Source organism: Pseudomonas sp. LAMO17WK12:I5 (assembly GCF_900215165.1).
Classification (GTDB): Bacteria; Pseudomonadota; Gammaproteobacteria; order Pseudomonadales; family Pseudomonadaceae; genus Aquipseudomonas; species Aquipseudomonas putida_A.
On record NZ_OBDS01000014.1, the window covers coordinates 57,672 to 173,014 of the forward strand.

Annotated in this window: 99 protein-coding genes (1 of these 99 only partly in view); 57 read left to right on the top strand and 42 right to left on the bottom strand. The window is 61.1% G+C overall.

All coding sequences use genetic code 11. The features are described 5' to 3' along the window. Positions 1 to 154: 154 nt before the first annotated feature. From CRO59_RS23510 to CRO59_RS23525, 4 genes are read right to left on the bottom strand one after another with little or no spacing between them, the layout of a single operon-like run. Positions 155 to 712, bottom strand: a complete 558-nt coding sequence (locus CRO59_RS23510; protein WP_097089918.1) for a DUF4136 domain-containing protein — start codon at positions 710 to 712, stop codon at positions 155 to 157. Between the two features lie 51 nt (positions 713 to 763). Further along, a complete protein-coding gene (locus CRO59_RS23515) occupies positions 764 to 1,375 on the bottom strand; it encodes a DUF4136 domain-containing protein (RefSeq protein ID WP_097089917.1) in 612 nt (203 codons plus the stop codon). A 12-nt stretch (positions 1,376 to 1,387) separates the two neighbouring features. Next, complete coding sequence (locus tag CRO59_RS23520; protein WP_097089916.1) at positions 1,388 to 2,137, bottom strand: methyltransferase; 750 nt, start codon at positions 2,135 to 2,137, stop codon at positions 1,388 to 1,390. Next, the gene (locus CRO59_RS23525) at positions 2,137 to 2,439 is read right to left on the bottom strand and encodes a MazG-like family protein (RefSeq protein ID WP_007951009.1); all 303 of its coding nucleotides are present in this window, start codon (positions 2,437 to 2,439) and stop codon (positions 2,137 to 2,139) included. Before CRO59_RS23525 ends, CRO59_RS23520 begins: the two co-directional genes overlap by 1 nt. A gap of 160 nt (positions 2,440 to 2,599) precedes the next feature. Between CRO59_RS23525 and CRO59_RS23530 the strand changes: the two genes are divergently transcribed. Continuing rightward, positions 2,600 to 2,893: a hypothetical protein gene (locus tag CRO59_RS23530; protein ID WP_007963021.1), complete on the top strand. Its 294-nt coding sequence runs from the start codon at positions 2,600 to 2,602 to the stop codon at positions 2,891 to 2,893. Between the two features lie 151 nt (positions 2,894 to 3,044). Continuing rightward, positions 3,045 to 4,394, top strand: coding sequence for an MATE family efflux transporter (locus CRO59_RS23535; RefSeq protein WP_097089915.1), 1,350 nt, complete (start codon positions 3,045 to 3,047; stop codon positions 4,392 to 4,394). Here CRO59_RS23535 and CRO59_RS23540 read toward each other — a convergent pair. From CRO59_RS23540 to CRO59_RS23570, 7 genes are all read right to left on the bottom strand, one after another. Next, on the bottom strand, positions 4,388 to 5,263 hold the full coding sequence (locus tag CRO59_RS23540) for an alpha/beta hydrolase (protein ID WP_097089914.1): 876 nt from the start codon (positions 5,261 to 5,263) through the stop codon (positions 4,388 to 4,390). The two genes, CRO59_RS23535 and CRO59_RS23540, sit on opposite strands and share 7 nt — an antisense overlap. Before the next feature lie 12 nt (positions 5,264 to 5,275). Next, a complete protein-coding gene (locus CRO59_RS23545) occupies positions 5,276 to 6,070 on the bottom strand; it encodes a DUF4123 domain-containing protein (protein ID WP_097089913.1) in 795 nt (264 codons plus the stop codon). Further along, positions 6,067 to 7,404, bottom strand: coding sequence for a contractile injection system protein, VgrG/Pvc8 family (locus CRO59_RS23550; RefSeq protein WP_097089912.1), 1,338 nt, complete (start codon positions 7,402 to 7,404; stop codon positions 6,067 to 6,069). The genes CRO59_RS23545 and CRO59_RS23550 overlap by 4 nt, the downstream gene beginning before the upstream one ends. 230 nt (positions 7,405 to 7,634) lie before the next feature. After that, positions 7,635 to 9,548 (bottom strand): arginine decarboxylase, encoded by a 1,914-nt coding sequence (gene speA / locus CRO59_RS23555; protein ID WP_003221289.1) that lies wholly within the window; start codon positions 9,546 to 9,548, stop codon positions 7,635 to 7,637. 219 nt (positions 9,549 to 9,767) lie between these two features. After that, positions 9,768 to 10,139: a translation initiation factor Sui1 gene (locus CRO59_RS23560; RefSeq protein WP_007914613.1), complete on the bottom strand. Its 372-nt coding sequence runs from the start codon at positions 10,137 to 10,139 to the stop codon at positions 9,768 to 9,770. A 188-nt stretch (positions 10,140 to 10,327) separates the two neighbouring features. Then, the gene (locus CRO59_RS23565; protein WP_027613597.1) at positions 10,328 to 10,885 is read right to left on the bottom strand and encodes an NUDIX hydrolase; all 558 of its coding nucleotides are present in this window, start codon (positions 10,883 to 10,885) and stop codon (positions 10,328 to 10,330) included. Between the two features lie 3 nt (positions 10,886 to 10,888). Beyond that, positions 10,889 to 11,956 carry a DUF2333 family protein gene (locus CRO59_RS23570; RefSeq protein ID WP_007963034.1) on the bottom strand — a complete coding sequence of 356 codons (1,068 nt, stop codon included), beginning with the start codon at positions 11,954 to 11,956 and terminating at the stop codon, positions 10,889 to 10,891. A gap of 426 nt (positions 11,957 to 12,382) precedes the next feature. On the opposite strand from CRO59_RS23570, the gene gcbA reads away from it, so the two are divergent. The 12 genes from gcbA to CRO59_RS23630 all read left to right on the top strand — a co-directional run bounded on the left by gcbA (position 12,383) and on the right by CRO59_RS23630 (position 28,507). Further along, positions 12,383 to 14,053, top strand: coding sequence for a diguanylate cyclase GcbA (gcbA, locus tag CRO59_RS23575; RefSeq protein WP_027613596.1), 1,671 nt, complete (start codon positions 12,383 to 12,385; stop codon positions 14,051 to 14,053). A gap of 954 nt (positions 14,054 to 15,007) precedes the next feature. Next, positions 15,008 to 16,051: a methyl-accepting chemotaxis protein gene (locus CRO59_RS29325; RefSeq protein WP_371917840.1), complete on the top strand. Its 1,044-nt coding sequence runs from the start codon at positions 15,008 to 15,010 to the stop codon at positions 16,049 to 16,051. Between the two features lie 241 nt (positions 16,052 to 16,292). Next, positions 16,293 to 16,745 (top strand): type II 3-dehydroquinate dehydratase, encoded by a 453-nt coding sequence (gene aroQ / locus CRO59_RS23585; protein ID WP_025111759.1) that lies wholly within the window; start codon positions 16,293 to 16,295, stop codon positions 16,743 to 16,745. 48 nt (positions 16,746 to 16,793) lie between these two features. Further along, positions 16,794 to 17,255: an acetyl-CoA carboxylase biotin carboxyl carrier protein gene (accB, locus tag CRO59_RS23590; RefSeq protein WP_027613594.1), complete on the top strand. Its 462-nt coding sequence runs from the start codon at positions 16,794 to 16,796 to the stop codon at positions 17,253 to 17,255. Positions 17,256 to 17,272: 17 nt separating this feature from the next. Continuing rightward, positions 17,273 to 18,631: an acetyl-CoA carboxylase biotin carboxylase subunit gene (gene accC, locus CRO59_RS23595; RefSeq protein WP_027613593.1), complete on the top strand. Its 1,359-nt coding sequence runs from the start codon at positions 17,273 to 17,275 to the stop codon at positions 18,629 to 18,631. 170 nt (positions 18,632 to 18,801) lie between these two features. Next, a complete protein-coding gene (gene prmA / locus CRO59_RS23600) occupies positions 18,802 to 19,680 on the top strand; it encodes a 50S ribosomal protein L11 methyltransferase (RefSeq protein WP_027613592.1) in 879 nt (292 codons plus the stop codon). Between the two features lie 30 nt (positions 19,681 to 19,710). After that, positions 19,711 to 20,985 (top strand): DUF3426 domain-containing protein, encoded by a 1,275-nt coding sequence (locus CRO59_RS23605; RefSeq protein ID WP_097089910.1) that lies wholly within the window; start codon positions 19,711 to 19,713, stop codon positions 20,983 to 20,985. 185 nt (positions 20,986 to 21,170) lie between these two features. After that, a complete protein-coding gene (gene dusB / locus CRO59_RS23610; protein ID WP_007961945.1) occupies positions 21,171 to 22,181 on the top strand; it encodes a tRNA dihydrouridine synthase DusB in 1,011 nt (336 codons plus the stop codon). After that, complete coding sequence (fis, locus tag CRO59_RS23615; protein WP_003221275.1) at positions 22,178 to 22,498, top strand: DNA-binding transcriptional regulator Fis; 321 nt, start codon at positions 22,178 to 22,180, stop codon at positions 22,496 to 22,498. The genes dusB and fis overlap by 4 nt, the downstream gene beginning before the upstream one ends. Positions 22,499 to 22,580: 82 nt before the next feature. Further along, positions 22,581 to 24,188 (top strand): bifunctional phosphoribosylaminoimidazolecarboxamide formyltransferase/IMP cyclohydrolase, encoded by a 1,608-nt coding sequence (gene purH / locus CRO59_RS23620; RefSeq protein WP_097089909.1) that lies wholly within the window; start codon positions 22,581 to 22,583, stop codon positions 24,186 to 24,188. Between the two features lie 149 nt (positions 24,189 to 24,337). After that, positions 24,338 to 25,633 (top strand): phosphoribosylamine--glycine ligase, encoded by a 1,296-nt coding sequence (purD, locus tag CRO59_RS23625; RefSeq protein ID WP_003221269.1) that lies wholly within the window; start codon positions 24,338 to 24,340, stop codon positions 25,631 to 25,633. 99 nt (positions 25,634 to 25,732) lie between these two features. Further along, a complete protein-coding gene (locus CRO59_RS23630; RefSeq protein WP_097089908.1) occupies positions 25,733 to 28,507 on the top strand; it encodes a hybrid sensor histidine kinase/response regulator in 2,775 nt (924 codons plus the stop codon). Positions 28,508 to 28,537: 30 nt separating this feature from the next. Here the strand turns inward: CRO59_RS23630 and CRO59_RS23635 are convergent, their stop codons facing one another. Both CRO59_RS23635 and CRO59_RS23640 read right to left on the bottom strand, forming a co-directional pair. Next, the gene (locus tag CRO59_RS23635) at positions 28,538 to 29,332 is read right to left on the bottom strand and encodes a hypothetical protein (RefSeq protein ID WP_256578476.1); all 795 of its coding nucleotides are present in this window, start codon (positions 29,330 to 29,332) and stop codon (positions 28,538 to 28,540) included. Beyond that, complete coding sequence (locus CRO59_RS23640; protein ID WP_027613586.1) at positions 29,313 to 30,098, bottom strand: hypothetical protein; 786 nt, start codon at positions 30,096 to 30,098, stop codon at positions 29,313 to 29,315. Before CRO59_RS23640 ends, CRO59_RS23635 begins: the two co-directional genes overlap by 20 nt. 256 nt (positions 30,099 to 30,354) lie before the next feature. Here CRO59_RS23640 and CRO59_RS23645 point away from each other — a divergent pair, with 256 nt between their 5' ends. Then, positions 30,355 to 30,951: a MarC family protein gene (locus CRO59_RS23645; protein WP_027613585.1), complete on the top strand. Its 597-nt coding sequence runs from the start codon at positions 30,355 to 30,357 to the stop codon at positions 30,949 to 30,951. Between the two features lie 62 nt (positions 30,952 to 31,013). On the opposite strand, the gene CRO59_RS23650 is transcribed toward CRO59_RS23645, so the two are convergent. The 7 genes from CRO59_RS23650 to CRO59_RS23680 all read right to left on the bottom strand — a co-directional run bounded on the left by CRO59_RS23650 (position 31,014) and on the right by CRO59_RS23680 (position 50,670). Next, a complete protein-coding gene (locus tag CRO59_RS23650; protein WP_256578477.1) occupies positions 31,014 to 37,970 on the bottom strand; it encodes a TcdA/TcdB pore-forming domain-containing protein in 6,957 nt (2,318 codons plus the stop codon). A 110-nt stretch (positions 37,971 to 38,080) separates the two neighbouring features. Continuing rightward, on the bottom strand, positions 38,081 to 45,136 hold the full coding sequence (locus tag CRO59_RS23655) for a TcdA/TcdB pore-forming domain-containing protein (protein WP_097089906.1): 7,056 nt from the start codon (positions 45,134 to 45,136) through the stop codon (positions 38,081 to 38,083). A 409-nt stretch (positions 45,137 to 45,545) separates the two neighbouring features. Next, on the bottom strand, positions 45,546 to 47,246 hold the full coding sequence (cobJ, locus tag CRO59_RS23660; protein ID WP_096794810.1) for a precorrin-3B C(17)-methyltransferase: 1,701 nt from the start codon (positions 47,244 to 47,246) through the stop codon (positions 45,546 to 45,548). After that, a complete protein-coding gene (locus tag CRO59_RS23665) occupies positions 47,246 to 47,980 on the bottom strand; it encodes a precorrin-2 C(20)-methyltransferase (RefSeq protein ID WP_371917839.1) in 735 nt (244 codons plus the stop codon). The genes cobJ and CRO59_RS23665 overlap by 1 nt, the downstream gene beginning before the upstream one ends. After that, positions 47,977 to 48,603: a precorrin-8X methylmutase gene (locus CRO59_RS23670; RefSeq protein ID WP_096794809.1), complete on the bottom strand. Its 627-nt coding sequence runs from the start codon at positions 48,601 to 48,603 to the stop codon at positions 47,977 to 47,979. Before CRO59_RS23670 ends, CRO59_RS23665 begins: the two co-directional genes overlap by 4 nt. Then, entirely contained in the window at positions 48,596 to 49,894 is a 1,299-nt protein-coding gene (cobG, locus tag CRO59_RS23675; RefSeq protein WP_305883208.1) for a precorrin-3B synthase, read from the bottom strand. Before cobG ends, CRO59_RS23670 begins: the two co-directional genes overlap by 8 nt. Before the next feature lie 119 nt (positions 49,895 to 50,013). After that, positions 50,014 to 50,670: a hypothetical protein gene (locus CRO59_RS23680; RefSeq protein WP_096794807.1), complete on the bottom strand. Its 657-nt coding sequence runs from the start codon at positions 50,668 to 50,670 to the stop codon at positions 50,014 to 50,016. Between the two features lie 233 nt (positions 50,671 to 50,903). Here CRO59_RS23680 and cbiE point away from each other — a divergent pair, with 233 nt between their 5' ends. The 26 genes from cbiE (at position 50,904) to CRO59_RS23810 (ending at position 77,033) form a co-directional block, all read left to right on the top strand. Continuing rightward, on the top strand, positions 50,904 to 52,115 hold the full coding sequence (gene cbiE / locus CRO59_RS23685) for a precorrin-6y C5,15-methyltransferase (decarboxylating) subunit CbiE (RefSeq protein ID WP_097089904.1): 1,212 nt from the start codon (positions 50,904 to 50,906) through the stop codon (positions 52,113 to 52,115). Further along, complete coding sequence (locus CRO59_RS23690) at positions 52,108 to 53,205, top strand: cobalt-precorrin-5B (C(1))-methyltransferase (RefSeq protein ID WP_097089903.1); 1,098 nt, start codon at positions 52,108 to 52,110, stop codon at positions 53,203 to 53,205. The genes cbiE and CRO59_RS23690 overlap by 8 nt, the downstream gene beginning before the upstream one ends. Next, complete coding sequence (locus CRO59_RS23695; protein WP_097089902.1) at positions 53,202 to 53,930, top strand: cobalt-precorrin-6A reductase; 729 nt, start codon at positions 53,202 to 53,204, stop codon at positions 53,928 to 53,930. The genes CRO59_RS23690 and CRO59_RS23695 overlap by 4 nt, the downstream gene beginning before the upstream one ends. 159 nt (positions 53,931 to 54,089) lie before the next feature. Then, positions 54,090 to 54,392 carry a type II toxin-antitoxin system RelE/ParE family toxin gene (locus tag CRO59_RS23700; RefSeq protein ID WP_003221246.1) on the top strand — a complete coding sequence of 101 codons (303 nt, stop codon included), beginning with the start codon at positions 54,090 to 54,092 and terminating at the stop codon, positions 54,390 to 54,392. A 3-nt stretch (positions 54,393 to 54,395) separates the two neighbouring features. Further along, the gene (locus CRO59_RS23705) at positions 54,396 to 54,686 is read left to right on the top strand and encodes an addiction module antidote protein (RefSeq protein WP_003221244.1); all 291 of its coding nucleotides are present in this window, start codon (positions 54,396 to 54,398) and stop codon (positions 54,684 to 54,686) included. 98 nt (positions 54,687 to 54,784) lie between these two features. Beyond that, positions 54,785 to 55,183 (top strand): DUF2946 domain-containing protein, encoded by a 399-nt coding sequence (locus CRO59_RS23710; RefSeq protein WP_097089901.1) that lies wholly within the window; start codon positions 54,785 to 54,787, stop codon positions 55,181 to 55,183. A gap of 48 nt (positions 55,184 to 55,231) precedes the next feature. Then, positions 55,232 to 55,711 (top strand): copper chaperone PCu(A)C, encoded by a 480-nt coding sequence (locus CRO59_RS23715; RefSeq protein ID WP_097089900.1) that lies wholly within the window; start codon positions 55,232 to 55,234, stop codon positions 55,709 to 55,711. Between the two features lie 21 nt (positions 55,712 to 55,732). Next, entirely contained in the window at positions 55,733 to 56,179 is a 447-nt protein-coding gene (locus tag CRO59_RS23720) for a DUF2946 domain-containing protein (protein WP_097089899.1), read from the top strand. An 85-nt stretch (positions 56,180 to 56,264) separates the two neighbouring features. Further along, positions 56,265 to 58,385: a TonB-dependent copper receptor gene (locus tag CRO59_RS23725; protein ID WP_097089898.1), complete on the top strand. Its 2,121-nt coding sequence runs from the start codon at positions 56,265 to 56,267 to the stop codon at positions 58,383 to 58,385. 177 nt (positions 58,386 to 58,562) lie between these two features. Further along, positions 58,563 to 59,942: a PepSY domain-containing protein gene (locus CRO59_RS23730; RefSeq protein ID WP_097089897.1), complete on the top strand. Its 1,380-nt coding sequence runs from the start codon at positions 58,563 to 58,565 to the stop codon at positions 59,940 to 59,942. A 150-nt stretch (positions 59,943 to 60,092) separates the two neighbouring features. Then, positions 60,093 to 62,216, top strand: coding sequence for a TonB-dependent siderophore receptor (locus CRO59_RS23735; RefSeq protein ID WP_097089896.1), 2,124 nt, complete (start codon positions 60,093 to 60,095; stop codon positions 62,214 to 62,216). 113 nt (positions 62,217 to 62,329) lie between these two features. Then, positions 62,330 to 63,118: an ABC transporter ATP-binding protein gene (locus CRO59_RS23740; RefSeq protein WP_027613567.1), complete on the top strand. Its 789-nt coding sequence runs from the start codon at positions 62,330 to 62,332 to the stop codon at positions 63,116 to 63,118. After that, the gene (locus CRO59_RS23745) at positions 63,115 to 64,062 is read left to right on the top strand and encodes an ABC transporter substrate-binding protein (protein WP_097089895.1); all 948 of its coding nucleotides are present in this window, start codon (positions 63,115 to 63,117) and stop codon (positions 64,060 to 64,062) included. The genes CRO59_RS23740 and CRO59_RS23745 overlap by 4 nt, the downstream gene beginning before the upstream one ends. Further along, positions 64,059 to 65,069, top strand: coding sequence for an iron ABC transporter permease (locus CRO59_RS23750; protein WP_097089894.1), 1,011 nt, complete (start codon positions 64,059 to 64,061; stop codon positions 65,067 to 65,069). Before CRO59_RS23745 ends, CRO59_RS23750 begins: the two co-directional genes overlap by 4 nt. Positions 65,070 to 65,398: 329 nt before the next feature. After that, positions 65,399 to 66,664: an urea ABC transporter substrate-binding protein gene (gene urtA / locus CRO59_RS23755; protein ID WP_027613564.1), complete on the top strand. Its 1,266-nt coding sequence runs from the start codon at positions 65,399 to 65,401 to the stop codon at positions 66,662 to 66,664. A 237-nt stretch (positions 66,665 to 66,901) separates the two neighbouring features. Further along, positions 66,902 to 68,404 carry an urea ABC transporter permease subunit UrtB gene (urtB, locus tag CRO59_RS23760; RefSeq protein ID WP_027613563.1) on the top strand — a complete coding sequence of 501 codons (1,503 nt, stop codon included), beginning with the start codon at positions 66,902 to 66,904 and terminating at the stop codon, positions 68,402 to 68,404. Next, positions 68,404 to 69,483, top strand: coding sequence for an urea ABC transporter permease subunit UrtC (gene urtC, locus CRO59_RS23765; RefSeq protein ID WP_097089893.1), 1,080 nt, complete (start codon positions 68,404 to 68,406; stop codon positions 69,481 to 69,483). The genes urtB and urtC overlap by 1 nt, the downstream gene beginning before the upstream one ends. Continuing rightward, positions 69,480 to 70,349: an urea ABC transporter ATP-binding protein UrtD gene (urtD, locus tag CRO59_RS23770; RefSeq protein ID WP_085746541.1), complete on the top strand. Its 870-nt coding sequence runs from the start codon at positions 69,480 to 69,482 to the stop codon at positions 70,347 to 70,349. Before urtC ends, urtD begins: the two co-directional genes overlap by 4 nt. 133 nt (positions 70,350 to 70,482) lie before the next feature. Beyond that, the gene (urtE, locus tag CRO59_RS23775; protein ID WP_027613561.1) at positions 70,483 to 71,181 is read left to right on the top strand and encodes an urea ABC transporter ATP-binding subunit UrtE; all 699 of its coding nucleotides are present in this window, start codon (positions 70,483 to 70,485) and stop codon (positions 71,179 to 71,181) included. Positions 71,182 to 71,211: 30 nt separating this feature from the next. Then, positions 71,212 to 72,051 (top strand): urease accessory protein UreD, encoded by an 840-nt coding sequence (locus CRO59_RS23780; protein ID WP_097089892.1) that lies wholly within the window; start codon positions 71,212 to 71,214, stop codon positions 72,049 to 72,051. 157 nt (positions 72,052 to 72,208) lie between these two features. Then, positions 72,209 to 72,511 (top strand): urease subunit gamma, encoded by a 303-nt coding sequence (ureA, locus tag CRO59_RS23785; protein WP_007915951.1) that lies wholly within the window; start codon positions 72,209 to 72,211, stop codon positions 72,509 to 72,511. A gap of 9 nt (positions 72,512 to 72,520) precedes the next feature. Next, entirely contained in the window at positions 72,521 to 73,054 is a 534-nt protein-coding gene (locus CRO59_RS23790; RefSeq protein WP_027613559.1) for a GNAT family N-acetyltransferase, read from the top strand. A 6-nt stretch (positions 73,055 to 73,060) separates the two neighbouring features. Continuing rightward, on the top strand, positions 73,061 to 73,597 hold the full coding sequence (locus CRO59_RS23795) for a GNAT family N-acetyltransferase (RefSeq protein WP_027613558.1): 537 nt from the start codon (positions 73,061 to 73,063) through the stop codon (positions 73,595 to 73,597). Continuing rightward, positions 73,594 to 73,899 carry an urease subunit beta gene (locus CRO59_RS23800; RefSeq protein ID WP_027613557.1) on the top strand — a complete coding sequence of 102 codons (306 nt, stop codon included), beginning with the start codon at positions 73,594 to 73,596 and terminating at the stop codon, positions 73,897 to 73,899. The genes CRO59_RS23795 and CRO59_RS23800 overlap by 4 nt, the downstream gene beginning before the upstream one ends. Before the next feature lie 158 nt (positions 73,900 to 74,057). Then, positions 74,058 to 75,758 (top strand): urease subunit alpha, encoded by a 1,701-nt coding sequence (ureC, locus tag CRO59_RS23805; protein WP_027613556.1) that lies wholly within the window; start codon positions 74,058 to 74,060, stop codon positions 75,756 to 75,758. Positions 75,759 to 75,905: 147 nt separating this feature from the next. Next, entirely contained in the window at positions 75,906 to 77,033 is a 1,128-nt protein-coding gene (locus CRO59_RS23810; protein WP_097089891.1) for a sensor histidine kinase, read from the top strand. Between the two features lie 124 nt (positions 77,034 to 77,157). Here CRO59_RS23810 and CRO59_RS23815 read toward each other — a convergent pair whose 3' ends face one another. Next, entirely contained in the window at positions 77,158 to 77,463 is a 306-nt protein-coding gene (locus tag CRO59_RS23815; protein WP_027613554.1) for a chaperone modulator CbpM, read from the bottom strand. Between the two features lie 23 nt (positions 77,464 to 77,486). Continuing rightward, positions 77,487 to 78,434, bottom strand: a complete 948-nt coding sequence (locus CRO59_RS23820; RefSeq protein ID WP_027613553.1) for a DnaJ C-terminal domain-containing protein — start codon at positions 78,432 to 78,434, stop codon at positions 77,487 to 77,489. Between the two features lie 291 nt (positions 78,435 to 78,725). Here CRO59_RS23820 and CRO59_RS23825 point away from each other — a divergent pair, with 291 nt between their 5' ends. Beyond that, positions 78,726 to 80,000: an Hsp70 family protein gene (locus CRO59_RS23825; RefSeq protein WP_007966976.1), complete on the top strand. Its 1,275-nt coding sequence runs from the start codon at positions 78,726 to 78,728 to the stop codon at positions 79,998 to 80,000. 132 nt (positions 80,001 to 80,132) lie between these two features. On the opposite strand, the gene CRO59_RS23830 is transcribed toward CRO59_RS23825, so the two are convergent. The 3 genes from CRO59_RS23830 to CRO59_RS23840 all read right to left on the bottom strand — a co-directional run bounded on the left by CRO59_RS23830 (position 80,133) and on the right by CRO59_RS23840 (position 82,508). Continuing rightward, the gene (locus CRO59_RS23830; RefSeq protein WP_027613551.1) at positions 80,133 to 81,146 is read right to left on the bottom strand and encodes an AI-2E family transporter; all 1,014 of its coding nucleotides are present in this window, start codon (positions 81,144 to 81,146) and stop codon (positions 80,133 to 80,135) included. 198 nt (positions 81,147 to 81,344) lie between these two features. Further along, entirely contained in the window at positions 81,345 to 81,650 is a 306-nt protein-coding gene (locus tag CRO59_RS23835) for a PsiF family protein (RefSeq protein ID WP_007966973.1), read from the bottom strand. A 63-nt stretch (positions 81,651 to 81,713) separates the two neighbouring features. Continuing rightward, the gene (locus CRO59_RS23840; protein ID WP_097089890.1) at positions 81,714 to 82,508 is read right to left on the bottom strand and encodes a helix-turn-helix transcriptional regulator; all 795 of its coding nucleotides are present in this window, start codon (positions 82,506 to 82,508) and stop codon (positions 81,714 to 81,716) included. 97 nt (positions 82,509 to 82,605) lie between these two features. Here CRO59_RS23840 and CRO59_RS23845 point away from each other — a divergent pair, with 97 nt between their 5' ends. Continuing rightward, positions 82,606 to 83,493, top strand: a complete 888-nt coding sequence (locus CRO59_RS23845; RefSeq protein WP_097089889.1) for a DMT family transporter — start codon at positions 82,606 to 82,608, stop codon at positions 83,491 to 83,493. Positions 83,494 to 83,613: 120 nt separating this feature from the next. Here the strand turns inward: CRO59_RS23845 and CRO59_RS23850 are convergent, their stop codons facing one another. From CRO59_RS23850 to CRO59_RS23860, 3 genes are all read right to left on the bottom strand, one after another. Continuing rightward, positions 83,614 to 84,504 (bottom strand): triacylglycerol lipase, encoded by an 891-nt coding sequence (locus tag CRO59_RS23850; protein WP_097089888.1) that lies wholly within the window; start codon positions 84,502 to 84,504, stop codon positions 83,614 to 83,616. Between the two features lie 91 nt (positions 84,505 to 84,595). Then, a complete protein-coding gene (locus tag CRO59_RS23855; RefSeq protein WP_097089887.1) occupies positions 84,596 to 84,901 on the bottom strand; it encodes a multidrug efflux SMR transporter in 306 nt (101 codons plus the stop codon). After that, entirely contained in the window at positions 84,902 to 85,540 is a 639-nt protein-coding gene (locus CRO59_RS23860; protein WP_027613546.1) for an FMN-dependent NADH-azoreductase, read from the bottom strand. A 120-nt stretch (positions 85,541 to 85,660) separates the two neighbouring features. Here CRO59_RS23860 and CRO59_RS23865 point away from each other — a divergent pair, with 120 nt between their 5' ends. Both CRO59_RS23865 and CRO59_RS23870 read left to right on the top strand, forming a co-directional pair. Then, positions 85,661 to 86,578: a LysR substrate-binding domain-containing protein gene (locus CRO59_RS23865; RefSeq protein WP_027613545.1), complete on the top strand. Its 918-nt coding sequence runs from the start codon at positions 85,661 to 85,663 to the stop codon at positions 86,576 to 86,578. A 90-nt stretch (positions 86,579 to 86,668) separates the two neighbouring features. Continuing rightward, positions 86,669 to 87,202, top strand: coding sequence for a bacterioferritin (locus CRO59_RS23870; protein ID WP_027613544.1), 534 nt, complete (start codon positions 86,669 to 86,671; stop codon positions 87,200 to 87,202). A gap of 102 nt (positions 87,203 to 87,304) precedes the next feature. Here the strand turns inward: CRO59_RS23870 and CRO59_RS23875 are convergent, their stop codons facing one another. Next, positions 87,305 to 89,380, bottom strand: a complete 2,076-nt coding sequence (locus CRO59_RS23875; RefSeq protein WP_097089886.1) for an AsmA family protein — start codon at positions 89,378 to 89,380, stop codon at positions 87,305 to 87,307. A 386-nt stretch (positions 89,381 to 89,766) separates the two neighbouring features. Here CRO59_RS23875 and CRO59_RS23880 point away from each other — a divergent pair, with 386 nt between their 5' ends. The 7 genes from CRO59_RS23880 to CRO59_RS23910 all read left to right on the top strand — a co-directional run bounded on the left by CRO59_RS23880 (position 89,767) and on the right by CRO59_RS23910 (position 95,061). Continuing rightward, positions 89,767 to 90,231 (top strand): hypothetical protein, encoded by a 465-nt coding sequence (locus tag CRO59_RS23880; RefSeq protein ID WP_027613542.1) that lies wholly within the window; start codon positions 89,767 to 89,769, stop codon positions 90,229 to 90,231. 173 nt (positions 90,232 to 90,404) lie between these two features. Further along, positions 90,405 to 91,037, top strand: coding sequence for a TetR family transcriptional regulator (locus CRO59_RS23885; RefSeq protein WP_027613541.1), 633 nt, complete (start codon positions 90,405 to 90,407; stop codon positions 91,035 to 91,037). A 297-nt stretch (positions 91,038 to 91,334) separates the two neighbouring features. Continuing rightward, positions 91,335 to 91,835 carry an urease accessory protein UreE gene (ureE, locus tag CRO59_RS23890; RefSeq protein WP_003221180.1) on the top strand — a complete coding sequence of 167 codons (501 nt, stop codon included), beginning with the start codon at positions 91,335 to 91,337 and terminating at the stop codon, positions 91,833 to 91,835. Beyond that, positions 91,832 to 92,506 (top strand): urease accessory protein UreF, encoded by a 675-nt coding sequence (locus CRO59_RS23895; protein ID WP_027613540.1) that lies wholly within the window; start codon positions 91,832 to 91,834, stop codon positions 92,504 to 92,506. The genes ureE and CRO59_RS23895 overlap by 4 nt, the downstream gene beginning before the upstream one ends. Positions 92,507 to 92,529: 23 nt before the next feature. Further along, complete coding sequence (gene ureG, locus CRO59_RS23900) at positions 92,530 to 93,144, top strand: urease accessory protein UreG (RefSeq protein WP_007966946.1); 615 nt, start codon at positions 92,530 to 92,532, stop codon at positions 93,142 to 93,144. Between the two features lie 27 nt (positions 93,145 to 93,171). Next, complete coding sequence (locus tag CRO59_RS23905) at positions 93,172 to 93,744, top strand: HupE/UreJ family protein (RefSeq protein ID WP_097089885.1); 573 nt, start codon at positions 93,172 to 93,174, stop codon at positions 93,742 to 93,744. A gap of 183 nt (positions 93,745 to 93,927) precedes the next feature. Next, positions 93,928 to 95,061, top strand: a complete 1,134-nt coding sequence (locus CRO59_RS23910) for an AGE family epimerase/isomerase (RefSeq protein WP_097089884.1) — start codon at positions 93,928 to 93,930, stop codon at positions 95,059 to 95,061. Between the two features lie 130 nt (positions 95,062 to 95,191). On the opposite strand, the gene CRO59_RS23915 is transcribed toward CRO59_RS23910, so the two are convergent. The 9 genes from CRO59_RS23915 to CRO59_RS23965 form a co-directional block, all read right to left on the bottom strand. Next, a complete protein-coding gene (locus tag CRO59_RS23915; RefSeq protein ID WP_027613537.1) occupies positions 95,192 to 96,097 on the bottom strand; it encodes a cation diffusion facilitator family transporter in 906 nt (301 codons plus the stop codon). Between the two features lie 174 nt (positions 96,098 to 96,271). Further along, positions 96,272 to 97,036 (bottom strand): SDR family oxidoreductase, encoded by a 765-nt coding sequence (locus tag CRO59_RS23920; protein WP_027613536.1) that lies wholly within the window; start codon positions 97,034 to 97,036, stop codon positions 96,272 to 96,274. Positions 97,037 to 97,886: 850 nt separating this feature from the next. After that, positions 97,887 to 98,603: an ABC transporter ATP-binding protein gene (locus CRO59_RS23930; RefSeq protein ID WP_047600666.1), complete on the bottom strand. Its 717-nt coding sequence runs from the start codon at positions 98,601 to 98,603 to the stop codon at positions 97,887 to 97,889. Further along, entirely contained in the window at positions 98,600 to 99,472 is an 873-nt protein-coding gene (locus CRO59_RS23935; RefSeq protein ID WP_027613534.1) for an ABC transporter ATP-binding protein, read from the bottom strand. Before CRO59_RS23935 ends, CRO59_RS23930 begins: the two co-directional genes overlap by 4 nt. Next, complete coding sequence (livM, locus tag CRO59_RS23940) at positions 99,469 to 100,770, bottom strand: high-affinity branched-chain amino acid ABC transporter permease LivM (RefSeq protein ID WP_097089883.1); 1,302 nt, start codon at positions 100,768 to 100,770, stop codon at positions 99,469 to 99,471. Before livM ends, CRO59_RS23935 begins: the two co-directional genes overlap by 4 nt. Before the next feature lie 3 nt (positions 100,771 to 100,773). Next, entirely contained in the window at positions 100,774 to 101,688 is a 915-nt protein-coding gene (locus tag CRO59_RS23945) for a branched-chain amino acid ABC transporter permease (RefSeq protein WP_027613532.1), read from the bottom strand. Between the two features lie 242 nt (positions 101,689 to 101,930). After that, positions 101,931 to 103,064 carry an ABC transporter substrate-binding protein gene (locus CRO59_RS23950; RefSeq protein ID WP_027613531.1) on the bottom strand — a complete coding sequence of 378 codons (1,134 nt, stop codon included), beginning with the start codon at positions 103,062 to 103,064 and terminating at the stop codon, positions 101,931 to 101,933. Between the two features lie 368 nt (positions 103,065 to 103,432). Then, the gene (locus tag CRO59_RS23955; RefSeq protein WP_097089882.1) at positions 103,433 to 104,716 is read right to left on the bottom strand and encodes an FAD-binding oxidoreductase; all 1,284 of its coding nucleotides are present in this window, start codon (positions 104,714 to 104,716) and stop codon (positions 103,433 to 103,435) included. A gap of 149 nt (positions 104,717 to 104,865) precedes the next feature. Next, a complete protein-coding gene (locus CRO59_RS23965) occupies positions 104,866 to 106,356 on the bottom strand; it encodes an aldehyde dehydrogenase family protein (RefSeq protein ID WP_027613529.1) in 1,491 nt (496 codons plus the stop codon). Positions 106,357 to 106,521: 165 nt separating this feature from the next. On the opposite strand from CRO59_RS23965, the gene CRO59_RS23970 reads away from it, so the two are divergent. The 3 genes from CRO59_RS23970 (at position 106,522) to nadE (ending at position 109,694) form a co-directional block, all read left to right on the top strand. Further along, complete coding sequence (locus tag CRO59_RS23970) at positions 106,522 to 107,424, top strand: LysR family transcriptional regulator (protein WP_097089881.1); 903 nt, start codon at positions 106,522 to 106,524, stop codon at positions 107,422 to 107,424. A 214-nt stretch (positions 107,425 to 107,638) separates the two neighbouring features. Beyond that, positions 107,639 to 108,862 carry a nicotinate phosphoribosyltransferase gene (pncB, locus tag CRO59_RS23975; protein ID WP_003221154.1) on the top strand — a complete coding sequence of 408 codons (1,224 nt, stop codon included), beginning with the start codon at positions 107,639 to 107,641 and terminating at the stop codon, positions 108,860 to 108,862. Between the two features lie 4 nt (positions 108,863 to 108,866). Then, positions 108,867 to 109,694, top strand: a complete 828-nt coding sequence (gene nadE, locus CRO59_RS23980) for an ammonia-dependent NAD(+) synthetase (RefSeq protein ID WP_027613527.1) — start codon at positions 108,867 to 108,869, stop codon at positions 109,692 to 109,694. 70 nt (positions 109,695 to 109,764) lie between these two features. Here the strand turns inward: nadE and CRO59_RS23985 are convergent, their stop codons facing one another. Both CRO59_RS23985 and azu read right to left on the bottom strand, forming a co-directional pair. After that, positions 109,765 to 110,685: a hypothetical protein gene (locus CRO59_RS23985; protein ID WP_097089880.1), complete on the bottom strand. Its 921-nt coding sequence runs from the start codon at positions 110,683 to 110,685 to the stop codon at positions 109,765 to 109,767. A gap of 222 nt (positions 110,686 to 110,907) precedes the next feature. After that, positions 110,908 to 111,354, bottom strand: a complete 447-nt coding sequence (gene azu / locus CRO59_RS23990; RefSeq protein ID WP_097089879.1) for an azurin — start codon at positions 111,352 to 111,354, stop codon at positions 110,908 to 110,910. 340 nt (positions 111,355 to 111,694) lie between these two features. On the opposite strand from azu, the gene CRO59_RS23995 reads away from it, so the two are divergent. Continuing rightward, positions 111,695 to 112,282 carry a TIGR00730 family Rossman fold protein gene (locus CRO59_RS23995; RefSeq protein WP_097089878.1) on the top strand — a complete coding sequence of 196 codons (588 nt, stop codon included), beginning with the start codon at positions 111,695 to 111,697 and terminating at the stop codon, positions 112,280 to 112,282. Between the two features lie 68 nt (positions 112,283 to 112,350). Beyond that, positions 112,351 to 112,539 (top strand): hypothetical protein, encoded by a 189-nt coding sequence (locus CRO59_RS24000; protein ID WP_097089877.1) that lies wholly within the window; start codon positions 112,351 to 112,353, stop codon positions 112,537 to 112,539. 211 nt (positions 112,540 to 112,750) lie between these two features. On the opposite strand, the gene CRO59_RS24005 is transcribed toward CRO59_RS24000, so the two are convergent. After that, the gene (locus tag CRO59_RS24005) at positions 112,751 to 113,641 is read right to left on the bottom strand and encodes a transglutaminase family protein (RefSeq protein WP_097089876.1); all 891 of its coding nucleotides are present in this window, start codon (positions 113,639 to 113,641) and stop codon (positions 112,751 to 112,753) included. Beyond that, positions 113,641 to 115,343 carry the 3' portion of a circularly permuted type 2 ATP-grasp protein gene (locus CRO59_RS24010; protein WP_097089875.1) on the bottom strand. It continues 784 nt past the right edge of the window, so 1,703 of the gene's 2,487 nt are visible here — the last part of the coding sequence; the start codon falls outside the window, past its right edge — the gene reads right to left on this strand; it ends in the stop codon at positions 113,641 to 113,643. Before CRO59_RS24010 ends, CRO59_RS24005 begins: the two co-directional genes overlap by 1 nt.

The window sequence follows — 115,343 nt, forward strand, 5'->3', positions numbered from 1 at the left end:
AACCCTGCAGACCTCGTCTTCTCGCGAATGCGCTGTGTCATTCAACATGGATGTGGCTGACACGCCGTCTTCGCGAGCAAGCCCGCTCCCACAGGGAGATTTGTGGTGGGGCAAAAAATGGGAGCCTCTTGGGCTCCCTTTTTTTTACAGCGAACTAGCGCGGTGGATAGTTGGCCAATATCCGGGCCACCGTTTCGCGCACTGCGTTGCTGCGATCCTGCGGATTGGGCGTGCTGCTGAGCATCTGTTCATCGCTGCCGCGCCACACCAGTTTGCCGTCCTTGCCGTCGAGCAGGTCGATCTGGATCGTTGCCACCTTGTAGGTGATGTTGCGGGTTTCGTTGTACATCGGCGCGCCCCAATACCCGTTCCACGGGCCACCCCAACCGCCGCCGTAGTTGGTGGTCACTTGCTGCTGGCGATCCTCGACAATCAGGTAGGTCTGCACGCTCAGGTCACCCTTGGCTCCCGCCGCGGCGGGACGCAAACCGCGTTGATCAAGTTGATCGCTGACGGCTTGGCGGATGCGTTGCTCGGTCAGGTCACTCTTGATCCGTGGATCATCCGGGCGATATTGCAGCGCCGGTTCTTTCCAGCTCCAGCTGCGATAGGCGGCGAAATCGCGGCTGGCGTCAAAGTCGTGATTGACCTGGTTTGCGGCGCAAGCACTGAGCAGCGCGGCCATGGCCAGTAAAACGAGACGACGGAACATGGTTGTTCTCCGGTTGAAGGCCTGAACCTGCGAAGCGTTCTCACCTGAAGTCTAGCTCGGCGGATAGGCCGACAGGGCTTTTTCCAGAGCCTCGCGAATGGCGTCGGTGCGCACCAGTTGGCTGCCCTGATTGGCGGTTTCGGCGCTGGCGCTCCACACCGGTTGCCCGGTGCCGGCGTCGAACAGATTGACCTGCACCACCACGACCTGCTCCTGATAAGTACGAACAATCGGCACAGTGTTGTACATGCCGTAACCGCGACCATAACGATCATAGCCGCCGTACCCACCGTAGTAACCGTAATCGTCCTGCACCTGACGCAAGCGGGTTTCCAGACGCAGATTGGCGCTGACTAGCAAATCGGCCGGACGATTGTCGTGCAACGGCCGCAGACCACGCTGATCCAGCGCATTGCTCACCGCTTCGGCCACTTGCGCTGAGTCGGCCCAGGCCGTGCCCGGCGGTAACTGCCCGTTGAGCCAGGCCCAACTGCGATAGCGCCCGTAATCACGCGGTGGCGCCGGATAGGCGCTGCGATCAAAGGTGTTGGCCGCTTGCGGCGGCGCTGGCGGCAACGGCCGCGACTGCGCGACGTACGGGTTGCTGCCCTGGCAGGCGGCCAATCCCAGACAGATCAGCAATAAACCGGATTGAGCTTTCATGTAGTGCTCCGATCAGATCGGCCGGCAGATCCAGTGCAAGTAACGCCCAAGCCCGGCGAAGCTCGGGTGACGACGGTGCGCAAGTTCCATCTCCAGCAAGTCCGCCAGTTCGGCGCGGGCCTGAAATTCCACCGGCATGTAGTCGTGGAAAACCCGGATCCCGCTCTGGGTTTCGACCTGCCACAAGCCTTCGAGTTGCGTTGCCAGTTCCCGCGGATCGAGCGGTTGCTGCGGGGTCAGGCTCTGCTTTTCACCGGCCATGGTGTTTTTGCGCATTTTCTTGAAATGGCCCTTGAGCAGATTGCGATAAATCAGCGCATCACGGTTATAGAACGCCAGCGACAGCCAGCCACCGGGTTTGGTCAGTTGATGCAGCACCGGCAGGATTGCGTGTGGCTCGGCCAGCCATTCGAGCACCGCGTGGCAGATCACCAGATCGTAGGGTTCGGTGAGCTGACCGAGCAGTTCCTGCCACGGTGCCTGAATGAACGTCGCGCTCTGCCCGGCTTCGGCGAAGCGCTGGCGGGCACCTTCGAGCATCGGTTCGGCCGGCTCGGTGAAGGTCACTTCATGGCCGCGTTCGGCCAGCCACAGCGACATGTGGCCCAGACCGCCACCGATGTCCAGCACGCGCAGCGGTCGGTCCGGTAACGCTTCGGCCAGATCGGCCTGCAACACCGCGAGGCGAATCGCGCCTTTGGCGCCACCGTAGATTTTTTCGGCGAACCGGGTCGCCAACTGATCGAAATGCCGGTCGCTCATCAGCTGAACCGCCGTTCGCTGTCGGCGAGCTTGCTGCGCACCACTTCATTCATGTCCAGCCCCAACTCGCTGCACAGCAGTAACAGATACAGGACGATATCGCCGACTTCCTGCCCGGCATGCGCCAGTTTGTCCGCCGGCAACTGGCGCGACTGGTCTTCGGTCAGCCACTGGAAAATCTCCACCAACTCGGACATCTCGACGCTGGCGGCCATGGCGAGGTTTTTCGGGCTGTGAAATTGCCGCCAGTCATTGCGGTCGCGAATGGCGTGCAGGCGTTCGGTCAGTTCAACAAGGTTCATCGGGCTCTCCTGAAGGCGTATAGCTTCGGGGGGATGTCGGCTGAACGCAAGCGGCCATGGCTCGCTCCCACACAGGATTGAGGCAAACCCTCTATAGTTGCAGGGAACTCGGCCACCCGCGCGGTGGCCCAAGGCTCAGCTCTTTCATCAGGATGCACACATGCAGGTAGAAAGCTTTTTCGAATGGCTCGGCCAGGCACTCGGTTCGATCATCCGTTTCATCGTCGACGGCCTCAGCGGCCTGTTCAACATTCTGAGCAACGCCGGCGGCAACTTTGTCGATGGCCTGGCGAAGACGCTGGGCATGGACACTTCGATCATCAGCATCCTCGCGCTGATCGTCGGCCTGATGCTGCTGTGGTCGGCGATTCGCGCGTTCATGAATGCGTCGATCATTGCCGGGATCATCTGGCTGCTGTTGGGGTTGTGGTTGTTGAGCTGGATTATTCATTAGCCCTTGTGGGAGCGAGCCTGCTCGCGAAGGCGTCAGATCAGTCAAAAATGTTCTGAATGACACACCGCTTTCGCGAGCAGGCTCGCTCCCACATTGGTTGCATCGCAGGCCGTACGAATCGCTACAATCCCCGCTCCCCCAAGGAGCCCGCATGTCCAAACTGATTGCCGACTGGCGCGACCGCCCGACTCACCGCAAGGTCTGGGCGCTCGCTGCGCCGATGATTCTTTCCAATATTTCCGTACCGCTGGTGGCGCTGGTTGACAGCACCGTCATCGGCCACCTGCCCCACGCCCATCAGTTGGGCGCAGTGGCGGTCGGCGCCAGCCTCTACACGTTTCTCGCCTGGGCCATGGGCTTTCTGCGCATGGGCACTACGGGGTTTGCCGCTCAGGCCGCCGGGCGCAGCGACGGCGCGGCGTTACGGCAGATTCTGTTGCAGGGTTTGCTGCTGGCGCTGGGACTGGCGATCGTGCTCGGCACTCTCGGCGTGCCGTTGAGCGGCGTGGCCCTGCACTTCATGCAGCCGTCGGCCGAACTCGATCAACTGACCCGCGAGTTCTTCCACACCCGGTTATTCGGGCTGCCGGCAGCGCTGGCCAGTTACGCCCTGGTCGGCTGGTTCCTCGGCACCCAGAACGCCCGGGCGCCGCTGGCAATTCTGCTCAGCACCAACCTGATCAACATCGCTCTGAACCTGTGGTTCGTGATTGGCCTGGAATGGGGGGTGGTCGGCTCGGCCCGGGCCTCGGTGATTGCCGAGTGGAGCGGCGCCCTGCTCGGCCTGTGGCTGACCCGCGGCGCATTGCGCGCCTATCCCGGGCACATCGCCTGGACGGCCTTGAAGGTGTGGCAGAGCTGGCGCCCTTTGCTGGCGGTCAACCGCGACATTTTCATCCGCAGCCTGGCGCTGCAATCGGTGTTTTTCCTGATCACCGTGCAAGGCGCGCGGCTCGGCGATGCCACGGTGGCGGCTAATGCTCTGCTGCTCAACGGTTTGCTGCTGACCGCGCATGCGCTGGACGGTCTGGCGCATGCGGTCGAAGCGTTGTGCGGACACGCCATCGGCGCCCGTGATCGCCTCGCCCTGCGCCGTTCACTGGTGGTGGCCGGCGGCTGGTCGTTGCTGGCCAGCCTCGGTTTTGCCGCGCTGTTTCTGTTGGGCGGACACTTGTTCATCGAGATGCAGACCGACATCCAGAGCGTGCGCGACACCGCGTTCATCTACCTGCCCTATCTGGCGGTACTGCCGCTGATTGCAGTCTGGAGCTACTTGCTCGACGGCCTGTTCATCGGCGCCACCCGCGCCCGGGAAATGCGCAACGGCATGCTGCTGACCGTCGCCTTGCTGCTGCCGTTCGCCTGGGCATTACAGGGACTGGGCAATCATGGGCTGTGGATAACGTTCCTACTGTTTATGGTCTTGCGCAGCCTGACCCTCGGCGCACTGGCCCTGTGGCTGCGGCGCAACGACGGCTGGTTCAGCGGTGCCGCTCACTGAGCCGGTGTGTGTTTGACGAACGCGACGACCTGATCAAGCACCGGCGCCAGTCGCCGAAGTGGCCGCGACAGAGTCGCCACCAGCGTCACATGATTGGGGCGCGAGTAGTACAGATCCTGCACCGATACACCCGCCTCGCGCAGTTTACGCGCCAGACCTGCGGTGTTGCGTGCCGGGTTGACCAGATTGTCCTTGGTCGCGGCAATCAGCAGCGCCGGAGGCTCGCCCGCCCTGACGTGGTTGATCGGCTGCGATTGCGGCGGTGAGTCCGGCCAGAAGAATACTGGACGCACCTGCGGATTCTTGATGGGCAGAAAATCATATGGCCCGGCCAAGCCGATCCAGCCGCTGAGGTCTTTGGGCGTCATGCCCACCGCACCGAGCAGACCAGAATCCAGCGCCAGCATCGCCGCGTTATAAGCGCCGGAACTGTGGCCCATCAGGTACAGGCGTTGCGGGTTGCCGGAGAACTCGCGGATATGCGCCCGGGTCCAGGCCACCGCCCGCGCCGAGTCTTCAAGAAACAACGGATAGCGCACCTGCGGGTAGAGCCGATAATCCGCCAGCACCGCGACAATCCCCCGCGACGCCAGCGCCTCACCGACAAACGCGTAATCGCCACGATCACCGCTATTCCAGCTGCCGCCGTAGAAGAACACCACCACCGGCGCGCCCTCCAGCGGCTGGCGCGGCACGTAGACGTCGAGCTTCTGTCGAGGATCATCGCCATAGGCAATCCCGGCGGTTCTGTGAAACGTGTCGGCGGGGGTCAGCGCATTGAGCACCTTGACCGGGGAACATCCCGTCAGCACCAGCAGCAGAAACCCGCCGAGGACTGCGCCGAACCGCTGCCACAGAGGATTTGTCATGGATGTCGCACCTCAAGATTGATCGTTCTGCCACTGTCGCCGCACATGCTCGAGACGTTCCTGCTGGCTCAGCCCGTCCGGCAGGTCTGGCAATACCGCTCGGGGATGCTGCAAGCGTAGCCACAACCAGCCATCCAGCACCGTACGGTCGCTGAAACCCAGGCTCAGCCCCTCCTGCACATGGGAGGCCATGCGCGCGTAGTCGGTTCCCATTGATTGGCACCAGCGCCAGATGTGTTGTTCCAGCAGGCAACTTTGCAAACGTTCGCGCTGACGATGGGTGAGGCTTTCGTCGATCCCCAGCGGCTCGACCGCCCACTGCGGGTTGCGCAGTTGCTGCCAGCCCTGACTGCCGATGGCGAGGTCGGCCCAGGTGCCACCGAACCAGCGCACCAGGCGGATCGGCCCGAGCCAGCGGCTCAAGTCGGCGGCATCACAGGCGTCGAAAAAATAACTCGCTGTCTGTCGATTGTAGTAACCGAGCAAGGCGCGGTGATTGAGCCCGAACGAGACCGTCAGCATCCGTCGCAGGTGGCTCAGCATTACTGCCTGCGAGGCATCACTGGCGAACAACAACCCGCGCCAGGTCTGCGGATCATGCTGACACAGCGCCGCCAGTGCCGGGCAGTCATGCAGGTCGACCAGCAGCGGACCGTGCTCGCTTACCGCTTGAAACTCGGTGCCCTCGAACAGCCGCGTGCAACGTACGCTGGCGAACCCCAGGCGCAATGTCGCCATCGCCTGCTGCGCATCGGCACCATCGAGCAACAGCCACTGTACCTGCGGGGCAAAGCCGACGCCGCTCAAGCGGCGCCGTCCTGATCCAGCGACGCCACCAATCGGCAACTGCAGATCGACGCCGTGCAGTGGTTGTAACTGCCGCCGCCGGGCATCAGGCACATCAGCAACAGCGGTTCGGCAGACTTGAGCCATTGCGCCAGGCCCGCGCTCGGCAGCACGTCCGGCAGCGCCAATGGCGCTTCGCAGTCTTCGATCACCGCCGGCTCCTGCAGCACACCACTGATCACCGGCTGATCCGGATCGCCTTCATGAAAACTCACCACCACTTCAACGCCTTCGCGCAACGATGTCAGTGAGGCGTCGCTCAACGCTGCTGCGAGCGGCAGCCAACAGTGGCTGGCGGCAGCGCCTTCACCCTGATAAAGCCAGTCGAACTGCACCGCCACCGGCCGTTGATCGTCGGGCTGCGGTTCATCGACCGTCACTACCCATGCACGTTGCAGACTGTGCATGCGCGGCCTGGCACAAGTGCTCGTCAATGTCGGCAGTTGCGCCTGGGCGGCGGCGACGATCCGGTTGCTGTAAGCCGGCTCGCTGGCGGGATCAGCACGATGCTCGATCCGGCTCAGCAACCAGCGGCGGTTGCATTCGGCAAACGGATGCGCGGTCAACGCCAGCCACTGCGCGGCGCGCAAGGTCGGCAGATCGCTGTGGCCATAAGCTTTGCCGGCCTGCGCCGAACCCGCGTCCACATCGCTGGCGTCCACCTGCATCTGCCAGCGTCTTACCGCCGGGGTGCTCGCGCCATCGTCCACAGACGCCGCGCCGGCCACGGGTAAACGCCCTGGATCATCGACAAAGACCAGACAGTGTCCGTCCGGCCGGTGCTCGAAGTAGTAGTGGATCCGCGCCTGCGCGCACAGCCGCTGCACGAACTGCAGGTCCGACTCCCGGTACTGGGTGCAGAAAGTGTGCACCGGGTATTCGCACTGCAAATCAAAACGTCGTTGCGCACCAACGATCCCATGCTCCTTGAGCACCTGCGCGAGGATCTTCGGCACGCACTGGCTGCTGAAGATCCGCTGACTGAAACGCAGCGCCAGACAACTCAGCTTCGGTCCCAGCGTCACTCGACACAATCGGGCGCCCTGATCGTGCTCATGCTGAACGACACTCTGCAATTGCCCGCTCAGGCCATTGTGTCCGGGACCGAACTGCAGGAACGCCGAGCGGAAAAGCAGGCCGGCCAGGTCCAGTTGCGGATCATTGATCAACAGATCGATATCAAAGGCGAAGGGTTCGTTGATGCCCTCACTTCCGGTAAAGGCCAGCACCTCGAAGGGCTCGGGCAGCCCCGTTACATCGAGACGAAACGACGGCTCGTTGACTGATTCGAACATGGGCGGATCTCTACAGGAGGGGCGGCCGGGGATTCTCGCCGAGAGCCATGGCCGAGTAGAGAGCTGAAGTACAACTTAGGAAATGACCTACGCGAAAAGCAGACCGGATCACTTCTCCGGCTGTGGCAGGCAATTATTTCGCAGGGGATTTGGGAAATGTCCCACCGGGTCATCCGAATTTTCCACAGCTTGAGGGAAAATTTCAGACAACCCGGTGCAACAGACCTGACTCAGGAAGACAGGTAGGAGGAACGGGTCAGGCCCAGACGCAAGGCATCGAGGAACTGCGTACGCTCGCTGGCACTGATGCGGGCACTGGCGCACTTGTCGCGGTAGTGGGTCATCAGTTCTTCCGGCGACAAGTGCACGTAACGCAGCATGTCTTCGATGGTGTCGTGGGTCTCGATACCGGCGTGGTACACGCTGCCATCGGCGTTCTGGTAGATGTTCACCGAGTCGGTGTCACCGAACAGGTTGTGCATGTCGCCGAGGATTTCCTGATAGGCGCCGACCAGGAACACGCCCAGCAGATAGTCTTCACCTTCGTTCAGACCGTGCACCGGCAGGCTGGTCTCGATGCTCTGCTCGTCGACGTACTGGTTGATCTTGCCGTCGGAGTCGCAGGTCAGGTCTTGCAGCACCGCGCGACGCAGCGGCTCTTCATCCAGACGATGCAGCGGGATGATCGGCAGCACCTGATCGATCGCCCAGGTGTCCGGCAGGCTCTGGAACACCGAGAAGTTGCAGATGTACTTGTCGGCCAGCTTGTCGTTGAGTTCGTCGAGCACCTGGCGGTGCGAACGCTGACGTGCCTTCAACGAGTTGTGCAGGCGACGGCACACAGCGAAGTAACACTGCTCGGCCAGGGCCTTTTCCGCCAGGGTCAGTTTGCCGTCGGCGTACTGCGAAGCCACGTCGCTCATGTAGTGCGTGGCGCGCCAGTAAGTCTCGGTGACCATCTCGATGTCGGTCGGGCCGAGCAGGTCCACCAGCCACTGCACGGTTTCCGGCAGGTTTTCCTTGTTTTCGATCAGCGGGATTTCGTCGTTGTGTTTCTCGACGTCGGTCACCTGCACCACCAGCATCGCGTGGTGCGCGGTCAGCGAGCGGCCGCTTTCGGAGAAGATGTGTGGATGCGGCAGGCTCTGCGCGTCGCAGAACTCCTTGAGCATGCCGACCACGACACCGGCGTAGTCGTCCATGTCATAGTTGATCGAACTGGCGTTGCGCGAGTGAGTACCGTCGTAGTCGACACCCAGACCGCCGCCGACGTCGATGTGATCGACCGGCAGGCCAAGGTTGCGCAGCTCGCCGTAGTAACGGATCGCTTCCTTGAAACCGTGCTGGTAGTCAGCCAGGTTGGCGATCTGCGAACCCATGTGGAAGTGCAGCAGACGAATGCCCTGATCCAGGCCGGCGGCGCGGAAGCGCTCGACCACCGACAGCAGTTGCGCCGCCGACAGACCGAACTTGGATTTCTCGCCACCGGTGTCCGCCCACTTCGACGACGCCAGCGACGACAGGCGCACGCGCAGGCCGACCTGTGGCTTGACCTTGAGCGAGGCGGCTTCTTCGATCACCAGGCCGACTTCGGATTCTTTCTCGATGACGATGAACACATTGTGGCCGAGCTTCTGCCCCATCAGCGCCAGACGGATGAACTCGCGGTCCTTGTAACCGTTGCAGACGATGGTGCCGCCCTTCGGCGCCAGTGCCAGCACCGCCAGCAGCTCAGGCTTGGAGCCGGCTTCCAGACCGATGGAAACGTTCTGGGTGGCGATGATGTTCTCGATCACCGCTTCTTGCTGGTTGACCTTGATCGGGTACAGCGCGGTGTACTTGCTCTGGTATTCCAGGCGCTCGATGTTCGAGTCGAAAGCACCGGTCAATTGACGGACACGGTCTTGCAGGATGTCGGGGAAACGTACCAGCAACGGCAGGGACAAGCCGCTCTTGCGCAGTTGGTCGACTTGTTCGAACAGGTCGATAGGCGAGCTGCTCGGGCCGTTCGGACGAACTTCGACGCGACCGGCGTCATTGATCGCGAAATACCCGGCCCCCCAATGGCGAATCCCGTAAACACTGCGGCTGTCCGCAACTGTCCATTGGCTGCCATCGTCTTTACGTGTGCGTCGTACGGACATCGAAGTCCCCTATAAAGAAGTCATAGTGCGTCGCCTGATCGCAGGCCGGCGCAGTCTAAAGAATGAAAATGACGGTTCGTCAGCGCGGCGGTAGACCGCGCTGACCGCGTGTAGTTTAGAAACCGGTCATGAACAGGCTCTGTGAAAACCATGGAGACGACGCCGGATCTGAACTGCTTCAGTACCGGATCAAGCCGCAGATGGATTTCACAGAGGCTGCTAGCCGCCGGACTTCTTCGCTTTGAAACCGTGTTTGATCAGCTCAGCCAAGAGTAGCTCGACATGATCGCCCTGGATTTCGATGATCCCGTCCTTCAACGCCCCACCGGTGCCGCAACGTTTCTTCAACGTTGTCGCCAGCTCCTTGAGGGCGTCTTCGGCCAGTGGCACGCCGGTGATGGTGGTCACCGTTTTGCCGCCACGGCCCTTGCTCTCGCGACGCACGCGGGCAATGCCGTCCCCGGCCGGGATCACGGTTTGTTTGCAGATACAGGCGTCCACCGGTTTACTGCATTCCGGGCAATGACGACCTGCGTCGGTGGAAAATACCAGGCCACCAAGGGCGGCGAAGGATGCGGCTTTTTTGGCCACCGGCAATCCTCTTGGGAGGACAAAGACTGATCGCGACCTTGGGCAAGGTCATCGACCGCGAAGCCCCACTCAGGCAGGGGCAGCGCTACTGCACCGTGCGCTTGAACAAAAGCAGGTCGGTGCAGCTTGAAAAGGTCGCGCAGTGTAACGGCAAAAAGCGCAATTGCTAAGAGCCAATCGGCGCCAATTTATGTGTTCTTTGCGACGCCGCTTTGTTGAGCCTTCAGATAGCGCTTCAACGCGGCCAGAGAGTCCGGGCAGTAAGGCTTTTGCTCGATTTCCTGCAGTACCTGATCGACCGGAATAAAGCGTGCTTCCAGCACTTCTTCCGGCTGCAGTTTCAGCGGGCCGTCCCACACCGCGGAAAATGCCGAGCACCACAGGCGATTGCCGGTATCCTCGAAGAAAAAATGATCGTGGGCGGTCAGCTCCACCCCGCTCACGCCCAATTCCTCTTCCAGCTCGCGGGCCGCCGATTCGGCGTAGGTCTCATCGGCCTGCACCATGCCGCCGGCTGCCACATCCCAGTAACCGGGATAGATCGCCTTGCTCAGGGTGCGCCGGTGTACGCAGAGCTCACCAGCGGAATTGAACAACATGATGTAGGTGCCGCGCCCGATCAGCCCGCGCTCACGCAGATCGGCCCGCACCAGGGCGCCGAGCAAGTTGTCCTGCTCGTCGACCCAGGCGATCTGTTCGGCATCGGAGGCGGCGCGGTGCGCCGCCTCTTTGGCGCTATCGACCATGACTCAGCCCTGATTGAGCAATTGACGCAGATCGATCACTGCGGCGTTGGCCCGGGAAATGTAGTTGGCCATGACCAGCGAGTGGTTGGCCAGCACGCCGAAGCCGCTGCCATTGAGGATCATCGGGCTCCAGACCGGCTCCTGCGATGCTTCCAGTTCACGGATGATCTGGCGCACGCTGACCGTGGCGTTCTTTTTCGCCAGCACATCGGCAAAGTCCACTTCGATGGCGCGCAACAGGTGCGACAGCGCCCAGGCCTGACCGCGTGCTTCGTAGAACACGTTGTCGATCTGCATCCACGGAGTCTCTACGACTTCCTCGTCAACTTGCGGTACTTCGCCAACCGCCGGCACTTCGGTTTTCAGCGCGGTGTTGAGTTTCACCCGGCCGACACTGGCGGACAGGCGTTGCGACAGCGAACCCAGACGGGTGCCGACATCGCCCAGCCAGTTGTTGAGGTTATCGGCGCGGGCGTAGAACAAGGCGTTTTTCTGCGTTGGATCAGACAGACGCGCCTGGTAACGGCTCAGGGAGTTGATGCCTTCCTGATATTCCGATTCGCTCGACGGCAGGATCCAGCTCTTGTTGTCAAAGTTGAAACGCGGTTCGGCCTTGGCCAGGTCGGCATCTTCGGCCGACTGCGACTGCGAACGGGCGAAGTCTTTACGCAGGGCACGAGTCAGGTCACGCACCTGCACCAGCACGCCGTATTCCCAGCTCGGGGTGTTGTCCATCCACAGGCCAGGCGGAAAACGGTCGTTGGAAATATAACCGCCCGGTTTGTTCAGCAACGTACCGGCAACGGTCTTGAGGGTTTCGACCGTGGTGTAGCCGACGACCATCTGCTTGCCTTCTTTCTCGGCAGCCGCCTGGGCGTTTTGTGCCACCGGAAACAGCGCCGGCTCCTGGCTCCAGTACCAGCCCAGGCCGATGGTCACCAGCAGATAAATGCCGATCAGCGTGGCCAGCGCGCGGCTGAACAACAGCCCGCCCACATAGCTGCGGGTGGCCGACTTCGGCTCAGCGGCACGTTCAGGCGCGCTGCCCGCGCGGTTCTTCCAGTCCAGCATGGCGATATCCTTTCAATCACTTGGGTTCAACGGTTCGACCACAACCATACAACAACGTGCCAAGGCCGGCACCCGCCATTGAAGAGAAGCAGAAAATCCACGGAACGCGCGGCATCGACCCGCAAATTCTCTAGGGGTTTCCCTGATACAGCGCCATCAACAAAGCTGCGAAACAGGCATTTGCAGATCAGCGTCTGTCTGCAGCACAGCGTGGTGCACACAGGCTTGTTTACGCTTCGAGCAGCACCATATGCCCGGTTTTCGGGAGGTTCATCGACGAACAGGTCTCATCCAAAACCACCCGGTCAGAAACTGAATTGTGCAGCACCGCAGATTATTGACGCACGACACTCATATAAGGGAAAAGAGGTGCTAGCATAGAGCCACCAGTCGATCTCAGCATGCGCCCTAACTAGTAGTCAGGATATGACCGAGCCAGAAGACCCCAGCCGTGAGCGCCTCAAGCACCACTTTGCCCAGCGGGTAATTCATCAGGCACGTCAGATTCTTGAGATATGGCAGCGCCTGCAACGCAGTGAGTGGTCCACCGCCGACCTCGCCGAACTGAGCGAGGCCAATCTGCGCCTGCTGCGTTTTGCCGAGCGCTTCGAGCAGCCCGAGCACACGCAACTCGCGCGTCATATCGGCCAGTCGCTGGAAGCGGTGGACGCCAATCGCGGACGCCTGAGCAGCGGTCTGATCACCGATCTCAATCGTTTGATGCAGCGTCTGTCGCGCACCGGTCTGCGCCATGGCGATCAACTCGACCAGACCTTCCTGCCGCCGCTGCGCAAACCGATCTACGTCATGTTGCAGGATCACGACCGCGCCGAGCGGCTGGCCAAGCAGTTGGAGTTTTTCGGCCTGACCGCGCAGGCGCTGGACAGTGTCGCGGCGTTTCGCTCCTCGATGGTTGAGCGCTTGCCCGCCGCGATCGTCATGGACGTGGACTTCAGCGGCGCAGGCGTCGGCCTGCAACTGGCTGCCGAAGCTCAGGTTGGCCTGGAAGAACCGCTGCCGCTGCTGTTTTTCAGCCTGCACGAAACCGACACCCCGACGCGCCTCGCTGCCGTGCGCGCCGGCGGCCAGGAATTTCTCACCGGCACCCTCGAAGCGTCGAGCCTGCTGGAGAAGATCGAAGTCCTGACGTGCGTCGCCCAGTACGAACCTTACAAAGTGCTGATCATCGACGACTCTCGCGCCCAGGCCTTGCACACCGAGCGCCTGCTCAACAGCGCCGGAATCGTCACCCGCACCCTGATCGAACCGATCCAGGCGATGGCCGAACTGGCGGATTTCCAGCCGGACCTGATCATCCTCGACATGTACATGCCGGCCTGCACCGGCACCGAACTGGCCAAGGTCATCCGCCACAACGACCGCTACGTCAGCGTGCCGATCATTTATCTTTCGGCCGAGGACGATCTGGATAAACAGCTCGACGCCATGAGCGAGGGCGGCGACGACTTCCTGACCAAACCGATCAAGCCGCGACATCTGATCACCACCGTGCGCAACCGCGCCGCCCGTGCGCGCAACCTCAAGGCGCGCATGGTCCGCGACAGCCTCACCGGCCTGTACAACCACACGCACATCCTGCAATTGCTCGAAGACTGCTCGTTCCGCGCCCGTCGCGAGAACAAGCCGCTGAGCTTTGCCATGCTCGACATCGACCACTTCAAGCGAGTCAATGACAGTCACGGCCATCCGATGGGCGACCGAGTGATCAAGAGCCTGGCGCTGTTCCTCAAGCAACGCCTGCGCAAGACCGACTTCATCGGCCGGTACGGTGGCGAAGAATTCGCCATCGTCATGCCCGACACGGATATAGAAGCGGCGCACAAAGTGCTCGACGAGATCCGCCAGCGCTTCGCCGAAATCCACTACCCGGCGCAACCGCACGATTTGTGGTGCACCTTCAGCGCCGGCGTGGTGGAAATGCACGAGGATTCCGACAGCCTGATGATGGCTAGCCAGGCCGACGAAGCGCTGTACCGCGCCAAAGGTGCCGGACGCAATCGAGTGCAGACCGCGCGCGACTCAAAGCAAAGTGCCACCTTTTCATCGGAATCCACTGATTCGGTCATAACCTTGTAACAGAACCGCAATAAATTCAGGCGCTTACCATTTCTGCCGTTGGTAGCCGTCATGCGCCTGAAGTTGCTCACCAATCTCAACACTCTGCTGCTGGTCGCCGTTTGCGTGGCCCTCGGCGCGACGCTGTGGTGGTCGCAAAAAGCCCTGGAGCGTCCGTATCTGTTGATGGAGCGCTACCTCGGCCTGTCGCAGCAATTTCAGAATGACGTGGCGCGCAATGTCGAGGACTACCTCGCCAGCGGCGACGCCCTGCGCCTGAGCAGCGCCAGCCAGGCCATCGACGGCCTGCAGAAGGAGCTCGGCGAACTGCCGCCGGCACTGGCCGAGACCCTGCGCCCGAGTCTGTCGAGCCTCGAAGAGTTCAGCAAAACCGACCTGCTCGCCGCCGGCAAACTGGCCGGTGATCCGCAAGCACTGCTGCTGCAAGCCGAACGCGAACTGAGCGCCAGCCTCGATCAACTCAGCACCTACGCCAATGGCAACGCGTCTTACCTGACGCCGCTGCTGGTCGCTTCGCAGCACCTGGGCAAGCTGTCGCTGGCCCGCGACAAACTGGTCAGCAGCGGCCGCAGTGAATTGGCCGCCGACGTCGAGCGCGAAGTCGACAATATCCGCACCCAGGCTCAGGCCATCGACGCCCTGCCCCTGCTCGGCGTGGTCGCCAAGAATGAATCCGGCAGTGATGATTTCGCCGCGATGATGGGCATCGAAAGCACAGAAAAAGCCGCCGCCGAAGACGCCGGGGTCGGCCTCAAGCGCGAACTCAACAGCCTGCTCGGTCGCTACCCGGCGGAGCTGGCACGCACCCGCGAGCAGATTCAGAAACGCACCGACCTGAGCACCGCGACCCACCTGAAGATCGCCGCCGTGCAACAGGCGATCGCCGGGCTTGAGCCGGTGGTACGCGCCCAGCACGGGCAGATTCAGGGCGAAGTGCGCCTGATGCAGGGCGTGATGATCGGCCTGATTCTGTTGATCGCCCTGCTGATCGACACCTTGCAGCGGCGCCTGTCGCGCACTCTGACCAACCTCGCGCCGGCGCTGTCGACCTGGGCCGAAGGCGATTTCAGCAACGACATTCAGTTGGGCAAGACCAACCGCGAACTGCATGACATCGAGGCTTCGCTCAACCGCTTGCGCGCGTATCTGGTGGATCTGGTCGGGACGATTCGCGGCAACGCCGAACAGGTCGCAGGCAGCAGCCGCACCCTGGCCGAGCTGAGCAATGACCTGCACACCGGCGCCGAGCATCAGGCGGGCGACACCGCGCTGATCCGCGATTCGCTGGGTGAGTTGGAAGCGACGATTCAGCAGGTCGCTGGCGATGCACGACAGGCCGCCGATGCCAGTCGCCATGCCGGACTGGCCGTCGAGCACGGACAAACCGTGATCGGCCAGAGCCTCACCGGCCTGCACGCGCTGGTCGGCGAGGTGCAAGGCAACGCGCAGATGATCGAGCATTTGGCCGAAGAGTCGGCGACCATTGGCGGCGTACTGACGGTGATCCGCTCGATCGCCGACCAGACCAACCTGCTGGCGCTGAATGCGGCGATCGAAGCGGCGCGGGCCGGGGAAATGGGCCGTGGTTTTGCGGTGGTGGCCGAAGAAGTGCGCTCACTGGCGCAACGCACGGCGGGCGCCACGGCGGAGATTCAGACGCTGATCGCCGGCCTGCAAACTGCTGCCCGACAATCGGTCGAAGGCATGCGCGCACAGGTCGAACACGCCGAAGCCACGGCCAGTCAGGCACAAGCGGCAGATGGCGCACTGGATAAAATCGTCGGCGCGATCCAGACCATTTCCGACACGGCGATCCGCATCGCCGATATTACCGCTCAGCAAAGCGGCGCGGTCAGCGAGATCCGCGACCATAGCGAGCGGATCCATCAATTGGGCGGGGATAACCTGCTGCGTATCGGCGAAGGTCGCGAACAGGGCGAGAACCTGCTGGTATTGGGCGGGCAACTGCACACCGCCGTGCAGGCATTCCGCGTCTGAAAAATCGCCTTCGCGAGCAAGCCCGCTCCCACATTGGAATGCGTACCCCTGTGGGAGCGGGCTTGCTCGCGAAGGCGGTATTCCTGCCCCCACAAATGACCGGATCAAATCACTCAGTCACAAATTTCGCGCAAACATCGGTCATCGTGCTGGCTATTGCAGAGAACTGGACAGTCACAAAGCCTTTGCGGCATAGTCGCCGGGTTCTGACGACTGCTCATTCATAACAAGGAACACGCAGATGGCGACGCTACTGGTGCTGCACGGCCCCAACCTGAACCTGCTCGGCACCCGCGAACCGGGCACCTATGGGTCAACGACCCTGGCGCAGATCAATCAGGATCTGGAGCGCCGCGCCCGTGAAGCCGGCCATCATCTGCTGCACCTGCAAAGCAATGCCGAGTACGAATTGATCGACCGCATCCACGCCGCTCGCGGTGAGGGTGTCGATTTCATTCTGATCAATCCAGCAGCTTTTACGCACACAAGCGTCGCATTACGTGACGCGCTGCTGGGAGTGAGCATCCCATTCATCGAAGTGCATTTGTCCAACGTGCACAAGCGCGAACCTTTCCGCCATCACTCTTACTTCTCCGATGTAGCGGTGGGAGTGATCTGCGGCCTTGGCGCCAGCGGTTACCGACTGGCCCTGGAGGCCGCACTAGAACAGCTTGAAACACAGGCAACGACTTGAACCACAAGCGTTAAACGCCCCTGACCGACCCTTGGGAGTTGATGATTCATGGATATCCGTAAAGTTAAGAAACTGATCGAATTGCTGGAAGAGTCCGGCATCGACGAGCTCGAGATCAAGGAAGGCGAAGAGTCCGTACGCATCAGCCGTCACAGCAAGACCCCGGCTCAGCAGTACTACGCTCCGGCGCCGATGCAGGCTCCGGCCGCTGCGCCTGCCGCTGCTGCTCCAGTAGCTGCTGCCGCTCCGGCTGCCGCTGCTGCTCCTGCACTGAACGGCACCGTGGCCCGCTCGCCGATGGTAGGCACCTTCTACCGTAAATCTTCGCCAACCTCGCCAGCCTTCGTTGAAGTCGGCCAGACCGTGAAGAAAGGCGACACCCTGTGCATCGTCGAAGCCATGAAGATGATGAACCACATCGAAGCTGAAACCAGCGGTGTGATCGAATCCATCCTCGTCGAAGACGGCCAGCCGGTTGAGTACGACCAACCGCTGTTCACCATCGTTTGAACTGCGGAGAGCCTTTGATGACTGCGAAGTTGGAAAAAGTTCTGATCGCTAACCGCGGTGAGATCGCCCTGCGGATTCTGCGTGCCTGCAAAGAGATGGGCATCAAGACCGTCGCCGTTTACTCCAAGGCCGACAAAGAGCTGATGCACCTGGGTCTGGCAGACGAGTCCGTCTGCATCGGCCCGGCTTCTGCCGCTCAGTCCTACCTGCACATCCCGGCCATCATCGCTGCCGCTGAAGTGACTGGCGCTACCGCCATTCACCCAGGCTACGGTTTCCTCGCGGAAAACGCCGATTTTGCCGAGCAGGTCGAGAATTCCGGCTTCGCCTTCATCGGCCCGAAAGCCGAAACCATTCGCCTGATGGGCGACAAGGTATCGGCCAAGCACGCGATGATCGAAGCAGGCGTGCCTACCGTTCCAGGTTCCGACGGCCCGCTGCCGGAAGACGAAGAAACGGCGCTGCGCATCGGTCGTGAAGTTGGCTACCCGGTGATCATCAAGGCCGCCGGCGGCGGTGGTGGTCGCGGCATGCGCGTGGTGCACAAGGAAGAAGACCTGATCGCCTCGGCGAAACTGACCCGCTCCGAAGCTGGCGCGGCGTTCGGCAACCCGATGGTCTATCTGGAAAAATTCCTGACCAACCCGCGTCACGTCGAAGTTCAGGTACTGTCCGACGGCCAGGGTCACGCCATCCATCTGGGCGACCGCGATTGCTCGCTGCAACGCCGTCACCAGAAGGTTCTCGAAGAAGCGCCGGCACCGGGCATCGACGAGCAGGCGCGTCAGGAAGTTCTGGCTCGCTGCGTCAAGGCGTGCATCGACATCGGCTACCGTGGCGCCGGCACGTTCGAGTTCCTGTACGAGAACGGTCGTTTCTACTTCATCGAAATGAACACCCGTGTTCAGGTGGAGCACCCGGTTTCGGAAATGGTCACCGGTATCGACATCGTCAAGGAGATGCTCAGCATCGCCGCTGGCAACAAGCTGTCGTTCACGCAGGATGACGTGGTAATCCGCGGTCACTCGCTGGAGTGCCGGATCAACGCTGAAGACCCGAAAACCTTCATGCCGAGCCCGGGCACCGTCAAGCATTTCCACGCACCAGGCGGTAACGGCGTTCGCGTCGATTCGCACCTGTACAGCGGTTATGCAGTTCCGCCGAACTACGACTCGCTGATCGGCAAGCTGATCACTTACGGCGCCACCCGCGACGAAGCCATGGCGCGCATGCGTAATGCCCTGGACGAGATCGTGGTTGACGGGATCAAGACCAACATCCCGCTGCACCGTGAACTGACCCGCGACGAAGGCTTCTGCAAAGGGGGCGTGAACATTCACTACCTCGAGCACAAGCTGGCAGGCGAGAAGCACTAAGCTTCAAGTCCGCACAGACAAGGCCGCCTTCGGGCGGCTTTGTTGTTTCTGCAGCTTTCAAATCCCCCGTGGGTGCAATGCAGCTCCCACAAACCCTGCGCGCTCGCGTAAACTTGCGCGCTTCTCGCTGGCCGCTAGGCTGCAATCATATTTTTTCAAAGGTGCCCGCCATGCCTTGGCTGCAAGTACGTCTCGCCATCAGCCCGGAACAAGCCGAAACCTACGAAGACGCTTTCCTTGAAGTCGGCGCCGTTTCGGTGACCTTCATGGACGCCGAAGATCAGCCGATCTTCGAGCCGGAACTCAACACCACCCCACTGTGGGCGCACACGCACCTGCTGGCCCTGTTTGAGGGCGGCACCGAGCCTGCGCCGGTGCTCGCGCATCTGGAACTGCTGACCGGCAGTCCGCTGCCCGAGCATCACAGCGAAGTCATCGAAGACCAGGATTGGGAACGCAGCTGGATGGACGGCTTCCAGCCAATGCGTTTCGGTCAGCGCCTGTGGATCGTGCCGAGCTGGCACGCCGCGCCCGAGCCTGACGCGGTCAATCTGTTGCTGGATCCGGGCCTGGCGTTCGGCACCGGCACCCACCCGACCACCGCCCTGTGCCTGGAATGGCTCGACGGTCAGGACCTGAAAGACTGCAACGTCCTGGACTTCGGCTGCGGCTCGGGAATTCTGGCGATCGCCGCCCTGCTGCTCGGCGCGAAAGAAGCCGTCGGCACCGACATCGACGTGCAGGCGCTGGAAGCCTCGCGCGACAACGCCGGGCGCAACAATATTGCCGACGAGCTGTTCCCGCTGTACCTGCCGGAAGATTTGCCGCAGGTCAAAGCCGACGTGCTGGTGGCCAACATTCTGGCCGGCCCGCTGGTTTCCCTGGCGCCGCAGCTGTCCGGCCTGGTGAAAACCGGCGGTCGTCTGGCACTGTCAGGCATCCTCGCCGAACAAGGTGAAGAAGTCGCTGCCGCCTATGCGCAGGACTTTGATCTGGACCCGATCGCCAATCGCGATGGCTGGGTGCGTATCACCGGCCGTCGGCGCTAGAATGACCGCCTGCATAAACCGGATCGCCGCATGACCGACAGCTTCGTCACCCAGTGCCCGCATTGCCAAACCAGCTTCCGCGTCAGCCATGCTCAGTTGAGCGTGGCCCGCGGGGTGGTTCGCTGTGGCTCCTGCCTGCAAGTGTTCAACGCCGCCAAACAGCTGCTGGAACAACACGCCGGCAAGGAAGCGGTCACTCCGGTGGCGCCGTCCATTGTCCAGCCTGCACCGTCTCAGGCAGTGGTCAGCGAGCCGCCGCCAGTGGTCGAAGCCCCCGTCAATGACGAACCGCCCGCGCCGCGCGCCCTCAGCCAAAAGCAATGGAGCGCCAGCGAGCTGGACCTGGACAGCCTCGATCTGGACGAAGAACTCGCCCGCCTCGAACAACGGGAAATCCAGCCGACCACCGAATTCGGTCGTCAGCGCGAAGAGTCCCTGAGCGCCCGGCGCGACAGTCCTGAAGCCGATGAAACGGAGTGGCGCGACAGCCTGTTCAGCGCACGCGACGATGAACGTCTGCCCGAGCCCGAAGATGACGTCGAGCCAGATGCCGTCGAACCGGAACCGGTAAACACCGCGCGCACCGAGCCTTCCCTGTCGCTGGAGCCGGTGGATCTGGACGATGAACCGCCGATCCCGCAACTGCGCCTGCACGACCCGATCGACCCGAATGCCCGTCGTGAACGCCTGTCGGCCAACGTCGAGCCGGACGATGACGACTTGCCATCGGTCGAACCGCTGCGCAAAAAACGTCAACGCGCCGAAGTGTTGCAGGACCTGACCGACGACCCGCTGCAACTGGACTGGCAGAAACGCCGTTCGCCCTGGGGCCGGCGTCTGCTCTGGGGTTTGCTGGTGCTGCTAGCTGCCGCCGGTCTGGCCGGCCAGTACATTGCCTATCACTTCGATGAACTGGCGCGGCAGGATCAGTACCGCCCATGGTTTCAGCAGTTCTGCCCGCAGATCGGCTGCACGGTGCCGTCCAAGGTCGACATCGGCAAAATCAAAAGCAGCAATCTGGTGGTGCGCAGCCATCCGGAATTCAGCGGGGCGCTGGTGGTGGATGCGATCATCTACAACCGCGCGACGTTCTCCCAGCCATTTCCGTTGCTGGAGCTACGCTTCGCTGACCTCAACGGTCATCTGATCGCCAGTCGTCGCTTCAAACCCGGCGAATACCTCAACGGCGACCTTGAGGGCATGGCGGAAATGCCGCCGCAAACCCCAATCCACATCGCGCTGGATATTCTCGATCCAGGCCCCAAAGCGGTGAATTACAGCCTGAGTTTCCACTCGCCCGAGTGAATCGCTTCATCGCTTCAGGTTTGACGGCAGTTTTCTGACTTCGCCCGCGCTTACCAAACCGCTGGTAATAACAGAATAACTGTTCAGATTTTGTTCAATTCAGCCTTTATCCAGTCATCGAGAGCGGGTATCATGCCAACCCTTTTTCGAACTCTCATGATCCGGCCCCACTTCAGGGAAGTCCTATGTCGGCGGTACGCATCGGCCCATATACATTGCAGAACGGTTTGATTCTCGCCCCGATGGCGGGCGTCACCGACCAGCCCTTTCGTCAGCTGTGCAAGCGTTTGGGCGCAGGGCTTGTAGTCTCGGAAATGGTCACCAGTGACATGAGCCTGTGGAATACCCGCAAGTCGCGCATGCGCATGATCCACGAAGGCGATCCCGAGCCACGCTCGGTGCAGATTGCCGGTGGCGATGCGCAGATGCTGGCGGACGCGGCACGGGCCAACGTCGAACTGGGCGCACAGATTATTGATATCAACATGGGTTGCCCGGCAAAGAAGGTCTGCAACAAGGCCGCCGGTTCCGCGTTATTGAAAGACGAAGCACTGGTGACCGAGATCCTGCAGGCCGTCGTCGCTGCAGTGGATGTGCCGGTGACCCTGAAGATCCGCACCGGATGGGATCGCGACAACAAGAACGGCCTGACTGTGGCGAAGATCGCCGAGCAGGCCGGGATCACCGCGCTGGCCGTGCATGGCCGCACGCGCGCCGATCTGTACACCGGCGAAGCCGAGTACGACACGATTGCCGCGATCAAGCAGGCGGTGTCGATCCCGGTGTTTGCCAATGGCGATATCGATTCGCCGGAAAAGGCCCGTTACGTGCTTGACGCGACCGGTGCCGATGGCCTGCTGATAGGCCGGGCTGCCCAGGGGCGGCCATGGATTTTTCGCGAGATCGAACACTTCCTGCGTACCGGCGAGAAATTGCCGGCGCCGGAGCTGAGCGAAGTGGAACGCATCCTGCTGGAGCATCTGGCCGCACTTCACGCCTTCTATGGGGATGTGATGGGCGTCCGTATTGCCCGCAAGCATGTGGGCTGGTATCTCGCAACCTTGCCGGGCGCCAGGGAGTTTCGCGCCCACTTCAATCGTTTGGATGGTACGGAAACACAATGCGCCAACGTTCGGGAGTTCTTCGCCGAGCGTTACAAGAGCCTGACAGGGGACGAAGAAGGGGTGGCCGCATGACGATGATGACCGAGACTTTAGTGAGTGGAACAGCACCCGTGAGCGACAACGTGAATTTGAAACAGCACCTCAATACCCCGAGCGAAGAAGGTCAGACCCTTCGCGGGAGTGTCGAGAAGGCGCTGCACAATTATTTCGCCCACCTTGAGGGCGCGTCCGTCACGGATGTGTACAACCTGGTGCTCTCCGAAGTCGAGGCTCCCCTGCTCGAAAGCGTGATGAACTACGTCAAGGGCAACCAGACCAAGGCTAGCGAGCTGCTCGGACTCAACCGCGGCACGCTGCGCAAGAAACTCAAGCAGTACGATCTGCTGTAAGCATTCAATCAAACCAGAAAGGCGCCCGCGTAAAACCGGTCGCCTTTTTTGCTGACTTCCTTTGCTTTTGATGGAAATTGAGATGACCGACCAGACTACCCGCCTGCCGATCCGCCGCGCCTTGATCAGCGTTTCCGACAAGACCGGGATCCTCGAATTCGCCAAGGAGCTTGAAGCCCTCGGCGTCGAGATCCTCTCCACCGGCGGGACGTTCAAGCTGCTGCGCGACAACGGTGTTGCCGCAGTGGAAGTCGCGGATTACACCGGTTTCGCGGAAATGATGGACGGTCGGGTGAAAACCCTGCACCCGAAAATCCACGGCGGGATCCTCGGTCGTCGCGGTATCGACGATGCAATCATGAACGAGCACGGCATCAAGCCGATCGACCTGGTTGCGGTCAACCTGTACCCGTTCGAAGCCACCATCAACAAGCCCGGCTGCGACCTGCCGACTGCGATCGAGAACATCGACATCGGTGGCCCGACCATGGTTCGTTCGGCAGCGAAAAACCATAAAGACGTGGCGATCGTGGTGAATGCCAGCGATTACGCCAACGTTCTGCAAAACCTCAAGGCCGGTGGCCTGACCTACGCTCAGCGTTTCGACCTGATGCTCAAGGCCTTCGAACACACCGCCGCCTACGACGGCATGATCGCCAACTACATGGGCACCGTGAATCAGGCTGCCGACGTGCTGAGCACCGAAGGCCGCAGCGAATTCCCGCGCACCTTCAACAGCCAGTTCATCAAGGCTCAGGAAATGCGCTACGGCGAGAACCCGCACCAGAGCGCGGCGTTCTACGTGGAAGCCAAGCCTGCTGAAGTCGGCATCGCCACCGCGACCCAACTGCAAGGCAAAGAGCTGTCGTACAACAACGTGGCCGACACCGACGCCGCGCTGGAATGCGTGAAGAGCTTCGTCAAGCCGGCCTGCGTGATCGTCAAGCACGCCAACCCGTGCGGCGTGGCCGTGAGCCCGGACGCCGAGGGCGGCATCCGTCAGGCCTACGAATTGGCCTACGCCACCGACACCGAGTCGGCCTTCGGCGGCATCATCGCCTTCAACCGTGAACTGGATGCCGAGACCGCCAAGGCGATCGTCGAGCGTCAGTTCGTGGAAGTGATCATTGCTCCAAGCGTCAGCGCAGAAGCCCGTGCTGTTGTGGCGGCCAAAGCCAACGTGCGCCTGCTGGCCTGCGGCGAGTGGTCGGCGGATCGCGCTGCGGCCTGGGACTACAAGCGCGTCAACGGTGGCCTGCTGGTGCAGAGCCGCGACATCGGCATGATCGGCGCCGACGACCTGAAAGTGGTGACCAAGCGTGCACCGACCGAACAGGAAATCAACGACCTGATCTTCGCCTGGAAAGTCGCCAAGTACGTTAAATCCAACGCCATCGTCTACGCCAAAAACCGTCAGACCATCGGTGTCGGCGCCGGCCAGATGAGCCGCGTAAACTCCGCACGTATCGCTGCGATCAAGGCTGAGCACGCCGGTCTGCAAGTGGCCGGTTCGGTGATGGCCTCGGACGCGTTCTTCCCGTTCCGCGACGGTCTGGACAACGCAGCCAAGGTCGGTATCACTGCGGTGATCCAGCCAGGCGGCTCGATGCGTGACGCTGAAGTGATTGCCGCTGCTGATGAAGCCGGCATCGCCATGGTGTTCACCGGCATGCGCCACTTCCGTCACTGATACAACTCGATCCAAATGTGGGAGCGGGCTTGCTCGCGAATGCAATCTGTCAGCAACAGCCGTTTTGCCTGACACACCGCTTTCGCGAGCAAGCCCGCTCCCACATAAAGCGCTCCAGCAGCGCCTGACAGATTTTTGAGGTTTTTGAAATGAATGTTTTGATCATTGGCAGCGGTGGCCGTGAACACGCCCTGGCCTGGAAAGTGGCTCAGGATCCGCGCGTGCAGAAGGTTTTCGTCGCGCCGGGCAACGCCGGTACCGCGATTGAAGCCAAGTGCGAGAACGTCGCCATCGACGTGCTGGCCCTTGAGCAACTGGCCGACTTCGCCGAGAAAAACGTTTCCCTGACTATTGTCGGCCCGGAAGTGCCGCTGGTGGCAGGCGTGGTCGATCTGTTCCGCTCCCGTGGCCTGGACTGCTTCGGCCCGACCGCCGGCGCTGCACAGCTGGAAGGCTCTAAAGCCTTCACCAAGGATTTCCTCGCGCGCCACAAGATTCCGACCGCCGACTACCAGAACTTCACCGAGATCGAGCCGGCCCTGGCTTACCTGCGTGAAAAAGGCGCACCGATCGTGATCAAGGCCGATGGCCTGGCCGCCGGTAAAGGCGTGATCGTTGCCATGACCCTGGCCGAAGCCGAAGACGCCGTGCGCGACATGCTCGCCGGCAACGCCTTCGGCGACGCCGGTTCGCGCGTGGTGATCGAAGAATTCCTCGACGGCGAAGAAGCCTCGTTCATCGTCATGGTCGACGGCAAGAACGTGCTGCCGATGGCCACCAGCCAGGACCACAAACGTGTTGGCGACGGCGACAGCGGCCCGAACACCGGCGGCATGGGTGCCTACTCCCCTGCCCCGGTGGTCACCGCCGACGTGCACCAGCGTGTGATGGACCAGGTGATCTGGCCGACCGTGCGCGGCATGGCCGAAGAAGGCAACGTCTACACTGGTTTCCTGTACGCCGGTCTGATGATCGACAAGGCCGGCAACCCGAAAGTCATCGAATTCAACTGCCGCTTCGGCGACCCGGAAACCCAACCGGTGATGCTGCGTCTGCAGTCGAGCCTGGTGCTGCTGGTCGAAGCCGCTCTGGCGCAAGCGCTGGACAAGGTTGAAGCACAGTGGGATCCGCGTCCGAGCGTCGGCATCGTACTGGCCGCTGGCGGCTACCCGGGCGACTACGCCAAGGGTGCGGCGATCAACGGCCTGGACGCAGCCGCAGGCCTGGAAGGCAAAGTCTTCCACGCCGGTACGGCGCTGAAGGATGGCAACGTGGTAACGGCCGGTGGTCGCGTACTCTGCGCCACCGCCATGGGCGCCAGCGTGAGCGAAGCGCAGCAGCAAGCCTACAAGCTGGCCGCCGCCATCGACTGGGAAGGTTGCTTCTACCGCAAGGACATTGGCTACCGCGCCATTGCCCGTGAACGTGGCGAAACGCAGGAATAAGCTGTCCTTCACGTCCGGCGCGGGATGCAGTCCCTCGCCGGGCTGTTCCGCCGCCGCGCATCGTTATATTCTGGCATCAACCTACGAAGGGATTTCGCCGTGCGCTGGCTCAGGATTGCCATAAGTTTCACCGTCACGTTGCTGACCTTGCTCTGCATGCTCCCGGCCCAGGCCGCGCAAGGCAGTGGCTGGTCGGTATTGCTTGACGATCAGGGCAATCTGCAACTGAGCGACATCCGCTCGGCTCGCTACACCAATCAATTCAGCCCCATCGAACTTGATCGCCTCACGGCGGCTGAGCCCGATGGCGCACTGTGGCTGCGCTTCAAACTGGCGCCGGGCAAGCACGAACAAGTGCTGCGGATCTTTGCCCCCGACCTGTCCAACCTCAGTCTCTACGTGCTCGACGGCGACAAGCTGATCGAACAACGCACCTCCGGCACCCAGCAGCCACAAGTCGAACGGCCGCTGCCGAGCAGCGATTTTCTGCTGCCCTTGCCGCAGAGCGACAAATCCCTCGATGTTTATCTGCGGATGGTTTCCGACCATCAGCTGCGCCCGCACATCACCCTGCAATCGGCGGTGATGAGTGCCGCCAACCAGAACCAGACGCTGATCTTCGGTCTGCTGTTCGGCTGCCTCGGCATGTTGCTGCTGCACAATCTTGTGCGCTACGCCTACTCCCGCTCGCGCAGCAGCCTGTGGCTGGCGGTCTGCGAAGGACTGCTGGGCCTGAGTCTGTTGCTGTTGCTCAACCTCGCCGGCCCGTGGTTGCCGAACTGGCACGCGATCCAGACCCCGGGCGCCTATCTGGCGTTGCTGCTGACCGCCCCGGCCGGGCTGATGTTCGCCCTGCGCTTCTTCGCCCCGCTCGGCCCGCACCCGCTGAACAAACTGTTGCTGGGCGACATTCTGTTCATCGTGATCTGCAGCCTGCTGCTGTTATTCGTCAACACCCTGCCGCTGAACATCATCACCTACGCGCTGGTGGCGCTGGCCGGTCTGAGCATGTTGCTGGTCGGCTTCTATCACTGGCAGAAGGGCTACCGTCCGGCGCGGCTGTTCGTTGCCGGGATGGTGGTGTTCAACATCGGCACGCTGATTATTTTGCCGGCCCTGCTGGGGCTGACCCTGGTGGCGCCGCAAGGCCTGATCATGACCCTGATGGGTTTCATCTGCATCAGTGGCTTGCTGATGAGCATCGCCTTGGGTGAACGCCAGCGCAGCATCACCGAAAGCCGGTTCAGCATCAGCCGCGATCTTGCTGCGAGCAATGCCGAGATCAACGCCAAAGCCGAATTCCTCGCCAAGATCAGCCACGAAATCCGCACCCCGATGAACGGCGTGCTGGGCATGACCGAGCTGCTGCTGGGCACGCCACTGTCGGTCAAGCAACGCGATTACGTGCAAACCATCCACAGTGCCGGCAACGAACTGCTTACGTTGATCAACGAGATTCTCGACATTTCCAAGCTCGAATCCGGACAGATCGAACTGGACGATGTGCAGTTCGACCTCAACGCGCTGATCGACGACTGCCTGAGCATCTACCGGGCCAAGGCCGAACAGCAGAACGTCGAGCTGATCAGCTTCATCCAGCCGCAAGTGCCGCGCGTGATCAGCGGCGACCCGACCCGCTTGCGCCAGACCCTGCTGAGCCTGCTGGAAAACGCTCTGAAGAAAACCGACGAAGGCGAAGTGCTGATCGTCGTCGCCCTCGACGAACGCAGCGTCAAACCGCGCCTGCGCATCGCCGTGCAGGACAGCGGCCAGCCAATGGAGGCGGAAGAGCGCGATGCGTTGCTGCACGCCGAACTGCACAGCAAACACTTCCTCTCGGCCAACCGTCTGGGTGGCAACCTCGGGCTGGTGATTGCGCGGCAACTGATCCGCCTGATGCACGGCGAGTTCGGGATCAAGAGTGGCGCCAATCAGGGCAGCACCTTGTGGCTGACCCTGCCACTGGACCCGGATCGCCTCGAACACCCGACCTCCGACCTCGACGGCCCGTTGCAAGGTGCGCGCGTGCTGGTGGTGGACGACAACGATACCTGCCGCAAAGTGCTGGTGCAGCAATGCAGCGCCTGGGGTCTGAACGTCAGCGCCGTGCCATCGGGCAAGGAAGCGCTGGCGCTGCTGCGCACCAAGGCGCACCTGCGCGACTACTTCGATGTGGTGCTGCTGGACCAGAACATGCCCGGCATGACCGGCATGCAACTGGCGGCCAAGATCAAGGAAGACCCGAGCCTCAATCACGACATCCTGTTGATCATGCTCACCGGCATCAGTAACGCGCCGAGCAAGATCATCGCGCGCAACTCCGGGATCAAACGCATCCTCGCCAAACCGGTGGCCGGCTATACGCTCAAGACCACGCTGGCCGACGAGTTGAACCAGCGCAATAAAGGTCAGGTAGTGTTCCAGCCGCAAGTGGTCACTCCCGCTACGGCGGCCAAGGTGCCGAGCGATTTCCGCATTCTCGTCGCCGAAGACAACACGATTTCGACCAAAGTGATTCGCGGCATGCTCGGCAAACTCAACCTGCAACCAGACACCGCCAGCAATGGCGAAGAGGCCCTGCAGGCAATGAAGGCCCAGCGTTACGATCTGGTGCTGATGGACTGCGAAATGCCGATCCTCGATGGCTTCTCGGCAACCCAGCAACTGCGCGCGTGGGAAGTCAGCAATCAGCGCATCCGCACGCCGATCGTCGCGCTGACCGCGCACATCCTCGCCGAACACAAGGAACGTGCGCGTCAGGCCGGGATGGATGGCCACATGGCCAAACCGGTGGAGCTGTCGCAACTGCGCGAGCTGATCGAACACTGGGTAGCCCAGCGCGATCAGCAGAACCGTACGGCGTCGACCTTTTAAGCAGGGGTACCACGCCAGTTCGAGCGTGACTCAATCGGCTGCGCCGTTCTCTTCGGCTGGAACGTCTTCATTCAGCCTCAACAGCGCCACGTTAGCTTCAAGCCTGTCCTGGACTTTCAGGGCGATAGCTGCGCGAACCGGCCCATAGAGCGTTTCGGACAAATTGGCACTGGCAGAGCGTCTGCAAACACTGCCGCGAATATCCTCAGCCTGGAATAGCTCGGCCAAAGGGTTGTCAGCGAGAATCCGTCCAGTCGCAAATTCGATGTAGACGCTGCTCATCGACATCGGCGAGTGCGCCACGACCACCAACAGCCGTATGATTCTGGAAACATCTGACTGATCCGTCGATGCATCGCTGGCGCCTTTCTGCATGTAACCACGCAGCAGCTCTAGTGCCGGCTCGCTTGCGGAAAGTGCTGCCAGTCGACGCATGACTGCGTTCGCAACGCCACATTGCTCCACAGCACCCCCGAACTCAGGAGCGACCACCCAGTCAACGACAGACACGCTGTTACCCTGTGCGACGGACAGATCCAACCGTGCTCTGAAATGTCGCAGCCAATATTTGTCCAGAAATTCCATGTAGACGTCATACCAGCCAATACCCGGATCTTTCTCAAGTTTCTTGTTAGCCGCCAGTTGCGCCAACAACAGAGAGTTTATTAAATCCTGATAGCGCTCCGGTTTGTCTGCCGGCGGAATCATTACAACGGCACCCGCAACGATCAAAACGGAATATTTGCAATTCATATAATCGCCCCCAAAAAAAAGCAGTCGACCTTCGACTGCTTTTTTCGATTTATCAGATATCAATATCTTCAATCTGATCGATACCCACCAGCTTTTTCTTGATCGTCTCACGCACTGCGTTGGCGACGTCGGTGTTTTTGGCAAAGAAAGTTTGAGCTCGATACAAACTTACATTACGAACATCGACATCCACGAACATCACTTTGGTAGAGGTGTTCTTGCGCAGAAAACGCACCGTTCCCAGCGCCATGATTGCCTCACCGTCGAGTTCGACACACGCTCCGGTCGAGATGCCGCCCACGCCGTGGTCCAGCAAATTTCGCTCATAAGCGGTCAACGCAGCAGTGTCCCGTTTTTGCAGGGCCGAGATTGCATCACCCGCGACCTTCAGCATCAGAACGCTGGTTGGCCCTGGCAGTGCAACATTAGCAAGCACGGAACCCAGAATCTCCAGTACCAGCTTGTCCATCCGCACACTCGTGCCTTCGATACTGAGGTCATTGTAGTACTGATCGACAGGCGTCCAGCCAGCGAGGGTCATCACCTCACGGAACCGCTTATACCACTCTCGGCCCTGATGCTCTTCGGGGTATAGCTTGTTCGCTGCACGTGTGGCGAACAGAAGAGCGTTCTGGGCATCCGACTTGTTCTGATCCGAAAGTTTGCCAGAAAAACCCATTGTGACTTCGCCGACAACAGAGCCTTTCGACGGTGCCTCGATTTCGTCCCCTACAGCCAACAGGCCACGAGAGCGAATAACTGGCGCACCCACATCACAGGCTTCAATCGCGTTAATACAGGAAGAGATATAAAGCTCATTAACGATTTGACCATGCACAATAAAAGTCCTTATTAATTAGTAGGCAAGCCCCTCTTGAACTTGCAAGAAAACAATAAACAAACAAGCCCAGCACTACAAACTCAAATCTGTAACATCTTATCCAGCAAACAAGATGCAACTAACAACATCACACAAAACAACTATCAAACAAAAAACGAAAAACCGACTGCCTCGCGCAGAATCTTCTGCACACACAAGCAACTAACCGACTGATAGACTCGCCGTCATCACTCTCCGGATGCGAGTCGCCCTCATGCTCCACGTGTTATTCAGCGTTTACCTGAAGATGCTGGTGCTCTACAGCCCGTTCTTCGTGTTGTCCTGCTTCATCAGCCTGACTCGTGGCTACTCGCGCAAGGAACAGCGGCGCCTAGCCTGGAAAGTGGCGATCGCCACTCTGATCTCCAGCGTCTTGCTTTATCTGTTCGGGCGGGTGATTTTCGATGTATTCGGGATCACTGCGGACGCATTCCGCATCGGTGCCGGCAGCGTGCTGTTCATCTCGGCATTGGGCATGGCGCAGGGCAAGCCTGTGGTGCAGAGTGACAACGTGCAACAGGACGTGACGATCGTCCCGCTGACCATCCCGCTGACCGTCGGCCCGGGCACCATTGGCGCCCTGCTGGTGATGGGCGTCAGTCAGCCGCACTGGGACGACAAACTGACCGCGATCATGAGCATCACCCTGGCCAGTTTCACCGTAGGGGTGGTGCTGTATCTGTCCAATCACATCGAACGGGTGCTCGGCGATCAGGGCCTGCAGATCGTCAGCCGGCTGATGGGCCTTTTCGTCTGCGCACTGGCGGCGCAGATCATCTTTACCGGGATCAAGGGCTATCTGGTGTCCTGAACGAAAAAGGGCTGCGGAGAAAAATCTCCGCAGCTCGGTCTGATCTGCCAGCTCGCAATGGCTTACTGGTCGATGGACAGCCCGATCAGCGCGCCGAGTTCCAGCAGGGGTTCCGTGGCCATCGCACTCATCAGCTCCTCCAGGCTAACGGTCACCGAGATTTCGTCAGGTAACGCAATCCCGAATGTCACCTGCTGTTGCCGTGCCGCATCAAGGCTCGTGGCATTGCGCAAGATGATGCTGCTTCCCGAATCGGGATCCGTCAGCAGCAAATGGCCGTCGGACCTCGAGACCAGCCATCGCTGCATCGGCTCCAGTGTCAACGCCAGATGAATGCCTGCTTCCTCGGCGTCGACAATCAGGCAATCAAGCCGATCCCAAGTCTGTCGGGCCAGTGAAAGGTAATCTGCAGATTTCGCAAACTTGAGTACCAGTGTATCGACGCCATCCGGAATCGCTACAATCCTGCCCGATGAGCCAATACCGTCGATAACCAGCGTATCTGCAATCCGGCTGGCCGCTTCCACAGTCATCCATATATCGATGGGGGTAATGTCTTCACTGGTATTGCTGAACAGTCGGCCCGTTACAGGGTCATGCAGCACCAGGGTCTGATCGTTCGCCACGCCCAGATATTGTGGCCATTCACGTCCTGACACCGCGACACTGAGCAGACGGCCGGCTGCGACGTCATACCAGCTGCAAAGATTATCGCTCCTGCCCGCAAAGAGGTAAGGACCGCTACGCTGACCGGCAAGCAGTCGCGTCAGCTTTTGCTCCCGCGCCTGACGAGACGCCAGGCCATTGAAGAATTCGACTTCCACACCGACGATACGCGGTGGCTCGCCATCGACCAGGTTGAACAGCACGTGGTCATGCCGGCGGACGTGCAGGCCGGCTCCATGGGGCACGGCCCAGGCAAAAGTGTCCCGCGGCATGACTCGCTGCATCGGGGCCAGCAAGTGCGCCTGCAGCAGACGTGTCCCCGAACCGAATGCCGCCGCCAGGCTTTCAGGCGCCATGAAGGGCTGACGATAGATTCGTCCGGATGCCCAGTCCATCATCCACGCCGCTTTTTTATCTGGCGTCAGCCTCAACACGCGCATGGCTTTGCCCGCCGTGTCGGCAATCAGAAATTGCTGATCCAGATAGATGACATACAGCGATGTCTTGCCCGTTGCATCGCTGATACCTCCGACTTCCACGCCATCGGCGGACCCGTTCTGAATGTCGGTCCCGACCGTTTCCCACCACTTGAACCCTTGCCCAGTGCGCTGCTGGCGGGCCGACAGCCATGCGTGATTGAGTCCCACCAGCCGGGTCTGGCCGTCGTCATTCATCTGGAACAGCATGCCTTCGTCAGTGAGGATGACGTATTGTCCGCCCTGGCGGTGCACATGCTGCACCTCAAGGTGCAAGACACTTTGTGCAAACATCTCGGGCATCTGATCCGCTGCGCCGATGTGCTGTCGATAAACAAGGCGATGGCCCAGATGATGAAACAACACTGTATCGCCGCTTGATTGAAGCGGATCAAGCAGCACCCAATCGAGAAAGTCAGGTGTACCTTCCGTATTGCGCAGCACAGGCCGAATGACGCGCTCATCTTCACTGCGCACCCAGGCTCGGGTGGCTTTGCGCAAATTCTCGTCGAAGGTGTCGATCGTAATCATTGCGCCCAGTGTGAATTCCACTCTCTGGTCATCAAGTACCTCATGGTATGGGTAGTCGTGCCGTCGGAGGAAATCCGAAACATTGTCGCGTCCTTCACGAATGATCCACGGATGGTCTGAATTCATATCGGAGATCGCAGTAAGGGCGAGGTAGTCTTCACCGAGCAGGTAAGTCAGCTTGTAGAAGCTTTTCCACATGTCTTCAAAGCGCTGGACCACCTGCAGCAAACCCTCTGGCGTCGCCTGAATCGAAACAATGCAGGGATTTTTTGATGAATGTATTTTCATCACCCGGTAAGTGCGCTTGATCTGCCCGGTGACCAGATCCGTACGCCAGATGATTCCCTGCGCCGGGCAGTAATAAAACATCTCCTCGCCGGTCTTCGGGCCGATGCAGATCTGCGCCGCATACTGTGGGTCCAGTCCGCGCACCAGGTGCATGGCATCTTCGGTGTGGTCGTACCAGGCCGTGGTACGAACACCAGTCAGGGCATCGTGATAGTTGCGGATGACCGTCGGGCCATCGGCCAGACGATGGGCGCGGGCGAGTTCGCGCAAATGCTTGCGTGTGGCCGGGCCGTCGGCATCGTTGAGCGCGTCGAGTTCAGCAAAGAGCAGCGCGCCCGTTGCCCAGCCAACCTGGTAGAAGCCCTCCGCAAGTTGCAGGTACACGACACTCCTGGCGGGCACCTCCACCCGCATCGAGCCCAACTGAAAAGTATCCTGTTCCAGCTTCACCGCCGCCGCACTCACCCATGGGGCACGCAATGACCACGTCATTGGATCATCGGAGGAAACCTGCAGCCGCAACGACTTGACGCCCTCGGTCAAGGTGATCGAGCAGTGCCCGCCAGTGGCATCGATGTCATAGCAAAGGTAACCGTGCACCTCCTGCGGCAATGGGGGGACGTGCAGAAAACGCTGATCAGGGCCAATCGCAACGCTGACGCGGGTTTCCTCGTAGTTGGGCACCATTTTTTCGATGATGTATTCGGTCGGCAACCGGTAAAAAGTGAACCAGAATTGCCGCTTGCCTTCCCTGTCGTGCTCCAGCGCCAAAGCCGTTTCCAGGTTTTCCCTAAGTGTTGTCGAAAAGGGTAGACCACCGTATTCGTAGCCCAAGAAGCACTCTGGCAAACTCGGCAGCACGACGCTTTCAATACCGGGAGTCATATCGAGGGAAATCGTACCGCGAAGGTCGAGAGTCTCTCGAATGCTGAAAGCCTTGCTGCGATCCCCAACGATCTTCGGCGGATGCAGATCGGAGTAATCGTCCGCTGCGAAAATTTTGTGGTGACCGAAGGTAATGAGCCCTTTGCGCAAATCAAGCCCGGTATAAACCGCACAAGGATTGGCAATGTAGGTATCGCCTTGCACCGAATGGCTTTGCGGTCGATAGGCCGAATGCACATCATTCAGATACCGGCCGATCCGTCTTCCACGTTCTGCCCTGGCGCTGAACCCCTCGACCAGGGCGCCGATGCCCACCGCCAGCCCGCCCAGAATCACCCCGGCGCCGCCGAGGAAGGCCGCCGCCGTGCCCGCACCGGCAACACCGGCGCCCAAAGCGCCAACACCCAGCGCCAGCCCAGCTGAATCGAAGGCCAGCTGCGTGGCATAGACCGCACGCTGGATATCGTTTTGGGCATTGACCAACAGATAAATGTCGAAGCCGATGCTGGCCAGCTGCAAAACGGTTCCGACACCTTCGTTCAAGACGTTGCCCAGTGCATTACCGACAATCGACGAGGTGGTTTTGGCCACCCGCAAACCGTCGGTAAAGGCATGACGCACCAGATTCAGCAGTTGTACTGCGTCGACCACCAGCCCGTGAGCCATCTGCGCGTAGGCCAGGTAACCGTGGATACGTACTGCCGACGTCAACGCGGTCGACCCCATCCCGGACTCCGCGTTCTGCAAGCCGAGCAGCAGGGCTTGAATGGCAAATCCGGCATTGAGCGTGTGCACCGCACCGACATCCGTCGGATCGATCACTGGCGCCCCCGCCCGTCTGCCGGACAACGCTTCAAAGGTATCGCTCAGGTAAGACTTGATCCCTTGCAGGCGCGTGTCATCGGTCTGCACTGTGCGTGTGCGCTGCGGATCACTGGCACTGACCATGGTGATTTCGCTGCGCCCTCGCGCAGTGCTCTTCAGGGAGTCGAACACCGGAACGAAGTCACGAGACAGTTGATGCTGGTCCTGTAACCGCAGGGTCGCGCTTTCGATCGTCCGCGCCCACTTGTGGCTGTCCACACTGCTCAGCGCCTGTCCCAGACGCGCGTTCTCTGACAAGGAACGCGCGCGCAAGGCGGCATGCTGACTCCAGGGTTCGACGGCACGCCCGCCACCCAGCGGATCACTGCTGAGCAAATGCTCAACGCTAATTTCCGAAGGCAACGATTTACCGGCAATGCTTGCGCCGTCGAGTTCGATGACCTCGAAAACGCTGGCAGCCCCCCGTTCCAGACCATAAAGCCTGGCAATCACTTCCTCCTGCATGAAGCGCTGGACGCCTTGTTGCAGATCCTCGATCCGGGCGAACGCATACAGCCCGAAGTTGGGATCGTAGAAGCGATAGGATGTCTCGCCTTGCGCTAGAACCTTGCTCACCAGCATCGAATGATTGTCTGTGTTGAGCAACAGGCTGCCGGCAGCGGTTTTCGCTTCCAGCGTCTGCATCACAGTGGCCAGGTTCGCCGCCGGCCTCTTCTCGCCGAATCGCGCCATGGGTACGCCACGCAACTCGTCCAGCACCTTGAGCAGGGCATGGGCTTGCGGTGCGTCGGGAGTGAGATTGGCAATCGCCAGTTTGCCGATCAGCGCGCGCTCGGCCGAAGCGCCTTTCTCCAGCGCGGCGGCCATCACCAGCGCCAGTGGATAGCAGCGTCGGCCCGGATCCCCCGCACCGCGCAGCAGCAAATCCTGCGGCAATTGTCTGGCCGTATGCGCACCCGCCTCGAAGAACGTCTCGCGCACTGCCGCACCCCGCGCAAGGATCGACGCCCGGCGCTCATTCACGGCGGCGACCTCGACCCGACTCACGTACTCGCGCCATTGCCGCACGCTGATCGGTTCGGCAAATGCCTGCGCCTTCAGCACCCTGGAGTTCTGCCCGAGCGATTCGCGCTCCGATGCATTGACTCGTGCTTCCACCGGTGCAGGATCGCGATTGAGCAGTGTCTGTTCGATCACCTCGTAGCGCGCGACCAGGCCACGGTCGCGAGTATCTTCGGCAAAGGCGACGGTGGTTGCCCAGGCGTCTGCGAACCCGACCTGATCCAGTGTTGCGGCACCGAACAGGCCGCCGAACATCACCCGATGCAACGGGCTCAACTGATCCAGCGGCAACTTGCCCGCCGCGATGCGCGCCAAGGCCTCGTTGAGGTTACCCAGTGACTCGGCCCCCATGGACGTTGGAGCTTTGTCGACTGTCTGGTTCAGCACCTGCTGTCGAGTATCAAAGTTGAGGTGGATGGGAACGTTGAACGTCACATCACCGGTCAAGCGGTCATTCATGGCCCGTACAAACGGCTCACCCAGATCATCAAGCAGTTGCTGCAGGACCGAAGTCAGCAACACTGATTTTCCTTCTATGACCGGCCAGCCAAGTTTGAACGTGAGGGTCCGCTCTTTCAGCAAGTCGGCCAGATTACCGGCGTAGCGCGACTTGACCTTGCCCGAATTCCACTTCTCATGTTCTTTTGCCAGCCAGTCTTCGGGGGTATCCTTGACTGCCCAGCCGGAGATCATTTCTTCTTCGGTAAAGACGTTGAAGCCGTCGACCTGCTTCATATGATGGCGAATGTTGTTCAGCTGTTCACTCTGCAGTTCTCTTTCGACATAGCCGATTACACCGCCTTCAAGTGCGCCCGGACCGGTCATGTAGATGGTGCCCAAGGCGTCGAAACGAATCCCGTCCTGATAATACTGAGCTATGGCGCGTATGAGCTTCTCTGATGAATATTCACGCGATGTATTGGGCAAGCGCCCATCAGCCTGTGCTTCAGAGACGACCTTGATTGCAATATCATCGACTGACGACACATCTGCTGGCGTCACGCCTGCGAGTATCATGCGGCGCTCAACCTCATACAGGCAGTCATAAGCCACCCGGATGAAGTGCATGCTCGCATTGACCATCTTGCTGCCAGGATGAGCCAGAACATAGGCATTCATTTCCTTCGACGACGGATTGCCCCAGGCCGCGCCGCGCCCGATGGCATCCTGGGGTAAAGACGTCGGCTGCGGCGAAGCGAAAATCTGCTCCACACCCGGCCTGCTCCGGGCAAATGCGCTCAGTGCCTCGAGATGCTCGGCGGGAATATGCCCGGTTCTGTCGACATAACGTTGCCGATCGCGCCCCGGCATCAAGGTATCGTCATGGTTGAGCAATAACTGCAGGACACCGATCTTCGCGTCTGTGCTGAAATCACTGATGTCCACGCCGCCCGGTCTCTCGATCAGCGGCGGCAAATAATCCATGTCGCTGTAACGCCCGCCCTCGAGAAACTCGGCCTGCAGTCGCACCACGTCACTGGCAGCAGCAAAGTTGCCGCGCATGGCGACTTCGCGCTGGTAGACGTCAGCCAGAAAATGACTGGCAAACTCCTGGCGAACATCGCGCAGGCGCAAGTCCTCACCCACCATGGCCTGATGCGAATCCAGACATTTCTGGCGGAAGGCTTCGAGCGTCGCACGTTCCTTGCCATAACCCCGCACCATCAGGTCGATCCGCGCCTCGTCTGCGCGTCCGGCCCAGCGTGGCTGATTCAGGTAGTCGAACATCTGCTGTTTGAGTACCCGTGCGCGGTCTTCGATCATTCTCGACAGTCCCGTCGGGGTTACCTTTTCGTCCTTTAATACCTTCATCGTGTCCGCACGGGCACTGTCGAGAATCACCCGATTCATTTCAAAGGCCAGCAGCGCATCACTGTCATACCAGAGATTGAATGCATATCCCTGCGACGCCAGTACCTTGCGCCAGATGTTCATGTAATCGCGCTGATTCGGCCCGACCTCACTGCCACCGACCCAGACAAAATGCATGATGCGCGGTATCGGTTTGCCAGCGGAGAGCATCTTCACAGTCGCACTCAAGCGGCGGTCGTAGTCGCCCAGTTTCAGGCGCAGTTTATTGACCTGAGCATCCGCGGCGTCCAGCTGTGGTGATTCAATCGCGTCCTTGAGCAATCTGATCGCTATCAATTGTTCTGCAAGACTGGTAGCCGCCGTAGCTCCGTCGTAGTAGCGCAAAGGAGCCTCCCCCAGGCTACCGCTGACGGACTCAAGTTCTGTGCGCGCAATAAGATCGGCGAACACTCTGCCCATCGTGACTTCATCCATAGTGCTCAATGCAATTTCCTTTTTTTTGGCCAAACGAACCCATCGCGACGACATGAACCGTCGCGACACAGAGAGAAAACAAACTTCAAAAAACCCAACGAAGACTTTCGTCAGGCCGGCACCGCTCCCAGCAACTGCGCCAGCGTTGCACTGCCGTCGGCATCATCGACTTCGACGATTTCCCGCAGCCTCTGCACCAGGCTCGATACCGGATAGGAACGCCCGCCCTCGAACCCGAGGAAGACGTCGCCACGCATCGCCGGATCCACCGAGCACACATCCCGCAGGATCAGGCTGTGCTGGCGATCCGGGTCGACAATCAGCAAGTGCTCGTCGACAAACGACAGTTGCAGTGTTTGCGGTGCGTCCAGCGCCCAGACCAGCTTGCCGGGAATCGCCGGAACCTCGCCCAGCGGGTGACGGCAATCGACAATCACCGAGTCCAGCCGCAACCAGCAGGCCCTCGACAGGTGATACGTGACGCCGCCCTGCCCCAGGCGCAACACCAGACAGCTCACGTCATCAGCGATCAGTGGCAACAGGTCTTCAACCTTGTTCTGGCCCTCGACCACCAACACCTCGGCCTCGCGCCGCATGTATTCGAACGGGCCGATGCTCTGCTGACCGGGGTAGACGTGTACGCGGTGTGCCTGAAGTTCGTGCAGCAGCACATGCCGATGGCGGGTGCCGAGCAATTCGCAATCGTCTGGCAGGTTCTGGCCTGCTACACGAATCAGTTGTGCATTCGCCACGTCGTACCATTGCAGGTTGCCCGCGCCAGACTCCACGGCGATGTAGGGCCCATGCTCGGCGGTCTCCAGCAATGCCTGCAGAGACTCCGGCAAATGTTCCGCGTGCTCGCTGGCCCAGTGATGATCGACGCCGATGATCCTTTCAGCTTCCTGATATCGCAGCTTGAGTGACACGCCGTTGACCGATGTCCCGTACAGACCGGAGCCGTCATTGCGCACGGCGCTGAACCGCCAGTCGTCCCACTCGGCCTGCGGTGCCGGCAGCATGTCGCTCGCCAGTAACTGGGCGCCGCTGCCGAATGCTGGCTCGAGTTGCCGGCTGTCGAAGAACCGCTGACTGCAGATTTCACCGCTGGCGACATCGAACAGCCAGACCGCCTGGTTGTCCGGTGTGACCCCGAGCAGGCGCATTTCCCGTTCGTGCCCCGGATCGCACAGCAGCAAGCGGTTATCCACATACCAGGCACACAGGCTGCGATCACCGGCGGCGTTGCGCAGACCCAGAATGGCGAAACTGTTGACCGGGTACTTCACCGCCAGCGTTTCGAGTGCCTGCCACCACTGTGCGCGCCCCCTGAGCCAGCGCTCACTCAAGCCACCCAGATGCACTTCACCCTCTGCGGTCAGGTTGAAGAACAGACCGTCGTCGGTCAGGGCCAGATACCCGTCCTGCACCGGTACAACGTCATTCAACCCGTCGGGTTGCAGCCATTGATGCGTCCATTGTGTCGGCCAGCGCTCGCTGCCAGCGGACGCGCTGCGTTGCACCTTGCACAGCTTTTGCGCCAGCCGGTCGTAGATGAAAAACAGCTCGTGCTCATCGTTGACCGGCAGAAGCAGCAGATCACCAAGCTGTTTGATCGAATCGACCCAGCCGCGGTCATGCCCGAAGACAAACGGATGAATGCACAACAGGTCACGGCTGCGAATCCAGACCAGGTCACGTTTGCCCGGATCGAACGCCCAGCAGACCGACACGTAAGCGGCCGGTTGCCAGTCGACGGTACTGACGCCTGCGCGTTCGGGTACCGGCGATAACGTGAAATAGTGACCAAGCACTACCGACCAATCCGTCAAGGTCGGGTTGGCGAACACTCGCTGGCCCAGCTCACGGTCAATCTCTCGGGTAACTGCCACCAGTTGCAGTTGGCCTTCATGGATCAGGTAGTTGAATTGCGTGACTTGCCGATCGGTACCCAGCCATTGCTGTTCGATATGAATCACGCCCTGCGCATCGACTTCAATACGCCGAATGCTGCACTGCCCCTCCATGACAAGCAGACGGTAGCGGCACTTGAGCAAACCGCTGACGGCATCGATCTGCCAGATATCGTAGTTGTGCAGCTCATAGAAAAACGCAGAATCGTCGACCACCGCCGCCAGCAGCATTTCATCGGCCGCCAGTACCTCTTCACTGCGGATGTACAGAAAACGATCCTCGGCAGCGTCGTACCAGGCCGTGGTGTGACGCGGCTGGCTCTCGGGCTCGAAAGAAATCGGAAAGTGATGAACTGGCGTGTAAGGCAGCACCAGCCGATGCTCCCGGGCCAGTGTCTGGTAATGCGTGAGCAGCGACTGCTCATTCTCCCCGGCTGGCGCGCTCTGCTCGATAATGTCCAGTCGTCCGTCACTGCGGTTGACCTTGAACGATTGCCGCCCGGTCAGCTGAAGCATGACCTCATGCCGACCTCTGCCGCCGAACGTCACCTTCACCCCACCCACCGAAAGAACCCCGCCGACGTCGATCCGCACATCCCTCTCGGTGGCCCAGGCGGCTACCAGATTCCAGCGGCACTGCTGCAGGCTGGGGGACTGCAACTGGAGATTGACCCCGCGATTGAGGATCAGTGAGCAGGCGCCGCCCGCACCTTCGATGCGGTACGACACCTTGTCGTGCCAGACCTGCGGCATCATTGGCACCGCCAGCGCACGCTCGTGGGCATCCAGCCGCACCTCGATCACGGTTGGCCGATACGACGGTGCGAGACGGTTGATGATGTAGTGCACGGGAAAGGAGTAGAACGAAAACAGAAACCGCCGCTGGCCAGCCGCATCCTTCTTCTCCAGCTTGCGGGCGGTATCGAAGCCGGTGTCGTGACGCAGCGTCGAGAAAGGCAGCGCCTTGTATTCGTAACCGTAGTACGTGGTCGGCGTGCACGGCAGGACGACCAGTTGCGTGCTCGGCGGATCGAAGTGGATGTAGCCGGGAAGACCCAGTTCACGCCGCAGATCGAGCGCTTGTTGATCATCCGGATTGAAATCCGGCACCCCGAAATGGTCGCGCAGCCGATACACCTTCGGACTGTCGAGCACCAGCATCGTGCGATTGAAGTCCAGGCTCTGGACGACCAGCGAAGGGTGAGCGACCCACGCCCCGAGTCCGTCGTCATACCGATAACCGACACCCCGACAGGCCCGCTCCAGCTCATCGAAGAACAGCCCGACCTCCTGCGCCTGCTCAGCGATCCTGGCAAACCCCTGGGCCAGGGCCGCCACACCCACGGCCAGTCCGCCCAGGATCACCCCGGCTCCACCGAGCACGGCGGCCGCTGTTGCCGCGCCCGCCGTGGCAGCCCCCAGACCACCGGCGGTCAACGCCAGACTGGCGGAGTCGAAGGCCAGTTGGGTGCCGAATTGCGCGCGCTCGATCTCGTTGTCTGCCGTCGCCAATTGATAGATGTCGAAACCGACATTAGCCAGCCCCAGCACCGCGCCCACGCCTTCGTTGGCGACATGCCCCAGCGCCTCGCCAACCACCGGCGCACAGGTGCGGGCGATGATCTTCTCTTCATTGAGCGCGGTTTTTACCAGACTGATCAGGCCAGCGACATCCGTGACATTGCCATGCACCAGCTGCGCGTAATTGACGTAAGCGTGCAAACGCACGGCGGTGGTCAGGGTGCGGTCATCCCCCTCTCGTCCACGCAGGACGTTCATCAGTGCCTGGATGGTGAAGCCGGTATTGAGCGTGTGTACGGCACCCGCCTCTGCCATCTGTGGCGAGGCTCGGGTGCCCAGTGCCGAAAACTGCTCCGACAGATAATTTCTGATGCGCAGCAGACGGTGATCGGAGCTCACCACCTGCACCACATGCTCGGCCTGCGAGGGATCGATCAGGTTGATCCGGTACTCGCCGGCAGGCGTCATCTCCAGGGTTTCGAACAACGGCACCAGCGGTTTTGCCGCCGCATGCAAGTGCTGTAGAGCGTCAGTCGCCTGGGCAATCTGCTGTCCCCACCAATGACTGTCCAGATCGCGCAGGCTGCGCCCCAGGTGCGGATTATTGACCAGGGAATGGCCGCGAGCACTGTTCAGGCGCCGACGGATCGGTCGCTGTGTATGCTCCGGCAGCACATTGTCGGATTCCAGCAATTGCCCGACGCGCAAACCGCCGGACAGATCCAGCGCCGCTATCTTTTGCCCCTGCAGCTCGATCAGATCAAATGTCGGGCGCGCGTCGTCGCCATAGGCCGCATAGTATTTCGCCATGCCCTGTTTCTGGAAAAGGTCGGTCAGTGCCAGTTGGAGCTGGTCTGGCTGGCCGAACTCGAACACGCCGAAATTGGGATCATAAAAGTGATAGGTGGCGCGCCCACCATTGAAGGTTTTCGCCACCAGCATGGCGTGGTTATCCGAGTTGAGCATCAGCGTGCGCGAGCTGGCGAACGCCTCCAGCGTGGTGCCGAGCTGCTGCAGATCGACCCGCCCCAGCGGCTTGCCGATATCGTGCAACTGCACGCCGCGCAACTCCTCGAGCGCCTCCAGAAATACAATTGAATCGCGCTGCTGCGGCTCGACCGTGGCCAGGAAGAATCGCTCGCGCAAGCGTCGCGACGCCGCCACGCCGTGCTCCAGAGCAGCGCTCATGATCAGCGCCAGCGGGTAACAACGGCCACCGGGATCCCCTGGCCCCTGGAGCAACAGATCCTGCGGCACCAGTTTGACGTCACTGGCCTCGATTTGCCCCAGTACCTGACCCAGCCGCAGGATCACCTGCTCACGATGTTCGCGGGTGGCGATGGTCTGGATATGGGCAACATGACGGCCCCATTGAAACAGCGTGTGCGCCTGCGACAGCGCAGCTCGTTTCAACGTTAGCGCGCTGTCCGACGAGACCATCGGCTGGTCGACATGGCTGGCGAGACCGGCCATGAATTGCGGCGCCCGATGCTGATACAGATGGCGTTCAATGGCCGCATAACGCACCGATGCTCCTACCTCGGCAACGCTGTTGGCGAGGTTGTCGAGCTCGGGGGCAAGTTGCGTGAAGCTTGAGTTATCCAGTGAGCGTACGCCGAGCATCTGTCCCAACACTACCCTTTGCAAGGGACTGATCTGGAAGAACTGCAGCGAACCCTCGGCAATGCCGCTTAGCAACTCATCCAGCGCCAGCCCCTGAATCCGCGCATCACTGAGCGACGCCGGAGCTTGCAGAGTGACGGGTTGGGCCTTGATGGCCTGACGATCGTCGAACCCCAGACCCGGCCCTTCGGGAAAAACCAGCGGACCGTTATGACCTTGCCTCATCGCCGCCACAAACGGTGCACCGAGTCGGTCGATCATCCCTTGCAAGACCTCCGTCAATAACACCGGGCGTCCCTCGATGAGCGGCCAACCCTCTTCGAACAACACAGTCTGTTGTTTGAGCAGGGCAGCAACATCACCGCTGTAGCGGGCACTGAACTGTCCTTGCCGCCAACGCTGCTGTTCGTCGACAACCCATTGTTCATCATCGCTGGCGTTGTCTTTCCACGAGTGATCCTGCTCCTCCTCGGTCTTGTCGTTGATCATCCAGAGCGGCTCGATGGCAGTCTCGACGCGCACTGTTTCATCTTCGCGCGGGACGAAGTTGTGCCGTTCGTAATCGCGCATGCCAGCGCGCATCGCGGCCGGGCCAGTCAGAAAAATTGTCCATTCGCTCTGCGGGCGGATACCGTCTTCGAAATATCCAGCGACCGCCAGAATCAGTTCGTTCGCCGTTGCATGCTCGATCGAGGACAGAGCGGCAATCGAGCCGCAGTTTTGCTCGAATACCTCGCGCGCAAGCGTCGACATGCCGTAAAAATCGCTCAGCGCAACGCCGCGCTTGGCCGCCAGTCGAGCCGTCAGGTCGATGAAGTCATAATTGAAGCGAAACCGGTCGATCACGCTTTTGAGCATCGGCGATCGGGCATGGGCCATCAGGAAGGAATTGCTCAGCGAGCTCTGCACAGCAACTGCCCGCAAGTCCTGTGGGCGGACGAGCAACTCGGCCGGCGCCTGGAACACTTCATTCAGCGCCGGTTTTTGTCGGGCAAACGTCTCAAGCGCGGCGCGGTGTTGCTCGGGAATGCTTGCCAGATAATCAGTGTACTGGTGGCGCAGCGCCTCGCGTGCAGGCATCCAGTGCCGATTGTGATCGAGCAGCAGTTGCAGAACGCCAACGCGTGACCGGGGATCAAACCCGCTGATGTCAACGCCTCCCAGGGTCTTGACCAGTGGCGGCAGATTATCGACATCGGCATATCCGCCGCCCTCTTCGTAAACGACCTCGGCGCGCACCACATCGGAAGCAGCTGCCAGATTGCCGCGCAACCGGATTTCGCGCTCGTAGATATCCTGTAATTGCAGCGGAGTATCCAGGGCGTTCAAGTCGCGCAACTGCAGGTCGTCTCCTGCGAGGTCCAGCAGACTGCGGCGGTTTTGCTCGATCAGCGCCTCCAGTTGCGCGGCGTCCTGCCCATAGGCACGGGCCAACAGATCGACGCGTGCTTCATCAGCTGAAAGTCCCCGCGCCAGTGCGGCATCGATATGCATGGACATCTGTTGTTTAAGGACGATGGCCCGTTCTTCGTACAGCGTGCCCAACTGGTCTTTGGAAATACTGTCGCTGCCATCTTGTTGCAGGGCGTCAGCCTTGGCCGCCTCGACGATCAGCCTGTTGGTTTGCCAGGCCAACAATGCGTCGCTGTCGTACCAGAGATGGAGGCTGTAACCTTGCCCGTTCAGCACCTGTTTCCAGAGGTTGAGATAGTCACGCTGTATCGCGCCCAGTCCTCCACCGAGCCAGACAAAGTGCAGATTCTTCGGCACCGCAGTCGGGGTGCTCTTCGCGTACGCCAGGCTGTTTTGCACACGGGTCTCGAAAGCCTGGATGCTGTTATAGATGCGCGACAACTGTGCAGGCTGGCTATCGGATTGCGAGTATTTATGTGGCGAACCGATCAACTGGCCGATCGACTGCTTGAGCAGTGCCAAAGGCTCGATCAGTCGTGGAGAATCGAGCAAGCCGATACAGGCAAAATAATAACGCCACACTGACTGATAGGATTCACTGCCCCTGTACGCCGACATGGCCTGTTCCAGATCCGCCTGCTTGAACAGTTTGATGAATTTGACAAACCCGCTGGCGTCTTGAGTTCTTCGGTCCTGCATGAAAGTTGCTCCTTTGCCCTGACCAGTAACGAAAGTGCCCGCTGGCACTTGCATAGCGGCCAAACTAACTTCTGGCGAATCGGAGCTCAAACTTCAAAACTTTCAATACATGTCAAAATCAACAACTAAAAAACAACTGATAACGCATGTAACGGCAACAAGTTATTTCTACAATCAATATATAAATCAAACGCACCCGAGCAGAACGCGAAATTATCAAGGCTGCAATTTCAGGTCTGCCTATCAGTATTCAAGATAAGTCGAACAGAATGTAAGCAAAGAGAAAGCTCTCACACAGAAGCGGAGCAGATCGTACAGGTCGCGTTGAACAATATGACGCGGTCAGATCCGGAAACAATCTGTGCGGGAGATCGCGGTTGGCGAGGCAGCAAGCTCCCTCGCCAACGGCTCAGGACTGGGGCTTTTCGCCGTACCAGCGCGGCGTGTAGACCCACTCGCCACCTTCAGCCTTGGGGAAGGTGCAAGTCGTTGAAGAGCCAACCAGCACCATGGTGCGCATGTCCACCTGATCCGGGGTCAGTTGCCCCAGTGTCGTCACGCGCAGGGTTTGCCCCGGGCGACCGATGTCGCGCCCCAGCACCACCGGTGTTGCCGCGCTGCGATGCTGCGCGACGATTTCCAGCGCACGCCCCAATTGCCACGGGCGTGCCCGGGAAATCGGGTTGTAGAAGGCCAGCGCCAGATCGGCCTCGGCCGCCAGATCCAGACGTTTTTCAATGATCGACCACGGCTTGAGGTTGTCCGACAGCGACATCACGCAGAAATCATGCCCCAGCGGCGCACCCGCTTGCGCAGCCGTGGCAAGCGAGGCGGACACTCCCGGCAGGATTTCCAGCTCGACGCTGTGCCATTTCGGGTCGGTCGACTCGTGCAACGCTTCGAGCACCGCCGCGGCCATGGCGAACACGCCGGGGTCGCCGGATGAGACCACGATGACCGAACGCCCCTCGGCCGCCAGCCGGAAGGCGTGGCGGGCGCGCTGCATTTCTTCGCGATTGTCGGTGCAGTGCTGCACCTGATCATCGCGAAACGGGCCGGCCATGCGCACATAGGTTTCGTAGCCGAGCACATCGGTGGCCCGCGCCAGTTCCGCCTTGACCGCAGGCACCATCAACTCGGCAGCGCCGGGGCCAAGGCCGATCACCGCCAGGCGCCCACGTTGACGACCGATCTGCGCGACGTCCAGCGGCTGTTCGGCCCGCGCAATCGCCAGACCGTTGGTATTGCTGATCGCGGCCTGCGGCAGTGCCTGACGAGCCAACTCGCCGAGGTCTTTCTGCGCCGCGACAAAGCGTAGCGGCACCCCCAGTTCGAGGGCGGCTTCACGCAGTCTGGCCGACGCCATTTCAGTATCAGCCGCCAGCAGACAGGCCAGCGACTGCTGCGCAACCCCGGCCTGCTGCAACGCGGCGCGCACGGCATGCGGCAGATCGTCCAACTGCGCACTCACCGCCACCGCCACACTGCGGGGATAGATCAGCAACTCGTTGGCGCTCGCGACACGCTCGGCACTGCCGACATGAATCGAGCGCTGCGCCTGCGGGTCTTGCGGCAACTGCGCCTGATCCAGCCACGGCGCCGCCCCTTCAATGCGCACGCTGTGCCCCGCCAGCAGATCGGAAACGAAACGCTTGCCCAGTTCCAGATCAGCCAGCGCATAACCGCTGGGTGGATTGAGCAGGCAGGTGCCAAAACGCAATTCGCCACTGGTGGTGATTGCTGCGGCGACCTGCAATGCGGCGGCGATTTCCCGGGCCATGACATTCACTCCGCCGAGGCCACCGAGCAGCGGCACCACGGCGCTGCCGTCTTCAGCAACGGCGAGCACCGCCGGTTCAGCACCTTTTTCCAGCAGCAACGGCGCCAGGGTGCGAATGACAATGCCGGCCGCGCACAGGGCAATGATCGGCGTGTCTTGCTGATACAACTCACGCAGGGTCGCGCCGAATTCCTGATAGCTGCAGTCGGCGCCTTCGACGCGTCCGGCGAGGCCGTGGATCTGCGCTGTCGGATACAACTGCTGGATCCGCCGTGCGGTGGCGAGCGCGCCCTGTCCGAGGATGACAATGGCCGGTGTGGATGGCGTCATCAACCTTGCCACCGTTCGCCCGGGACGATGATCAGCGAGAAGTACGGCGAGGACATCGGCTCGACCTGATCCAGCGGCACGATCTTCTGATTGGCCATGGTCGCGCGTTCGACGTACAGCGCCCGCTCGGCCAGACCGAGTTCTTCGAGTACCGCACGGACCTTGGGAAAGTTGCGCCCCAGTTTCATGATCACCGCCGCATCGGCGTCGGCCAGACGGCGCTTGAGATCCTCATGCGGCAGCACGCCGGAGAGCACCGACAGGCTCTGGTTGCGATACACCAGCGGCGCGCCGAGCACCGAGGCGCCGCCGAGCATCGAGCACACGCCCGGCACCACTTCGGCTTCATAGCGCGTGGACAACCGGTCATGCAGATACATGTAGGAGCCGTAGAAGAACGGATCGCCTTCGCAGATCACTGCAACGTCGCGCCCGGCGTCCAGATGCGCCGCAACTTCTTCGGCGGCATCATCATAGAAATCGCTGATCACTTGCTCGTAGGACAGCGGCGCCGGCAGCACTTCGGTGGTCACCGGGTACACCAGCGGCAACAGATTCTGCGCGTCCTGCAGGTGTGCTTCGATAATGCCGAACGCATTGCCCTTCTTGCCCTTGGCGACAAAGTACGCCACCACTGGCGACTCGCGCAGCAGACGCAGGGCTTTGACGGTGATCAGTTCCGGATCACCGGGGCCCACACCGAGGCCGATCAAACGTCCTTTGGCCTGCATCATTCGATCTCCGTGGCGAGGGCATTGACTGCTGCGGCGGCCATGGCGCTGCCGCCGAGCCGGCCTTGCATGATCACGAACGGTACGCCGCGACTGTCAGCCGCCAGCGCCGCTTTCGATTCGGCAGCGCCGACGAAGCCCACCGGGAAGCCAAGGATCAGCGCCGGTTTCGGTGCCCCGGCGTCGAGCATTTCCAGCAGATAGAACAGTGCGGTCGGCGCGTTGCCGATCACCACCACGCTGCCTTCCAGATGCGGCCGCCACAGTTCCAGCGCGGCCGCCGAGCGGGTGTTGCCCAGCTCACGGGCCAGCTGCGGCACGCTGTCGTCACGCAAAGTGCAGATCACCTCGTTGTTGGCTGGCAGACGGGCACGGGTCACGCCTTCGGAGACCATCCGCGCGTCGCACAGGATCGGCGCACCGGCCGCCAGCGCATCGCGCCCGGCCTTGCCGGCACCTTCGGAAAACTGCAGACCATCGACCGCCTCGACCATGCCGCAGGCGTGGATCACCCGCACCGCGAGTTTTTCCAGATCGGCCGGGATGCGCGCCAGATTGGCCTCGCTGCGAATGATCGCGAAGGAGTTGCGATAGATCTCCTGACCGTCGCGGATGTAATCAAGCATCAAGGGGGCTCCGTGAGCGGGCGTCGAGCAGGATCGCGGCCGCTTCAATAGTAAGGTTGCGTGCGTGCAGCGTGCCGAAACCCGGCAGCGCTGCATCGCGAAAATAAAGGTTGTAATGACCGGGGCTGACCGCCAGCAATGTCGCCGCTGCGCAATGGGCCGCCGCACAAGAGCGCGGGCAACCGGACAGGTGCACGTGCTGCGCCTGTGGCAACAACGTCGCCAGCAGCCGCGCGTCGTGTTTGGTATCGGCCAGACCTTTGCCACAACCGCTGGAGCCGGTGCAGGCAATCAGCCGGGACAGCGGCTCGCGGGTGTCGGTCAGCCAGTGCAATTGCCTCAGGTGTTGCAGGACTCGCCCCGGGTCGGCGGGTTTCACGTTCGGCAGCAGCAGACTTTGCCAAGGGGTGAAACGCAGGCTGCCATCTCCGAACTCGCGAGCCAGCCGGGCCACGCCCCGCAGCATGGCCGGATCGAGACGGCCGAGCGCCGGCACCGCACCGACATATACCCGGTCGTCAGCGTTTTGCGCGTGAACACCGATATGCAGCGCATCCGCCATCGGCGTGCGCTGTCGAGCAACGGCAGCTTTGATCGCCACGCGTTCGCGCAATTGTTCGAGAAACGCCAGCAGCGGCAGTTCATCGAGCAAATGGCGCATGCGGGTCTGCTCCGGCCGAGCCAGCTCAAGGAACAACTCCAGCACCGCGACCACCAGTGCATGGCCGTTTTCCACGCTCACGGCACCGGCCGCACGATCGGTCGGGCAGCCGGCCAGACCGAACGCCAACAACACTTCACCGTCACGTTCGAACGCCGACAGCCACAGATCATGCGGATGCTCGAGCATCGCCAACGCCTCACCGCCGTCCAGCTGCACGGCGAACTTGGCACTCAACTGGTGAAAGCGCGGATGCGTCTGCAATGTCGCCAGAATCTGTTCAGCCAGGGGCCGGGTATCGAACAGCGACTGCTGATCGATCCCGGCACTGGGGCTGAGCATCAGGTTGCGCACATCGTCGCCCGCTGCGGTTTGCGGCCCCAGGCCGGCGGCCAGCAAACTGTCGATCAATGCCGCTGACTGCTCGCCGATGCCGCGAATCTGCAGATTGGCGCGGTTGGTCGCCTCGATCGCGCCACTGGCAAAACGCTCGGCGGCATCGGCCACCGCGTCGGCCTGATTGGCAGTGATCGAGCCGCCATTGAGCTTGATCCGGCAAATGCCGCCGTCCAGCGCCTGGACAATACGCAGCAACCCCGGACAAGCCGAGGGGCGCAGAGCGGTGGACATTGAGCGTTCGTTCAAGGGATGACCGGCTGACGGGCAGCGCTGTGGTGGGCGAAAGGTCGCCATTATGCCTGCTTTGCCCGAGCGCATGAAAATGCCTGCCGGTCGGAAACTGCGGCTGTTCAGAGTTCGACCTCCTCAAGGTCGGGCACGCTCTCGCGAATCGCCTGATCTACAACGTCCCGGCTTTTGTCGATGTCCCGGCGACTGATCACCATTCTCCTGGCGCGGATGTCCAGTTGCGACATCGGTTGATGGACCTGCCAGAACAGGTAGTTGGTACTCAACACCAACTTGAAAAAGCGGATATGGCTGAGCAACACAACCAACTCGCCGTTGGCGTTCTGACTGACCGGCACAATGTGCGAGGTGAAGGTTTTGCCACTCAGGGCGGTAAACTTTTGCAGTAGCGCTACATCTTTTTCAAGCGCTGCCAGCCCGGCTTCAACCTGCGCTAATTGAACGCGGGCGAGCAAGGGTGCTGTCGACCGCCGCCACGCCTCCTGCACACTTCCGGAAAACGCCTCCTGGACCAGCACCACCGGTTTCTCCTCCTGTTCCCAGCCACATGACCACAAGCCTCCGACAAAGTAATCGAACCACTCTGCAGGCTGAAGACTGCTGTCACAACGGCTGTCCGCCGCGATCTGGGCGAGATAAATGCAGTTCCTCACAAATCTGTTATCGGCCTCTGCCCGCCCCTCCAGTCCGGTGAACAACATATTATTAACGGCAACTGCATTACTCTGACTTAAACGTGTAGCTGAATTGATATCCATATCGCTCCCTGCCAACTTGGCACGTATTAATTTTATAGCTTCATTGCGCCAGACTTATTAAAAAGAACTGACTTGGAATCAAACTAACAAAAACGGAAGTTGAAAAAATCACTATTACTCGACATTAAGTTTCCGCGTTGTTCTCGACACGCCGCGACGACAGACCTGCGTCAGGTGCCGGCAGTCGCGTTATCATGCCGCCCGTGAAGATCTACTCAGGATTAAGGAACGGCATGACACCCTGGCTGACGGTTGTGGGAATCGGTGAAGACGGCTTCAAGGGCCTGGGCAAAAACGCCCGGCGCGCCCTGCTGGCTGCTTCGCGGATCATCGGCGGCCAGCGGCAACTGGACTTGCTGCCGGTGTGCATTCGTGGCGAACGCACTTTGTGGCCGAGTCCGTTTTCCCTCGCGCCGGTATTGGAGCAGCGCGGCGAAGCGGTGTGCGTGTTGGCCAGTGGTGATCCGATGTTCTACGGCGTCGGCGCCAGCCTCGCGCGGCACGTGCCGAGTGCCGAGATGCTGATCCTGCCCGCGCCCTCTTCCTGTTCGCTGGCCGCCGCCCGGCTCGGCTGGCCGTTACAGGAGGTGGTCACCCTCTCGCTGGTGGCGCGACCACTGGCGGCACTCAATGCGCAGCTGTTCAGCGGGGTGCGCCTGTTGCTATTGAGCAATGACCGGCACAGTCCGGCGGCAGTCGCGGCGCTGCTGCGCGAGCGCGGTTTTGGCGGCAGCCGCCTGACTGTGCTTGAGCATTTGGGCGGCGATGCCGAACGGCGCCTCGAAAGTACTGCCAATGACTGGAATGACCCGGCGATTGCCGATCTGAATGTGATCGCCATCGAATGCCTGGCCGATGCGCAGGCACCGCGCCTGTCACGTCTTGCCGGACTGCCCGATTCGGCATTCCAGCACGACGGCCAACTGACCAAACGCGATGTCCGCGCCATCACCCTAGCCCGCCTCGCGCCGATCCCCGGCGAACTGCTGTGGGATGTCGGCGGCGGTTGCGGCTCGATCGGCATCGAATGGATGCGCGCGCACCCGAGCTGCCGCGCGATTGCCATCGAGGCGGACGAAGGCCGACAGGCCTTGATCGAACACAACCGCGACGCGTTGGGCGTACCCGGTCTGCACCTGGTGCGTGGCCGCGCACCGCAGGCCCTTGCCGGGCTGGAGCGACCCGACGCGGTCTTCATCGGCGGCGGCGTGACCCGTGAAGGCGTGTTTGAAACCTGCTGGGAACAACTCAAACCCGGTGGTCGACTGGTTGCCAACGCCGTGACCCTGCAAAGTGAAGTCACTCTGATGCACTGGCGCGAACGCCACGGCGGCGAACTGACCCGAATTCACATGGCCCAGGCGCAACCGCTGGGCGAGTTCGACACCTGGCGTCAGGCGTTGCCGATTACCCTGCTGGATCTGGTCAAACCCCTCGATGCGTGACGAAACCGCCGAACAACCCGCGCCCCTGCGCAGCGGCCTGACCACCGGCAGCTGCGCCACCGCCACCAGCCTCGCCGCCGCCCGCCTGCTGCTCGGCGGTACGTCGGCGGATGCGGTGCAGATCGTTCTGCCCAAAGGCAAACAAGTGCAGATGCGCCTGGAGTTCTGCCGCCTGACCGAGGGCGGCGCCGAGGCCGGGACGATCAAGGACGCCGGCGACGACCCCGACGTAACGCACGGTGCTCTGCTCTATTCGCACGTGCGGCTGCTGGCCGAGCCGGGGATTCGCTTTGTCGCGGGCGCAGGTGTCGGCACCGTGACCCGGCCGGGGCTGGTGCTCGGCGTCGGTGAACCGGCGATCAACCCGGTGCCACGCAAGATGATCAGCGACCACCTGACGCTGCTCGCCACCGAAAGCGCTTATGCCGGCGGTTTCGAGGTCACGGTCAACGTCGAGGGCGGCGAGGCGCTGGCGCTGAAAACCATGAACCCGCGGCTGGGCATTCTCGGTGGTTTGTCGATCCTCGGCACCAGCGGCATCGTCCGGCCGTTTTCCTGCGCGGCGTACATCGCCTCGATCCATCAGGGCATCGACGTTGCCAAAACCAATGGCTATCTGCACATTGCCGCGTGCACCGGCAACGCCAGCGAAGACACCATGCGCCGGGTCTACGACCTGCCGGAAATCGCCCTGATCGAAATGGGCGACTTTGTCGGCGCAGTGCTCAAGCATCTGCGCAAAGTGCCGGTGGATAAACTCAGCCTGTGCGGCGGCTTCGGCAAGATCAGCAAACTGGCGGCCGGGCACATGGATCTGCACTCGCGGCATTCGAGTATCGACCTGCCGCAACTGGCTGAATGGGCGGCGGCGATTGGCGCTGATCAGGCGTTGCAGCAGAGCATTCGTGAAGCGAACACCAGTCAACAGGCCTTGGCGATGGCCAGCGCGGCGGGCATTGCCCTCGGCGATGAGGTCTGCCGCCACGCGCTTGATTTCGCACGCAGCGTGGTGCCGGCGCAGGTGCAGGTCGAGGTGTTTGCGATTGATCGCCAAGGCGGCATTGTCGGCCACGCCGGAGGTTTTGCATGAAACGCATTCTGTTGCTTGGCGGCGTCACCGAGGCGTTGGCCATCGCCCGTACGCTGGGGCCAGAACACATTTACAGTCTGGCCGGCGTGGGCCGGGTGCCGACCGACCTGACCTGCCAGGTGCGCGTCGGCGGCTACGGCGGGGCCGAAGGTCTGGCGCAATTCATTCGTGCTGAAGGCATCGACCTGCTGTTCGATGCGACCCACCCTTACGCCGCGCAAATCAGCCACAACGCCGCCATCGCCGCACAACTCGCCGGCATCCCCTGCTGGGCCTTGCGCCGCCCCGCGTGGCAGCCGCAACCGGGCGACGACTGGCGAGAAGTCAGCGACTGGGCCGAACTGATCGAAGCCCTCAAACCGTTCCGCCGCCCGCTGTTCACCCTCGGCCGCGAACCGCTGCAACACCTCGACGAAATCCCTGCCAACCAGTATTGGACCCTGCGCGCCCTCGACGCTTATCCCGGTAACGAACGCTGCGAAGTCATCGGCGCCCGTGGGCCGTTTCTGCTGGAGGATGAACGCGCACTGTTCGAACGCCGGCAGATCGATGTGCTGATCAGCAAGAACAGCGGCAGCACCGCGACCGAGCCGAAACTGGAAGTGGCGCGGGAGTTGGGGGTACCGGTGCATGTGTTGAAGCGGCCAGTCTTGCCGGGGGTTGATCGGGAGTTTGGGTCTACGTCTGAAGTCCTTAATGCACTGCTGACGTCAGACTTTTCCTGATTTCGATTTAATCTGCGAATTAGCCGGCCTGTTTTGAGGAAGCAGCCGACTGTTCTTCGCTATTCCCTCACCTAATACTTCGGTTCCTTTAATCCATACAGGCAGACAACCGTCAAAAAGCGGCTTGCCAGCCTGTATCCCAAGGAATACGATCCTGACATGATCGAACTCGAACGATCCCGTATATTTTCCGAATGGCTCGACTCGTTGAAAGACATCATCGGCAAAGGCCGAATCATCTCCAGACTTCGAGCAGCCGAACATGGCAACTTTGGCGATTGCGGATTTGTCGGTGACACCGTTTACGAAATGCGTGTTCACTACGGCCCTGGTTACAGGATGTACTTCACTCGTCGAGACGAAGTGATTTATCTGCTGTTGATCGGCGGCGACAAATCGACACAACGGCGTGATATCAAGCGCGCCGTACAAATGGCACATAGCATCGGTAATGAGGAGTAAGTCATGACCGAAAAATTCACCCGTTTCGACGCCGCCGAGTACCTTAAAACCCCCGAGGACATGGCGGCTTATCTGGACGCTTGCTTTGATGATGATGAAGGCGATGGCGTACTCATCCGTGCAGCACTGAATGACATAGCCCGAGCCCAGGGCATGACACAGGTGGCACGTGATGCTGGCCTGGGTCGTGAAAGTCTCTATAAAGCGCTGAGCAGCACTGGTAACCCCGAATTCGCAACTATCATGAAGGTCATGAAGGCTTTGGGTTTGAGATTGCACGCCGTCGCGGTGTGATTGATCTGCGACACCATACCGCACGACGCCTTTTTACTTATCGGCCCTGATCAGGCTAAATAGCCCGCGCCTGATCGCCCACCCAACGGATCTGTCCCATGAACCGACACCGGCTTGCATTTGCCTGGATCGCCTGCTTCGCAGTGCTGTTCAACATGCTCGCCATGCCGATGACCGGGGCGATGGCGCAGGCGGCCAGTTCACCGGCCGAACAGTTGCTGTGGAGCAGTTTCTGCACCGGCAGCGGGACGAAGATGGTGGCGATCAACATCGGCGCCCCAGAGCAGAAAGCCCCGTCCAACGACAGCCATTCCAACATGCAGCATTGCTGGTGCTGCTCGGGTTCAGCGCCGCTGGTGGCGTTGCCGGGCCATGCACCGCAGCTGTATTTCGCCCGCTACGAAAGCAATCGCAGCGTGGCGCCACCCTCGTTGCAACCACCGACACCGCGCCAGCAATGGCCGAGCCTTAATCCCCGCGCCTCGCCTCTGGTTTGATTTGTTCTCGCAATTGACCTGCGTATCAAATCGTTCTGGAGAACTGCCATGTTGAACAAACTCTTCGTCATCGCTGCGCTGTTGCTGCCGGCGTGCTTCGCCCATGCCCACGAATACAAGGCCGGCGAGCTGGAAATCGCTCACCCGTGGTCGCAGGAGCTGCCGCCCAACGCGCCGACCGTCGCGGCTTATTTCGTGATCAGCAATCCCGGCAAGACCGACGACCGCCTGCTCAGCGTCGACTCGCCAATCACCGCCGAAGCGCAACTCCATGAGCACGTGATGCAGGGCGATCTGATGAAGATGCAGCAGGTGCCCAACGTGGTGATTCCTGCCGGCGGCAAGGTCACATTCGCGCCGATGGCCTATCACGTGATGCTGCTCAACCCGAAAGACCGCAGCCTGCTCAGCGACGGCAAACGCTTCCCGCTGACCCTGCATTTCGAGAAGGCCGGTAACGTCACCGTCGAAGTCGCGGTGCAGAAGAAACCTCCGCAAGATACCCAGGCACACGATCACGCCCAGTAACCGATCCGGCTGACCACGCCCGTGCGCCTGCAACGCGCCGGGGCATCCCGCCTGCATCGCCAGAGCCAGACTCTGACCCGCGGTAGCTGGATCGCCCTGTTCGCCATGTTGATGATCTTCATCGGCCCGCTGATTTCTCAGTCGATGCCGATGGATCAGCACGCCTCGACTTCCATGCCGATGAGCATGGACATGGCGATGGACATGCCGGGCATGGATCACGCCGCGCACGGCGCACAACCGGCTGCCGAACACTGCCTGCCACAATCCTCGCACCACGCCCTATGGGAAAAGTGCGGTTATTGCAGCCTGCTGTTCAATTGCCCGGCGCTGACCGGTGGCGGCACGTTCGCCACGTTCAGCATTGCCCACGTCAACACCTTCACCCCGCCCTCCCCGCGTCTGGGCCATGCCCGGCAGACCTTCTTCCCCGGCGCCCGCACCCGCGCCCCGCCCATCACGGCGTAAACACCGCACCTTTGATTGCACACGGTTGAGAAGACAGCTTCAGGCTGCCGGCCGTGTCGTTTACGACTGTTTGATGGAAATTGTCATGTCCAGGTTTTCTGCTGTTCCACGCTCGGGTTCTGCCCAGGCGTCTTTCGCGCTGAACGCATCGCGCATTGGTTTCTCGCACGCCACCGCCGTCCTTTGCGGCGTCCTGCTGTCGCCGTTGGTGCTGGCCGATGACCACGCCGGTCACGTTGATGAACTCAGCCCGACGGTGATCACCGCGATCGCTCCCAGCTCGCCGTTGACCATCGTCACCAACCCCAAGGATCCGCGTCAGCCGGTGCCGGCCAGTGACGGCGGCGATTACCTGAAGACCATTCCCGGCTTCGCCCTGGTGCGCAATGGCGGCACCAACGGTGATCCGGTGCTGCGCGGGATGTTCGGTTCGCGCCTGAACATTCTCACCAACGTCAGCATGCTGCTCGGCGCCTGCCCCGGGCGGATGGACGCGCCGACCTCGTACATCTCGCCGGAAACCTACGACAAACTCACGGTGATCAAGGGCCCGCAAACCGTACTCTGGGGGCCGGGCGCATCGGCCGGCACGATCCTCTTCGACCGTGAGCCGGAAAGCTTCGGCGAACTCGGCACGCGGGTGAATGCCAGCGTGCTGGCCGGCTCCAACGGACGCTTCGACAAAGTTGTCGACGCCGCTGCCGGCGGGCCATTGGGCTACGTAAGGGTAATCGGCAATACCGCGCACTCCGACGACTATCGCGACGGCAACAACGACAGCGTGCCGTCGCGCTACGACAAGTGGAACGGTGACATCGCGCTCGGCTGGACCCCGGACGCCGACACCCTGATCGAACTCACCGCCGGCAAGGGCGACGGCGAAGCGCGCTACGCCGGGCGCGGCATGGACGGTTCGCAGTTCCTGCGCGAAAGCCTCGGCCTGCGCTTCGAAAAATCCAACATCACCGACGTACTGGAGAAACTCGAAGCGCAGGTCTACTACAACTACGCCGACCACGTGATGGACAACTACAGCCTGCGCACCCCATCCGGCACCGGGATGATGGCGGGGCCCATGGCCTCCAACGTCGACCGGCGCACCCTCGGCGCGCGGATCAAGGCAACCTGGCGCTGGGCCGACATCCAGCTGATCACCGGTCTCGATGCGCAGACCAACGAGCATCGCCAGCGCAGTGGCATGGGCATCGACACCTACAAGGATCAGCCGTACACCAAGGACGCCGATTTCCATAACTACGGCGTGTTCAGCGAAATGACCTGGTACGCCGCCGACCGTGATCGGCTGATTACCGGCGCCCGGGTCGACCGTGCTTCGGCCAAGGATTACCGGCAGCGCATTGGTTCGGGAATGATGAGCCGGCCAAATCCGACCGCCGACGAGACCCGCGCCGACACCCTGCCAAGCGGCTTCGTGCGTTACGAGCATGACCTCGCTGACAGCCCGGCCACGCTGTACGCCGGCCTCGGTCACGCGCAGCGCTTCCCGGATTACTGGGAGCTGTTTTCACCGAAGTCCGGCCCGGCCGGCTCGCTGAATGCGTTCGACTCGATCAAATCGGAGAAGACCACCCAGTTCGACTTCGGCGTGAACTACAAGACTGCCGAACTCGAAGCCTGGGCCTCGGGCTACATCGGTGTGGTGCGCGACTACATCCTGTTCGACTACACACCGACGATGATGGGCATGAGCACTTCGCGCGCGGAAAACATCGACGCGCGGATCATGGGTGGCGAGCTCGGTGCCGCCTACAAACTCACCGATAACTGGAAAGCCGACGCGACCCTGGCTTACGCCTGGGGCAAGAACAGCAGCGACGGCAAAGCCCTGCCGCAAATGCCGCCGCTGGATGCGCGCTTCGGCCTGACCTACAGCGAAGACAACTGGAGCGCCGGGGCGCTGTGGCGCGTGGTCGCGGCGCAAAACCGCATCGACCAGAACAAGGGCAACGTGGTCGGCAAGGACTACGACAAGAGCGGCGGCTTTGGCGTGTTCTCGCTCAACGGCGCCTACCGGATCAACAAAAACTGGAAGGTCAGCACCGGCGTCGACAACCTGTTCGGCAAGGCTTACGCCGAGCACCTGAACCTGGCGGGTAACGCCGGTTTCGGCTACCCGGCCAACGACCCGCAAGCGATCAATGAACCGGGGCGCACGCTCTGGACCAAGGTCGATATGAGTTTCTAACCGAGCGGCACGCCCTGCCCCTGTGGGAGCGGGCTTGCTCGCGAAGACGGCGGTACATCCAGCATGGGTGGCGCCTGACACGACGCTTTCGCGAGCAAGCCCACTCCCACAGGAGTGCAGTGGTGAAACTCCCCATACAGAACAAAGAAAAGATCCAAGCCAAGCGGAGCAAACGTGATGCAAAAGCCCAAACCGAATTTCTACAACCTGGCCTGGCGCTGGCATTTCTATGCCGGATTATTCGTCGCGCCGTTCATGGTAATGCTGGCCCTGACCGGCATCATCTACCTGTTCAAACCGCAACTCGATTCACTGATGTACAGCAGCCTGCTCAACGTCCCGGCCGGGCATCACACGGTGCCGGCCGATGATCTGCTGCAACGGGTCAAGAGCGCTTATCCACAGGGTCAGATCACCCAATACCTGCCGCCGGCCAACGCCGAACGCAGCGCGCAATTTGTCGTGAAGAATGAAGGTCACGAACTCAATGTGTTCATCGATCCGTACCACGGCGACATCCTCGGCGAGCAGGATGCGAAGAAAAATCTGCAAGCCGTCGCCCGCGCTATCCACGGCGAGTTGATGATCGGCACGCTCGGTGACCGCCTGATCGAACTCGCCGCCGGTTGGGGTGTGGTGCTGGTGGTATCGGGGGTGTTTCTGTGGTGGCCGCGCGGTCAGGCGGCGGGGATTCTGTGGCCTCGCCTGAACAGTCGCGGTCGGGTGTTGTGGCGTGATCTGCACGCGGTCACCGGGTTCTGGGGCGCAGCATTGCTGCTGGTGATGCTGCTCAGCGGCATGACCTGGACCGGCTTCTGGGGCAAGCAGTACGCCCAAGTGTGGAACGTGTTCCCGGCCGCGATGTGGAACAACGTGCCGACCTCCGACGTCGAGGCCGGCAGCCTCAATAACGCCGCGCGCCAGACCGTGCCATGGGCAATGGAAAACACGCCGATGCCGATGTCCGGCGACCACGCCGAACACATGGCCCACGGCGACATGCAACACGGTCCCGCCGCACCCGCGATCAGCCTGCAAGAGGTGCAGAACATCGCCATTGAACGCAAGGTCGAACCCGGCTACAGCATCACCCTGCCAACCACCGCGACCGGCGTGTTCACCATCGCCATGTTCGCCGACGACCCGCGCAACGACGCGACCCTGCATGTCGATCAGTACACTGGCAAGGTCCTCGCCGATGTGCGTTTCGAGCAGTACGGCGTGGTGGCGCGGGCCACGGAAATCGGTGTGATGCTGCATGAAGGCAAGATGTTCGGCACCTTCAACCAGATCATCGTGCTGCTGATCTGCCTGATGATTCTGCTCAGCGCCGTCAGCGGTGTGGTGATCTGGTGGAAGCGGCGTCCGCAGGGCAAGTTCGGCGTGCCGCCGCTGCGCCATGACCTGCCGAAATGGAAAACCGGCGTGGCGATCATGCTCGCTCTGGCCGTGATCTTTCCGCTGGTGGGCGCTTCGCTGGTGCTGGTCTGGCTGCTGGATCGGCTGCTGTTGTCGCGTCTGGGCCGCCAAGCTGAATCTGCCTCAACTTCAACGTGAAGCAGGCGAGATGCGCGTTTCAGACAGATCTTTAAACTGCCGGGACTTAAACTCCGGCATTTTTTAGTGTTACTGTATAACGCAAATAGGCCGCCCTGCCCGCAACCAAAAGTTGCGGGCTTTCTTTTGAAGAAGTGATTCACCGTCCCGATGAACAAGTACCTCTTGTCCAGCCTCTGCCTGTTCGCCCTGAACAACGCCAACGCCGACGGCCAGCCGCTGACGCTGCCCACCGGCACCATCTCCGCACCTGCGGTTGACGAAGAAAGTGTCAGCCTGACCACGCCGACCACCGCCGGCTCGCGCCTGAACCTGACGGCCATGGAAACTCCGGCCAGCGTCGAAAGCCTTAGCGGCGAGCAGGTTCGCGCCCGTGGTGATCGCAGCGTGCAGGACGCCGTGTCGCGCAGCACCGGCATCAGCCGCACCGGCACCCCGGGCGATGGCGGCACCTCGTTGCAGGCACGCGGTTTTACCGGGCAGAGTTCGGTGATGCAGTTGTATGACGGCAATCGGATGTACACCGGCATGGGCACCGTGACCTTTCCGGTCGACACCTGGTCGGTGCAGCGCGTAGACGTACTGCGCGGCCCGGCCTCGGTGCTGTACGGCGAAGGCGCGACCGGTGCGGTGGTCAACGTGATTCCGAAGAAACCGTTCGAGGGTGAAATCGAAAATCACCTGCGCGTCGGCTACGGTTCCTACGACAGCCAGCAGCAGGCGTTCGACAGCGGCGGCTCGCTGAGCGACACCCTGAGCTATCGCCTCAATCTCAATCGTCTGCGCAGCAACGGCTGGATCGATCGCGGTGACTCCTCCAGCGACTTCATCAGCGCCGCCCTGCGCTGGCAGGCCACCGAAGACCTGGCCTTCACCCTCGCCCACGATTACGGCGATCAGCGCCCGCAGAACTACTTCGGCACGCCACTGATCAACGGCCGATTGCAGGACAGCCTGCGCAACAAGAACTACAACGTGCGCGACGACCAGCAGCACTACAACGATCAGTGGACGCGCCTGACCAGCGATTGGCAGATCAACGACGCCGTCAGTGCCAGCAACGAGCTGTACTACCTCAAGGCCCAGCGCCGCTGGCAGAACGCCGAGAACTACAACTTCGACACCACCACGCAACAACTCAGTCGCAGCGGCTACTTCGGCATCGGCCATCGGCAGGAGCAGGTCGGCGACCGCCAGACCTTCACCTTCAAGCACTCACTGTTCGGCCTCGACAGCCAGACCGTGACCGGCGTCGATTACAACCGCATCCGCTTCCAGCTCAACAGCAACTCGCCGTTCAACGACGTGCTGCCCAACGGTCAGCCCTTGGATCTGTATCACCCGCAGCCGGGCTATTTTGAAAGCGCCAACCCGTACCGCGACCAGTTCGACAGCACCACCAAACAGATGTCAGTGTTTGCGGAAAACCGCACGCAATTGAGCGAGCGCTGGTCGCTGGTGACCGGCGTGCGCCGTGATTACGTGCACGTTGATCGCAACAATCTGATCGACGACAGCCACAGCGACAAGACCCTGACCGGCAACAACTGGAAGGCCGGACTGGTGTTTGCCCTGACGCCCGAGACTTCGTTCTACGGTCAGGTCGCGACCAGCACCGACGGCATCGGCGGCCTGATATCCCTCAGTCCGAGCCAGCAGCAATACGACCTGTCGACTGCACGCCAGACCGAGGTCGGCATGAAGCAGTTGTTCTGGGATCAACGCGGCGAGTTCACCCTGGCGGCCTATCGCATCGTCAAAAAGAAACTGCTGACCGACGATCCGGGCAACCCGACGCTCAAGCAGCAAGTCGGCCAGCAATCGTCCAACGGCCTGGAAGCCAGCCTCGATCTGCAACTGCCGCACGCCTGGCAACTGCAGGCCAACGCGGCGATTGTGAAGGCCAAGTACGATGACTTCTCCGAAGTGGTCGACGGGCAAACCCTGTCGTACAACGGCAATCGCCCGGTGGATGTACCACGGCGCACCGCCAATCTGTGGCTGAACAAAAACCTCAGTGATGATCTGAAGGCCGGGGCCGGCGTGCGTTATGTCGATGCGCGTTACGCCGACATGGCCAACCGCAACGAGCTGCCGAGTTACACCGTGGTCGATGCGACGCTGTCGTGGCAAGCCCTGCGCAACACCACGCTCGGTCTACAGCTGAACAATCTGTTTGACCGCCAGTACGCACAAAGCCAATACAATGCGGGCCAGCAGTGGATTCTCGGCGAGCCGAGATCGTTCTTCGTCACGGCCGATTACACCTTTTGATTCACCGGCCCCTTCGCGAGCAAGCCCGCTCCCACATTGAAATGCGATCCACTGTGGGAGCGGGCTTGCTCGCGAAGGCGTCATCAGCAACACCCGATATTTCAGAGTAGAAGATGACCTCACTGACCCTCGCCAACCTCGCCTGGACACCCCTGGGCCACGGCCACTGCCATCACCAGTTCCAGCTGCGTGACGCCTCGTTGCAGGTGGCCGCCGGTGAGTTTGTCGGTTTGATCGGCCCCAACGGCAGCGGCAAGACCAGCCTGCTGCGCTGCGCCTATCGCTTCAGCCAGCCGGAAAGCGGAGAGGTCAGACTCGATCACCACAACGTGTGGAAGCAATCCTCGCGCTGGTGCGCGAAACGCATCGCCGTGGTCCTGCAGGAATTCCCCGATGCCTTTGGCCTGACCGTCGAAGAAGTGGTCGCCATGGGTCGCACGCCGCACAAAGGCCTGTTCGATGGCGACACGCTGGAAGATCGCAATCTGGCGACGCAAGCGCTCAAATCCGTCGGCCTCGACGGCTTCGAAGACCATGCGTTCGCCACCCTGTCCGGCGGTGAAAAACAGCGGGTGATCCTCGCCCGCGCCCTGACCCAGCAACCGCAATTGCTGATCCTCGACGAGCCGACCAACCACCTCGACCCGCGTTATCAGCTCGAACTGCTGCAACTGGTCAAACGTCTGCAGATCGGCACCCTCGCCAGCATTCACGACCTGAACCTGGCCGCCGCGTTCTGTGACCGACTGTACGTGATCAATCACGGGCGGATCGTCGCCAGCGGCACGCCGCAACAGGTACTCACCACCGAGCTGCTGCGCGACGTGTTCGGCGTCGAGGCGTTGATCGATTCCCACCCTCTTCACGGCTACCCGCGAATCACCTGGATAACCCGACCATGACTGTGCGTTCCCTGCTTTGTGTCGCTCTTTTGTTGTGCAGTGCCCAGGCCTTCGCCGAAGCTACGAAATACCCGTTGACCATCCATAGCTGCAACCGCGAAGTGACCTTCAACGAAGCGCCGAAACACGCGGTCAGCCACGACATCAACATGACCCAGATGATGCTCGCCCTCGGCCTCAAATCGCGCATGGCCGGTTACAGCGGCGTCAGCGGCTGGAAGTCGGTGACGCCCGAAATGCAGTCGTTGCTCGACGGTTTGCCGGAGCTGGCTGCGAAATATCCATCGGTGGAAACCCTGCTCAACGCCAACGTTGATTTTTTCTTCGCCGGCTGGGATTACGGCATGCGCGTCGGTGGCGACCTCACGCCGCAGACCCTGCAACCGCTGGGCATCAACGTGTATGAGCTGACCGAATCCTGCGCCTTCGTGATGAAGCGTCCGGCGGCGACGCTGGACGACACCTACAACGACCTGCGCAACCTCGGGAAAATTTTCGACGTGCAGGATCGCGCCAACGCACTGATCGCCGACATGCAGAATCAGGTCGCCGAGATCCGCAAAGACCTGCCCGCCGACAAGCCGCGCGTGTTTCTCTACGACAGCGGCGAAGACCGCGCCATGACTTCCGGGCGTCTCGGCATGCCGCAGGCGCTGATTGATGCTGCAGGCGGGCGCAACATTCTCGACGACGTCGAAGCGAGCTGGACCCGGGTCAACTGGGAGACTGTGGTCGAACGCAATCCGCAGGTGATCGTGATCGTCGACTACAGCGAAATCACCGCTGAACAGAAGATCGAATTTCTGCTGAAGAACCCGGCGCTGCAATCGGTCGATGCGATCAAGAACCAGCGCTTCATCGTCATCCCTTACGTGCAGGCCACGCCGGGGATCGATAACGTGCTGGCGGTGGAAACCCTGGCCAAAGGATTCCACGGCGAATGATCGACCGTCGCTACGCCCTGTTACTGACTGCCCTCGGCACCCTGTTGCTGGTGTCGTGCGTGGTGTCGCTGGGCTTCGGCCCGGCGCGGGTGCCGGTGGAGGTGGTTTGGCGGATTCTCCTGCACAAGGCCTTTGGTTTCGGCGAGGTGAGCTGGAGCGCCGGACAGGAACACATCGTCTGGCTGATCCGTGTGCCGCGCATGTTGCTCGGCGCATTGGTGGGTGCCGGGCTGGCGTTGATCGGCGCGGTGCTGCAAGCGGTGACGCGCAATCCACTGGCCGATCCGCACCTGCTCGGCGTCACCTCCGGCGCGACACTCGGCGCAGTGATCGTGGTGCTGCACATAGGTGAGATCGTCGGCCTGCTGACCTTGCCGATTGCCGCATTCATCGGCGCCTTGCTGAGCATGTTTCTGGTGCTGGGCATTGCCAACCGTCAGGGTCGGCTCGACAGCGACCGGTTGCTGCTGTGCGGCGTGGCAGTGTCGTTCGTGATGATGGCAATCGCCAATCTGCTGCTGTTCATGGGCGACCATCGCGCCAGTTCGGCGGTGATGTTCTGGATGCTCGGCGGCCTCGGCCTCGCGCGTTGGGAGTTGCTGACGGTGCCGGCCCTGAGCGTGTTGCTCGGCCTCGGTTTGCTGCTGGGTATGGCCCGACCGTTGAACGCCTTGATGGCCGGCGAACAGACCGCCGTCACCCTCGGTCTGAATGCCCGCGCGGTGCGCCTGCGGGTGTTTGTGATCGCCTCGCTGATGACCGGGGTGCTGGTGTCGATCAGCGGCTCGATCGGTTTTGTCGGGCTGATGGTGCCGCACATTGCCCGGCGTCTGGTCGGTGCCGAACACCGCCGACTGCTGCCGGCCTGCGTACTGCTCGGCAGCCTGTTTCTGGTGTGGGTCGATGTTGCCGCGCGAACTCTGATCGCGCCGGAAGACCTGCCCATCGGCGTTGCCACCGCGGCTATCGGCGGTCTGTTCTTCATCGGCCTGATGCGCCGCCGCTGACACAACAAACATAAAAAACTGTGGGAGCGAGCCTGCTCGCGAAGAGGCCGTGCCAGCCAACTTCATTTTTGAATGACCCACCGCATTCGCGAGCAAGCCCGCTCCCACAGTGAATGGCACTGTTTGCGAAATCGGCGCCCTAATCTGGCGCACACGAATGCACCGTCACACGCGACCGGTCCCTTCATGGTGCATCCCACCAACACGCAACCGCTCTAAACCGACATTTCCCTGCCCGATCCCGACCGGGCACAGCCCTTGCAAAACACACCTTCAGTCGTCCGCATCTGCCAACCATAAAAAACTTTAACGTTCATGGAGATCGCACAATGAAGCGTCGCAGTTTGATCAAGGCTTTCACACTCACGGCATCCATTGCCGCGATGGGCATGACCTGGACTGTCCAGGCGGCCGAGACCATCAAGGTCGGGATTCTGCATTCGTTGTCCGGGACCATGGCGATCTCTGAAACGTCGCTCAAAGACATGGCGCTGATGACCATCGACGAGATCAACGCCAAGGGCGGGGTGAACGGCAAGATGCTCGAACCGGTGGTAGTCGACCCGGCATCCAACTGGCCACTGTTTGCCGAAAAAGGCCGGCAGTTGCTGACTCAGGACAAAGTCGCCGTGGTGTTCGGTTGCTGGACATCGGTGTCGCGTAAATCGGTGCTGCCGGTGTTCGAAGAACTCAACGGCCTGCTGTTCTACCCGGTGCAGTACGAAGGCGAAGAGATGTCGCCGAACGTGTTCTACACCGGCGCCGCGCCGAACCAGCAAGCGATCCCCGCCGTTGAATACCTGATGAGCGAAGAAGGCGGCAGCGCCAAGCGCTTCTTCCTGCTCGGCACCGACTACGTCTACCCGCGCACCACCAACAAGATCCTGCGCTCGTTCCTGCATTCCAAAGGCGTGGCTGACAAGGACATCGAAGAGGTCTACACCCCGTTCGGTCACAGCGACTATCAAACCATCGTCGCCAACATCAAGAAGTTCTCCGCCGGCGGCAAGACCGCCGTGATCTCGACGGTCAACGGTGACTCCAACGTGCCGTTCTACAAAGAGCTGGCCAACCAGGGGCTGAAGGCGACCGACGTACCGGTGGTGGCGTTCTCGGTGGGTGAAGAAGAGCTGCGCGGCATCGACACCAAACCGCTGGTGGGCAACCTTGCGGCGTGGAACTACTTCGAGTCCGTGGAGAACCCGGTGAACAAGAAGTTCGTCGCTGACTGGAAGGCTTACGCGAAGAAACACAACCTGCCGGGCGCCGACAAAGCGGTGACCAACGACCCGATGGAAGCCACTTACGTCGGCATCCACATGTGGGCGCAGGCAGCGGAAAAAGCCAAGTCCACCGACGTCGACAAAGTTCGCGAAGCGCTGGCCGGCCAGACCTTCGCCGCGCCGTCCGGTTACACCCTGACCATGGACAAGACCAACCACCACCTGCACAAACCGGTGATGATCGGCGAGATCCAGAACGACGGTCAGTTCAACGTCGTGTGGCAGACCGAAGGCCCGATCCGCGCGCAGCCGTGGAGTCCGTTTATCGATGGCAACGACAAGAAGCCGGATTATGCGGTGAAGAGCAACTGAGCCATTGGGTGTCGGCCTCACGCCTGGCGTGAGGCCGACTCGATCCCCCTGTGGGAACAATATTTTGTGGTGAGGGGATTCATCCCCGATGGGTCGCGAAGCGACCCCAAATGCTACAGGCGCGATGTACCTGTGAATCGCGGCGACTGTTTTTGCGACTGCTTCGCAGCCGATCGGGGATGAATCCCCTCGCCACAAAGACTGTGCCCACCATTAGTCCGCGCAAGGCGACTCTTTATGCCGACTACCCTTTACCGCTTCATCCTCGCCATCGCATTGCTGTTGCCGATGACTGCCTTTGCCGGTGACGCCGAAGACTTCGTCGCCGCCAATCCCGTGCAGCAAGCCAGACTGCTGGAAGCCTGGGCCGCGCAGCCCGAGCCGGCGCGTGTCGAGCTGATCAACGCCCTGCAACAAGGCGAATTGACCCTCGACGGCCAGCCGAAAACCCTGCGCCTGAACAACCGCCTGCGGGGTCTGATCGACACCGCGTTGGCCAGCCACCAATTGCTCGCCGCCGACGCCAAAACCCGTCTGACTGCCGCGCAGCAATTGCAGAAAAGCGCGAAACCCGCGCAGCTGAAATTCCTCGACCAGCAACTGGCTGGCGAAAAAGACGAGAACGTCCACGCCGCCCTGAGCCTGGCGCTGGCCAATCTGCAGCTGGTCGACAGCGATCCGGCGGTGCGTCTGGCCGCCGTGCGCCTGCTCGGCGAAACCGGCGATCCGCTGGCCCGCACCCGCCTCGAAGGCCTGCTCGAACCCGGCGTGGAAAGCGATGCCGGGGTGCGCACCGCCGCCGAAACCAGTCTGGCTCAGGTCAAGCGCAAACTGCTGATCGGCGAAGTGTTGGGTCAGGCGTTCAGCGGCATGTCCCTCGGCTCGATCCTGCTGCTCGCGGCCCTCGGGCTGGCGATCACCTTCGGCCTGCTCGGGGTGATCAACATGGCCCATGGCGAGATGCTGATGCTTGGCGCCTACTCGACCTACGTGGTGCAGCTGATGTTCCAGCGCTACGCCCCGCAAGCCATCGAGTTCTATCCGCTGATCGCACTGCCGGTGGCGTTCTTTGTCACAGCGGCGATCGGCATGGCGCTGGAACGCACGGTGATTCGTCATCTCTACGGCCGCCCGCTGGAAACCCTGCTCGCCACCTGGGGCATCAGCCTGATGCTGATCCAGTTGGTGCGCCTGCTGTTCGGCGCGCAGAACGTTGAAGTAGCGAACCCGGCGTGGCTGTCCGGCGGGATTCAGGTGCTGCCGAATCTGGTGCTGCCGTACAACCGCATCGTGATCATCGCTTTCGCCTTGTTCGTGGTGGTGCTGACCTGGCTACTGCTGAACAAGACCCGCCTCGGCCTCAATGTCCGCGCGGTCACGCAGAACCGCAACATGGCCGCCTGCTGCGGCGTGCCCACCGGCCGCGTCGACATGCTCGCCTTCGGCCTCGGTTCGGGCATCGCCGGCCTCGGTGGCGTGGCGCTGAGCCAGATCGGCAACGTCGGCCCGGACCTCGGCCAGAGCTACATCATCGACTCGTTCCTGGTGGTGGTGCTCGGTGGCGTCGGCCAACTCGCCGGCAGCGTGCTCGCTGCGTTCGGGCTGGGCATCGCCAACAAGATTCTCGAACCGCAGATCGGTGCGGTACTCGGCAAGATCCTGATCCTCGCGCTGATCATTCTGTTCATCCAGAAACGTCCGCAAGGCCTCTTCGCACTGAAAGGACGGGTGATCGACTGATGAACCAGCCTCTACTTGTCACGGCCACGCAAAAAGCCGGGCCGAAAGTCACCCTTGCCATCGGCGCGGTGATCCTCGCGCTGCTGATCGCCCTGCCGTTGCTCTCGCTGCTGTCGCCGGACAGCGCGCTGCATGTGTCGGCGTATACGCTGACGCTGGCCGGCAAAATCCTCTGCTACGCCATCGTCGCCCTGGCGCTGGATCTGGTCTGGGGTTACGCCGGGCTGTTGTCGCTGGGCCACGGTCTGTTCTTCGCCCTCGGCGGTTATGCGATGGGCATGTACTTGATGCGTCAGGCCGCCGGTGATGGTTTGCCGGCGTTCATGACCTTTCTGTCGTGGACCGAATTGCCGTGGTACTGGAGCGGCACCAGCAGCTTTATCTGGTCGATGTGCCTGGTGGTACTGGCACCGGGTCTGCTGGCGCTGGTGTTCGGCTTCTTCGCCTTCCGCTCGCGGATCAAGGGTGTGTATTTCTCGATCATGACCCAGGCCCTGACCTTCGCCGGGATGCTCCTGTTTTTCCGCAACGAGACCGGCTTCGGCGGCAACAACGGCTTCACCAATTTCCGCACGATTCTCGGTTTCGGCATCACTGAACCCGGCACTCGCGCGGTGCTGTTTCTGGCGACGGTTTTGTTGCTGGTGGCAAGTCTGTTCATCGGCTGGCGTCTTGCACAGAGCAAGTTCGGCCGGGTGCTGACCGCGCTGCGCGATGCAGAAAACCGCCTGATGTTCTGCGGCTACGACCCGCGCGGTTTCAAACTGTTCGTCTGGGTCTTGAGCGCGGTGCTGTGCGGTCTGGCCGGGGCCCTGTACGTGCCGCAGGTCGGCATCATCAACCCCAGCGAAATGTCGCCGACCAACTCGATCGAGGCGGCGGTATGGGTCGCCCTCGGCGGTCGCGGCACGCTGATCGGGCCGCTGCTCGGCGCCGGTGTGGTCAACGGCATGAAGAGCTGGTTCACCGTGGCTTTCCCCGAATACTGGCTGTTCTTCCTCGGCGCGCTGTTCATCGTCGTGACGTTGTATTTGCCCAAAGGCGTGATCGGCCTGCTGAAGAAACGAGGTGAACAATGAGAGTCACTGCGAGTGCTGAATTCATGCTCGAGCCGGCGTTTTTCCCCGTGGAACCGAACAAGGACGAAGGCACCAGCCGTGACTCGATCGGCCTCGGCCAACGCGTCGGCCCGGGCCTCGACACCCGCCACGGCACGATCCTGACCCTGGAAGACATCAGCGTCAGCTTCGACGGCTTTCGCGCGCTGAACAATCTGAACCTGTACATCGGCGTCGGCGAACTGCGCTGCATCATCGGCCCCAACGGCGCGGGCAAGACCACGCTGATGGATGTGATCACCGGCAAGACCCGCCCCAGCCACGGCAAGGCCTGGTTCGGCGAAACCCTGGATCTGACGCAGATGAGCGAAGTACAGATTGCCCAGGCCGGCATCGGTCGCAAGTTCCAGAAACCCACAGTGTTCGAAGCGCTGAGCGTGTTCGAGAACCTGGAACTGGCGCAGAAAACCGACAAGTCGGTGTGGGCCAGTTTGCGCGCACGCTTGAGCGGCGAGCAGAAAGACCGGATCAGCGAAGTGCTCGACACCATTCGCCTGACCACCTCGGTCAATCGCCCGGCGGGCTTGCTGTCCCACGGGCAGAAACAGTTTCTGGAAATCGGCATGTTGCTGATGCAGGACCCGCAACTGCTGCTGCTCGACGAGCCGGTGGCGGGCATGACCGATGCCGAAACCGAATTCACCGCCGAGCTGTTCAAGTCGCTGGCCGGCAAGCATTCGCTGATGGTGGTGGAGCACGACATGGGCTTCGTCGGCTCGATTGCCGACCATGTGACGGTGCTGCATCAGGGCAGCGTGCTGGCCGAAGGATCGCTGGAGCAGGTGCAGGACAACGAGCGGGTGATCGAGGTTTACCTCGGCCGCTGAGCTGCAAACACCTTTCCAAACTGTAGGAGTGAGCCTGCTCGCGATAGCTGTGTATCAGATAAGCCGGCGTTGACTGACACGCCGCTATCGCGAGCAGGCTCACTCCTACAAGCGATTTGAGGAGATTTTGAGAATGCTGCAAGTCGACAAGCTGCACCAGTACTACGGCGGTAGCCACATCCTCCGTGGCCTCTCATTCGACGTAAAAGTCGGCGAAGTCACCTGTCTGCTCGGGCGCAACGGCGTGGGCAAGACCACCCTGCTCAAATGCCTGATGGGCCTTTTGCCGGCCAAGGAAGGCGTGGTGAATTGGGAGGGCAAAGCGATCACCACGCTCAAGCCGCACCAGCGTGTACACGCCGGGATCGCCTATGTGCCACAGGGCCGGGAAATCTTCGGCCGGCTCACCGTGGAGGAGAATCTGCTGATGGGCCTGTCACGGTTTCCCGGCAGCGAAGCGAAAGAAGTACCAGGTTTCATCTACGAATTGTTCCCGGTGCTGCTACAAATGAAGCAGCGCCGCGGCGGTGACCTGTCCGGCGGTCAGCAACAGCAGCTGGCTATCGGTCGCGCCCTGGCCAGTCGTCCGCGTTTGCTGATCCTCGACGAGCCCACCGAAGGCATCCAGCCCTCGGTGATCAAGGAGATAGGCGCGGTGATCAAGAAGCTCGCGGCGCGCGGCGACATGGCGATTTTGCTGGTGGAGCAGTTCTACGATTTCGCTGCGGAGCTGGCCGATCAGTACCTGGTGATGTCCCGGGGCGAGATCGTGCAACAGGGGCGCGGCGAAAATATGGAGGCCGAGGGTGTACGAGGTCTGGTAACAATTTAATCTGTAGCTTCCTAACGATAATTACAAACCATGAACTCACCGCTTCCCACTGCCCTGTTTACCCCGAGCTGGCACGCCGAGCTGGAGCTGGCCTACGCCCGCTTCGGCGACTGCACGCGCCCGGTTCAGCGCCGGCATCTCGGCCCGCTGCGCGTGCAAAAGCACCTGTATGCCGAAGGCCCCGAGGTCTGCCAGCACATCATCGTCCATCCGCCCGGAGGTATCGCCGGCGGTGACCGGCTGAACATCAGCGCCCGCGTCGAAGCAGACGCCTGGGCGCAGATCACCAGCCCCGGCGCGGCCAAGTGGTATCGCGCAGCGGGGCCGGCGTATCAGCAGCTCGATTTGAAAGTGGCCGCAGGTGCGACGCTGGAGTGGCTGCCGCAGGAAACCATCGTCTACAGCGCCGCCCAGGCCGAACTCACCACCTCGATCGAACTTGAAGGCGATGCGCGGCTGTTCTATTGGGACGTGGTGGCGCTGGGCCGACCGGCCAGTGGCGAGCGCTTCGACCTCGGACACTTTCAGGCGCATCTGGATATCCGCCGTGACGGGCGATTGCTCTGGCACGAACGTCAGAGGATTACTGGCGGTGACGGGTTGCTGGATTCGCCGATCGGTCTGGATGGCAATCCGGTGTTTGCGACGCTGTTGGTCACCGGTGAAATTGATGCCGAGTTGCTGGAGCGTTGCCGCTCGCTGGGCCATGAGGTGCGCGGTGATCTGACCCAGTTGCCGGGGCTGTTGGTGGCCCGTTGCCTAGCGAGCGAGGCACTGCTGGCCCGCGCCTGGCTGATCGACCTGTGGCGCCTGCTGCGCCCGGCCCTGCTCGGCCGCGAGGCCCAGCCACCACGAATCTGGAATACCTGAAATGCACTCCAATGTGGGAGCGAGCCTGCTCGCGAAAGCGCTTTATCCGTCACCTCAAATATTGAATGTGCCGGCGCCTTCGCGAGCAGGCTCGCTCCCACAGGGATCTGTGCCAACAGTCCCGACCCTTTTCAATCTGCCCTGATGGATACCCGCAATGGACCTGACCCCACGCGAAAAAGACAAGCTGTTGATCTTCACCGCCGGCCTCGTCGCCGAACGCCGACTGGCCCGTGGCGTGAAGCTCAACTACCCGGAAGCCATGGCCTATATCTCCGCCGCCCTGCTCGAAGGCGCCCGTGATGGCCAGACCGTGGCCGAGCTGATGCACTTCGGCACCACCCTGCTCAGCCGCGAGCAGGTGATGGAAGGCATCCCGGAAATGATCCCGGAGATCCAGGTCGAAGCGACGTTTCCCGACGGCACCAAACTGGTCACCGTCCACCAACCGATCGTCTGAGGCCGCGCCATGACCTACACCATTCGCGATGCCCTGCACGCCGACCTCCCTGCAATCCGCGACATCTACAACGACGCGGTGCTCAACACCACGGCGATCTGGAACGAATCGGCGGTCGACCTCGGCAACCGCCAGGCGTGGTTCAGCGCCCGTCAGGCCCAGGCCTACCCGATTCTGGTGATCGTCGACGCCGACAACGTTGTGCTCGGCTACGCTTCCTTTGGCGACTGGCGGCCGTTCGACGGTTTCCGCCATACCGTCGAACACTCGGTCTACGTCCGTAGCGACCAGCGCGGCAATGGCCTTGGCCCGCAATTGATGAGTGTGCTGATCGAGCGGGCCAAAGCCTGCGACAAGCACGTGATGGTCGCCGCCATCGAAAGTGGCAATTCCGCTTCCATTCGTCTGCATGAGCGCGCCGGTTTCAGCATCACCGGACAAATGCCACAAGTCGGCACCAAGTTCGGTCGCTGGCTCGATCTGACCTTCATGCAACTAACCCTCAATCCTGGCGCCCAGCCGCCGGTCGCCAACAAGGAGTGACACGCGATGAACCCCGCCCAACTGCGACGCGTCAATGCGGAAAGTTTTGCGCACTATCGTCAGGGCCTGATTGATCTGCTGCTCGACGCCGTAGGTTATGGCGCCAGCGTCGGTTTCATGGCCGACCTCGATGCCGCGCAAGCCCGCGCCTATTTCGATGAAGTGCAGCAACAAGTGAACAAGGGCAGTGTGTTGCTCTGGGTGGTGGTCAAGGATGAAGAGGTGCAGGCCAGCGTGCAGTTGGGCCTGTGCCAGAAGGCCAACGGCCTCAATCGCGCCGAAGTGCAGAAGCTGCTGGTGCGCGAACAGGCGCGTCGACGCGGCCTCGGTCAGCAATTGATGAATGCGCTGGAGCTCGAAGCGGCCAAGCACAAGCGCGGCATGCTCTACCTCGACACCGAGGCCGGCTCCCCCGCCGAAGATTTCTACAAGGCCCTGGGTTACACACGCGCCGGCGAAATTCCCGACTACGCCTGCGACCCGCACGGTACCTATCGCCCGACCGCCCTCTACTACAAGATTCTGCAAGGAGCCCGGCCATGATTCCCGGCCAGTACCAGATCCAGCCCGGCGACATCGAATTGAATGTCGGCCGCCGCACCCTCAACCTGAAAGTCGCCAACAGCGGCGACCGACCGATCCAGGTCGGTTCGCACTATCACTTTTTCGAAACCAACGACGCGCTGACCTTTGATCGCGCGGCCAGCCGTGGCATGCGTCTGAATATCCCGGCCGGCACCGCGGTGCGCTTCGAACCGGGGCAGAGCCGCGAGGTCGAGCTGGTGGAGTACGCCGGGCATCGGCGGGTGTTCGGCTTTGCCGGGCGGGTCATGGGTGATCTCTAAGTAATGCGGTGTCTGCTCTGGCCCCTTCGCGAGCAAGCCCGCTCCCACATTAAACCGAGTTCCTCCAGCTGGAATCCAATCCCCTGTGGGAGCGAGCCTGCTCGCGAAAGTGAGCGCAGCGAACGATCTCAAAACCAATTGAATTCCAAGGCAAACACATGAAGATCTCGCGTCAAGCCTACGCCGACATGTTCGGCCCCACCGTCGGCGACAAGGTGCGCCTGGCGGACACCGAGTTGTGGATCGAAGTCGAAAAGGACTTCACCACCTACGGCGAAGAAGTCAAATTCGGCGGCGGCAAAGTGATCCGCGACGGTCAGGGCCAGAGCCAGCTGCTCGCCGCCGAAGTGGTCGACACGCTGATCACCAATGCGTTGATCATCGACCACTGGGGTATCGTCAAAGCCGACGTCGGCCTCAAGGACGGGCGCATCGCCGCGATCGGCAAGGCCGGTAACCCGGACGTACAGCCCAACGTGACCATCGCCATCGGCGCCAGCACCGAGGTGATCGCCGGTGAAGGCATGATCCTCACTGCCGGCGGCATCGACACGCACATCCACTTCATCTGCCCGCAGCAGATCGAAGAAGCGCTGATGAGCGGCGTCACCACCATGATCGGCGGCGGCACCGGGCCGGCGACCGGCACCAACGCCACCACCTGCACCTCCGGGCCGTGGCACCTGGCGCGGATGCTGCAGGCCGCCGACGCGTTCCCGATGAACATCGGCCTCACCGGCAAGGGCAACGCCAGCCTGCCGGAGCCGCTGATCGAGCAGGTCAAGGCCGGCGCCATCGGCCTCAAGCTGCACGAGGACTGGGGAACCACCCCGGCGAGCATCGACAATTGCCTGAGCGTCGCCGACCAGTACGACGTACAAGTGGCGATCCACACCGACACCCTCAACGAATCCGGTTTCGTCGAAACCACACTCGGCGCGTTCAAGGGCCGCACCATTCACACCTATCACACCGAAGGTGCCGGCGGCGGCCATGCGCCGGACATCATCAAGGCCTGCGGTTTCCCTAACGTGCTGCCGAGCTCGACCAACCCGACCCGACCGTTCACCCGCAACACCATCGACGAACACCTCGACATGCTGATGGTCTGCCACCACCTCGACCCGAGCATTGCCGAGGACGTGGCGTTCGCCGAAAGCCGTATCCGCCGCGAAACCATCGCCGCCGAAGACATCCTCCACGACCTCGGCGCGTTCTCGATGATCAGCTCCGACAGCCAGGCCATGGGCCGCGTCGGCGAAGTCATCACGCGCACCTGGCAGACCGCCGACAAGATGAAAAAGCAGCGCGGCCCACTGCCGCAGGACGGCGAAGGCAACGACAACTTCCGCGCCAAGCGCTACATCGCCAAGTACACGATCAACCCGGCGATCACCCATGGCATCAGCCATGAAGTGGGTTCGATCGAAGTTGGCAAATGGGCCGACCTGGTGCTCTGGCGTCCGGCGTTTTTCGGTGTGAAACCGACGCTGATCCTCAAGGGCGGCGCCATCGCCGCCAGTCTGATGGGCGACGCCAACGCGTCGATTCCAACCCCGCAACCGGTGCACTACCGCCCGATGTTCGCCAGTTACGGCGGCTCGCTGCACGCCACCAGCCTGACGTTCATCAGTCAGGCCGCGCAGGAGGCCGGGCTGCCCGAGGCACTGGGACTGAAGAAGAAAATCGGCGTGGTCAAAGGCTGCCGCGACGTGCAGAAAACCGACCTGATCCACAACGATTACTTGCCGAACATCGACGTCGATCCGCAGACCTATCAGGTCAAGGCCGACGGCGTGCTGCTCTGGTGTGAGCCGGCGGAAACCTTGCCGATGGCTCAGCGTTACTTCCTGTTCTGACACAAGACAAAAGGCCCCCGACCCGCGTCTTGCGCACGGGCCGGGGGCCTTTTTCATGGGGCAGGAAAACCGATGTGCAAACGGTCGTGTATTTCCCGCCAAAGGGACTAATATTCGATTCGCTCCGCCTTTTTTCAGGAACTGCCCATGCGTCTTTCCGAGTTCATCGTGGCCAATATCGACCCTATCGTCGATGAGTGGGAACAGTTCGCCGCGACCATCACGCCGGCCGCCGACTATCTGGATTCCACTGCGCTGCGCGATCACGCCAGCGAGATTCTGCGGGCCGCCGCCCGCGACATGAACAAGCCGCAAAGCCCCGCCGAACAGGCTGCCAAAGCCAAGGGCGAAGGCCCGGAAAAGACCCCGAGCCTGGACGAGGCCGGCGCCAGCCATGGCGAACTGCGCCACACCGTCGGTTTTGACCTGGTGCAGATGACCAGTGAATTCCGCCATTTGCGTGCCTGCGTGATCCGCCTGTGGGTCAACAGCCTTGACTCGCCGGACATCGCCTACTTCCAGGACATGATCCGCTTCAACGAAGCCATCGACGAGGCACTGGCCGAATCCACCGCGGCCTACGCCGAGCAGGTCAATCGCTCGCGGGACATTTTCCTCGCCATCCTCGGCCATGACCTGCGTGCGCCGCTGCAGGCGGTGAGCATGTCCACCGAACTGCTGCTGCGCAAATCCAGCCTTGAGGGCGATGCCCTGGCCTGCGCCCAGCACATCAAGCGCGGTGCGCGGCACATGGCGACGATGGTCAGCGATCTGCTGGAACTGGTGCGCAGTCGTCTGGGCCGTAGCCTGCCGATCGAGCCTGCACCGATGGATCTGGCCGTTGCGGCGCGAGCGGCGATCGCCGAAGCTTGCGCCGGTCAACCGCAATCCGATCCCAGGCTCACCGTGCACGGTGACACCAGCGGCGTGTGGGACGCCGGACGGATCGACCAATTACTGCAAAACCTGATCGGCAATGCCTTGCAGCACGGTGCCAACCAGCGCGACGTGACCCTCGATCTGCGTGGCGAGGGCGACCACGTGTGCCTGTCGGTGCACAACTACGGCACACCGATTTCCGAAGAGGCGATCGGTACGATTTTCGACCCGCTGGTGCGCAGCGCCGACGAAGAACTCGGGCAGCCGTCGACCAGCCTCGGGTTGGGTCTGTTTATCGTCAAGGAAGTGGTGACCGCCCATGGCGGGACGATCGATGTCAGCTCGAGTGAGGCTGACGGGACGTTGTTCAGTGTGGTGTTGCCGAGAAAGGTTTAAGCAGGCCAACCGCGTAATCGTTCTTCGCGAGCAGGCTCGCTCCCACAGGAGACCGCAGTCAACCTGTGGGAGCGGGCTTGCTCGCGAAGGGGCCGGCAAAAACACTCAAAAACCAACGGTAAAACTATTCGACCACCAAACGCCCCAACCGCTGGCGCAGCATGCGATTCTCGGCTCGCAGTTCCTTCACTTCATCCAGCAGATCAAGTGCCAGGGCGACGCCCTCCCACTCCAGCTCCAGCTCGCGCCGCAACTTCGCGGCGCGCTTGGCCAGGCTCAGCTCGTAGTCGGTGAACCGCCATTCCCGGGGCTGCGCGCCCTGAGGTTCGAGGATGCCGTGTTCGACGATTTCGATCACGTAGACGTCCGACAGATCGGCCGCCTCACAGAATTCTGCCATGTCCAGTTGAACGATCAGGGGGCTGCTCATGATGGGCTACTCCGTCGTCGGATTCAGAAGTTCTCGCGTGGGTTGAACGCGGCTTTTTTCGCCAGTTCCTGCCACAGCGCCTTGACCTCGTCGTCGGAGGTTTTCGGCATCACGGCCTTGAGCTGCACGAACAGATAACCGCGCTCACCGGCCTTGTTTTTCAAGCCATGACCCTTGGCGCGCATGCGCTGGCCATTCTGGCTGCCGGCCGGAACCTTGAGGTTGATCTTGCCGGTCAGAGTCGGCACGGCCACTTCAGCGCCCAACGCCAGCTCCCACGGTGCCAATGGCAGGGTGATGATCAGGTTTTCGCCTTCGACATCGAATTTCGGGTGCGGCGCAAAGCGAATGGTCAGGTACAGGTCGCCATTGGCCCCGCCACCGATGCCCGGTGCGCCCTGGCCTTTGAGGCGGATGCGCTCGCCGTCGGTGACGCCCGCCGGGATCTTCACGTTCAGGCTCTTGCTGGTGTTGCTGACGTGCTGACCGTTGGCGTTGTATTGCGGGACCTGAAAGCTGACCTTCTTCGACTCGTCCGACAAAGTCTCCTCAAGGAAGACCGGCAGTTCCATTTCCACGTCTTGCCCTCGGCGCCCTGCACTGCGTTGTTGCCGACCGTCGCCACCGAAACCGGCGCCGCGATTGCCGAAGATCGAACTGAAGAAGTCCGAAAAGTCGCCGGTGTCGCCACCGCCGCCGCCAAAACCGCCACGGCTCTGCCAGCCCGGCGGGCCCTGGAACGGCTGACCGTGCTGGCCATAACGGCGCAGCTCGTCATATTCGGCGCGTTTGTCGGCGCTTTTCAGCGCTTCATAGGCTTCCGAGGCGTCCTTGAACTTGGCCTCGGCGTCTTTTTCCTTGCTGACATCGGGGTGGTATTTGCGCGCCAGCTTGCGATAGGCCGCCTTGATCGCCTTGTCGTCCGCTGTCGGCTCCACGCCGAGTATCTTGTAATAGTCTTTGAAGTCCATCGAAGGAATCACCATCCGTTATCGATTTCGCGCCGAGGCCAGCATGCGCTCATTCGCGCGTGCCGGGTTGACCGATCTCAACTTTGTGACCGGGTGGCGCAGCAGAAGTTTATCGGCAGTGGACGACGGTTCTTGCGACCGCCGGTATGTCTGCCGGCCCATGCCAGCAAGTTTGGGGCGAAGCTGCGACTTTCAAGAAGCTTAGTCGTGAAATAGCAGATGACCGGCCTTCGAATCTGCCGCGCACTGACATACACTGCGCGGCCGTTTTTTGACCGGAACCCGAAAGACATGAACAACGCCTCTCCAGCCCGTGCCTGCGGCATCGACTTCGGCACCTCCAACTCCACCGTCGGCTGGCTGCGCCCCGGCATGGAAACGATGATCGCGCTGGAAGACGACAAGATCACCCTGCCGTCGGTGGTCTTCTTCAACATCGAAGAGCGCCGTCCGGTTTACGGTCGTCTGGCCCTGCACGAATACCTGGAAGGCTACGAAGGCCGGCTGATGCGCTCGCTCAAGAGCCTGCTCGGTTCCAAGCTGATCAAGCACGACACCAGCGTGCTCGGCACGGCGATGCCGTTCAAGGATCTGTTGGGTCTGTTCATCGGCCAGCTCAAGAGCCGTGCCGAAACGGCCGCCGGTCGCGAGTTCGAACAAGTGGTGCTGGGGCGTCCGGTGTTTTTCGTCGATGACGACCCGCTGGCTGACCAGGAAGCCGAAGACACCCTGGTCGAAGTGGCACGCAAGCTCGGTTTCAAGGATGTGTCGTTCCAGTACGAACCGATCGCCGCCGCATTCGACTACGAGTCGACCATCGAGAAAGAAGAGCTGGTGCTGATCGTCGACATCGGCGGTGGTACTTCGGACTTCTCGCTGGTACGTCTGTCGCCCGAACGTCGCGGCATGGACAACCGCCACGATGACATCCTCGCCACCGGCGGCGTGCACATCGGCGGGACCGACTTCGACAAACAGCTGAGCCTGCAAGGCCTGATGCCGCTGTTCGGCTACGGCAGCCGGATGAAGAGCGGCGCCTACATGCCGACCAGCCACCACATGAACCTGGCGACCTGGCACACCATCAACTCGGTGTACTCGCAAAAATCCACCCTGGCGCTGGGCAGCATGCGCTACGACATCGAGGACACCGGCGGCATCGACCGGTTGTTCAAGCTGATCGAACAGCGCGCCGGGCACTGGCTGGCGATGGAAGTCGAAGAAACCAAGATCCAGCTGACCCACGCCGACAGCCGCCACGTACCGCTGGACCGTATTGAGCCGGGCCTGAGCGTGGAACTGAGCCGCGCGCTGTTCGAATCGTCGATCGACGCCTTGCTTGAACGCGTGCGCGGCAGCGTTACGCAGCTGTTGAACGATGCCAACGTGTCGGTGGCTCAGGTCGATACGGTGTTCTTCACCGGCGGTTCAAGCGGCATTCCGGCGCTGCGCAACAGCGTTTCGGCGATGCTGCCGAATGCGCGACATGTGGAAGGGAACATCTTTGGCAGCATTGGCAGCGGTCTGGCGATTGAGGCGATGAAGCGTTACGGCGCCATGAACTGATCCAAGACCGCGTTGCGCCCATCGCTGGCAAGCCAGCTCCCACAGGTTCTGCGCCGCTTTCGAAAGCGCTATCAATCCTGTGGGAGCTGGCTTGCCAGCGATGGCGTCAGCTAAGGCAACACAGTTATCGGATCAAACCATCCCGCCCAGCTTCAACTCACTCTTCAGATACGCGTAATAAATCGGCCCCGCCACCACCCCCGGCAGGCCGAACGCGGCTTCGAACACCAGCATCGCCAGCAGCAATTCCCACGACTTGGCACTGATCTGCCCGCCGACGATGCGCGCGTTGAGGAAGTATTCGAGCTTGTGGATAAAGATCAGATAGCCCAGCGCCGCCACCGCCACCCAGATCGACAGCGACAGGCCGACGATGGTGATCAGCGTGTTCGACATCAGGTTGCCGATCACCGGCAGCAGGCCGAGCAGAAAGGTCAGGACGATCAGGGTCTTGGTCAGCGGCAGCTTGATGCCGAACAGCGGCAAGACCACCACCAGGAAAATCGCGGTGAAGAACGTGTTCAGCAGAGAAATCTTGATCTGCGCGAAGACGATGTTGCGGAAAGCTTGAACCACCAGATGCAGACGGTCGAACAGGGCGGCGGCCAGCGGTTTGCGCTTGGTCAGATCCGGTACTCGCTGCAGGGCAATGATCGCGCCGAGGACCATGCCGATCAGCAGGGTGACGAACATATGCGCCGCGTCCTTGCCTACCAGTTGCAGCTCGGACAGGTGCTTGCTCGCCCATTCGCCGATGGCCACGCGAAATTCCGCTGCGCTGGCCGGCAGGTAGGCATCGAGAAACGGCGGCAGTTGCCCGCGCGCGCGATCGACCACGCCCATGAATTTGTCGAGCGAGGCGCCCGGGTTTTCCGCTTCGTGCAGCAGGAAACTGATGGCACCGGCAAAGATCAGCGCCAGCACGCTGACCACCAGGGTGCCCAGCAGTGCCACCGCCAGCCAGCGCGCACGCCGACCTTCGATCAGCCGTTGCAGTTGCGGGGTGAGCATGTTGACCAGCTCGAACACCAGCAAACCGGCCAGCAGGCTGGGCAACAAGCGCAGCGGCAACGCCAGCAACAAACCGCCGCAAATGATGATGCAGCTGACCCAAAACACAACATGACGCTCAGAAAACGTTGGCATACAGCCTCAAAACGAACGGCGTAAAAGGATTGGCAGTCTGCCAGCGTTCCGGGGAGAGCACTAGGGATATGCAGGGGCTATTGTCGTGCTCAATGGCCCCTTCGCGAGCAGGCTCGCTCCCACAGGGGGTACGCATTTCAATGTGGGAGCGAGCCTGCTCGCGAAGAGGCCGGCCCGTTCACCGCAAATCCTTGCTGATTATTTTTTCTTCAGACAATCACTCATGAAGGTCTTGCGCGCATCGCCGGTCAGCGCCTTGGTTTTCGCGTCGGCGTTGCAGGTTTTCATTTTTTCCTGCTGCGGGGTCAGCACTTTGCCGTCATTGGCGGCCGGTGCAGCCTTGAGGCAGGTGCTCATGAAAGTCTTGCGCTCGTCGCCTTTGAGGCTCTTGGCGGTAGCATCAGCATTGCAGGTGGTCATTTTGTTCTGTTGCGCCGTGGCGGCGAAACCCTGGGAACACAGGAGCAGACCGATCATCAACAAAGGGACACGCAACATCTTCATGGAGTTTTCTCCTTGTCGCCGCATCGATGGATGCGGCCTCCGCTGAAGTGTAGCCAAATCTTGTTACACCTTCCTGCCTTCCAGGTGGCTACGCCGATACTGTTCCGGCGTACATCCGGCCTGCCGGGCAAACATGGCGATGAAGGCCGAGCCGCTACTGTAGCCGAGATCGAAGGCGATCTCCTGCACGCTGCGGGTACTTTCCAGCGCCTCGATGGCCGCGAGATAACGCAGGCGCTGACGCCATTCGCCGAAACTCATCCCCAGTTCACGCACGAACTGCCGGGCCAGCGTGCGCTCACTTACGTACACCTGCGCCGCCCAGTGCGCCAGTGGCTGGTTATTGCCCGGATCAGCCTGCAAGGCGTCGAGGATCGCCAGCAACCCAGGATTGCTCGCGTACGGCAGATAACATTCATGTACCGGCGCCTGTTGCAGTTGATCGACCAACACCTGGGCCAGACGCTGGTCAGCGTCGAGTTCGGGGATCTTCACGTCGCGGGCGGCGAAGTCCTTGAGAATCGCCTTGAGAATGTCGCTGATTGCCAGCGTGCAGGCGCGCGGCGGCAGATCGGCGCAAACCTTCGGATCGAGGCACACCGCGCGGTAGTTGACCGGTTGGTGGCTGTAGAAACTGTGCTCGACCTGCGGCGGCACCCACACCGCGTAGTGCGGTGGCGACATGAAGCGGCTGCCGTCGACATCCATGTGCAGCACGCCGTGGGCCGCGTACTCCAGCGTGCCCCACGGATGGCGGTGCGGCGCCGCATATTCATGGGTGTTGAAATCGGCGTAGCGGAAGTACACCGCCGACGGCAGTTCGCTGAAATCCAGCAGATCGATATGTTTACTGTTCATGCTGTCCGGTTGCAGAGGCAGGTTGTCCGTTTCGCAGTATAGGCCTACATCCAGACAAGGGATAATCAGCGTTCATCAACGTACTGGTTTTAACCCCATGCAATACGCGTTTCCCCTGCTGGCGATTTTCATCTGGGCCGGCAATACCGTGATCAACAAACTGGCGGTCGGGGCGATCTTCCCCGCCGAGATCGGTTTCTATCGCTGGCTGCTGGCCGGCCTGTTGTTCACCCCGTTCATGTTCAAAGTGGTGATCGCGCACTGGCCGCAGATCCGCCCGAACCTGGGCAAGATCTTTATCCTCGGCGTGCTCGGGATGGCGGTCTATCAAAGCCTCGCCTACTTCGCCGCGACGCTGACCACGGCGACCAACATGGGCATCATCCTGTCGCTGATGCCGCTGATGTCGCTGGCTATGGCAATCATCAGCCTCGGCCAGCGCCTGACCGCTGGGGCATTGTTCGGCGCGGTGCTGTCGTTCGCCGGCGTGCTGGTGGTGGTGTCGTCCGGCAGCCTCGGCGCGCTGCTGCAACATGGAGTGAACCTGGGTGACGCGATGATGCTGATCGCCACCCTGGCCTACGCGATCTACAGCACCCTGCTGAAAAAATGGCAGCTGCGCCTGCCGCCGCTGGTGTTGCTGTACCTGCAGGTGCTGGTGGCGATTGTGGTGCTGTTTCCGCTGTACGCCGCCTCGCCGAAAACCGGCTTCACCGCGCAGAACATTCCGCTGGTGCTGTATGCGTGCCTGCTGGCCTCGATGCTCGCGCCGCTGGCATGGATGCAGGCGGTACAGCGCCTGGGACCGAGCCGCACGACGTTGTTCTTTAACCTGCTGCCGCTGATTACCGCGCTGATTGCGGCGGTGGTGTTGAAGGAAGAGCTGGCGATGTATCACCTGGTGGGTGGGGTGTTGACGTTGGGTGGGGTGATTCTTTCCGAACGCTGGACCACCGTGCTGGGCCGAAAACTCAGCGTTGCCTGATCTGGCCCTGTGGTGAGGGGATTTATCCCGGATGGGGCGCGAAGCGACCCCGCTATTTATCTCAAAACAAGGGCTGCTGCGCAGCCCATCGGGGATGAATCCCCTCGCCACAAAAGCGAGTCACAATCCGGCAGCCTTTAGCCGCGCCGCATGCTCGACAAACAACCGCACCGGATCCGCCCCTTTGCCCACCAGCCCCAGCGACTGATTGACGATGTCGAAGTGATCCAGCGGATAGTCGTCGCCAATCACCGTGCCGAGGTGCGAGCTGTAACGCCCGACCATCCCGTCACACTGCCCCGGCTCGCGCACGAAGGTTTTCGCGAACAAGCGGCAGCTGCGGTTGGTGCCGTCGAACAGGTTGCCACCGCGATCCGTTTTGCCCGGTTGCAACGTCCCCGACCACGAGTAATAACGCACGCCATTGACCTCTTCCGGCCCGTGACCGCCCCAGGTCTCGGGCAGGCCCTGTGGATAACGCTGATTGAACAGCGCCACGCCCTCGCTGGTCAGCGATTGATGCGAAGCGTGGATGTCCACCGGCAGTTTCGGCCCGTGGTAACCGGTTTCCAGCAACGCCATCAGCCAGCCGACAAAACGCAACAGCACCTCAAGCAAGCGGCCCTTGGCGCTGTTCGCCGGGTAGTGTTTCTGCAGATAGTCGGCCAGTTCAGAACCGTGATTGGGTCCGGCCACGGACGTTACCGACGCGACCAGATCCGGTCGTTTGGCGGCGGCATAACGCGCGGTCAACGAGCCCTGGCTGTGGCCGAACAGATTGACCCTGGCGGCGCCGGTCTCGCGCAGAATTTCGTCGATGCGCACCAGCAACTGCTCGCCACGCACCTCGGTGGAATTGAGCGGCGATACCTGCACCGCAATCACCGTCGCCCCGCCACGGCGCAACGCCTTGATGATCCCGTACCAGTACGGATACAGCAGCAGCCGGATAAACCCGAGCATGCCCGGCACCAGTACCAGTGGATAACGTGTCGCCGAACCTTGTGACATGGGCAAACATCCTTGTGGTCGCTAAGTGGATGCCAGACGTGCAAAACGCCCGCCAAGCCTCCTCCCTGATGATGACAACTGCACCATCAGCCTACTTCAGGCCCACCACCCCCGCCACAATCAGCCCCACCGACAGCAGTTTGACCAGGGTCAGGCTCTCGCCGAGCAGGGCAAAACCGAGAAACACCGTGCCCAGCGAGCCGATCGCCGTCCAGATCGGATAGGCGATGCTCACCGGCAACTCGCGCAGCGCCAACGTCAGGAAGTAAATCCCGCCAATCGCCGCCACCACCGTGATCAGCGACGGCCACAAGCGGGTGAAGCCTTCGGCGTACTTCATGCCCATGGCAAAAGTCACCTCGAAGCCGGCGGCGATCAGCAGGCACAGCCAGGCCACTTAGAACGTCCGGGCGAGGTCGAGCAAACGCTGCTCGGCCTCGGCCACTGATACCGCGAAGGTGCGCTCGGCCGATTCCTCGCCCTCGGCCGCGACCACGCTGACGTCGTTGATGCCGATAAAGCCCAGCGCGGTGCGCAACCACGGATCGGCATGGTTCAACGCTTCCAGTTCGCCGCCAGGGCCGAAGCCGAAACCGCCACGGCTGGTGACAATCAGCGCTTTCTTGCCTTGCAGCAGCGGCGTGTACTGGGCCACGCCGTTGTCCAGGGTGTGGTCGAACGTCAGGCCCAACCGTACGATTTGATCGACCCAGGCCTTGAGGCCGCTGGGCACGCTGAAGTTGTACATCGGCGTGGAAATCAGCAGCAAGTCATGCTCGAACAACTCGCCGACCAGTTGATCGCTGAGCGCCAGATCGGCCTGCATCGACAACGGACGCGCTTCGGGTTCAGGGTGAAACGCGGCGGCGACAAAGGCTTCGTTGACTGGAGGGATCAGCGCCCGTCCGACTTCCCGGCGGGTGACCTGAGCCTGTGGATGGCGCACCTGCCAGGCGCTGAGAAAACTTTCTGCCAAACGCCGTGAGTGCGAACGATCACCGCGCGGGCTAGCATGGATCGCAAGAATCTTGCTCATCTGAAACTCCTTGGGATTAGACTTGAGTGGCTAAGTGGCGCCAGATTGGCGCCGACCCGCCGCTGTCTCAAATGAGCAAAAGTCATTCGGGATGAATCTGTTTCATCCATGGAGTATTGAATGTTCGCCTCGTTGCCGCTGACCGCCCTGCGCGCCTTCGAATCCGCTTCGCGGCTGTTGAGCTTCAAGGCCGCTGCTGAAGAGCTGTCAGTCACACCGACGGCGATTTCCCATCAGATCCGAGCGCTGGAAGACTGGCTCGGCGTGGCGCTGTTCGAGCGTTTGCCGCGTCAGGTGCGCCTGACCGAAGGGGGCGAGCGACTGTTTCGCAGCCTGCACGGCGCGCTGCTGGAAGTCGCGCAAAGCGTCGACACCCTGCGTCCGCAACGCAGCGGCAGCAACCTGACACTGTCGACCACCGCCGCGTTTGCCGCGCTGTGGCTGGTGCCGCGCCTCGGAAGGTTTTATGCGCAACACCCGAACATCAACGTGCGCCTCGATACCCACTGCGAAGTCATCGACCTGCATCAGGACGCCAGCGTCGATCTGGTGCTGCGCTATAGCCTCGACGACTACCCCAACCTTTACGGCTTGTGCCTGTTCGATGAGACCTTCGGCGTGTACGGCTCGCCGGAACAGGTGGCGCTGGCCGCCCGGCGCACGCCGGCGCTGATCAGCGTGCGCTGGCACAACTCGAAGCTGTATGCCCACGGTTGGGAAGCGTGGTGCGCTGGCTCAGGCGAAAACTGGTTGAACCAGCATCCGGCGATTCGCGAGTACGACGAAGAGCATTACGCCCTGCAAGCAGCGATTGCCGGACAAGGTCTGGTGCTGGCGAGCAATATTCTGGTCTCGCAGAGCGTCGCCAGTGGGTTGCTGGTGCCGTACAAGGGGCAGGTGCAAGTCGATGGTGCCGGATACAGCGCGCTGTGTGTGCCGGGACGGGAGCGGCATCCGCCGGTGCGGGCATTTTTTGCCTGGTTGCGCGAAGAAGCGCAGTTGTCCGGGCTGGTACCAAGGTCGCCGGAAATCTCATAAAACTTTTTACGTCGCTCAGGACTCACAACTTGGGTAACCGATCACGCCTGTAGAGCGTGGCGCCATTGGATTAGCCTCCTGGAGATCAACATGAGCGACGACCTGCACTTGTCAGATGTCAAAACCCTGCGCGAACGTGCGCGACAACACGTCGAGAACGGCGCGGTAACCGAGAGCTACAGCGCCGACCGTGACGAGGTGCTGCGCTTGCTCAACGAGTCGCTGGCCACCGAGCTGGTCTGCGTGCTGCGTTACAAGCGTCATTACTTCATGGCCAACGGCGTCAAAGCCCACGTGGCCGCTGAAGAATTCCTCGAACACGCAACCCAGGAAGCACAACACGCCGACCGTCTGGCCGAGCGCATCGTGCAACTGGGCGGCGAGCCGGAGTTCAATCCGGACCTGCTGTCGAAAATGTCCCATGCCCAATACGTGGCCGGGAACACCTTGAAGGAAATGGTCTACGAAGACCTGGTGGCCGAACGGATCGCCATCGACAGCTACCGCGAGATCATCCAGTACATCGGCGAAAAAGACCCGACCACCCGGCGCATCTTCGAAGACATCCTCGCGCAGGAAGAAGAGCATGCGGATGACATGGCCGACATTCTGAAAGACTTGTAAGCCTTTCAAAAAACGCCTTCGCGAGCAGGCTCGCTCCCACACTGGAATCTATTTCAAATGTAGGAGCGAGCCTGCTCGCGAAAGGGCCCTGTCAGTCACCGATCATTTTGTTGGCTTGACGGTCACTGGCGCCTTGCCCGCCTTCATCTGTTCAAGCAGAGGCGCACACTGGTTCGGCTCCCCACCGCTCGGCGCCACCAGCGCCAACAACCCCGCCGCCGGTGCAGCAATCACACCCAGCGCCACCATCCCCGCGCCGCGCAGCATCAATGGCACAGCCTTGACCCCGGCGTCCGGCTTGATGAACTTGCCGCGCACGTACAACGGTGAACGCAGCGAAATCAGACGCCAGCCCTTGGACTCCGGTGTCACCGTCAGGTCCAATTGCTCGGTGGCCATGTTCGCGGTGCCGTCGATGTAGATGATCGCGTTCTCGGTATCGAACACAAACAGCCGTGTGGTCGCCAGGCCAGTCTTGATGTCGAAGTCCGCCGCCGCGCAGTTGATCTTCACTTCCTTGTCGCCAAAAATCTTGCCGACCACGTAGTTACCGACGTTGAGACCGGCCAGCTCCATCAGTTCACGACTGATCGCGCCGTCGTTGATCAGCATCTTCAACTGGCCATTGGCGCCGCCGAGCAGCTTGGCCACCGAGTTGCCGCGACCGCTGATATCAGCATCACCGTTGAGCTCACCGAAGCTGGTTTTCATCGGTTCGAAGGTCGGGAACAACTGCTTGAGCTTGAAGCCGCGCGCAGTCAGTTTGGCCCGGCCTTCAAGCGGTTCGGTGCGACCATTGAGGCGGATCTGCGCGTCCAGATTGCCGCCGGCCACGCCGAAGCGCAGCGGTTCGAGGCTGAGTTCGCCGTCGTTGAGTTTCAGGTGGGTATAGAGGTCGGTGAACGGCAGCTTTTCACTGTGGACGATGCGCTTGCCGGTGAACTCGACGTCGGCATCCATCGCGCGCCAGCGGTCGGTCTTGAATTCTTCCACCGGCAGCACTTTGTCGGTCGGCTGCTTGCTCTCGCCGCCGCGGGCCTTTTGCTTGTCATTGGAGTCGGCGCCGATCAGCGGCGCGAGGTCGGCGAACAGCAATTGATTGGACAGCAACGCGCCGCTGAGCTTGGGCCGTGGCTGGCTGGCGACGTAGGTCAGATCGCCGTGAATGTCACTGCCGCCGATCTTGCCGTTGAACTGTTCATAAGTGAATTTCGCACCGGCGGCATCATGCAGCTTGGCAATCAGATGGCCGTCGGTGGAGTACGGCGGCGTGTCCGGCAGGGTCACGCCGGTCAGTGGATAGAGGTTGCCGAGGCTGGCGCCGGCCAGTTTCAGACGCAGATCAAGAGCGCCAAGGTTCAGCGGGTCGGTCAAGGTGCCAGCGAGTTCGATGCTAGTGGCGCCGATCTTCGCCTGAGCCTGCAGCGGGAACGGTTTGTTCGCGTCCTGCAACGCCAGCAGCCCGCCGATCTTGCCCTGACCGGTGAGGTTCTGGCCGTGGTATTGGCCTTTGACCTTCAGCGCGAACGCATAGTCCTGCGGCGCGGCGCCCTTGTCCTGCGCGGTCTTCGCGGCTTTGGCGCCGACGATATCGCTGAACGGAATCGGTTTGCCCAGCGGATCGATCAACACGTCGAGATTAGTCTTGAGTGTCTGGTCATCCAGAGTGACGTGGCCCTTGTCGAAGCCAATGGCTCCGATGTCCACCACCCAGTTCGACGGTTCGGCATTCGGGTCTTTCGGGTCGAACTTGAAGGTCCAGTTGGCGCGGCCATCGGCCAGGCGTTGCAGTTGCGCGTTGGGTTCGGTCAGGTCGATTCGCGGGATCGTCACCCGTTGCGCCAGCAGTGCCAGCGGCGAGATGCGCAGTTCCACGCGTTTGAGCGTGACCATCTGCGGCTGCTTCGACCAATCCGGGTTGCCCAGCGTCAGGTCCTCAGCCACCACGTGCGGCCACGGCACCCAGGCCCGCCAGCCGCCTTCGTCCGGCTCACGCTGCCAGATCACCGCGAGGTTGCCATTGATGGCGAACGGACGATGCAATTCTTCCGAGACTTTGGCGTTGAGCGGCGGTTTGATCCGGTTCCAGTCGAAGAACACGATGATCAGAACCAGTACCGCCAGCAGCAGTACGAGAGTGGCGAAGGTCCAACTGAAGATTTTTCCGGTGCGCGTCATGCACAAAACTCCTGATGACGACCGCACGCCGATTTCGCGACGCACAGCTGAAACGGCGGGCCAAAGCGGCCCTCATGAATTCTACGACTGGCAAACAGTGCGCAGGTTTAATCGGAATATAGATTCCGCGGCAAAAAATCGCCCGAATGCTGACCGATTGGTCGAACAGCGTTACCGCTGCCCGCACATTTGCGAGGCGCGAGTGAGTCGAAAATACCCACTGCGGTGCAAAACCACCGCCCGCAAATGCCCGAGCTAGAGCGCTTCCGCAGAACAATCAATTCTGTTGATTATTACCATTGCGTTTATGAACTTTTATATCGACTTATCGAGAGTAGCATTGGCTTCGTACCCACTTTATCGCCCTCCCAAGGAGCAACCCCATCATGAAACGCCAATTACTGCTCAGCCTTACCCTGTCGATGCTAGCCAGCACTGCTTTCGCCCTGCCCGCTGCCGATCAGGCTACCCCACAAGTGAAATCCAGCCACTCGGTGTTCAGCCAGACTGTGGCGGCTGACGGCAGCGACCGTACCCCACAAGGTCAGACCCTGGCTGAAAACGGTCGTAATCGTCTGGAAGAAAAAGGTCTGGTTGAAGATGGCTACGACAAGACCCCACAAGGTCAAGCTGTAGCAGAAGGCGGCCGTGATCGCCTGGAACAGAAAGGTCTGGTTGAAGACGGCTATGATAAAACTCCACAAGGTCAGACCCTGGCTTCCGATGGCAGCGACCGTACTCCACAAGGCCAGACCCTGGCTGAAGACGGTTTCGATAAAACCCCACTGGGCCAAGCCGTTGCCGAAGGCGGTGGTGACCGTGTGATCGAACGCAACAGCGCTTTGAGCTAAGCCCATGGCGGCCTGGAAAAAAAGCCCAATCACCGGATTGGGCTTTTGACTTTTTCAGTACCGACAATCTGCGAAACCTTTTTTCCTGCTGACTTTTCCCCCTGCCGTTCGACGCCAGCAAAGCCGATTTGCTAGAGTGCGGCGCTTGTCCCGCTCAAGAAAACGCCTTTGCGATGCTGCCCCGCGCCGAACAGAAACAACAGACCCGCAACGCCCTGATGGACGCTGCCCGCCATTTGATGGAAAGCGGCCGAGGTTTCGGCAGCCTGAGCCTGCGCGAAGTGACCAAGACCGCCGGCATTGTGCCCACCGGTTTCTATCGGCATTTTGCCGACATGGACGAGTTGGGTCTGGTGCTGGTCAGTGAAGTCGGCCAGACCTTCCGCGAAACCATCCGCCTGGTGCGCCACAACGAATTCGTCATGGGCGGCATCATCGATGCGTCGGTGCGGATCTTCCTCGACGTGGTCAGCGCCAACCGTTCGCAGTTCCTGTTTCTCGCTCGTGAGCAATACGGCGGCTCGCAGCCGGTGCGTCAGGCGATTGGCCGTCTGCGCGAAAACATCAGCGCCGACCTTGCGGCCGATCTGACGCTGATGCCCAAGCTGCAACATCTGGATGCAGCCGGCCTGAGCGTGATCGCTGACCTGATCGTCAAATCGGTGTTCGCCACTCTGCCGGACATCATTGACCCGCCCGCCGAGGCCCTGCCGGAGCATCTGACGCCGCAGGCGAAGATCACCCAGCAACTGCGCTTCATCTTTATCGGCCTCAAGCACTGGCAAGGGTTGGGCAGTACCGAGTAATTCCCTTTCCCAAAACCCCACAAATCCCCTGTAGGAGTGAGCCTGCTCGCGATAGCGTCCGTTCAGTCAGCCGAGAATTGACTGGAAGACCGCTATCGCGAGCAGGCTCACTCCTACATTGCTCTGTGTGACAGCCACAAATTGGTGCATGTAAAAATCTTCACGCACCAAAACCTTCCAAAATCCCGCAACATCTTGAAACATCCTCTACGCTCCGACAGGGATTTCCTACATCTCGCCCGGTTGGCAAGCCCCTTGCTCTAGCCCTCCTACAAGTCCACTGCTGGAAGCTTTCCGATGCTGGTGATTCATCGCAGAATCGACCCTCAACCTGTCTGGTCCGCCGAGTTGCACCTGACCTTCGAAGCGCGGAGCAAGAGCCGTCTGCGCTGTTTCAGTGCCGATGGCGAAGACGTCGGGTTGTTTCTGGAGCGCGGTCAGGCACCGTTATATGACGGCGAATGCCTGCAGGCCGAGGACGGCCGCATCGTTCGCGTCTGCGCCCGCCCCGAGCAACTGCTGCACGTCACCTGCGCCAATGCCTTCGAACTGACCCGCGCCGCCTATCATCTGGGCAACCGCCACGTCGCCTTGCAAGTCGGCGATGGCTGGCTGCGTCTGCTCGACGATTACGTGCTCAAGGCCATGCTCGAACAGCTAGGCGCCCAGGTCGAGGCGATTGAAGCGCCGTTCCAACCGGAACACGGTGCCTACGGCGGCGGCCATCACCATTCGCGGCATGGCGACGAAGATTTCAACTACGCGCCCAAACTCCATCAGTTCGGCGTACGTCTGTGAACCCGGCCTGGGCGCTGCTGCGCCTGGCCAGTCCGCAACTGCCGATTGGCGGCTACAGCTATTCGCAAGGCCTGGAAATGGCGGTGGATAACGGCCGCGTGAACAACCCGGACAGCGCCCGGCGCTGGATCAGCGATCAACTGTTGCTCAACCTCGCCCGTTTCGAGGCGCCGCTGCTGCTGGCTCATTGTCAGGCCGCGGCCGAGGAAAACTGGCCCGAGTTGCTGCATCTCTGCGAAACCCACCGTGCCAGTCGCGAGACCCGTGAGTTGCATCTGGAGAGCCGGCAGATGGGTTACTCGCTGCAGCAATTGCTCAACGGTTTGCCGGAACTCGACGCGCCAGCCCGCAGCTTTCTTGAGCAATGCGCCGAACCGCACCTCGCTCTTGGCTGGGCACTGGCTGCCCGCGCCTGGCAAATCAGTCCGCAGGATGCGCTCGCCGCGTGGCTGTGGAGCTGGCTGGAAAACCAGCTCGCGGTACTGATGAAAACCCTGCCGTTGGGCCAGCAAGCCGCCCAGCGCCTGACCAGCGAACTGTTGCCGCTGCTGCAACAGGCGCAGCAGGACGCCACCCGCATCAATCCCGAACACATCGGCAGCGCCGCATTCGGCCTGTCCCTGGCGTGCATGGCGCATGAGCGCCAGTACAGCCGTCTGTTTCGCTCTTAGGGCCTGTCATCTTGGAGAAGCACATGAACACACAACCCCTGCGCGTCGGTATCGGCGGCCCGGTCGGTTCCGGCAAGACCGCATTGACCCTGGCCCTGTGCCTGGCATTGCGCGATCGCTACAACCTGGCCGTCGTCACCAACGACATCTACACCCGCGAAGACGCCGACTTTCTGGTGCGCAACGAAGCACTGGCGCCGGAGCGGATCATCGGCGTGGAAACCGGTGGCTGCCCGCACACGGCGATCCGCGAAGACGCTTCGATCAACCTCGAAGCCGTCGATCAACTGAACCGGCGCTTTCCGGGGCTGGACCTGATTCTGGTGGAATCCGGTGGCGACAACCTGTCGGCAACCTTCAGCCCGGAGCTGTCAGACCTGACCATCTACGTGATCGACGTCTCCGCCGGCGACAAGCTGCCGCGCAAGGGCGGCCCGGGGATCTGCAAGTCCGATCTGCTGGTGATCAACAAGATCGACCTGGCGCCGCTGGTCGGTGCTTCGCTGGAAATGATGGATAGCGACACCCAGCGCATGCGCAACGGCAAGCCATTCGTCTTCAGCAACCAGAAAACCGGCCAGGGCCTTGAAGAGATCATCGCCTTCATCGAGCGCCAAGGCCTGCTGAACGCCGCCTGACTTATTGACCAACAAGGAAGCTTATCCATGACACTCAAACGCATTCTCGGCGCCGTGGCGCTGCTGCTGACCCCAGCCCTGGCCTTCGCCCACCCGGGCCACGGCGACAGCGGTCTGGTCGCCGGCATCAGCCACCCGATCGGTGGCCTCGACCATTTGCTGGCGATGGTCGCGGTCGGCCTGTGGGCCGCGCAGCAACAAGGCGCGGCGCGCTGGGCGCTACCGTGCACGTTTGTCGGCACCATGCTGATCGGCGGCATGCTCGGTTTTGAAGGGCTGGAGTTGCCGGCGCTGGAAAGCGGGATCGCCGCTTCGGTGCTGGCGCTGGGTCTGGCAGTGGCACTGGCGGTGCGCCCACCGCTGGTGATGGCGGTGGCGGCAACGGCGTTGTTTGCGTTGTTCCATGGCGTGGCGCATGGCCTGGAGCTGCCGGACATGAGCAGCCCTTGGGCTTATGCCGCCGGTTTTGTCGCGGCGACGGCGGCGCTGCATGCGGCGGGTTATGCGGTGGTTCGTTTTCTGCCTCAGGCTGCTGCGCCTCTGGTGCGCGTGGCGGGTGCCGCTTCGGCTGTGACTGGCGCGTGGTTGCTGGCCGGTTGATTCTCTAGCGCCTGCCACTGGCCTCTTCGCGAGCAGGCTCGCTCCCACAGGTTTTGTGTACGCTGCAAATCCAGTGTGGGAGCGGGCTTGCTCGCGAAAGCGGTCTGACAGACACCGCGTCTCTAAAGGACGCGGCTCTGCTACCATGTCGCGCAATCGCCCCAGCCGTGACGACGTCCGCCAATGCCCCATGCTTGCCGCTCCACCTCCCTGCCCGAATTGACCGCCCTGTTCAGCGATGTGCAACAGCACTTTCTGAACGTGATCGTGCCGCTCTGGCAAGGCCCGGGCTGGAACGCCGACATGGCGCTGCCCTACGAGGCACTCGACGCCGCGCATCAGCCCTTGCCACCGCAACGCTATCGGGCGATGGCCTGCGCACGGCAGCTGTACCTGTTTTCCAGCCTGATCGGGGTTGTGGATAACGCCGAGGTACGCGCCGCCGCGCTGTTCCGCTCGCTGCAACGGCATTTCCATGATGCCGAGCACGGTGGCTGGTTCTACAGCATCGACGCGCAAGGCAAGCCGCTGGATCAGCGCAAAGACCTCTACACCCACGCCTTCATCCTGTTCGCCTGCGCCCATTACTGGGCCAAGTCCCGGGAGCCGCTGGTGGAATCCACGCTCAACGCCGCACTGGAAGTCATCGGCCGACGCTTCGCCACCGGCGATGGCTTGTACGAAGCGTGCCTGGACCGCGACTGGATCACCCTGCAAACCGGGCCACTGCAAAACCCGCTGATGCACCTGGCCGAAGCGTTCCTCGCCACCTTGGCAGTGCGTGAAGACGCGGCGACGCAGCAAGCGCTGGTCGAGTTATGCACCGCCATGCACAAGCAGTTCGTCGATCCGCAGCACGGTGTGTTGATGGAGAAGCCGTTGGGGGCTGTGGATAACTGGTACGAGCCAGGGCATCAGTTCGAATGGTATTTCCTGCTTGAATCTTCAGCCCTGCTGCGCGGTTCGAAACTGCACGCGGCGCTGGAGCGAGCCTTCGCTTTCACCGAGCAATTCGGTGTTGAACAGCCGTCCGGCGCCGTGCGGGCAATGCTCGATCTGGAGCTGGACGGTCGCCCGAAAGATTCGACTCAGCGCATCTGGGCGCAGGCGGAATACCTGCGCGCCCTGACTTTGCGCCCGGACAGCGAAGCCACCGTACTGCGCCAGTTGCAGGCGCTGCAGCAGCGGTTTCTGCATGCGGACGGGTGGCATGAGTGCCGGGATGAGCTGGGAGAGGTCAGCCGCAAGGACATGCCTTCGACGACGCCTTATCACCTGGCGACTTGTTACAGCGGGCTGGCTGAATACCTGAACTGATTGACTGAACATGTCCTGTGGCGAGGGAGCTTGCTCCCGCTTGAGTGCGCAGCACTCACAAAAATCTGGGGCCGCTTCGCAGCCCAGCGCGAGCAAGCTCGCTCGCCACAGGAGATTCAGCAGCTCTGGATCAGGCAATCCACTTCTTGTCACCGGTAAAGCTGATCGTCAACCAGCGTGCCGCATCCGGCTCGCCGAGCTGCGCCGAAATTTCCTCACGTAACGCATCCAGTTGCCCCACGCTTTGCAGCCGGTAATCCGCCGGCAACACCACATGAATCTCGATAAACCGCGCCCGCCCGTGCTTCTGCACGTAGGTCACGTAATCATCGAAACCATGCTCGACCTTCGCCGCTTCCATGACCTGACGCACCTGATCATCCAGGGTGTCCGGGGCAATACCCAGTACATCACGCAGTGCCGGGCCGAGGATCTTGAACGCCGGTGGCAACATGGTCAGCGCCAGCACGATCAGGATCAGCGGGTCGACAAATTTCGCCCACTCGTCAAAGCCCTGGGCCTTGAGCAGCAACGCGGCGAGAAAACTGATCAACAGGCCGACCGAAAGCATCGCGTCCACCAGCCAGCTGATGTTGTCGAACTGGATCAGGCTGGACTTGAGCTTGCGATTGCGCCGACGCACGTAGAAGAAATAGGCGAATTCGACGACGGTGAACACCGCCGCATAAATGATCACCAGTCCCAGCTCGATCTCGCGGCCGCCGTTGATGATGCCGAACACACCGTTGAGAAACGCATAGATAGCGATCAACAGCAGGAAGCTGCCTTCGATCAGCAGCACCATCGGCTCCAGATGCCAGAAACCGAACTGGAAGCGGTGATTGCTCTCTTTGGCGATCAGCCGGGCGGTGATCAGCATCAGCACTTTGATGAACGTTGCGATCAGCGAGAAAAAACCATCGAAAAGGATGGATTGCGAACCTGAAACAAAACCGGTGACGATCCCGGCAATCGACACCGCGAACATCAGGATGGTCGATTGTTTGAGCAGTGACTGCTCACCTCGGTTACTCACGTAGCCTCCTCTAAAAACCTTTGAACCGCGGGGTGCGGTGGGGTTATTAGGGGGAGAGTTTACCTTACCGTCCTGTTTTGGCCGATTTGACCTATTCGCGAGCAGGCTCGCTCCCACTTTGAAATGCATTCCAATGTGGGAGCGAGCCTGCTCGCGAACAACGGTGACGCGGTATCAGGCTTTGTTACGCTCGATCGCAAACCCCGCCCAGGTCTGGCTCACCGGCATCAGTTCCAGGCTGTTGATGTTGATGTGCGCCGGGGCGTTGAGCACCCAGAAGATGGTCTCGGCGATGTCCTGCGGCTGGATCGGCTCGGCACCGGCGTAAGTGGCGTTGTAGCGTTCCTGGTCACCGGCAAAGCGCACCAGCGAGAACTCGCTTTCGCACAGACCCGGCTCGATGTTGCTGACACGCACGCCAGTGCCCTGCAGGTCGCAACGCAGGTTCAGCGAGAATTGTTTAACGAACGCCTTGGTCGCGCCATACACATGGCTGCCCGGGTACGGGTAGTTGCCGGCGATGGAGCCGAGGTTGACGATACCGGCGCCACGGCCGTGAGCGATCAACCGCGGCAGCAGCAGACGAGTGCTGTACATCAGGCCCTTGACGTTGGTATCGACCATGGTGTCCCAGTCGTCGAGGTCGCATTTCGGTGCGGGGTCAACGCCCAGTGCCAGCCCGGCGTTGTTGATCAGGCCACGCAATTTGGCGAACGACGGCGGCAGATTGGCAATTGCCTCTTCCATCGCCTTGCGGTCACGCACGTCGAGCACCAGGCCATGCACTTCGGTCTGCTTCGACAACTCGGCGCACAGCGCGTCGAGACGTTCTGCACGACGGCCGGTCAACACCAGTTTCCAGCCAGCCTCGGCGAAACGACGGGCACAAGCTTCACCAAAACCGGAGGTTGCGCCGGTAATAAACAGGGTGTTGGACATCGTGTTCTCCTTGCGTCGGCCGCCAGCGCAGCCATTGGAATAGAAAATCAGCAGCCAGCATGCCCGGCCCGGCATTTACGAGCAACACCCGCACCGGGACATCTTCCGATCAAAATTTGATCAATCGTCGCTACACCGTATGTGGCTTGGCCTGTAGCCATGTGCACGCACGTTATCCACAGTCCCTTCCACAGTTTCCGGGGGCAAGTGGAAACGCGCAAAGCCGCGCCATACAAGGCTTTGCGCAGGAAACAGAAAGTTTTTTGCTTGACCCTGAAGCGGCTGATGTGCCGGAGATGGCATTTTGCACGACCGGACGGTCAGTGCAGTGATTGCGCGAGGCCAGTAATTACGGCCCTCAGCGGAGTCTTTCCAGAGTTTAGTCACAGACTTATCCACAGGCTTGCTCACATCGGATTGTAGCCACAACGCAGCCTAGAAAAAGGTTGACAACAGCGTCTTCAGCTCCAGCAAAAATGCCTGATCAAAAATCAATCACCAGCCCGCAAGCCACGTTTCACAAGGGCTGCAGCCAGCTACTCCCACGTTATTCACAGCCAGCTCCACAGCAAACGGGGACAAGTCAAAACTGTGGAAAAACAGCCATTTGCAGCGTCTATATGTCGCGCTTTGGCAGCTATGGGAATTTGTTTTCCACAATTCGGAAATCTGACGCAGATCAACTGTGGGAGCGGGCTTGCTCGCGAAGAGGATGTGTCATAAAACACGGCGTTATCTGACACACCCTCTTCGCGAGCAAGCCCGCTCCCACAAGGGATTTGTGCTGGACTTGGGATGTAAAAAGCCCCGGGACTTTCGTCGCGGGGCTTTGTGGACAACGCAAGTAGAATCAGTGCCCGCCCAGATAAGCGTTACGCACCTCCTCATTCACCAACAACTCCTTGCCGGTACCGGTCAGACGAATCTCGCCGTTGACCATCACATACGCCCGATCCGACAGCTTCAGCGCATGGTTGGCGTTCTGCTCGACGAGGAAAATGGTCATGCCGGTTTTCGCCAGTTCCCGCAGGGTGGCGAAGATCTGTTTCACCACGATCGGCGCCAACCCCAGGCTTGGCTCATCGAGCAGCAGCAATTTCGGCCGGCTCATCAGCGCACGGGCAATGGCGAGCATCTGCTGCTCACCACCGGACATGGTCATCGCCCGCTGGGTACGGCGCTCTTCGAGCCGCGGGAACAGCTCGAACATGCGCTGCATATCCTCCTTGGCATATTTGTCGCCGATCGGGATGGTGCCCATCAGCAGGTTCTCCTCGACGGTCATGTCGGGGAACACCCGCCGCCCTTCCGGCGACTGTGCGATGCCGTTGGAGGCGATGTAGTGCGAGGACTTGTGGGTGATGTCGACGCCTTGATAGAGGATCTGCCCACCCGCCGCGCGCGGCTGGCCGAAGATCGACATCAGCAGCGTCGATTTACCCGCGCCGTTGGAGCCGATCAGGCTGACGGTCTCGCCTTCGTTGATCTGCAGCGACACGCCCTTGAGGGCCTGGATCGGGCCGTAGAACACGTCCAGGTCTTTCAGTTCGAGGATCGGTTTGCTCATACCAGCTCCTCTTCGTCGGCGCCCAGGTAGGCGGCAATCACTTTCGGATCGTTGCGGATCGCCTCGGGACCGCCCTCGGCGATTACCACGCCGTGATCCAGCACCACGATGTGGTCGGAAATACTCATGACCATGCCCATGTCGTGTTCAATCAGCACCACGGTCAGATCGTGCTCGTCGCGCAGCAGCCGGATCATCGCGCTCAGCGCTTCGGTTTCCTGAGGGTTGAGGCCGGCGGCCGGTTCGTCGAGGCAGATGATCTGCGGCCGCGTGCACATGGCCCGGGCGATTTCCAGACGGCGTTGCTGGCCGTAGGACAGTTCACCGGCCAGACGGTTGGCGCAGTCCACCAGATCGACCACTTCGAGCCAGTAGAACGCGCAGTCCAGCGCATCGCTTTCGGCCTTGCGGTAGCCCTTGGTGTTGAGGATGCCGGCGAGCATGTTGCGGTTGACCCACATGTGCTGGGCCACCAGCAGGTTTTCCAGCACCGACATTTCCTTGAACAGGCGAATGTTCTGGAAGGTCCGGGCCAGGCCGGCGCGGTTGACCAGGTGCGTGCCGCCGAACATCTTGTAGTACAGGCGACTGAGGAAGCTTTTCGGCGAGACGAAGTCGGTCGGTTTGAAAGACTCGCCCAGCAGCTGGATGACGTTGGTCTGCTTGCCGCGCACGTTGAGTTCGATCTTGCCGCCGGAGGCCTTGTAGAACCCGGTCAGGCAGTTGAACACCGTGGTCTTGCCGGCGCCGTTCGGCCCGATCAGGGCGAAGATCGAGTTGCGTTTGACCTTGAGGCTGACATCGCTCAGGGCCTTGATGCCACCGAAGTGCATCATCAGTTTTTCCACAGAGAGTACGACTTCACTCATGGCGCAGTCCTCTCATAGTGAATGGCACCTCTGCGTGGAGTGACCCCGGTACGGCTGATGCGAATCAGCCCGCGTGGTCGCCAGATCATCATCAACACCATCAGGATGCCGAACAGCAGCACGCGGTATTCAGCGAAGCCGCGCAGCAGTTCTGGAGCAACCGTCAACACGAATGCCGCAATCACCACGCCGATGGTCGAGCCCATGCCGCCGAGCACGACGATGGCGAGGATCAGCGCCGATTCGAAGAAGGTGAACGAGGTCGGGTTGACGAAGCCCTGGTAGGTGGCGAAAAACACCCCGGCCAGGCCCGCGGTCGATGCACCGATGGTGAACGCCGAAAGCTTGACCAGTACGTGGTTGAGGCCCATCGAGCGGCAGGCGATTTCATCTTCGCGCAGGGCTTCCCAAGCGCGACCCACCGGCATTTTCACCAGACGATGCTTGATGTAAAGCACGGCCAGTACCACCAGGAACAACACCGTGTAGATGAAGTAATACTTCACATCGGGGTTGTAGGCGATGCCGAAGAACTCGTGGAACGGCACCCCGCCATCCTTGGCCCGTTTGCCGAATTCCAGACCGAAGAACGTCGGCAGTGGCGCCGGCATCCCGTTTGGACCGCCGGTCAGCGATAGCCAGTTGTTGAGGATCAGGCGAATGATTTCACCGAAGCCCAGAGTCACGATCGCCAGATAGTCACCGTGCAGACGCAGCACCGGAAAACCGAGGATGCAGCCGGCCAAACCGGCAGTGATTGCCGCCAGTGGCAATACGGTCCAGAAGCCCAGCCCGAGATATTGATAACCGAGCGCCAGACCGTAGGCACCGATGGCGTAGAACGCCACGTAACCGAGATCGAGCAGACCGGCCAGCCCGACCACAATGTTCAGCCCCAGACCCAGCAGCACGTAGATCAGCCCGAGGATGACCACGCCCAGCAGGTACGAGTTGGAGACAAACGGCATGATGACCGCGAGCACGATCAGCAGCGGAATGATCCAGCGCAGGCGTGATTTGTGATCGGCAGGCAGCACATGCACACCGGAGCCGGTGCTCTCGAATCCATCGAGAATCTTCAGGCCCTTGGGCGTCTGCAGAAACAGACTCAAGGCAAAGCGGCCGATCATGACAATGCCGATAAGCCACGCAACGCGGGTTGGTTCGAGGTTGAAGCTGTAGCCTTCGAGCACGACGCCGACAATTGGGCCGAACACGATCAGGGCAATCAGGCCGGCCAGAATCGCCTCAACCAGGCTTTTTTTGATATCGATATTTTTTTGAGTGGTTGAAGACATCGCTTACACCTTCGACACAAGAGGACGGCCCAACAGGCCCTGAGGCCGGAAGACCAGAACAAGTACGAGCAGCGAGAAGCTGAACACGTCTTTGTAGTCGGAGTTGACCAGGCCCGAGAACAGCGACTCGGAGATCCCGAGAATGATCCCGCCGAGCATCGCGCCGGGCAGTGAGCCGATCCCGCCAAGCACGGCGGCGGTGAACGCCTTGATGCCGATGACGAAGCCTGCGTAGAAGTCGAACGTGCCGTAGTTCATGGTGATCAGCACGCCGGCCAGCGCCGCCATTGCTGCACCGATGATGAACACGTAGGAAATCACCCGGTCGGTGTTGATCCCGAGGATCGAAGCCATCTTGCGGTCTTGCTGGGTGGCGCGGCACATGCGGCCGAGCTTGGTGTACTTGATCACGTAGGTCAGCAGGCCCATGCCGACAAATGCGGCGACCAGAATGAAGATCTTGGTGTAGGTCAGTTGGACGAAACCGCTGCCGACGTCGATGCGCCAGGCACCGGTGAGCAGCGTCGGAACACCCTGTTGACGGGCGCCCTGGCTGATCTGGGCATAGTTTTGCAGGATCAGCGAGATACCGATGGCGCTGATCAGCGGTGCCAGTCGGGTGGAGTTGCGCAGAGGTTTGTAAGCGACGCGCTCGATTACCCAGCCATAGACGCCGGTGACGACGATAGTGAAAACCAGCGTGCCAAGCATCAACAGCGGGAAGGATTCGATACCGAAGTAAGCCAGCAGAGCCAGACTGATTGCCGCGAGGTACGCGGAAATCATGTAAACCTCGCCGTGGGCGAAGTTGATCATGCCGATGATGCCGTAGACCATTGTGTAGCCGATGGCGATCAGGCCATAGACCGACCCGAGGGTCAGGCCGTTGACCAGTTGCTGCAGGAAAATACCATCCATAACGCAATCTCACGCAATGAGAACCTGCCCACCGGAGCGGGCGGCTCTTCTAGGAAAAATACAGATTTACGTCGGAGCAATGCAGATACGATCAGCCCATCCGACCGACACCGTCCCTGTGGGAGCGAGCCTGCTCGCGAAAGCGGTCGATCATTCAACACATGTGTTGGCAGTCATTCCGTCTTCGCGAGCAGGCTCGCTCCCACATTGGATGAGTGGGGATCAACCGATCACGTCAGCCCTTACTTCTGTTTTTCCAGCTGATGGTATTTGCCGTCCTTGTCCCACTGGTAAACCACGTAGTCAGAGACTTTCAGGTCGCCCTTCTTGTCCCAGGCTTTCTCGCCCATGACGGTTTTCACCGGGTTGGCCTTGAGCCACTCGGCGGCTTTTTCGCCACTGTTGGACTTGGCGCCGTTGAAGGCGGCCGCCAGGGTCTGAACCGACGCGTAGGCGTACAGGGTGTAGCCTTCAGGTTCGGTGCCGGCCTTGCGGAACGCGTCCACTACCGTCTTGCTGTCTGGCAGCAGGCGTGGGTCAGCGCCGAAGGTCATCAGCACGCCGTCGACGTATTGCGGGCCACCGGCGGTGGTCACCAGTTCGTCGGTGACGATGCCGTCGTCAGACATGAACTTGACGTCTTTCAGGCCTTCGGTACGCAGTTGCTTGACCAGCGGGCCGGCTTCCGGGTGCAGGCCGCCGAAGTAGACCACGTCGGCACCGGCTGCACGAATCTTGGTGACCACGGCGCTGAAGTCTTTCTCGCCGCGGGTCAGGCCTTCATACAGCACCGGCTTCACGCCACGTTTTTCCAGTTGAGCCTTGGTCGCATCGGCCAGGCCCTGACCGTAGGTGTCCTTGTCGTGCAGCACGGCGACTTTCTTGCCCTTGAGCACGTCGACGATGTAATCGCCCGCGACGATGCCTTGCTGGTCGTCACGCCCGCACATACGGAACATGGCGCTCAGGCCGCGCTCGGTCACCTGCGGGTTGGTGGAACCCGGAGTGATCGCGATAACGCCGGCTTCGTCGTAGATTTCCGAGGCTGGAATGGTGGAAGAGGAGCAGAAGTGCCCGACCACGCCGGCGACTTTCTGGTTGACCAGGTCCTTGGCGACTGTCACTGCCTGTTTCGGTTCGCAGGCGTCATCGCCCTTGACCAGTACGATTTTCTCGCCGTTGACGCCGCCTGCCGCGTTGACTGCGTCCGCCGCTGCCTGTGCACCCTTCATGTACTGCTCGCCAAATGCCGCGTTGGCGCCAGTCATCGGACCCGCTACACCGATTTTCACATCAGCTTGAGCAAACGCAGAAACACCCAGCGCAGTAGCTACTGCGAGGGCCAGAAAGCCTTTCTTGTAAAACGTCTGGGACATGAGGTGGTGCTCCAAGGTTTTTTTTAGTTGGCACTGCGACTTCACTTCACTGAATGCTCTGAGCAAGCGCCGTGCCATCGGTTTTTTATTCTTCAAAAAGTCGCTGCTTTCTTGTTATTTCGACTGTTTCGTTCCCATTTTCATTGGGCGTGCAACCGTCTAAACCGCGGAAGGTGAAACCTTTTTAAATCTGAGGCGCAACCCGCTTGCGCCATCATTGCAACCGCGGCACCAAACGACGTGCAACCAGCCTGTAACAGCTCGCGTCACCGAACTGCACACTGCTGGTGCGGGACTGCTACAACCCGCACCATTAGAGGCTAGTCGCTACGCCGAAAAGCGCCGCTTCCGGCAACATATTTCAACACTCAAATGACGATGCGCAGGCACTGGCCCGCGTGATACAGCGAGAAGCCGGCCTCGTACAGGCAACTGCGCAGGCCGACGCCGGCCAGGGGCTGCATCGGTGCGAAGGGGATCGGCAGGGCTTGAGGATTTCCGTCACACAGGTAGTCGGCGAAGGCTTTGCCGACCACGGTGCCGGTGGTCACGCCACGACCGTTGTAACCGGTGACGGCCACCAGTCCCGGCGCCGGTTCGAACAGGCGCATCAGGTGATCGGGGGTGAAGGCGATGCGCCCGGTCCAGGTGCATTCCCATTCCACCGGTTTCAGGTTGGGGAAGTAGTGTTGCTGCACCCGGTCGGCCCAGGCCTTGAGGAACCACGTCGGCTTCTGATTGCCGTTGCCCAGACTGCCGAGTAACAAGCGGCCGTCCTTGTCGCGACGGATGCTGCTCAACACTTGCCGCGTGTCCCATGAGCCCTGACCGCCGGGGAGGATGTCATGGGCGGCGTCTTCGGTCAGCGGCACCGAAGCGACCTGATAGTAGTAACCGGGGAAGAAGTTGCGCTTGAGTTCGGTCCAGTCGCCCTCGGTGTAGGCGTTGGAGGCGATCACCACTTGCTCGGCGAGTACCGAACCTAGCTCGGTCTGCACCGACCATAGCTGGCCCACGCGTTCGAGACGGGTCACTGGCGAGTGATCGAACATCTGCCCGCCCAGGCCCTTCACCGCGTTGGCCAGGCCGGTGACATAGGCCATCGGGTTGAGCGTACCGGCGCGGCGATCGAGCAGTGCGGCGGCAATCTTCTGCGTGCCGGTGGCTTGCTCGCAGGCCTTGCCGGTGAGCAACTCGACCGGCGCCCCGCGGCGCTTCCATTGTTGCTCGCGACTGCGCAGATCCGCCTCGCCCTTGGCGTTGTGCGCCATGTGCAGGGTGCCTTCGCGGCGCAACTGACAATCAATGTTGTATTTATCCACAAGGCTGAACACCAGCGCCGGCGCCGCCCCGAGCATGCGGTTGAGCTGGCTGCCGACCGCTTCGCCGAAACCGGCTTCGATCTCGTCCGGCGGGATCCACATCCCGGCGTTGACCAGCCCGACGTTGCGTCCGGAGCCGCCGTGCCCGGCACGATGCGCTTCGAGCACGCAGACGCTTTTGCCTTTTTCCAACAGATGCAGCGCCGCCGACAACCCTGTAAACCCGGCGCCGATCACGCACACATCGACTTTGACCTCGCCGCGCAGCGCGGTGTTATCCGGGCGCTGCGGCGTGAGTGTTTCCCACAGACATTCTTCGCGTAACGGCATTGCCAGACTCCAACAGAAACCTAACAAACACTGCGTACCCTGTGGGAGCGAGCCTGCTCGCGAAAGCGGTATATCAGCCAACATCTATACCGACTGACACACCACATTCGCGAGCAGGCTCGCTCCCACTAAGGAGGGATCTCCACCTGTCAGTCGAAGGTAATGCCCTGCGCCAGCGGCAACTCCAGCGAGTAGTTCACGGTGTTGGTCTGCCGGCGCATGTACGCGCGCCAGGCGTCGGAGCCCGACTCACGACCGCCACCGGTTTCTTTCTCGCCACCAAACGCGCCGCCGATTTCCGCGCCGCTCGGGCCGATGTTGACGTTGGCGATGCCACAGTCGCTGCCGACCGCCGACATGAATTGCTCGGCCTCGCGCACGTCGGTGGTGAAGATGCACGACGACAGGCCTTGCGGCACCGCATTGTTCAAGCGCAGTGCTTCCTGGAAGTCGCTGTAGCCGACCACGTAGAGGATCGGCGCAAAGGTTTCGCTGCAGACCACGTCGCTCTGCTCTGGCATTTCGACAATGGCCGGCGACACGTAGTAGGCGTTGGGGAACTGCTCTTCGAGCTGACGCTTGCCGCCGAACACCCGGCCGCCCTCGCTCAGCGCCTGCTCCAGCGCGTCCTGCATGTTTTCGAAGCTGTGTTTGTCGATCAGCGGGCCGACCAGATTGCCTTCCAGCGGATGACCGATGCGCACTTTGGCGTACGCGGCTTTGAGGCGAGTGACGATTTCTTCCTTCACCGATTCATGAGCAATCAGCCGCCGCAGGGTGGTGCAACGCTGCCCGGCGGTGCCGACCGCACTGAACAGAATGGCGCGCACGGCCATGTCCAGATCGGCGCTTGGGCCGAGGATCATCGCATTGTTGCCGCCCAGTTCGAGAATGCTGCGGGCGAAACGTGCGGCGACTTTCGGCGCCACTTCGCGGCCCATACGGGTGCTGCCAGTGGCGCTGATCAGCGCGACACGCGGGTCATCCACCAGCGCTTCGCCGGCGTCACGGCCACCGATGATCACCTGGCACAGATTCGCCGGCGCATCAGTGAAATTTTTCACCACGCGATCAAACAGCGCCTGACAGGCCAGTGCGGTCAGCGGGGTTTTCTCCGACGGCTTCCACACCACCGGGTTACCGCAGACCAGTGCCAACGTGGTGTTCCACGCCCACACCGCGACGGGGAAGTTGAACGCGCTGATCACGCCGACCACGCCCAGCGGATGCCAGGTTTCACGCATGTGGTGGCCCGGACGCTCGGAGGCGATGGTCAAACCGTACAGTTGACGCGACAGGCCGACGGCGAAGTCGCAGATGTCGATCATCTCCTGCACTTCACCGAGGCCTTCCTGAGTGATCTTGCCCGCCTCCCACGACACCAGTTCGCCGAGGTCAGCCTTGTACTCACGCAGCACTTCGCCGAACTGACGCACCAGTTCGCCGCGACGCGGGGCCGGCACCTTGCGCCACAGCTCGAAAGCATGATCTGCGCGACTGATGTGCTGCTCAACTTCGGCCGGGCCTTCCCAGTTCACGGCGGCGATGCGGCTGCCGTCGATGGGCGAATGCACCGGCACTTTGCCGTTCTGATACAGGGCCGGGTTCACACCAAGACGATCAAGCAATGCGGCAACCATGGGTCACTCCTCAAGCGAAAAACAGAATGTGTGCGGCCGAATGCAAACGACCGGGCAGGCCTTTAGTTGTAGCTTCCCGAGGGCAAGGCAACAAACGACCTTTACGCGAGATATCATTCCGTTTATTCATGCTGCGCACAGAAAGACAAGAAAAAGGGATCACCCATGCTGAACAAACGCCACTTGCCGTCGATCACCGCATTGCAGTGCTTCGAGGCCGTGACCCGGCACCTGAGCTTCACCCGGGCCGCCGAAGAGCTGAACCTGACCCAGAGCGCTGTCAGCAAGCAAGTGGCGCAGCTTGAGGAATTGTTGCAGCACTTGTTGTTCCGTCGGGTGCGTCGTCGCTTGCAGATGACCCCGGCCGGGGATTTGTACCTGGTGGAAGTCCGAAAAATCCTCACCCAGGTGGAAATGTCCACGCATTACCTGCGTTCCTACGGCGGCGAGACCGAAGTCCTGCGCGTCTCTACACCCTCGACCTTCGGCGCGCGCTGGCTGGTACCGCGTCTGAAGGGCTGGCGTCTGCGCCATCCGTCGATCCATCTCGACTTGTGCAACGAGCAGGAGGCCGACGATTTGCTACAGGGGCGCAGCGATCTGGCGTTCTATTTCGGCCAAGGCTCACGGCCCGGCACCGAATGCCTGAAGCTGTTCGGCGAAGAGCTGGTACCGGTCTGTGCCCCCGGCAGCCTGCCAGACAGGCCCTTCACCGACCCGACGCAACTGACCGATTTGGTGCTGCTGCAAAACGCCTCGCGCCCACAGGCCTGGCACGACTGGTTCGACAGTCAGGGTTACCACACCGAGCACAGCTACCACGGGCCGCGTTTCGAAACCTTTTATATGTGCATCCGCGCCGCCCAGGTCGGCTGCGGTGTGGCGCTGCTGCCACGGTTTCTGGTGGAAGAGGAATTGGCCGACGGCAAACTGGTCATTCCCTGGCAGCATGCAATGCCCAGTTCCGACGCCTATTACCTGGCCTACCCGGAGCATGCGGCGGAAGTGCCGAAGGTGCGGGATTTTGTGAAGTGGATGCTGGAGCAGATCGACAGCCCGAATGCCTGACCCGATTGAAAACTGTGGGAGCGAGCCTGCTCGCGAAGAGGCCGGCACATTCAATGTCAATGTCGACTGAAATGACGCCTTCGCGAGCAGGCTCGCTCCCACAAGGGTTCTGCGGTGATCTAAAAAATTGCTGGCAATCCCCACCGCTGATATGCGCCACTAGCGTCATTGATTGATCCCGCGCAACCGCGCGGTGCACCTGGAGACCCCGTTTATGAGCGAGAGTGTGTTTGCCGATCGCATCGTGCAGAACCTGCTCGACACCGACTTCTACAAACTGACGATGATGCAGGCGGTGCTGCACAACTACCCCAACGTCGAAGTCGAATGGGAGTTTCGTTGCCGTAACAGCGAAGATCTGCGGCCGTATCTGGCCGAGATTCGCTACCAGATCGAGCGTCTGGCCGAGCTGAGCCTGAGTGCCGACCAGTTGAGTTTTCTCGAGCGCATCACCTTCCTGAAACCGGATTTCCTGCGCTTTCTCGGCCTGTTCCGCTTCAACCTGCGCTACCTGCACACCGGCATCGAGAACGGCGAACTGTTCATCCGTCTGCGTGGCCCGTGGCTGCATGTGATCCTCTACGAAGTGCCGCTGCTGGCGATCGTCAGCGAAGTGCGCAACCGCTATCGCTACCGGGAAATCGAACTGGTGCAGGCGCGGGAACAGCTGTATCGCAAGTTCGACTGGCTCAGCGCCAACGCCTCGGCTGACGAACTGGCGCAATTGCAGGTCGCCGACTTCGGCACCCGCCGGCGCTTTTCGTACCGCGTGCAGGAAGAAGTGGTCAATGTGCTGAAGCACGATTTCCCCGGGCGCTTTGTCGGCACCAGCAACGTGCACTTGTCCCGCGAGCTGGACATGAAACCGCTGGGTACCATGGCCCATGAATGGATCATGGCCCACCAGCAACTCGGCCCACGCTTGATCGACAGCCAGATCGCCGCGCTCGACTGCTGGGTGCGCGAATACCGTGGCCTGCTGGGGATTGCTCTCACCGATTGCATCACCACCGACGCGTTTCTCGGCGACTTCGACCTGTTCTTCGCCAAGCTCTTCGATGGTCTGCGCCACGATTCAGGGGATCCGGTGCAGTGGGGCGAAAAATGCATCGCCCACTATCACAAGCTCGGCATCGACCCGATGAGCAAGACCCTGGTGTTCTCCGACAGTCTGACCTTGCCCAAGTCGCTGGAGATCTTCCGCGCGCTGCACGGGCGGATCAACGTCAGCTTCGGCATCGGCACCAACCTGACCTGTGACATTCCGGGTGTCGAACCGATGAGCATCGTGCTTAAAATGACCGCCTGCAACGGCCAGCCGGTGGCGAAGATCTCCGACGAGCCCGGCAAGACCCACTGCAAAGACCCGAATTTCGTCGCCTATTTGCGACATGTGTTCCAGGTTCCTGCCGATTCCAGTCTATCTAGCAAGGAGTGAATTCATGCAAGCCGTACAGCGTGAGATTGCTGAACAGCTCAAGGTGCAACCACCATTCGCCGGGCATCAGGCCCTCGAAGCGGAAGTCGCCCGGCGCATCACCTTTATCCAGGATTGCCTGGTCAATTCCGGCCTCAAGACCCTGGTGTTGGGCATCAGCGGCGGCGTCGACTCGCTGACCGCCGGCCTGCTGGCCCAGCGCGCCATGCGTGAACTGCGCGAGCGCACCGGCGACGACGCCTACAAGTTCATCGCCGTGCGCCTGCCGTACGAAACCCAGTTCGACGAGCACGACGCCCAGGCGTCGGTGGACTTCATCGCTCCGGACGAACGCCACACGGTGAACATCGGTCCGGCGGTCAAATCACTGGCCAAGGAAGTGGCGGCGTTTGAAGGCAAACATGCGGTGTCGGTGGATTTTGTGCTCGGCAACACCAAGGCGCGGATGCGCATGGTCGCCCAGTACACCATCGCCGGCGCCGCGCACGGTCTGGTGATCGGCACCGACCACGCGGCGGAAGCGGTGATGGGCTTCTTCACCAAGTTCGGTGACGGCGCCTGCGACCTGGCCCCGCTCAGCGGCCTGGTGAAAAACCAGGTGCGGGCGATCGCCCGCAGCTTTGGCGCACCGGAATCGCTGGTGGAAAAAGTGCCGACTGCGGATCTGGAAGACCTGTCGCCGGGCAAACCGGACGAAGCCTCCCACGGCGTGACCTACGCCGAGATTGACGCCTTCCTGCACGGCGAGCCGGTGCGTCAGGAAGCGTTCGACATCATCGTCAATACGTACAACAAAACTCATCACAAACGGGTCATGCCGTTTGCGCCTTGATCAGCGACTGAATGAAAAAGCCCGCTGAGGAGTGATCCTCAGCGGGCTTTTAGCAGTGTCAATAAATGATTTAACGGGCTTTGGGTGCAACCACCCTGAATGCCCGAGGGGCCGAGACTCGACCACCCGCTGTTACCGCTCTGATGGTGTGAACCTTTTCAGCCAGATTCGAAATCTTTGCCGTGTAGATTCCATTCAAGTTAGCCGTGAATTTAACCAGATCGTTATCGTAGTCGACGATTGTTCCGTTTTCACCAGGGTTTGCCGTACCGACAACCGTTAACGATGTATCGGTCGTTTGCTCGTGATTGTCGATCAACTGCCCGCTTTCTCCCAGAAGAAACTGGATGCTTACCGGCACGGAGTTCACGACTCGAATGTTCCAGGGACTGGATTCAACACCATCGCTTCCTACCACTGTGAAGCTGTGCGCCCCTACTGACAGTCCGTTCAGCACAGCACTCCAGTGCGCATTTGCATCGATATTCAGTGTGCCTACATGAATTCCGCGATCCAGAAGACTGACTGTTGTATTTGGCTCTCCCTCACCTACAAAGCTCAGATCGACAAACGTAGTGCTTCCACTATTTTCGATGACGTCTCCGTTGGGATCGTTTATCCACAAAATTGCGGCGTGCAGGGACAGTTTCATGTGAACTATGTATGGATCAGACACCTGCCCGTCGGTGGTTTCCACGGTGTAGAAATGCGGCCCGTTTTTCTGATCTGTAATGATCAAACTGTAGTGGCCAACGTGATCAACATTTACCGGGGAATGCGCAGGGACACCGTTGTCGAAAAGCTGCGCCTTTTGATTGGGAGCAGCGGAACCAACAAAAGACAAATATGGATTTGTGCTGACCCCGCCATTTTCGATGAGTTCACCATTGCCATTGGTAACTGTCTCAATGACGGTTCCGCTTGTCACATTACTTCTGTTCGGATCCTGAACCAACGTACGCTGCTGGGGTAATTTCTCTTGATCGGTCATACGAAAACTCCTTTTTCGGAATGGATGCGTACAGTCATCTGAGCGCACCCTCATTCGAGGCTTCTTCGAAATCCGTGTCTACTGTCAGAAATTACAGGTACGAGGGCAATTCCGACGGGCGGTCATGATCACAGAAATGAGGTAAGGTGCAGATTTGATCAGCAGAAAAAACGCCGCTGCAATCACTTGCAGCGGCGTTTTTCGTGTTACGTGTGAGCAGTATTACTTTAGGGTCACGGTGCCTTTCATCATCGAGATGTGGCCCGGGAACGAGCAGAAGAAGCCGTACTTCTCGTCAGCCTTGAGCTTGGACACGTCGATGGTCAGCGAGTCGGCTTCCTTAGCGCCGATGATCTTGGTGTGAGCGATGACACGCTCGTCACCGTCCTTCAGGTAGTTCTTGTCGATGCCGGCAGCCAGGCCGTCGGTAGCGATCGGCTGCATGTCGGCTTCTTTGCTGATCACCAGGTTATGGCCCATGACGTTCTTCGGCAGGCTGCCAGAGTGAGTCAATTCGACGGTGAAGGTCTTGCAGCTCTTGTCGATCACGATCTCCTTGGTGTTGAAGGACATCTGGTCGGTGGAATCAACGGTGGTTTTGCACTCGGCAGCCATCAATTGGCTGCTGGCCAGCGCCAGCAGGGATACCGCAACAACTTTGGAAAACATGGTGAATCTCCAAGGCAGGGTTAACAAAAACACTAATGGTGGAAAGACTGCCTGAAATCTTCGCAAGTTCCTATGACTTGAGTCAAAAATTGTATACAACTTTCAGGCTATGACACTCATCGAAACAATCTACCGGCCAGAATCCAAGGCCGGGCCTATGATCGGCGCATCTACTGAAACGGAGTGCCTGTCATGTTCTTTAACGGTCTGTTGTGCAGTTTGCTCGCCGCCTACGCCTGTGGCGCCAGCGGTACCTTTGAATCGCCAGAACGCGAAGCTTAGTCCTTGGATCAAGGCGTGCCAGCCATTACCCTGTGACGGATTGACCCAGGAGGAAGGCATGTCTCTCAAATCCGTTTGTGTATTTTGCGGTGCCAACGCCGGCACTGATCCGGCTTACACCGAAGCCGCCCGAGCCCTTGGCCGGGCACTCGCCGAGCGCCAACTGACGCTGGTTTACGGTGGTGGTGCCGTGGGCCTGATGGGCCTGGTGGCGGACGCCGCGCTGGCCGCCGGCGGCGAAGTGATCGGGATCATTCCGCAAAGCCTGATGGACAAGGAGATCGGTCACAAAAGCCTGACGCGCCTCGAAGTCGTCGATGGCATGCACGCGCGCAAGGCCCGCATGGCCGAGCTGAGCGATGCGTTCATCGCGTTGCCCGGCGGTCTCGGCACGCTGGAAGAGCTGTTCGAAGTCTGGACCTGGGGCCAGCTCGGCTACCACGGCAAACCGCTGGGGCTGCTTGAGGTGAACGGTTTTTACAGCAAACTCACGGCTTTTCTTGACCATATCGTCGGCGAAGGCTTCGTTCGCGCCCCACACCGTGACATGCTGCAAGTGAGCGAATCAGCACAAACGCTGCTCGACGCCCTGGATAACTGGAAGCCGACCGTCACGCCCAAGTGGGTCGACCAAAAACCCGGCTAACCGCCGGGCACCGATACAGGGCAGAATACGCGCCGCTCAACCTCACCTTCGACCCCAGAGGATCGCCCATGGCCAAACCCAATTACTCCTTCGCCAAACGTCAACGAGACCTGGAAAAGGAAAAGAAGAAAGAGGAAAAGCTTCAGCGCAAGAAACAGCAGGCTGAAGAAGCGGCACTGAACCCTGACGGTGAAGTGGCGACTGACAACGATGATGAAGTTGTTGATGCACCGAAAGACCAGGCGCCTGACGCCTGAGCCCCACCGGGTTTGATGATCGAGTCAGACCCTGCGGATTTGTGACGGGGCTGGCGGCTCAGCCGCTGGCCCCCACACCCTCCCCGTTTTCCGAACACGATACGGCTTCCTGTGGGAGCGGGCTTGCTCGCGAAGGCGTCTTAACCTTCAACATTGATGTAACTGACACACCGCCTTCGCGAGCAAGCCCGCTCCCACATGGGTTGCTGTGTTATTCCAATGGCATCACCGTGACGCGGACCTCCGGGTCGTGACTGCCGCCCCCCAGAATCACCCCCCGCAACGGCGACACATCGGAAAAATCCCGACCCCACGCCAGGGTGATGTGCTCCAGCGCCGGCTGTACGTTGTTGGTCGGATCGAAATCCACCCAGCCCAATACCGGACAGAACACCGATACCCAGGCATGCGACGCGTCGGCGCCTATCAGCCGTGGCTGTCCCGGCGGCGGCTGGGTCAGCAGATAACCACTGATGTAGCGCGCTGCCAGCCCTCGCGAGCGCACGCAAGCGAGCATCAGATGCGCGAAGTCCTGACACACGCCACGCCGGCGCTCTAGCACCTCGACCAGCGGCGTCGCCACTTGCGTGGCCTCGGCATCGAAGGTGAATTCGCTGAAAATCTTCTGCATCAAGGCCTGCACGCCCAGCAACAAGGGCCTTCCCGGTGGAAAACAGCTTTCCGAAAATTCGACGAAACTGCGTTTCAAATGCACGTAGGGTGACTGAAACCGATAGCGACAAGCCTCCAGCATTTCGGCGGACAATGGCTGGCTGCTGTAGGTCAGCGCATCACGCGTCTGCTCCCACGCCGGGGACAGATTGAAATCCGCCAGTGGCCGCGCCAGCACCTCAACCGTGAGCCGGGCGTTGACCTGCAACTCGTCATGCGGGCGCTCGAAGGCCAGTCGGGTCAGCGGATTGCCGAACACATCCAGTTCATCCCGCCGCGTGGTCGGGTCCGGGCTGATCAGCAATTGCTGCTCGGTGCAGCGTTGCCACGTGCACTCACGCGGCCACAGGTGCGCGAGTTGCTGCGCCAGCGACACCGGGCTGTCGTAGTGGTAACAGGTGTCGTGGAAGATCTGGTAGTGCGCGCTCATCAGACGGACACCGTGCGCTGGCTGACATCATCGACATGGGCAAAGTGGCGCAGCGCCAGTCGATCGGACACCTGACCGCTGGCTTCGGCAATCTCTTGCAGCAGATCCGCCAGACCATCGAGCGCGGCACGCACGCTGTTTTCCCCGAACAGCGGGTTCTCCAGACAGCCCAGATCGAACCGCGCCAGACGCTCGACCAATTGCGGCAGCCCGGCCTCGCGAGGTACGCCGAAATCATCGTTCAAGCGTTTCAAAGTGCGGGTCACCAGTTTCAACTGGAACAACACCGCGTGCGGGTTCTGCTCATCCAGCAGCAACAGGTCGAGCACCGGAATCAACTGCGCCACCGCCAGATACCGCGAACGGTAGGTGATGCTGCTGTTGCCCAACTCCAGCAGCCATTCCAGCCCCGCTTGATCGAACGCCCCGGCGCCGCGCAGAAACGCCGCCAGACTGCTGCTGAGAAACTGCAACCGCTCGATGCGCCGGCCGATCATCAGAAAGCGCCAGCCTTCGTCGCGCGTCATGTCGTCGAGCGCGAACCCCGAGAGCGCCGCCAGCGACATCACCAGCCGGTTGAGGAAATCCAGCAACTCGCCGAAGTCCGGCTCTTCGGTGTCCAGTTCCAGCGCCTCGCGCTGCAACTCGACCAACGCCTGCCAGTTTTCCCGTGAAAGCTTGCCGCGCACCTGCGAGGCCGCCCACTGCAAGCGCTGCAGGTTGGAGCGCAGGCTGAACGACCAGTCCTCGCCGAGCAGCGCCGCCAGCAGCCGCTCCGGCAGCTCACCCTCCTCCGGCAGCAACATCAGGCGCTCGCCCAGCTCCACGGCCGCCTGCAAGGCTTGCGGATCATCGCCATCGACATACCGCGCGAGCATGATCCGCAGCAGTCGCGCACTGTCGTCACAACGCTCGCAGTAACGACCGAACCAGAACAGGTTTTCCACTACCCGCGAGGGCAGGTACGGGTCGCGGCGCACCAGATCGTGTACGCCGACGTTGCGCTGGGTTTTCCATTGTTCGCCACTCGGCGCACGCTCGCCCAATACCCAGGTGTCCTTGCTCGCCCCACCGCGCTGCATCGACACCACTTCGGCATCGGCCTCGGCAGCGACCCGGGTCAGCCCACCGGGCAATATGCGGTAACCGTCACCACTGGCCACCGCATACACGCGCATGCCGATCGCTCGCGGTTGCAGTTGGCCGTCTTCGGCCTGCCAGATCGGCGCCTGGGACAGCTGCGCCAGTTCTTGCGCGACGTAGGCGTATGGCCGCGCCTGCATCCGCTCGGCGAGCGCCTGGCGCTGTTGTTCACTCAGATCGCGGCCGAATACCGGGGCGAAGCTTTGCGAGGGGAAGGCCGGTTTGATCAGCAGCTCGGGAAGCTTTTCCAACGCCTGCGCCAGCACCGGCGCCTCACCGCACCACCAGGTGGCGATGGACGGCAGCAGCAGTTCTTCGCCGAACAGGTACTGATTGATCTTCGGTAAAAATCCGAGCAACCCTGGCGACTCCAGCACGCCGCTGCCCAAGGCGTTGGCCACCAGCACCCGGCCCTGACGCACCGCTTCCAGCAAGCCAGGCACCCCGAGTGCCGAGTCGGTGCGCAGCTCCAGCGGATCGCAGAAGTCATCGTCGAGCCGGCGCATGATCGCGTGCACCCGGCGCAGACCACTGAGGGTTTTCAGGTACACCGTGGCAT

What these genes read in the sequence shown, in the direction of transcription:
- CRO59_RS23510 (WP_097089918.1), bottom strand. Translation starts at nt 712, where the DNA reads ATGTTCCGTCGTCTCGTTTTACTGGCCATGGCCGCGCTGCTCAGTGCT.
- CRO59_RS23515 (WP_097089917.1), bottom strand. Translation starts at nt 1,375, where the DNA reads ATGAAAGCTCAATCCGGTTTATTGCTGATCTGTCTGGGATTGGCCGCC.
- CRO59_RS23520 (WP_097089916.1), bottom strand. Translation starts at nt 2,137, where the DNA reads ATGAGCGACCGGCATTTCGATCAGTTGGCGACCCGGTTCGCCGAAAAA.
- CRO59_RS23525 (WP_007951009.1), bottom strand. Translation starts at nt 2,439, where the DNA reads ATGAACCTTGTTGAACTGACCGAACGCCTGCACGCCATTCGCGACCGC.
- CRO59_RS23530 (WP_007963021.1), top strand. Translation starts at nt 2,600, where the DNA reads ATGCAGGTAGAAAGCTTTTTCGAATGGCTCGGCCAGGCACTCGGTTCG.
- CRO59_RS23535 (WP_097089915.1), top strand. Translation starts at nt 3,045, where the DNA reads ATGTCCAAACTGATTGCCGACTGGCGCGACCGCCCGACTCACCGCAAG.
- CRO59_RS23540 (WP_097089914.1), bottom strand. Translation starts at nt 5,263, where the DNA reads ATGACAAATCCTCTGTGGCAGCGGTTCGGCGCAGTCCTCGGCGGGTTT.
- CRO59_RS23550 (WP_097089912.1), bottom strand. Translation starts at nt 7,404, where the DNA reads ATGTTCGAATCAGTCAACGAGCCGTCGTTTCGTCTCGATGTAACGGGG.
- speA (WP_003221289.1), bottom strand. Translation starts at nt 9,548, where the DNA reads ATGTCCGTACGACGCACACGTAAAGACGATGGCAGCCAATGGACAGTT.
- CRO59_RS23565 (WP_027613597.1), bottom strand. Translation starts at nt 10,885, where the DNA reads ATGGTCGATAGCGCCAAAGAGGCGGCGCACCGCGCCGCCTCCGATGCC.
- CRO59_RS23570 (WP_007963034.1), bottom strand. Translation starts at nt 11,956, where the DNA reads ATGCTGGACTGGAAGAACCGCGCGGGCAGCGCGCCTGAACGTGCCGCT.
- gcbA (WP_027613596.1), top strand. Translation starts at nt 12,383, where the DNA reads ATGACCGAGCCAGAAGACCCCAGCCGTGAGCGCCTCAAGCACCACTTT.
- CRO59_RS29325 (WP_371917840.1), top strand. Translation starts at nt 15,008, where the DNA reads ATGATCGGCCTGATTCTGTTGATCGCCCTGCTGATCGACACCTTGCAG.
- aroQ (WP_025111759.1), top strand. Translation starts at nt 16,293, where the DNA reads ATGGCGACGCTACTGGTGCTGCACGGCCCCAACCTGAACCTGCTCGGC.
- accB (WP_027613594.1), top strand. Translation starts at nt 16,794, where the DNA reads ATGGATATCCGTAAAGTTAAGAAACTGATCGAATTGCTGGAAGAGTCC.
- accC (WP_027613593.1), top strand. Translation starts at nt 17,273, where the DNA reads ATGACTGCGAAGTTGGAAAAAGTTCTGATCGCTAACCGCGGTGAGATC.
- prmA (WP_027613592.1), top strand. Translation starts at nt 18,802, where the DNA reads ATGCCTTGGCTGCAAGTACGTCTCGCCATCAGCCCGGAACAAGCCGAA.
- CRO59_RS23605 (WP_097089910.1), top strand. Translation starts at nt 19,711, where the DNA reads ATGACCGACAGCTTCGTCACCCAGTGCCCGCATTGCCAAACCAGCTTC.
- dusB (WP_007961945.1), top strand. Translation starts at nt 21,171, where the DNA reads ATGTCGGCGGTACGCATCGGCCCATATACATTGCAGAACGGTTTGATT.
- fis (WP_003221275.1), top strand. Translation starts at nt 22,178, where the DNA reads ATGACGATGATGACCGAGACTTTAGTGAGTGGAACAGCACCCGTGAGC.
- purH (WP_097089909.1), top strand. Translation starts at nt 22,581, where the DNA reads ATGACCGACCAGACTACCCGCCTGCCGATCCGCCGCGCCTTGATCAGC.
- purD (WP_003221269.1), top strand. Translation starts at nt 24,338, where the DNA reads ATGAATGTTTTGATCATTGGCAGCGGTGGCCGTGAACACGCCCTGGCC.
- CRO59_RS23645 (WP_027613585.1), top strand. Translation starts at nt 30,355, where the DNA reads ATGCTCCACGTGTTATTCAGCGTTTACCTGAAGATGCTGGTGCTCTAC.
- CRO59_RS23650 (WP_256578477.1), bottom strand. Translation starts at nt 37,970, where the DNA reads ATGGATGAAGTCACGATGGGCAGAGTGTTCGCCGATCTTATTGCGCGC.
- CRO59_RS23655 (WP_097089906.1), bottom strand. Translation starts at nt 45,136, where the DNA reads ATGCAGGACCGAAGAACTCAAGACGCCAGCGGGTTTGTCAAATTCATC.
- cobJ (WP_096794810.1), bottom strand. Translation starts at nt 47,246, where the DNA reads ATGACGCCATCCACACCGGCCATTGTCATCCTCGGACAGGGCGCGCTC.
- CRO59_RS23665 (WP_371917839.1), bottom strand. Translation starts at nt 47,980, where the DNA reads ATGATGCAGGCCAAAGGACGTTTGATCGGCCTCGGTGTGGGCCCCGGT.
- CRO59_RS23670 (WP_096794809.1), bottom strand. Translation starts at nt 48,603, where the DNA reads ATGCTTGATTACATCCGCGACGGTCAGGAGATCTATCGCAACTCCTTC.
- cobG (WP_305883208.1), bottom strand. Translation starts at nt 49,894, where the DNA reads ATGTCCACCGCTCTGCGCCCCTCGGCTTGTCCGGGGTTGCTGCGTATT.
- CRO59_RS23680 (WP_096794807.1), bottom strand. Translation starts at nt 50,670, where the DNA reads ATGGATATCAATTCAGCTACACGTTTAAGTCAGAGTAATGCAGTTGCC.
- cbiE (WP_097089904.1), top strand. Translation starts at nt 50,904, where the DNA reads ATGACACCCTGGCTGACGGTTGTGGGAATCGGTGAAGACGGCTTCAAG.
- CRO59_RS23690 (WP_097089903.1), top strand. Translation starts at nt 52,108, where the DNA reads ATGCGTGACGAAACCGCCGAACAACCCGCGCCCCTGCGCAGCGGCCTG.
- CRO59_RS23695 (WP_097089902.1), top strand. Translation starts at nt 53,202, where the DNA reads ATGAAACGCATTCTGTTGCTTGGCGGCGTCACCGAGGCGTTGGCCATC.
- CRO59_RS23700 (WP_003221246.1), top strand. Translation starts at nt 54,090, where the DNA reads ATGATCGAACTCGAACGATCCCGTATATTTTCCGAATGGCTCGACTCG.
- CRO59_RS23705 (WP_003221244.1), top strand. Translation starts at nt 54,396, where the DNA reads ATGACCGAAAAATTCACCCGTTTCGACGCCGCCGAGTACCTTAAAACC.
- CRO59_RS23710 (WP_097089901.1), top strand. Translation starts at nt 54,785, where the DNA reads ATGAACCGACACCGGCTTGCATTTGCCTGGATCGCCTGCTTCGCAGTG.
- CRO59_RS23715 (WP_097089900.1), top strand. Translation starts at nt 55,232, where the DNA reads ATGTTGAACAAACTCTTCGTCATCGCTGCGCTGTTGCTGCCGGCGTGC.
- CRO59_RS23725 (WP_097089898.1), top strand. Translation starts at nt 56,265, where the DNA reads ATGTCCAGGTTTTCTGCTGTTCCACGCTCGGGTTCTGCCCAGGCGTCT.
- CRO59_RS23730 (WP_097089897.1), top strand. Translation starts at nt 58,563, where the DNA reads ATGCAAAAGCCCAAACCGAATTTCTACAACCTGGCCTGGCGCTGGCAT.
- CRO59_RS23735 (WP_097089896.1), top strand. Translation starts at nt 60,093, where the DNA reads ATGAACAAGTACCTCTTGTCCAGCCTCTGCCTGTTCGCCCTGAACAAC.
- CRO59_RS23740 (WP_027613567.1), top strand. Translation starts at nt 62,330, where the DNA reads ATGACCTCACTGACCCTCGCCAACCTCGCCTGGACACCCCTGGGCCAC.
- CRO59_RS23745 (WP_097089895.1), top strand. Translation starts at nt 63,115, where the DNA reads ATGACTGTGCGTTCCCTGCTTTGTGTCGCTCTTTTGTTGTGCAGTGCC.
- CRO59_RS23750 (WP_097089894.1), top strand. Translation starts at nt 64,059, where the DNA reads ATGATCGACCGTCGCTACGCCCTGTTACTGACTGCCCTCGGCACCCTG.
- urtA (WP_027613564.1), top strand. Translation starts at nt 65,399, where the DNA reads ATGAAGCGTCGCAGTTTGATCAAGGCTTTCACACTCACGGCATCCATT.
- urtB (WP_027613563.1), top strand. Translation starts at nt 66,902, where the DNA reads ATGCCGACTACCCTTTACCGCTTCATCCTCGCCATCGCATTGCTGTTG.
- urtC (WP_097089893.1), top strand. Translation starts at nt 68,404, where the DNA reads ATGAACCAGCCTCTACTTGTCACGGCCACGCAAAAAGCCGGGCCGAAA.
- urtD (WP_085746541.1), top strand. Translation starts at nt 69,480, where the DNA reads ATGAGAGTCACTGCGAGTGCTGAATTCATGCTCGAGCCGGCGTTTTTC.
- urtE (WP_027613561.1), top strand. Translation starts at nt 70,483, where the DNA reads ATGCTGCAAGTCGACAAGCTGCACCAGTACTACGGCGGTAGCCACATC.
- CRO59_RS23780 (WP_097089892.1), top strand. Translation starts at nt 71,212, where the DNA reads ATGAACTCACCGCTTCCCACTGCCCTGTTTACCCCGAGCTGGCACGCC.
- ureA (WP_007915951.1), top strand. Translation starts at nt 72,209, where the DNA reads ATGGACCTGACCCCACGCGAAAAAGACAAGCTGTTGATCTTCACCGCC.
- CRO59_RS23790 (WP_027613559.1), top strand. Translation starts at nt 72,521, where the DNA reads ATGACCTACACCATTCGCGATGCCCTGCACGCCGACCTCCCTGCAATC.
- CRO59_RS23795 (WP_027613558.1), top strand. Translation starts at nt 73,061, where the DNA reads ATGAACCCCGCCCAACTGCGACGCGTCAATGCGGAAAGTTTTGCGCAC.
- CRO59_RS23800 (WP_027613557.1), top strand. Translation starts at nt 73,594, where the DNA reads ATGATTCCCGGCCAGTACCAGATCCAGCCCGGCGACATCGAATTGAAT.
- ureC (WP_027613556.1), top strand. Translation starts at nt 74,058, where the DNA reads ATGAAGATCTCGCGTCAAGCCTACGCCGACATGTTCGGCCCCACCGTC.
- CRO59_RS23810 (WP_097089891.1), top strand. Translation starts at nt 75,906, where the DNA reads ATGCGTCTTTCCGAGTTCATCGTGGCCAATATCGACCCTATCGTCGAT.
- CRO59_RS23815 (WP_027613554.1), bottom strand. Translation starts at nt 77,463, where the DNA reads ATGAGCAGCCCCCTGATCGTTCAACTGGACATGGCAGAATTCTGTGAG.
- CRO59_RS23820 (WP_027613553.1), bottom strand. Translation starts at nt 78,434, where the DNA reads ATGGACTTCAAAGACTATTACAAGATACTCGGCGTGGAGCCGACAGCG.
- CRO59_RS23825 (WP_007966976.1), top strand. Translation starts at nt 78,726, where the DNA reads ATGAACAACGCCTCTCCAGCCCGTGCCTGCGGCATCGACTTCGGCACC.
- CRO59_RS23830 (WP_027613551.1), bottom strand. Translation starts at nt 81,146, where the DNA reads ATGCCAACGTTTTCTGAGCGTCATGTTGTGTTTTGGGTCAGCTGCATC.
- CRO59_RS23835 (WP_007966973.1), bottom strand. Translation starts at nt 81,650, where the DNA reads ATGAAGATGTTGCGTGTCCCTTTGTTGATGATCGGTCTGCTCCTGTGT.
- CRO59_RS23840 (WP_097089890.1), bottom strand. Translation starts at nt 82,508, where the DNA reads ATGAACAGTAAACATATCGATCTGCTGGATTTCAGCGAACTGCCGTCG.
- CRO59_RS23845 (WP_097089889.1), top strand. Translation starts at nt 82,606, where the DNA reads ATGCAATACGCGTTTCCCCTGCTGGCGATTTTCATCTGGGCCGGCAAT.
- CRO59_RS23850 (WP_097089888.1), bottom strand. Translation starts at nt 84,504, where the DNA reads ATGTCACAAGGTTCGGCGACACGTTATCCACTGGTACTGGTGCCGGGC.
- CRO59_RS23860 (WP_027613546.1), bottom strand. Translation starts at nt 85,540, where the DNA reads ATGAGCAAGATTCTTGCGATCCATGCTAGCCCGCGCGGTGATCGTTCG.
- CRO59_RS23865 (WP_027613545.1), top strand. Translation starts at nt 85,661, where the DNA reads ATGTTCGCCTCGTTGCCGCTGACCGCCCTGCGCGCCTTCGAATCCGCT.
- CRO59_RS23870 (WP_027613544.1), top strand. Translation starts at nt 86,669, where the DNA reads ATGAGCGACGACCTGCACTTGTCAGATGTCAAAACCCTGCGCGAACGT.
- CRO59_RS23875 (WP_097089886.1), bottom strand. Translation starts at nt 89,380, where the DNA reads ATGACGCGCACCGGAAAAATCTTCAGTTGGACCTTCGCCACTCTCGTA.
- CRO59_RS23880 (WP_027613542.1), top strand. Translation starts at nt 89,767, where the DNA reads ATGAAACGCCAATTACTGCTCAGCCTTACCCTGTCGATGCTAGCCAGC.
- CRO59_RS23885 (WP_027613541.1), top strand. Translation starts at nt 90,405, where the DNA reads ATGCTGCCCCGCGCCGAACAGAAACAACAGACCCGCAACGCCCTGATG.
- ureE (WP_003221180.1), top strand. Translation starts at nt 91,335, where the DNA reads ATGCTGGTGATTCATCGCAGAATCGACCCTCAACCTGTCTGGTCCGCC.
- ureG (WP_007966946.1), top strand. Translation starts at nt 92,530, where the DNA reads ATGAACACACAACCCCTGCGCGTCGGTATCGGCGGCCCGGTCGGTTCC.
- CRO59_RS23905 (WP_097089885.1), top strand. Translation starts at nt 93,172, where the DNA reads ATGACACTCAAACGCATTCTCGGCGCCGTGGCGCTGCTGCTGACCCCA.
- CRO59_RS23910 (WP_097089884.1), top strand. Translation starts at nt 93,928, where the DNA reads ATGCCCCATGCTTGCCGCTCCACCTCCCTGCCCGAATTGACCGCCCTG.
- CRO59_RS23920 (WP_027613536.1), bottom strand. Translation starts at nt 97,036, where the DNA reads ATGTCCAACACCCTGTTTATTACCGGCGCAACCTCCGGTTTTGGTGAA.
- CRO59_RS23930 (WP_047600666.1), bottom strand. Translation starts at nt 98,603, where the DNA reads ATGAGCAAACCGATCCTCGAACTGAAAGACCTGGACGTGTTCTACGGC.
- CRO59_RS23935 (WP_027613534.1), bottom strand. Translation starts at nt 99,472, where the DNA reads ATGAGTGAAGTCGTACTCTCTGTGGAAAAACTGATGATGCACTTCGGT.
- livM (WP_097089883.1), bottom strand. Translation starts at nt 100,770, where the DNA reads ATGTCTTCAACCACTCAAAAAAATATCGATATCAAAAAAAGCCTGGTT.
- CRO59_RS23945 (WP_027613532.1), bottom strand. Translation starts at nt 101,688, where the DNA reads ATGGATGGTATTTTCCTGCAGCAACTGGTCAACGGCCTGACCCTCGGG.
- CRO59_RS23950 (WP_027613531.1), bottom strand. Translation starts at nt 103,064, where the DNA reads ATGTCCCAGACGTTTTACAAGAAAGGCTTTCTGGCCCTCGCAGTAGCT.
- CRO59_RS23955 (WP_097089882.1), bottom strand. Translation starts at nt 104,716, where the DNA reads ATGCCGTTACGCGAAGAATGTCTGTGGGAAACACTCACGCCGCAGCGC.
- CRO59_RS23965 (WP_027613529.1), bottom strand. Translation starts at nt 106,356, where the DNA reads ATGGTTGCCGCATTGCTTGATCGTCTTGGTGTGAACCCGGCCCTGTAT.
- CRO59_RS23970 (WP_097089881.1), top strand. Translation starts at nt 106,522, where the DNA reads ATGCTGAACAAACGCCACTTGCCGTCGATCACCGCATTGCAGTGCTTC.
- pncB (WP_003221154.1), top strand. Translation starts at nt 107,639, where the DNA reads ATGAGCGAGAGTGTGTTTGCCGATCGCATCGTGCAGAACCTGCTCGAC.
- nadE (WP_027613527.1), top strand. Translation starts at nt 108,867, where the DNA reads ATGCAAGCCGTACAGCGTGAGATTGCTGAACAGCTCAAGGTGCAACCA.
- CRO59_RS23985 (WP_097089880.1), bottom strand. Translation starts at nt 110,685, where the DNA reads ATGACCGATCAAGAGAAATTACCCCAGCAGCGTACGTTGGTTCAGGAT.
- azu (WP_097089879.1), bottom strand. Translation starts at nt 111,354, where the DNA reads ATGTTTTCCAAAGTTGTTGCGGTATCCCTGCTGGCGCTGGCCAGCAGC.
- CRO59_RS23995 (WP_097089878.1), top strand. Translation starts at nt 111,695, where the DNA reads ATGTCTCTCAAATCCGTTTGTGTATTTTGCGGTGCCAACGCCGGCACT.
- CRO59_RS24000 (WP_097089877.1), top strand. Translation starts at nt 112,351, where the DNA reads ATGGCCAAACCCAATTACTCCTTCGCCAAACGTCAACGAGACCTGGAA.
- CRO59_RS24005 (WP_097089876.1), bottom strand. Translation starts at nt 113,641, where the DNA reads ATGAGCGCGCACTACCAGATCTTCCACGACACCTGTTACCACTACGAC.